Origin of the sequence: Agromyces ramosus (assembly GCF_004216665.1) — a bacterium.
GTDB lineage: Bacteria > Actinomycetota > Actinomycetes > Actinomycetales > Microbacteriaceae > Agromyces > Agromyces ramosus.
The window spans coordinates 791,585-897,067 of sequence record NZ_SGWY01000003.1; the positions used below are offsets into that span (position 1 = coordinate 791,585).

At 72.1% G+C, this 105,483-nt stretch carries 107 protein-coding genes (1 of these 107 running past the window's edge); 48 read left to right on the forward strand and 59 right to left on the reverse strand.

Annotation, left to right across the window (positions count from 1 at the left end; translation table 11 throughout):
• The 3 genes in view from purL to EV187_RS15675 are tightly spaced (at most 2 nt apart) and all read left to right on the forward strand, a layout consistent with a single transcriptional unit that may run on beyond the window.
• On the forward strand, positions 1-153 hold the final stretch of the coding sequence (purL, locus tag EV187_RS15665; RefSeq protein ID WP_130353957.1) for a phosphoribosylformylglycinamidine synthase subunit PurL. Its footprint begins 2,187 nt before the window's first position; the window shows 153 of its 2,340 coding nt (coding positions 2,188-2,340); the start codon falls outside the window, past its left edge; its stop codon occupies positions 151-153.
• Positions 153-647: an NUDIX domain-containing protein gene (locus EV187_RS15670; protein WP_130353958.1), complete on the forward strand. Its 495-nt coding sequence runs from the start codon at positions 153-155 to the stop codon at positions 645-647. The genes purL and EV187_RS15670 overlap by 1 nt, the downstream gene beginning before the upstream one ends.
• Positions 648-649: 2 nt before the next feature.
• A complete protein-coding gene (locus EV187_RS15675; RefSeq protein WP_130353959.1) occupies positions 650-892 on the forward strand; it encodes a hypothetical protein in 243 nt (80 codons plus the stop codon).
• Positions 893-916: 24 nt separating this feature from the next.
• Here the strand turns inward: EV187_RS15675 and EV187_RS15680 are convergent, their stop codons facing one another.
• The 12 genes from EV187_RS15680 to EV187_RS15735 all read right to left on the reverse strand — a co-directional run bounded on the left by EV187_RS15680 (position 917) and on the right by EV187_RS15735 (position 9,188).
• Positions 917-1,510, reverse strand: a complete 594-nt coding sequence (locus EV187_RS15680) for a hypothetical protein (protein ID WP_242609632.1) — start codon at positions 1,508-1,510, stop codon at positions 917-919.
• Positions 1,507-1,926: a pilus assembly protein CpaE gene (locus EV187_RS15685; RefSeq protein WP_130353960.1), complete on the reverse strand. Its 420-nt coding sequence runs from the start codon at positions 1,924-1,926 to the stop codon at positions 1,507-1,509. Before EV187_RS15685 ends, EV187_RS15680 begins: the two co-directional genes overlap by 4 nt.
• A gap of 63 nt (positions 1,927-1,989) precedes the next feature.
• Complete coding sequence (locus tag EV187_RS15690) at positions 1,990-3,147, reverse strand: alcohol dehydrogenase catalytic domain-containing protein (protein ID WP_242609633.1); 1,158 nt, start codon at positions 3,145-3,147, stop codon at positions 1,990-1,992.
• 11 nt (positions 3,148-3,158) lie between these two features.
• Complete coding sequence (locus EV187_RS15695) at positions 3,159-3,338, reverse strand: hypothetical protein (protein WP_130353961.1); 180 nt, start codon at positions 3,336-3,338, stop codon at positions 3,159-3,161.
• A gap of 180 nt (positions 3,339-3,518) precedes the next feature.
• Positions 3,519-3,713 carry a hypothetical protein gene (locus tag EV187_RS15700; protein ID WP_130353962.1) on the reverse strand — a complete coding sequence of 65 codons (195 nt, stop codon included), beginning with the start codon at positions 3,711-3,713 and terminating at the stop codon, positions 3,519-3,521.
• The gene (locus EV187_RS15705) at positions 3,710-4,630 is read right to left on the reverse strand and encodes an SDR family NAD(P)-dependent oxidoreductase (RefSeq protein WP_130353963.1); all 921 of its coding nucleotides are present in this window, start codon (positions 4,628-4,630) and stop codon (positions 3,710-3,712) included. Before EV187_RS15705 ends, EV187_RS15700 begins: the two co-directional genes overlap by 4 nt.
• Positions 4,627-4,959: a chorismate mutase gene (locus EV187_RS15710; protein ID WP_130353964.1), complete on the reverse strand. Its 333-nt coding sequence runs from the start codon at positions 4,957-4,959 to the stop codon at positions 4,627-4,629. Before EV187_RS15710 ends, EV187_RS15705 begins: the two co-directional genes overlap by 4 nt.
• 39 nt (positions 4,960-4,998) lie before the next feature.
• On the reverse strand, positions 4,999-6,315 hold the full coding sequence (locus EV187_RS15715) for an FtsX-like permease family protein (RefSeq protein WP_130353965.1): 1,317 nt from the start codon (positions 6,313-6,315) through the stop codon (positions 4,999-5,001).
• On the reverse strand, positions 6,312-7,004 hold the full coding sequence (locus tag EV187_RS15720; protein ID WP_130353966.1) for an ABC transporter ATP-binding protein: 693 nt from the start codon (positions 7,002-7,004) through the stop codon (positions 6,312-6,314). The genes EV187_RS15715 and EV187_RS15720 overlap by 4 nt, the downstream gene beginning before the upstream one ends.
• A 155-nt stretch (positions 7,005-7,159) precedes the next feature.
• Positions 7,160-7,927, reverse strand: coding sequence for a hypothetical protein (locus tag EV187_RS15725; protein ID WP_130353967.1), 768 nt, complete (start codon positions 7,925-7,927; stop codon positions 7,160-7,162).
• Positions 7,924-8,832, reverse strand: a complete 909-nt coding sequence (locus tag EV187_RS15730; RefSeq protein ID WP_130353968.1) for an ABC transporter ATP-binding protein — start codon at positions 8,830-8,832, stop codon at positions 7,924-7,926. Before EV187_RS15730 ends, EV187_RS15725 begins: the two co-directional genes overlap by 4 nt.
• Positions 8,829-9,188, reverse strand: a complete 360-nt coding sequence (locus EV187_RS15735; protein WP_130353969.1) for a GntR family transcriptional regulator — start codon at positions 9,186-9,188, stop codon at positions 8,829-8,831. Before EV187_RS15735 ends, EV187_RS15730 begins: the two co-directional genes overlap by 4 nt.
• A 203-nt stretch (positions 9,189-9,391) precedes the next feature.
• Between EV187_RS15735 and EV187_RS15740 the strand changes: the two genes are divergently transcribed.
• Positions 9,392-9,988 (forward strand): hypothetical protein, encoded by a 597-nt coding sequence (locus EV187_RS15740; protein WP_130353970.1) that lies wholly within the window; start codon positions 9,392-9,394, stop codon positions 9,986-9,988.
• Between the two features lie 25 nt (positions 9,989-10,013).
• Here the strand turns inward: EV187_RS15740 and EV187_RS15745 are convergent, their stop codons facing one another.
• On the reverse strand, positions 10,014-10,925 hold the full coding sequence (locus EV187_RS15745) for a DMT family transporter (RefSeq protein ID WP_130354118.1): 912 nt from the start codon (positions 10,923-10,925) through the stop codon (positions 10,014-10,016).
• A gap of 285 nt (positions 10,926-11,210) precedes the next feature.
• On the opposite strand from EV187_RS15745, the gene EV187_RS15750 reads away from it, so the two are divergent.
• The 5 genes from EV187_RS15750 (at position 11,211) to EV187_RS15770 (ending at position 17,603) form a co-directional block, all read left to right on the forward strand.
• On the forward strand, positions 11,211-13,367 hold the full coding sequence (locus EV187_RS15750) for a CHAT domain-containing protein (RefSeq protein WP_130353971.1): 2,157 nt from the start codon (positions 11,211-11,213) through the stop codon (positions 13,365-13,367).
• A 57-nt stretch (positions 13,368-13,424) separates the two neighbouring features.
• Positions 13,425-13,757, forward strand: a complete 333-nt coding sequence (locus EV187_RS15755) for a hypothetical protein (RefSeq protein ID WP_130353972.1) — start codon at positions 13,425-13,427, stop codon at positions 13,755-13,757.
• A complete protein-coding gene (locus tag EV187_RS15760) occupies positions 13,758-15,863 on the forward strand; it encodes a CHAT domain-containing protein (RefSeq protein ID WP_130353973.1) in 2,106 nt (701 codons plus the stop codon).
• Positions 15,864-15,921: 58 nt separating this feature from the next.
• On the forward strand, positions 15,922-17,322 hold the full coding sequence (lpdA, locus tag EV187_RS15765) for a dihydrolipoyl dehydrogenase (RefSeq protein ID WP_130353974.1): 1,401 nt from the start codon (positions 15,922-15,924) through the stop codon (positions 17,320-17,322).
• A gap of 80 nt (positions 17,323-17,402) precedes the next feature.
• A complete protein-coding gene (locus EV187_RS15770) occupies positions 17,403-17,603 on the forward strand; it encodes a cytochrome c-type biogenesis protein (RefSeq protein ID WP_130353975.1) in 201 nt (66 codons plus the stop codon).
• 177 nt (positions 17,604-17,780) lie between these two features.
• Here EV187_RS15770 and EV187_RS15775 read toward each other — a convergent pair whose 3' ends face one another.
• A complete protein-coding gene (locus EV187_RS15775; protein ID WP_130353976.1) occupies positions 17,781-19,388 on the reverse strand; it encodes a solute symporter family protein in 1,608 nt (535 codons plus the stop codon).
• Positions 19,388-19,768 carry a DUF485 domain-containing protein gene (locus EV187_RS15780; RefSeq protein WP_130353977.1) on the reverse strand — a complete coding sequence of 127 codons (381 nt, stop codon included), beginning with the start codon at positions 19,766-19,768 and terminating at the stop codon, positions 19,388-19,390. Before EV187_RS15780 ends, EV187_RS15775 begins: the two co-directional genes overlap by 1 nt.
• Positions 19,769-19,973: 205 nt before the next feature.
• Between EV187_RS15780 and EV187_RS15785 the strand changes: the two genes are divergently transcribed.
• The 4 genes from EV187_RS15785 to EV187_RS15800 are packed head-to-tail and all read left to right on the forward strand — an operon-like array spanning position 19,974 to position 23,888.
• Positions 19,974-21,194, forward strand: coding sequence for a sensor histidine kinase (locus EV187_RS15785; protein WP_130353978.1), 1,221 nt, complete (start codon positions 19,974-19,976; stop codon positions 21,192-21,194).
• The gene (locus tag EV187_RS15790) at positions 21,191-21,940 is read left to right on the forward strand and encodes a LytR/AlgR family response regulator transcription factor (RefSeq protein WP_242609634.1); all 750 of its coding nucleotides are present in this window, start codon (positions 21,191-21,193) and stop codon (positions 21,938-21,940) included. Before EV187_RS15785 ends, EV187_RS15790 begins: the two co-directional genes overlap by 4 nt.
• On the forward strand, positions 21,937-22,380 hold the full coding sequence (locus EV187_RS15795; protein WP_242609635.1) for a DUF485 domain-containing protein: 444 nt from the start codon (positions 21,937-21,939) through the stop codon (positions 22,378-22,380). The genes EV187_RS15790 and EV187_RS15795 overlap by 4 nt, the downstream gene beginning before the upstream one ends.
• Positions 22,377-23,888, forward strand: coding sequence for a sodium/solute symporter (locus EV187_RS15800; protein ID WP_130353979.1), 1,512 nt, complete (start codon positions 22,377-22,379; stop codon positions 23,886-23,888). The genes EV187_RS15795 and EV187_RS15800 overlap by 4 nt, the downstream gene beginning before the upstream one ends.
• 46 nt (positions 23,889-23,934) lie before the next feature.
• On the opposite strand, the gene EV187_RS15805 is transcribed toward EV187_RS15800, so the two are convergent.
• Positions 23,935-24,585 (reverse strand): GNAT family N-acetyltransferase, encoded by a 651-nt coding sequence (locus tag EV187_RS15805; RefSeq protein ID WP_130353980.1) that lies wholly within the window; start codon positions 24,583-24,585, stop codon positions 23,935-23,937.
• Positions 24,586-24,729: 144 nt separating this feature from the next.
• Here EV187_RS15805 and EV187_RS15810 point away from each other — a divergent pair, with 144 nt between their 5' ends.
• The gene (locus EV187_RS15810; protein ID WP_130353981.1) at positions 24,730-24,951 is read left to right on the forward strand and encodes a DUF1129 domain-containing protein; all 222 of its coding nucleotides are present in this window, start codon (positions 24,730-24,732) and stop codon (positions 24,949-24,951) included.
• Positions 24,952-25,037: 86 nt separating this feature from the next.
• On the opposite strand, the gene EV187_RS15815 is transcribed toward EV187_RS15810, so the two are convergent.
• Positions 25,038-25,853 (reverse strand): AraC family transcriptional regulator, encoded by an 816-nt coding sequence (locus tag EV187_RS15815; RefSeq protein ID WP_130353982.1) that lies wholly within the window; start codon positions 25,851-25,853, stop codon positions 25,038-25,040.
• Positions 25,854-25,933: 80 nt separating this feature from the next.
• Between EV187_RS15815 and EV187_RS15820 the strand changes: the two genes are divergently transcribed.
• Positions 25,934-26,371 (forward strand): SRPBCC family protein, encoded by a 438-nt coding sequence (locus EV187_RS15820; protein ID WP_130353983.1) that lies wholly within the window; start codon positions 25,934-25,936, stop codon positions 26,369-26,371.
• On the opposite strand, the gene EV187_RS15825 is transcribed toward EV187_RS15820, so the two are convergent.
• From EV187_RS15825 to EV187_RS15835, 3 genes are all read right to left on the reverse strand, one after another.
• The gene (locus tag EV187_RS15825; RefSeq protein ID WP_130353984.1) at positions 26,360-27,646 is read right to left on the reverse strand and encodes an adenylosuccinate synthase; all 1,287 of its coding nucleotides are present in this window, start codon (positions 27,644-27,646) and stop codon (positions 26,360-26,362) included. The genes EV187_RS15820 and EV187_RS15825 overlap by 12 nt on opposite strands.
• A gap of 1 nt (position 27,647) precedes the next feature.
• Positions 27,648-28,193 (reverse strand): DUF3151 family protein, encoded by a 546-nt coding sequence (locus EV187_RS15830; protein WP_242609636.1) that lies wholly within the window; start codon positions 28,191-28,193, stop codon positions 27,648-27,650.
• A gap of 108 nt (positions 28,194-28,301) precedes the next feature.
• On the reverse strand, positions 28,302-29,747 hold the full coding sequence (locus tag EV187_RS15835) for a S8 family peptidase (RefSeq protein ID WP_130353986.1): 1,446 nt from the start codon (positions 29,745-29,747) through the stop codon (positions 28,302-28,304).
• Positions 29,748-29,996: 249 nt separating this feature from the next.
• On the opposite strand from EV187_RS15835, the gene argG reads away from it, so the two are divergent.
• The 3 genes from argG (at position 29,997) to EV187_RS15850 (ending at position 33,723) form a co-directional block, all read left to right on the forward strand.
• Positions 29,997-31,424 carry an argininosuccinate synthase gene (gene argG / locus EV187_RS15840; RefSeq protein WP_130353987.1) on the forward strand — a complete coding sequence of 476 codons (1,428 nt, stop codon included), beginning with the start codon at positions 29,997-29,999 and terminating at the stop codon, positions 31,422-31,424.
• A 140-nt stretch (positions 31,425-31,564) separates the two neighbouring features.
• A complete protein-coding gene (gene cls, locus EV187_RS15845) occupies positions 31,565-33,037 on the forward strand; it encodes a cardiolipin synthase (protein ID WP_130353988.1) in 1,473 nt (490 codons plus the stop codon).
• A gap of 17 nt (positions 33,038-33,054) precedes the next feature.
• Positions 33,055-33,723 carry a GAP family protein gene (locus EV187_RS15850; RefSeq protein ID WP_130353989.1) on the forward strand — a complete coding sequence of 223 codons (669 nt, stop codon included), beginning with the start codon at positions 33,055-33,057 and terminating at the stop codon, positions 33,721-33,723.
• 123 nt (positions 33,724-33,846) lie between these two features.
• On the opposite strand, the gene EV187_RS15855 is transcribed toward EV187_RS15850, so the two are convergent.
• The 3 genes from EV187_RS15855 to EV187_RS15865 form a co-directional block, all read right to left on the reverse strand.
• The gene (locus EV187_RS15855; protein ID WP_130353990.1) at positions 33,847-34,215 is read right to left on the reverse strand and encodes a nuclear transport factor 2 family protein; all 369 of its coding nucleotides are present in this window, start codon (positions 34,213-34,215) and stop codon (positions 33,847-33,849) included.
• A gap of 100 nt (positions 34,216-34,315) precedes the next feature.
• Positions 34,316-35,332: a magnesium and cobalt transport protein CorA gene (locus tag EV187_RS15860; RefSeq protein ID WP_130353991.1), complete on the reverse strand. Its 1,017-nt coding sequence runs from the start codon at positions 35,330-35,332 to the stop codon at positions 34,316-34,318.
• A gap of 111 nt (positions 35,333-35,443) precedes the next feature.
• A complete protein-coding gene (locus EV187_RS15865) occupies positions 35,444-36,082 on the reverse strand; it encodes a TetR/AcrR family transcriptional regulator (protein ID WP_130353992.1) in 639 nt (212 codons plus the stop codon).
• Between the two features lie 54 nt (positions 36,083-36,136).
• On the opposite strand from EV187_RS15865, the gene EV187_RS15870 reads away from it, so the two are divergent.
• On the forward strand, positions 36,137-37,510 hold the full coding sequence (locus EV187_RS15870; RefSeq protein WP_130353993.1) for an MFS transporter: 1,374 nt from the start codon (positions 36,137-36,139) through the stop codon (positions 37,508-37,510).
• On the opposite strand, the gene EV187_RS15875 is transcribed toward EV187_RS15870, so the two are convergent.
• The gene (locus EV187_RS15875; RefSeq protein ID WP_242609658.1) at positions 37,473-38,081 is read right to left on the reverse strand and encodes a TrmH family RNA methyltransferase; all 609 of its coding nucleotides are present in this window, start codon (positions 38,079-38,081) and stop codon (positions 37,473-37,475) included. The genes EV187_RS15870 and EV187_RS15875 overlap by 38 nt on opposite strands.
• Positions 38,082-38,364: 283 nt before the next feature.
• Here EV187_RS15875 and EV187_RS15880 point away from each other — a divergent pair, with 283 nt between their 5' ends.
• Complete coding sequence (locus EV187_RS15880) at positions 38,365-39,837, forward strand: Nramp family divalent metal transporter (RefSeq protein ID WP_130353994.1); 1,473 nt, start codon at positions 38,365-38,367, stop codon at positions 39,835-39,837.
• A gap of 168 nt (positions 39,838-40,005) precedes the next feature.
• Here EV187_RS15880 and EV187_RS15885 read toward each other — a convergent pair whose 3' ends face one another.
• The gene (locus EV187_RS15885; protein WP_130353995.1) at positions 40,006-42,558 is read right to left on the reverse strand and encodes a rhamnogalacturonan lyase; all 2,553 of its coding nucleotides are present in this window, start codon (positions 42,556-42,558) and stop codon (positions 40,006-40,008) included.
• A 170-nt stretch (positions 42,559-42,728) separates the two neighbouring features.
• On the opposite strand from EV187_RS15885, the gene EV187_RS15890 reads away from it, so the two are divergent.
• Together EV187_RS15890 and EV187_RS15895 are read left to right on the forward strand one after the other, a co-directional pair.
• Positions 42,729-43,382 (forward strand): metal-dependent transcriptional regulator, encoded by a 654-nt coding sequence (locus EV187_RS15890; protein ID WP_130353996.1) that lies wholly within the window; start codon positions 42,729-42,731, stop codon positions 43,380-43,382.
• Between the two features lie 75 nt (positions 43,383-43,457).
• Entirely contained in the window at positions 43,458-44,255 is a 798-nt protein-coding gene (locus EV187_RS15895) for an HAD-IIA family hydrolase (protein ID WP_130353997.1), read from the forward strand.
• A gap of 28 nt (positions 44,256-44,283) precedes the next feature.
• On the opposite strand, the gene EV187_RS15900 is transcribed toward EV187_RS15895, so the two are convergent.
• From EV187_RS15900 to EV187_RS18905, 5 genes are all read right to left on the reverse strand, one after another.
• The gene (locus EV187_RS15900) at positions 44,284-45,216 is read right to left on the reverse strand and encodes a nucleoside hydrolase (protein ID WP_130353998.1); all 933 of its coding nucleotides are present in this window, start codon (positions 45,214-45,216) and stop codon (positions 44,284-44,286) included.
• Positions 45,213-46,166 (reverse strand): ribokinase, encoded by a 954-nt coding sequence (locus EV187_RS15905; protein ID WP_130353999.1) that lies wholly within the window; start codon positions 46,164-46,166, stop codon positions 45,213-45,215. Before EV187_RS15905 ends, EV187_RS15900 begins: the two co-directional genes overlap by 4 nt.
• Before the next feature lies 1 nt (position 46,167).
• Positions 46,168-49,128, reverse strand: coding sequence for a hypothetical protein (locus EV187_RS15910; protein WP_130354000.1), 2,961 nt, complete (start codon positions 49,126-49,128; stop codon positions 46,168-46,170).
• Positions 49,128-49,700, reverse strand: a complete 573-nt coding sequence (gene pyrE / locus EV187_RS15915) for an orotate phosphoribosyltransferase (RefSeq protein ID WP_130354001.1) — start codon at positions 49,698-49,700, stop codon at positions 49,128-49,130. The genes EV187_RS15910 and pyrE overlap by 1 nt, the downstream gene beginning before the upstream one ends.
• A 215-nt stretch (positions 49,701-49,915) precedes the next feature.
• Entirely contained in the window at positions 49,916-50,038 is a 123-nt protein-coding gene (locus tag EV187_RS18905; protein WP_278039991.1) for a hypothetical protein, read from the reverse strand.
• 134 nt (positions 50,039-50,172) lie between these two features.
• Between EV187_RS18905 and EV187_RS15920 the strand changes: the two genes are divergently transcribed.
• The 4 genes from EV187_RS15920 to EV187_RS15935 all read left to right on the forward strand — a co-directional run bounded on the left by EV187_RS15920 (position 50,173) and on the right by EV187_RS15935 (position 53,253).
• Positions 50,173-51,132 (forward strand): LysR family transcriptional regulator, encoded by a 960-nt coding sequence (locus tag EV187_RS15920; protein ID WP_130354002.1) that lies wholly within the window; start codon positions 50,173-50,175, stop codon positions 51,130-51,132.
• A gap of 11 nt (positions 51,133-51,143) precedes the next feature.
• Positions 51,144-51,962, forward strand: a complete 819-nt coding sequence (locus EV187_RS15925) for an enoyl-CoA hydratase/isomerase family protein (protein ID WP_130354003.1) — start codon at positions 51,144-51,146, stop codon at positions 51,960-51,962.
• A gap of 33 nt (positions 51,963-51,995) precedes the next feature.
• Positions 51,996-52,478, forward strand: coding sequence for a CinA family protein (locus EV187_RS15930; protein ID WP_130354004.1), 483 nt, complete (start codon positions 51,996-51,998; stop codon positions 52,476-52,478).
• Positions 52,479-52,539: 61 nt separating this feature from the next.
• On the forward strand, positions 52,540-53,253 hold the full coding sequence (locus EV187_RS15935; protein ID WP_207221857.1) for a GntR family transcriptional regulator: 714 nt from the start codon (positions 52,540-52,542) through the stop codon (positions 53,251-53,253).
• A 67-nt stretch (positions 53,254-53,320) separates the two neighbouring features.
• Here the strand turns inward: EV187_RS15935 and EV187_RS15940 are convergent, their stop codons facing one another.
• The 9 genes from EV187_RS15940 to EV187_RS15980 all read right to left on the reverse strand — a co-directional run bounded on the left by EV187_RS15940 (position 53,321) and on the right by EV187_RS15980 (position 63,548).
• Entirely contained in the window at positions 53,321-54,853 is a 1,533-nt protein-coding gene (locus EV187_RS15940; RefSeq protein WP_130354006.1) for a CoA-acylating methylmalonate-semialdehyde dehydrogenase, read from the reverse strand.
• Positions 54,854-54,856: 3 nt separating this feature from the next.
• Positions 54,857-56,185, reverse strand: a complete 1,329-nt coding sequence (locus EV187_RS15945; RefSeq protein ID WP_130354007.1) for an aspartate aminotransferase family protein — start codon at positions 56,183-56,185, stop codon at positions 54,857-54,859.
• A 134-nt stretch (positions 56,186-56,319) separates the two neighbouring features.
• Positions 56,320-57,462, reverse strand: a complete 1,143-nt coding sequence (locus tag EV187_RS15950; RefSeq protein WP_341272763.1) for an ABC transporter substrate-binding protein — start codon at positions 57,460-57,462, stop codon at positions 56,320-56,322.
• Positions 57,463-57,560: 98 nt separating this feature from the next.
• Positions 57,561-58,397, reverse strand: coding sequence for an ABC transporter permease (locus EV187_RS15955; protein ID WP_130354008.1), 837 nt, complete (start codon positions 58,395-58,397; stop codon positions 57,561-57,563).
• On the reverse strand, positions 58,394-59,269 hold the full coding sequence (locus EV187_RS15960; RefSeq protein WP_130354009.1) for an ABC transporter ATP-binding protein: 876 nt from the start codon (positions 59,267-59,269) through the stop codon (positions 58,394-58,396). Before EV187_RS15960 ends, EV187_RS15955 begins: the two co-directional genes overlap by 4 nt.
• A complete protein-coding gene (locus tag EV187_RS15965; protein WP_130354010.1) occupies positions 59,266-60,189 on the reverse strand; it encodes an ABC transporter permease in 924 nt (307 codons plus the stop codon). The genes EV187_RS15960 and EV187_RS15965 overlap by 4 nt, the downstream gene beginning before the upstream one ends.
• Positions 60,186-61,202 (reverse strand): TIGR03842 family LLM class F420-dependent oxidoreductase, encoded by a 1,017-nt coding sequence (locus EV187_RS15970; RefSeq protein ID WP_130354011.1) that lies wholly within the window; start codon positions 61,200-61,202, stop codon positions 60,186-60,188. The genes EV187_RS15965 and EV187_RS15970 overlap by 4 nt, the downstream gene beginning before the upstream one ends.
• 33 nt (positions 61,203-61,235) lie before the next feature.
• The gene (gene hydA / locus EV187_RS15975; RefSeq protein WP_130354012.1) at positions 61,236-62,672 is read right to left on the reverse strand and encodes a dihydropyrimidinase; all 1,437 of its coding nucleotides are present in this window, start codon (positions 62,670-62,672) and stop codon (positions 61,236-61,238) included.
• A gap of 27 nt (positions 62,673-62,699) precedes the next feature.
• Positions 62,700-63,548 (reverse strand): nitrilase-related carbon-nitrogen hydrolase, encoded by an 849-nt coding sequence (locus tag EV187_RS15980; RefSeq protein ID WP_130354013.1) that lies wholly within the window; start codon positions 63,546-63,548, stop codon positions 62,700-62,702.
• 241 nt (positions 63,549-63,789) lie between these two features.
• Here EV187_RS15980 and EV187_RS15985 point away from each other — a divergent pair, with 241 nt between their 5' ends.
• On the forward strand, positions 63,790-65,214 hold the full coding sequence (locus tag EV187_RS15985) for an aminotransferase-like domain-containing protein (protein WP_242609637.1): 1,425 nt from the start codon (positions 63,790-63,792) through the stop codon (positions 65,212-65,214).
• On the opposite strand, the gene EV187_RS15990 is transcribed toward EV187_RS15985, so the two are convergent.
• The gene (locus tag EV187_RS15990) at positions 65,208-66,422 is read right to left on the reverse strand and encodes a hypothetical protein (protein ID WP_130354014.1); all 1,215 of its coding nucleotides are present in this window, start codon (positions 66,420-66,422) and stop codon (positions 65,208-65,210) included. The genes EV187_RS15985 and EV187_RS15990 overlap by 7 nt on opposite strands.
• 162 nt (positions 66,423-66,584) lie before the next feature.
• Positions 66,585-68,654, reverse strand: a complete 2,070-nt coding sequence (locus tag EV187_RS15995) for an elongation factor G (protein WP_130354015.1) — start codon at positions 68,652-68,654, stop codon at positions 66,585-66,587.
• Positions 68,655-68,912: 258 nt separating this feature from the next.
• Here EV187_RS15995 and EV187_RS16000 point away from each other — a divergent pair, with 258 nt between their 5' ends.
• The 7 genes from EV187_RS16000 to EV187_RS16030 all read left to right on the forward strand — a co-directional run bounded on the left by EV187_RS16000 (position 68,913) and on the right by EV187_RS16030 (position 76,534).
• Entirely contained in the window at positions 68,913-70,301 is a 1,389-nt protein-coding gene (locus EV187_RS16000; RefSeq protein WP_130354016.1) for an HNH endonuclease signature motif containing protein, read from the forward strand.
• Positions 70,302-70,435: 134 nt separating this feature from the next.
• Positions 70,436-71,458 (forward strand): 2-phospho-L-lactate transferase, encoded by a 1,023-nt coding sequence (gene cofD / locus EV187_RS16005; RefSeq protein ID WP_130354017.1) that lies wholly within the window; start codon positions 70,436-70,438, stop codon positions 71,456-71,458.
• A gap of 191 nt (positions 71,459-71,649) precedes the next feature.
• Complete coding sequence (locus tag EV187_RS16010) at positions 71,650-72,675, forward strand: NAD-dependent epimerase/dehydratase family protein (protein WP_130354018.1); 1,026 nt, start codon at positions 71,650-71,652, stop codon at positions 72,673-72,675.
• Between the two features lie 233 nt (positions 72,676-72,908).
• Positions 72,909-73,997, forward strand: a complete 1,089-nt coding sequence (locus EV187_RS16015; protein WP_130354019.1) for a putative F420-0 ABC transporter substrate-binding protein — start codon at positions 72,909-72,911, stop codon at positions 73,995-73,997.
• Positions 73,994-75,133, forward strand: coding sequence for a putative F420-0 ABC transporter permease subunit (locus EV187_RS16020; RefSeq protein WP_130354020.1), 1,140 nt, complete (start codon positions 73,994-73,996; stop codon positions 75,131-75,133). Before EV187_RS16015 ends, EV187_RS16020 begins: the two co-directional genes overlap by 4 nt.
• The gene (locus tag EV187_RS16025) at positions 75,130-76,023 is read left to right on the forward strand and encodes an ABC transporter ATP-binding protein (RefSeq protein WP_242609638.1); all 894 of its coding nucleotides are present in this window, start codon (positions 75,130-75,132) and stop codon (positions 76,021-76,023) included. The genes EV187_RS16020 and EV187_RS16025 overlap by 4 nt, the downstream gene beginning before the upstream one ends.
• 10 nt (positions 76,024-76,033) lie before the next feature.
• Positions 76,034-76,534, forward strand: coding sequence for a nucleoside/nucleotide kinase family protein (locus tag EV187_RS16030; RefSeq protein WP_130354021.1), 501 nt, complete (start codon positions 76,034-76,036; stop codon positions 76,532-76,534).
• Positions 76,535-76,538: 4 nt separating this feature from the next.
• On the opposite strand, the gene EV187_RS16035 is transcribed toward EV187_RS16030, so the two are convergent.
• Genes EV187_RS16035 through EV187_RS16045 form a run of 3 tightly spaced genes read right to left on the reverse strand, consistent with a single transcriptional unit; the run spans position 76,539 to position 79,686 of the window.
• Positions 76,539-77,417 (reverse strand): ABC transporter permease, encoded by an 879-nt coding sequence (locus EV187_RS16035; RefSeq protein WP_207221858.1) that lies wholly within the window; start codon positions 77,415-77,417, stop codon positions 76,539-76,541.
• A gap of 10 nt (positions 77,418-77,427) precedes the next feature.
• Positions 77,428-78,411, reverse strand: coding sequence for an ABC transporter ATP-binding protein (locus EV187_RS16040; protein WP_130354023.1), 984 nt, complete (start codon positions 78,409-78,411; stop codon positions 77,428-77,430).
• A gap of 12 nt (positions 78,412-78,423) precedes the next feature.
• Positions 78,424-79,686: a LolA family protein gene (locus EV187_RS16045; RefSeq protein WP_130354024.1), complete on the reverse strand. Its 1,263-nt coding sequence runs from the start codon at positions 79,684-79,686 to the stop codon at positions 78,424-78,426.
• 245 nt (positions 79,687-79,931) lie between these two features.
• On the opposite strand from EV187_RS16045, the gene EV187_RS16050 reads away from it, so the two are divergent.
• Entirely contained in the window at positions 79,932-80,366 is a 435-nt protein-coding gene (locus EV187_RS16050; protein ID WP_207221859.1) for a group I truncated hemoglobin, read from the forward strand.
• 147 nt (positions 80,367-80,513) lie between these two features.
• The gene (gene ggt, locus EV187_RS16055) at positions 80,514-82,376 is read left to right on the forward strand and encodes a gamma-glutamyltransferase (RefSeq protein ID WP_130354026.1); all 1,863 of its coding nucleotides are present in this window, start codon (positions 80,514-80,516) and stop codon (positions 82,374-82,376) included.
• A 119-nt stretch (positions 82,377-82,495) separates the two neighbouring features.
• Here the strand turns inward: ggt and fgd are convergent, their stop codons facing one another.
• The 4 genes from fgd to cofE form a co-directional block, all read right to left on the reverse strand.
• Positions 82,496-83,512, reverse strand: coding sequence for a glucose-6-phosphate dehydrogenase (coenzyme-F420) (gene fgd / locus EV187_RS16060; protein WP_130354027.1), 1,017 nt, complete (start codon positions 83,510-83,512; stop codon positions 82,496-82,498).
• Positions 83,509-84,132: a 2-phospho-L-lactate guanylyltransferase gene (cofC, locus tag EV187_RS16065; RefSeq protein ID WP_207221860.1), complete on the reverse strand. Its 624-nt coding sequence runs from the start codon at positions 84,130-84,132 to the stop codon at positions 83,509-83,511. The genes fgd and cofC overlap by 4 nt, the downstream gene beginning before the upstream one ends.
• Before the next feature lie 106 nt (positions 84,133-84,238).
• Entirely contained in the window at positions 84,239-85,237 is a 999-nt protein-coding gene (locus EV187_RS16070; protein ID WP_278040007.1) for a TIGR03557 family F420-dependent LLM class oxidoreductase, read from the reverse strand.
• 31 nt (positions 85,238-85,268) lie between these two features.
• A complete protein-coding gene (gene cofE / locus EV187_RS16075) occupies positions 85,269-86,051 on the reverse strand; it encodes a coenzyme F420-0:L-glutamate ligase (protein ID WP_242609639.1) in 783 nt (260 codons plus the stop codon).
• Between the two features lie 100 nt (positions 86,052-86,151).
• On the opposite strand from cofE, the gene EV187_RS18815 reads away from it, so the two are divergent.
• From EV187_RS18815 to EV187_RS18430, 7 genes are all read left to right on the forward strand, one after another.
• On the forward strand, positions 86,152-86,706 hold the full coding sequence (locus tag EV187_RS18815; protein WP_242609640.1) for a DUF6264 family protein: 555 nt from the start codon (positions 86,152-86,154) through the stop codon (positions 86,704-86,706).
• Positions 86,707-86,789: 83 nt separating this feature from the next.
• Entirely contained in the window at positions 86,790-87,440 is a 651-nt protein-coding gene (locus EV187_RS18615) for a DUF6328 family protein (protein WP_207221861.1), read from the forward strand.
• Positions 87,441-87,449: 9 nt separating this feature from the next.
• A complete protein-coding gene (locus EV187_RS16090) occupies positions 87,450-88,292 on the forward strand; it encodes an exodeoxyribonuclease III (protein WP_130354029.1) in 843 nt (280 codons plus the stop codon).
• Between the two features lie 90 nt (positions 88,293-88,382).
• Positions 88,383-89,690 (forward strand): serine/threonine-protein kinase, encoded by a 1,308-nt coding sequence (locus EV187_RS16095; protein WP_130354030.1) that lies wholly within the window; start codon positions 88,383-88,385, stop codon positions 89,688-89,690.
• A complete protein-coding gene (locus EV187_RS16100; protein WP_130354031.1) occupies positions 89,687-90,148 on the forward strand; it encodes a hypothetical protein in 462 nt (153 codons plus the stop codon). Before EV187_RS16095 ends, EV187_RS16100 begins: the two co-directional genes overlap by 4 nt.
• Positions 90,149-90,203: 55 nt before the next feature.
• A complete protein-coding gene (locus EV187_RS16105; RefSeq protein WP_130354032.1) occupies positions 90,204-91,022 on the forward strand; it encodes an alpha/beta fold hydrolase in 819 nt (272 codons plus the stop codon).
• A 48-nt stretch (positions 91,023-91,070) separates the two neighbouring features.
• On the forward strand, positions 91,071-91,214 hold the full coding sequence (locus EV187_RS18430; RefSeq protein WP_165391231.1) for a hypothetical protein: 144 nt from the start codon (positions 91,071-91,073) through the stop codon (positions 91,212-91,214).
• On the opposite strand, the gene EV187_RS16110 is transcribed toward EV187_RS18430, so the two are convergent.
• Entirely contained in the window at positions 91,178-92,017 is an 840-nt protein-coding gene (locus tag EV187_RS16110; protein WP_130354033.1) for an SDR family oxidoreductase, read from the reverse strand. The two genes, EV187_RS18430 and EV187_RS16110, sit on opposite strands and share 37 nt — an antisense overlap.
• Before the next feature lie 62 nt (positions 92,018-92,079).
• Complete coding sequence (locus EV187_RS16115) at positions 92,080-92,451, reverse strand: iron chaperone (protein ID WP_130354034.1); 372 nt, start codon at positions 92,449-92,451, stop codon at positions 92,080-92,082.
• Between the two features lie 73 nt (positions 92,452-92,524).
• Between EV187_RS16115 and EV187_RS16120 the strand changes: the two genes are divergently transcribed.
• Entirely contained in the window at positions 92,525-92,992 is a 468-nt protein-coding gene (locus tag EV187_RS16120) for a GNAT family N-acetyltransferase (protein WP_207221862.1), read from the forward strand.
• 13 nt (positions 92,993-93,005) lie between these two features.
• Here the strand turns inward: EV187_RS16120 and EV187_RS16125 are convergent, their stop codons facing one another.
• Positions 93,006-94,292: an RNA polymerase sigma factor gene (locus EV187_RS16125; RefSeq protein WP_130354035.1), complete on the reverse strand. Its 1,287-nt coding sequence runs from the start codon at positions 94,290-94,292 to the stop codon at positions 93,006-93,008.
• Between the two features lie 114 nt (positions 94,293-94,406).
• Positions 94,407-94,760, reverse strand: coding sequence for a YciI family protein (locus EV187_RS16130; RefSeq protein WP_130354036.1), 354 nt, complete (start codon positions 94,758-94,760; stop codon positions 94,407-94,409).
• A gap of 186 nt (positions 94,761-94,946) precedes the next feature.
• Here EV187_RS16130 and EV187_RS16135 point away from each other — a divergent pair, with 186 nt between their 5' ends.
• Entirely contained in the window at positions 94,947-95,648 is a 702-nt protein-coding gene (locus EV187_RS16135) for a DUF998 domain-containing protein (protein WP_165391232.1), read from the forward strand.
• A 68-nt stretch (positions 95,649-95,716) separates the two neighbouring features.
• Here EV187_RS16135 and EV187_RS16140 read toward each other — a convergent pair whose 3' ends face one another.
• Positions 95,717-96,328, reverse strand: coding sequence for a TetR/AcrR family transcriptional regulator (locus EV187_RS16140; RefSeq protein WP_165391233.1), 612 nt, complete (start codon positions 96,326-96,328; stop codon positions 95,717-95,719).
• A 68-nt stretch (positions 96,329-96,396) separates the two neighbouring features.
• Between EV187_RS16140 and EV187_RS16145 the strand changes: the two genes are divergently transcribed.
• Positions 96,397-97,914 carry an MFS transporter gene (locus EV187_RS16145; protein ID WP_130354039.1) on the forward strand — a complete coding sequence of 506 codons (1,518 nt, stop codon included), beginning with the start codon at positions 96,397-96,399 and terminating at the stop codon, positions 97,912-97,914.
• Positions 97,915-97,989: 75 nt separating this feature from the next.
• Here the strand turns inward: EV187_RS16145 and EV187_RS16150 are convergent, their stop codons facing one another.
• The 4 genes from EV187_RS16150 to EV187_RS16165 all read right to left on the reverse strand — a co-directional run bounded on the left by EV187_RS16150 (position 97,990) and on the right by EV187_RS16165 (position 100,393).
• Positions 97,990-98,268 (reverse strand): DUF4190 domain-containing protein, encoded by a 279-nt coding sequence (locus tag EV187_RS16150; RefSeq protein ID WP_130354040.1) that lies wholly within the window; start codon positions 98,266-98,268, stop codon positions 97,990-97,992.
• Positions 98,269-98,446: 178 nt separating this feature from the next.
• A complete protein-coding gene (locus EV187_RS16155) occupies positions 98,447-98,758 on the reverse strand; it encodes a DUF4190 domain-containing protein (RefSeq protein ID WP_130354041.1) in 312 nt (103 codons plus the stop codon).
• Between the two features lie 194 nt (positions 98,759-98,952).
• The gene (locus EV187_RS16160) at positions 98,953-99,717 is read right to left on the reverse strand and encodes a DNA alkylation repair protein (protein WP_130354042.1); all 765 of its coding nucleotides are present in this window, start codon (positions 99,715-99,717) and stop codon (positions 98,953-98,955) included.
• Positions 99,718-99,808: 91 nt separating this feature from the next.
• The gene (locus EV187_RS16165) at positions 99,809-100,393 is read right to left on the reverse strand and encodes a hypothetical protein (protein ID WP_130354043.1); all 585 of its coding nucleotides are present in this window, start codon (positions 100,391-100,393) and stop codon (positions 99,809-99,811) included.
• A 357-nt stretch (positions 100,394-100,750) separates the two neighbouring features.
• On the opposite strand from EV187_RS16165, the gene EV187_RS16170 reads away from it, so the two are divergent.
• Complete coding sequence (locus EV187_RS16170) at positions 100,751-102,217, forward strand: DUF6421 family protein (protein ID WP_130354044.1); 1,467 nt, start codon at positions 100,751-100,753, stop codon at positions 102,215-102,217.
• A complete protein-coding gene (locus tag EV187_RS16175) occupies positions 102,210-102,956 on the forward strand; it encodes an SDR family NAD(P)-dependent oxidoreductase (protein ID WP_130354045.1) in 747 nt (248 codons plus the stop codon). The genes EV187_RS16170 and EV187_RS16175 overlap by 8 nt, the downstream gene beginning before the upstream one ends.
• A gap of 31 nt (positions 102,957-102,987) precedes the next feature.
• On the opposite strand, the gene EV187_RS18435 is transcribed toward EV187_RS16175, so the two are convergent.
• The gene (locus tag EV187_RS18435; protein ID WP_165391234.1) at positions 102,988-103,683 is read right to left on the reverse strand and encodes a hypothetical protein; all 696 of its coding nucleotides are present in this window, start codon (positions 103,681-103,683) and stop codon (positions 102,988-102,990) included.
• Between the two features lie 53 nt (positions 103,684-103,736).
• Positions 103,737-105,029: an MFS transporter gene (locus EV187_RS16185; RefSeq protein ID WP_242609660.1), complete on the reverse strand. Its 1,293-nt coding sequence runs from the start codon at positions 105,027-105,029 to the stop codon at positions 103,737-103,739.
• Between the last annotated feature and the right edge of the window lie 454 nt (positions 105,030-105,483).

The following is a 105,483-nucleotide window of genomic DNA, read 5'->3' on the forward strand; positions in this document are numbered from 1 at the left end:
GGCCGGGGCTACCCGGTTCGTCGCATCGGCGTGACGGACGCCGCATCCGGCTCGCTCGAGGTGCAGGGCCTGTTCACCGTGCCGGTCGAGGAGCTCCGCACGGTGAACCGCGCGCCGCTCGCCGACGCGTTCGGACCGATCGTCGGGTACTGATGTCCGAGTCGGCGCGCCAGGGGTACTCCCCCGCGTACGCCGCTGCCCACGGGCGGTTCAGCGTGATCCCGGCCGCCTACGTCTTCCTGCTCGACCACGGCCGCGTGCTGCTGCAGCTGCGTGCCGGCACGGGGTACTACGACGGCTGGTGGGGCGCCTCGGCGGCCGGACACGTCGAGGCCGGCGAGTCCGTGCTCGACGGCCTGGTCCGTGAGGCCGCCGAGGAGATCGGCGTCGTCATCGCACCCGGATCACTCGCTCCGCTGACCACGATGCATCGCACGGGCTCCTCGGCCGCCGTCGACCAGCGCGTCGACTTCTTCTTCGCCTGCCGCGAGTGGACGGGCGAACCGACGCTGCTCGAGCCGAAGGCGGAGGAGCTTCGGTGGTTCGACCTCGACGACCTGCCCGACGACGTCGTGCACCACGAGCGGTTCGTGCTCGACGGGATGGTCGCCGGCAACCTCCGCGCGATCACGGCGTTCGGGTTCTGACCATGGAACTCGTGCTCCCGATCCTCCTCGGACTCTTCGCCGCGGCGCTCGTCGTCGGCATGACCGTGCGAGCGGTGCGGGCTCCCCGTGGTCAGCGGTTCCGGGCGGCCTTCGGCCCGATCATGGGCGCCGGCGAGACGTACCAGGAGCTGCACACCGGGCAGAAGGGCCTGCACGACTCGGTGATCGAGGCGATCCAGGAGTCGGAGGTGCGCCCGACGCGCACCGACGGCGACGACCGCTGAGCAGCGCGGCTGGGTCGCTCCGAGCTACGCGCCCTGCGGCGGATGAGCGAGCAGGTCGACCCGGTCGCGGAGGTACGCGTCGAGCGGGGTGAGCGCGTCGGGCTGGGCGTGGCTCCAGCGCACGAGCACCTCGCTGCCGCGCACGACGAGCGGGCCGGATGCCCCGTCGCGACCGAGTCCGTCGAGGTCGATCGGCGTCGCGTCGAAGGCCACGGTCTCGCCCTCGGCGATGCCGCCCTTCACCGCGGCCGCGCGGAGCGCTCGCTGCTCGGCCACGGATTCCGCGGTGATGCTCTTGCGGGCCGGGCGCTCCGCCCGCACCACGCGTCCCGTGTCCCACACGCCGCTCTCCTCATCGAGCAGCAGCACGCCGAGCCGCCAGACGCGCCCGATCGGGTTCATCCTGGCGGGGCGGGGGATCCCGAGCACGCGACGCTCGGGCGCGAGCTCCGCGAGCGTCTCCCGCCGGGCGTCGGCATCGCGCAGGGCGGCGACGGCCTCGGCCACGAGTGTGCGGGCCCGCGCGATCGCCGTCCCCGCGGCGTCCGGCCCCGCGGCATCCGGCCCCGCGGCATCCGGCCCCGACGCGTCAGGACCCGGCTCGGCGGCATCCGTCATCGCGACCTGCCCACCAGTTCGAGCAGCGCCAGGCCGTAGGCCTCGGCGACGTCGGGGTGATCGAACCGCATGCGCTCGCCGCCGAGCTCCACCTCCACCTCGAACGAGTCCTCGAGACGCGTGAGCGATCGGAACGTCGCGCGCAGCAGCTCGCGCAGCTGGTCCTCGCGCGGCAGCCACACCGCGTCGGCGAACGCGACGGAGTCGAGTGCCCACTCGGTCGTGCCGTTGAAGGCGAGGATCGTTCCCGAGGGGTAGCGGCGCGCCTCGATCGTCATCTCGCTCACGGTGAAGACGTCGGCCTCGGCCTCCGCCTCGACGTCGCCCGGCAGGTCGAGCTGGAAGCGGTCGCCCGATTCGGGATGCCACACGAGGCCGGCCTCCCGGAGGGCGAGCGCGAGCTCCCTGCTGATCATCTCCCCATGCTGCCCCGAACCGGGCGCCGCGTCACGCCCCCACGTGGCGCGGCGCCCGGCGCCTCACACGGGCCGGCGCCCCGGCGCGACGCCCACCCGCACGAACCGGCCCGTCGCCGCCTCGGCGAGCGCGTCGTCGAGCTCGGCGAGCGGATGCGTCGCACCCACGAGCTCGTCGAACGGCACCCGTCGCCAGGAGCGCTCGAGGAACGCCACCGCGCGGACGAGCTGCGCGCCCGTGTAGTCGTGCACGGCGGCGATCGTCACGAGGCGCCGCACGAGCGACTCGGGGTCGAGGCACACCTCGGATCCCGGGGCGACGCTGCCGACCAGCACGCCCACGCCGCCGACCCCGAGCGACCCGATGGCGGTGCGCACGGCGGACGGCGCGCCGGAGGTCTCCACCGCCGCGAGCACCTCGGGCAGTCCGCGCCGCTCGCACGCGGCGAGCACCGTGTCGAGCCGCTCGGGCGACGTCGACCGCGCCGCCGGGTCGACCGCCACGGCACCGAGGCCGCGGGCGAACGCGCGCCGCGAGGCATCCGGATCGGACACGATCACCTCGGCGCCCGCTTCGACCGCCATCGCCGCCACGGTGAGTCCGACGAGGCCGGCCCCGGTCACGAGGACCAGGGCGCCATCGAGGTCGACCCGGGCGGATGCCGCGTCGAGCGCCGCGAGCGAGGTCGCCGTGGCGCACGAGGCGGGCGCGAGCACCCGGCTCGGCACGTCCTCGCCCACGCGCACGATCGCGGTGCCGACCCGCAGCTGCACGTGGGTGGCGAATCCGCCCGACAGCTCCCACCCGCGGTGCACGCGCTCGTGGCCGTACTTCGCGAGCGTGCGGCACTGCTGCGGCACGCCACGGGTGCAGCGATCGCATTCGCCGCAGCTGACGGTGACCGACCACACGACCCGGTCGCCGAGCTCGAGCGGCACGCCGTCGGTGCGGCGGGCTCCCTCGCCGACCGCGACCACCCGGCCGACCTGCTCGTGGCCGAGCACGAGCGGCGTGTGCGCCACGCGTTCCCCGCGAACCGTGCGCACGTCGGAGGGGCAGATGGTGGCGAGCTCGACCTCGACGAGGGCCTCGCCGGGCGAGAGCCGCACGCCGGGCGCGGCGAGCGCGTCATGCGGCCGCCCCGGCTCGTTCCACACCATGGCGACGGGCGAGGGCTTCACGATGACGTCGAGGTCACCGACCCGCTGGACGGTGTGCACGGAGGCCGCCCCTACCGTCGGCGACGGCCGACGCGCGAACGGATGCCGCGCCCGTTCCGGCCGGTGGGACGAGCGTGGCCCGCGCGAGGGCTCGGGACGAGGCCGAGCAGGTCCACCAGCAGGTCGATGTCGTGTTCGTCGGCATCGTCGTACCCGTCGATGAGGTCGACGACCGTGGTGCGCCTGGACATTGCTGGGCCTCCTCTGGCGACCTCGGTCGGGCAGGGCCGCTCCGCCACGCGGGCTCGAGAACCCGCGATACCTTCCGTCGACGTTAGGCAGCGGGCGCCAACGACACCCGAAGCAGGGGTTGCGCGCAGGTGAACCGCTCGCGACGGGCTCCAGCCGCGACATGCGGTCGGGCGCCGGCGTCAGCGCTTGCCGCGGCGCCCCGGACCCATGGCCGCGCCGAGGCCGATGACGATGACGGCCACGAAGAGGAACCCGTATCGCGCGGTGACGAGCGCGACCAGTGCGACCACGATCCCCACCGCCACCACGACGCGCGCGAGCACGAGTCGCACCCGCGGCGAGAACCAGCCGCTCGTGCGGCCCGGCTCGGTCATCCGCCCACCGCGAACGAGCGGCCGGTCGCCTGCTCGGCGAAGGCCCACACACGCCGTCCGATCGCCGGATCGGCCGACACGCGGGTCGGCCGCTGCCGGGTCGGCTCGCCCCGCGAGAGGTATTTCGGGCCCCAGAAGTCCCCTCCGTCGACGCCGGCCGCGGTGAGCGCGTGCAACGGGATCTCCGCGCCGCGGTGCTTGCCCTGGGCCCACGCCGCCTGCAGCGCGTCCGTGAACCGCTTGCCGCGCCGGGGCTCGTTCACGCCGGGCACCGTGGGGGTTCGGCCGCCGATCGAATAGCCCGGGTGCGCGACGACGCTCGCCACGGACGCCCCCGCCGCGCGCAGCCGGCGGTCGAGCTCGAACCCGACCACCTGCGACGCGATCTTCGACTGGGCGTAGGCGCGCCAGGAGTCGTAGCCGCGCTCGAGCTGCAGGTCGTCGATGCGGAACGTCGAGAGTCGCGTCGACAACGACCCGAGCGACACGATGCGCGCGCCGGCGGCGAGGTGCGGCAGCATCCGCTCGAACAGTGCGAAGTGCCCGAGGGCGTTGGTCGCGAGCACGAGCTCGTTGCCGTCGACCGACTCGAGTCTCGTGGAGGGGGTGTGCACCATGCCCGCATTGGCGACGATCCCGTCGAGCGGGGCGCCGGCGCGCAGCCGATCGGCTCCGGCGTCGACCGCGTCGAGCGACGACTGGTCCATCACGAGGGCCTCCACGGATGCCGCGGGGCGCGCGCCGCGGATCGCCCCCATCGCGGCATCCAGCCGCTCGGGGCTCCGCCCGCTCAGCACGACGTGCGCGCCCGCTCCGGCGAGGCGCGCCGCGGTGAAGAACCCGAGTCCCGCGCTGGCGCCGGTCACCAGGTAACGCCGGCCCGACTGCGACGGCAGGGCGAGCGGGTACCAGCTCACAGGCCGTCGCCGGCGCCGCCGTTGCCGGCCAGCTCCTCGTGGTGCTGGATCACCTCGGCGACGACGAAGTTGAACCACTTCTCGGCGAACGCCGGATCGAGGTGGGCGTCGACGGCGAGCGCGCGGAGCCGTGCGATCTGCCGCCGCTCGCGGTCGGGATCGCTCGGCGGCAGCCCGTGCTCGGCCTTCAGCCGACCCACCTGCTGCGTGAATTTGAAGCGCTCGGCGAGCAGGTGGATGAGGGCCGCATCGATGTTGTCGATGCTCGATCGGATGCCGAGGAGCTCGCTCATCGCGGCATCCCGTTCGTCGATGGACCCGTCAGTCATGCTTCGAGGGTACCCGCGCCGCGAGCCCGCGACATCGCATCAGGCGGACGCCGCACGCTCGAGCACCGGACGCGTGGCGAGGAGCCCGAGCCACACGATGCCGATGCCCGCCGCCAGGACCCCGGCGATGACGAGGAGCGACTCCGGCGCGACGATGAGCGTGATGCCGGTGAGCGGCAGCATCACGATCGCCGCGGTGACCGCCGAGCCGATCGCGGTGATGCGCAGCGGCGACATCACCGCACGGCGTCGCGCGGCATCCATGGTGGCCACCGGCATGCCGAGCATGTCGAGGCTGCGGTACAGCTCGCCGCGGTCGAGGATGCCCGCCGCCTGGTTGACGCCCACCGAGCAGGCGACCATGAGGAACGAGCCGACCACGGTGATGAGGATGCCCGTGCGGATGTCGGTCACGAGCAGCTGCGACTCGGCGTCGCCCTCCGCGCCCATGACGCCGAGCACCGCGACGCCCGTCCCCGCGAACACGGCCATGAAGCTCGTCATCGCGACGCCGCCGACCTGCCGCCACGCGCCCTTCGGGGACTCGAGCACGGTGCGTGCGGCGAGCAACCGCGCCGGCGTCTTCGCACGACTCGCCTGGCCGCGAGCGACGAGGCGGATCACCCACGGGCCGATGAGGTTCAGCACGGCGAGGGAGGCGCCGAACGCGACGGCGAGCATGCCGAGGATCACCATCGTGGTGGGCGCGACCCGCAGCACGGCCATGAGGCCGAAGGCGAGCGCCACGACGCCGACGCCGATCACGACGCGCACCCAGTGCAGGCGCGGCGCCTCCTGGCGGGTGCGCACGCCGAGCGGCGAGATCACGACCTGCCGCAGCCCGAGCACCGCGCTGAGCGCGGCGAGCGCGGCGATCCCGAACGGCACGGCGACGAGCACCGGCCACGGCAGCAGCACCCCGGAAGCCGAGAGCGGCTCGCCGCGGAACTCGATGAGCCCGAGCAGCGGCACCACGGCCAGGTACACGACCACGCCGGCGACCGCGCCGACGGCGGCGAGCACGGCGGATTCGATCACGGCGAGCGCAGACACGGCCGCCGGCGTCGCGCCGAGCAGGCGCAGGGTGGCGAGCCGGTCGTCGCGGCGCCGCGCGGACAGTCGGGCGGCCGCACCGCCGAGCGACACGAGCGGCACGACGAGCAGCACCAGCGCGATGACCGCGAGCGCCTGGTAGAGCACGCCCTCGTCGTCGGTCCAGGTCCAGAACGCCTGCGCGCCGCCGATCACGGTGAGCAGCAGGGCCGTCACGATGCCGAAGGCGGTGACGGGCAAGGCGGATGCCGCTGCGCCGGCCGTTCCCGGCCGCGCCAGCAGCCACGCGACCCGCGCGATCATGCCGACACCCGCTCGCCGACGATGCGGCCATCGCGCATGTCGACGATGCGCGAGCAGCGCCCGGCCACCTCGGCGTCGTGCGTGACCAGGATGAGCGTGCGGCCCTGTCCCGTGGTCGAGTCGAGGAGCGCCCGCATCACGTCGGCCGAGGTCGCGGAGTCGAGGGCACCCGTCGGCTCGTCGGCGAAGACCACGGATGCCCCGGTCACCTGCGCGCGGGCGATGGCGACGCGCTGCGCCTGGCCGCCCGAGAGCTGGCCGATGCGGCGGTCCTCCATGCCCGCGAGGCCGAGGGCGGCGAGCCAGCCTCGGCCGTGCTCCTCGGCGCGGGCGCGCGGCATCCCGTTGAGCATGAGTGCGAGCGCGACGTTCTCGACCGCCGTGAGCTCCGGGATGAGGAGCCCCTGCTGGAAGACGAACCCGAACGCCTCCCGGCGGAGTCGGGAACGTTCGCGCTCGCCGAGTCCCGTGACCTCCACCCGTCCGGCGCCGGACACGAAGCCGACCGTCCCGGCGTCCGGGCGGGTGATCCCCGCGAGGCAGTGCAGCAGCGTCGTCTTGCCCGAACCCGACGCGCCCATGATGGCGAGCGACTCGCCCGTGCGCACCGAGAGGTCGACGCCCGCGAGCGCGCGTGTCGATCCGAATGACCTGCTGAGGCCCGCTGCCTCGATCACGAATGAACTCATGCTCCGAGCCTCTCGTGGCGGGCGCCGGCACGCGTCGGACCGCAGGCGGATTCGAGGGGGCCCGGGTCATCCTCGAGGATGACCTCGAGGCGTCGTGCGGCGCGACACCCGCTCCCCCGAACGGATGCCGCGCCGCAGTCATTCGCGCCCGCAGGTCAGCGCGGCGTGGCCCGCCGGATCACGACGTAGCCGCCGATGGCGAACACCAGCGCGAGACCGAGCACGACGGTGAACACGCCCACGACGCCGATGCTGCCGAACCACGTGAAGATCGCCGGCCAGCTCTGGGTGAGGGTCGCGATGGCGACGCCGCCGAGTGCGAGGGCGATCGCGCCGAAGGCGAGGACCAGCATGCCGCGCATCCGCCACCGCAGGAACACCGTCGTGACGCTCGCCCCGATGAAGAGCACGAAGAGCTGGAGCGCGAACGTCGTGTAGAAGTCGACGAGCCAGCCGCCCTGCCCGTACCACAGCGAATCGAACATCGAGACCTTCAGCCACCAGCCGTTCGTCAGCTTCTCGAGCTGCACGAGCGTGGCGATGGCGATGGCGTTCAGCAGCGAGACGATCCCGAACATCAGGCCCGTGCCGAGCCAGAAGTCCCGCCGCGTGGCACCGAATCCCAGTGCGAACGACATCGTCAGGCCGATGGCCTGGACGCCGACGGCCACGAGGTACCACTGGGGTGAGAGCACCGCCCAGCTGTAGCGCATACCCTCGCCCATCTTCACGGTGTCCGCACCGGCGGCTCCGGCGATGATGCCGATGATGATCATCACGAGCCAGGCGGCGCCGAGGATGATCCACGGGATGCCGAAGAACACCGAGGGGGTCACCGCGTGGAGGCGGACGACGCGCCAGATCTCGCCGACCCTCGAGCGCGGCTCCGTGCGGACGGTCGGCTGTTCGAGCACGGCGGTCATGCTGCGACCTCCTGTTCGGTCGTGCCGGCGCGGAGGTCCGCTCCGGTGAGGTGGACGATGAGCTGCTGGAGCGAGACCGGTGCGAGCTCGAGGCCGAGCTCGGCGGCCCGGACGCGGTCGGCCCGGTCGAGCCGGCCGTCGATGGTGACGGAGGCCAGGCCGCCGAGGCCCTCGCGCCCGATCACCGCCCGGTCGGCGACGAACGACTCGACCGCCGCCCGGCCGCCCGCGACGGTGGTGGCCGAACCGCGCACCTCGTCGGCATCGCGGTCGAGCAGGATCCGGCCCTGGTCGATGATGAGCAGGTGCTCGAGGAGGTTGGCCACCTCGTCGATCAGGTGCGTCGAGAGCACGATCGTGCGGGGGTGCTCGGTGTAGTCCTCGAGGAGCCGATCGTAGAAGATCTGCCGTGCGACGGCGTCGAGGCCCAGGTAGGGCTCGTCGAAGAACGTCAGCGGCGCTCGGGAGGCGAGACCGACGATGACGCCCACCGCCGAGAGCTGGCCCCGCGAGAGCTTCTTGATGTAGCGCTTGAGCGGGAGCCGGAAGTCGTGCACGAGTCGGTCGGCGAACGCGGCATCCCAGTTCTCGAAGAACCACGGTGCGGCCTTCAGCACGTGCGCGGCGTTGAAGGCGTCGGGGTACCGCTGGGATTCCGCGATGAAGCACAGCCGTCGAAGGACGTCGGCGTGCTCCGCCGGAGTGCGGCCGAACACCTCCAGCTCGCCGTCGTTCGGGAAGATCTGGCCGGTCAGCATCTGCATCACGGTGGTCTTGCCGGCGCCGTTCCGCCCGAGGAGACCGTAGATGCGGTTCTCCTCGAGCGTGAAGTCGACGGCGTCAACGGCCGTGAACGAGCCGTATCGCTTGGTGAGTCCGCTGGCGCGGACCACGGTGCGGGTCATGACTGGATCCTTTCCGCGCGGAGGAGTCCCGCGAGTTCGTCGATGTCGATGCCGAGCTTCTCGGCCTCGATGATGAGCGGCCTGATGTACTCGGTGGCGAAGTCGGCCCGTCGACGCTCGATGAGACGGTCCCTGGCCCCGGGGGTCACGAACATGCCGATCCCCCGTCGCTTCGCCACGATGCCGTCGTCGACAAGGCGATTCACCCCTTTCAGTGCGGTTGCCGGATTGATGCGGAAGAACGTCGCGAACTCGTTCGTCGAGGGAATCTGCTCGTCCTCCCTGAGGACGCCGTCGATGATGTCGTTCTCGACCTGTTCTGCGATCTGGATGAAGATCGGTCGCGATTCGTCCATGCCGGCCTATCTGGTCGTGTACCGAACCTCGTTGGTTCATTACTTATGTAACTAACCAACCATGTACCCTCGCCCGTGTCAAGGCCGCGCTGGATCGCGTGCATCGAGAACTGCGTGCCACCCCGGATGTCGCGTACCACCGACGCGCGATACGGTCCGGTTGAGGGCTCGCTCCGAGCCCGCAGGCCCGGGAAGGTACCGCCATGACCATCGTTGCCGCCATCATCCTGCTCGCCAGCGCGGCAGCCCTCATCGTGGGGGCGTCACTGCCGCAGCTCTACCCGATCTGGATGGCTCGAGAGGTGGACACCATCGGGATCGTCCACGACAACCTGCGAGTCTGGCAGGTCGACACCGCCTTCTTCCTCGTCAGCGCGGTCGGAGCGGCTGTCGGTGCGTGCCTGCTGTTCGGCGGCGTCGGGGGCGAGGGGACTGCGCTCGCGCTGACCTCGCTGATCCTGCTCGGGATCGGCACGACGCTCTGGTGCGTGAACCTGGCGTTCAGGTTCAGCACGACGGCGGCCGTCGCCCGAGACCTCGGCGGGGCCACACCGCAGTGGTATCCGTACCTCGTTCGATTGTCGGTCGCGCTCTGGCACGTCGCGGCGATCTTCCTGGGACTCGTCCTGATCGGCCTCGGTGTCCTGATCCTCGTGTTCGACCTCCTCGATGCGTGGAGCGGGTGGGTGACGCTGGGCGTCGCGGCGGTGCACTGGGGCATACTGGCCGCGACCCGGGACGCACCGCCGCTCTTCTTCTACCTCACCCCCGCCGCGTGGGGCATCGCCGCTCTCACGTGACGCTCGGCCGGGGCCGACGTGCCACTCAGGCGGCGGACGATGCCCGAGCTCGGCGGCGCGGCATCCGGAGCCGGCCCTGGGCGAGCAGGATGCCGAGGAGCACGAGCACGGCGCCGACCGGCTCGTGCCAGCTGAACCGCTCGGCGAGCAGCAGTACGCCCAGCACCACGCCGACGACCGGGGTCACGTACGTGACCGTCGAGGTGCCGGTCGGCCCCCAGGCCCGCAGCACGTTGATGTTCCAGATGTAGGCGAGGCCCGTGCCGAGCACGCCGAGCGCCAGTAGCGAGCCGACGATGGTCCAGTCGAGGTCGACCGGCGAGAGGGCGAGCCACGGCGTGAGCACGAGCATCACCACTGCCGAGACGCCGATCGAGAGGAACGCGAACGTCGCGGGGGCGATCGGGCGCTGGCTGAGGAAGCGGCGCTGGTAGCCGAACGTGAAGCCGTAGCACGCGGTGGCGACCAGGCACGCGAGCTGCCCGGCGAGGCTGCCGGTGAGCGCCGAGTACTGCCATGGTCCGATCACGACGATGACCCCCAGGATGCCGACGCCCACGCCGACCCAGCGGCTGAGCCCGAGGCGCTCGACGCGGAACACGAGGGTGGCCATGAGCGCGGTCATGATCGGGGTGGTGGCGTTGTAGATCGACGCGAGGCTCGACGAGACGTACTGCTCGGCCCAGGCGAAGCACAGGTAGGGGATGACGCACGTCGTGAGCGACACGACGAGGAAGTGCAGCCAGACCACGCGCTCGCGCGGCAGTACCGGACCGGGCGTGCCATCGACCCGCGGCACGCGCGGACGTGTGATCAGCACGATCGCACCGAGGGCGAGGGCACCGAGCACGGTGCGCGACCATGCCACCTGGCCGAACGAGACGCCCTCGAGCGCGACCTTCATGAAGAGGAAGCTGGCCCCCCACACCACGCCCATCGCGAGGAACTGCACCCACGTCGACAGCCGCCCGGATCGATTCGGTGCGGATGCCGCGACGGCGGCCTGACGGGTGGTGCTGGTGCTCACCGGTCGAGCGTATGCCCGACGGGTGACGCGCGTGGAGGGTCGGCGGGGTGCTTGTCCGGAATCCGCCGGAGGACGGCAGGATGATCCGGTCGGCCCGACCCGGGTCCACCCTGATGACCGGTGAGGCCGCGCGGGAGTAGCCTGCTGCCGTAACGGTTCCGGGTCTGGAGCCCCCGGGACCGCCGGGAGCCTCTGATGAGCGCGATCATCGAGCTGGAGATCGGACCCGGCGAGGAGCCGGGCACGTGGAACGTCCGCGTCCTCCGATCGGCAGGGGCGGATGCGGCATCCGCGTCGTTCAGCCTGGACGTCGACGCCCTCATCTCCCGGCTGCCCTTCATGGACTCCACCGTGCTCGCCTCGGCCGTCCCCGCACGGCGGGTCCTGACCGAGGGCGAGACCGAGGTTCAGCGCGTGGGCACCGAGCTGTTCTCCGCGGTCTTCGCCGGCGAGGTCGAGGAGGCGTACCGCACGAGCCGCGCGGTCGCCAAGGAGCGCGGCGAGAGCCTGCAGGTGCGGCTCCGGCTCGTCGCGCCCACGCTCGCAGCCCTGCCCTGGGAGGCGCTGTTCGACCCCGAGGCGGGCGTGTACGTCTGCCGCAAGGAGCCGCTCATCCGGCAGATCCCCACGACGGACGTGATGGAACCGCTGAGCCTCGAACCGCCGCTGCGCGTGCTGGCGATGGTCGCGGCGCCCGGCGACCTGCCGGCGATCGACGCCGGGGCGGAGCGTGTGCGCCTCGAGGCGGCGCTCCGGCCGCACATCGCCCGGGGCCGGATCCTCGTCGAGTGGCTCGACGAGGTCACCTGGAGCAACGTGCACGAGAAGCTGCTCTCGGCGCCGTGGCACGTGCTCCACTTCGTGGGGCACGGATCCTACGATGCGTCGTCCGACGAGGGGGTGCTCGCGTTCGTCGGCTCCGGCGGGCGGGCGGAGTACGTCGACGCCTCGGCGCTCGCCGACCTGCTCGACCAGGCTGAGCCGACGCCCCGCCTGGTCGTGATCAACTCGTGCATGTCGGGCGCAGCGAGCACGGACGAGCTGTACTCCGGCACGGCTGCGGCGCTCGTCAACAGCGGCATCAACGCCGTCGCCGCGATGCAGTTCACGATCAGCGACGCGGCGGCGGTCGCGTTCTCGCAGGGCTTCTACTCCGCCCTCGCCTACGGCCGCCGCATCGACGAGGCGGTCGTGAGCGGTCGGATCGCGATCCTCGGCCTCGGCAGGGACACGCTCGAGTGGGTCACGCCGGTGCTCTGCCTGCGCGGCGACGACACGCGCCTGTTCATCCTGCCGCCCAGCCCGGCGGACGCGGAGGACGCGGAGGACGCAGCGGGAGCCGAGCACGCGGCGGGCGCCGCGGCCATCCCGGGAGGCCCCGATGCCCCGCCGGAGCCCCGACCGAAGCCCGACCCGCGCCGAGTCGGCCTGATCGCCGCCGTGGCGGCCGGGGCCGCGCTGCTCCTCGGCATCGGCGGCACGGTCGCGGTGATGGCCGCCTTGGGCGGTGGCGGTGGCGCAGACGGGGGTTCCGGCGCCGCCGACGTCGGGGCGCAGACCCTCCCCGCCCGCATCGACGTCGCGGGCGACACGGTGTGGACCCCCACCGGCCTCGACTGCGCCGGCGGCCAGCGGCTCCTGCTCACGGCGTCGGGGGAGGTCGAGGTGGACGACCTCGGCGGCATCGCGCTGACGCCGGAGGGCGCCCAGCAGCAGTACTCGACGATCAACCCGCAGCCGTACGCGTCGTACGCCTCGCTCATCGGCCGCGTCGGCGACGGCGGCATGCCGTTCGTGGTCGGATCCCGGCTCGCGATGGAGTGCCCCGGCGACGGCGACCTCCAATTGGGCGTCAACGACCCGGATCCCGCCCAGAACGTCGGCCAGTTCTCCGTGCAGGTCTCGGATGTCACCGTCGACCCGACGATCACGCTCGACGCCCTCACCCCGATCACGGTCGACGTGCCGGCCGACGCCGGCGACTGGACGTCCACGGGGATCACGTGCGTGCCGGGGGCCACCTATTCGATCTGGGCTGACGGGGTGATCACGTGGGGGGAGGATCAGGAGCTCACGGCGGTGAACCCCGACGGAACGGAGCTGTTCGCCGAGCAGGACAACGACGCGACCGCGAACCTGCCTGGCCTGGAGGCCGCGCAACATGGATCTCTCGTCGGCGCCATCGGCGGCCTGCCGCCGTACGTCGGACTCGGCACCGACACGTACGTCGACTGCTATGCCGGCGGCGGCCGGATCGGTGAGCTCGTGCTGGGCCTGAACGACCTGGACCGCGCCGACAACACCGGCGGGTTCACGGTCACCCTGTCCCGCATCACCGGCCCGTCGGGCTGAACACCGCCGTCGAGGCATCCGACCCGTGACGAGCGGGAGCGCCCCTCGACGATCATCATGACCGCGCAGTCCGTGCTACCCCTGACGCTGCCGGGATCCGGCGACGCTACCCTGCCGATGAAAATGCGTCGGCACGCTGTGCCGCCCAGGGGGCGTGAGATGAGTGCGATCATCGAGGTCGAGATCGGTCCCGGAGCAGATCCGGGCACGTACGACGCTCGCGTGATCCGCGCGCCCGGAGGTGCGCCGGGACGACTGAACTTCTCCCTGGACATCGATTCGATTCTCGAACGCCTTCCGACTGTGGAGGCCGTAGTCCTCGCTTCGGCCGTGTCGGCACGGCGAACCCTCACGGCGAACGAGTCGGAGATCCACCGTCTCGGCGGCTAGTTGTTCGCCTCGACCTTTGCAGGCGACGTCGGCACCGCCTTCCGAACCGGCCAGGCCGTCGCCCGCGAGCGAGGCACGAGCCTCCAGGTCCGCCTCCGGCTCACCGACCCTTCCCTCGCGGCACTGCCCTGGGAGGCGATGTTCGATCCCGTCGACGGAGTGTACGTGTGCCGCAAGGAGCCGCTCATCCGCTACGTCGAGACGCCGAGATCGAACGAAGCCCTTCGCGTCGAACCGCCGCTGCGCATCCTGGGCATCATCTCCGCGCCGCGCAACCTGCCTCGAATCGACACCTCGTCCGAGCGCGATCGACTCGAGCGCGCACTCGGTTCCCACCTCGCAGCAGGTCGGGTCACCATCGACTGGCTCGAGGAGGCGACATGGGCGAACGTTCACGAGAGACTCCTCTCCGGACGATGGCACGTGCTCCACTTCGTCGGACACGGGGACTACGACCATGCCGCCGGTGAGGGCGTCCTCGCGCTGGTCGGAGAGGGCGGACGCGCGGAGTACGTCGATGCGAGCGTGTTCGCCGACCTGATCGACGAAGCGGAGCCGACGCCCCGACTCGTCGTCCTGAACTCCTGCGCCTCCGGAGCGTCGGGCGACACGGAGTTGTTCGCCGGCACGGCGTCAGCCCTGGTGCGCAGCGGTGTCCAAGCGGTCGCGGCGATGCAGTTCACGGTCAGCGATCCGGCCGCGCTGGAGTTCTCGCGCGGCTTCTACTCGGCGCTCGCGAACGGGCGAGGGGTCGATGAAGCGGTGCGCAGCGGACGGATCGCGATCCTGGGTCTCGGTCGGTTCACCCTGGAGTGGGTCACGCCCGTGCTGTACCTTGCGGGCGACGATGCACACCTCTTCGACATCGACGCGGCCGCCGTGCCGGCGCTCGTGACCGCTCCGCCCCCGCCCACACCTGCCCCGATTGCCGAGCCCAGCCCCGAACCGGAGCCCGAACCGGAGCCCGAACCCGGGCTCGAATCGGCGCCCGAACCCGAACCGGCGCCCGAACCCGAACCGGCGCCCGAACCCGAACCGGCGCCCGAACCCGAGCCGGCGCCCGAACCGGAGCCCGAACCCGAGCCCGAACCCACAGCAGACGCCGAATCGGGGCCGGGGCGCGAGCCCGCCGAGCTGCCACCCACGTACGCACACCCCGATGTCCCGCCAGCACCCGGTCGCAGGTCGTCGCGGAAGCGCCGGCTCGTGCTCCTCATCGCTGGCGCGGCGGCACTCGTCGGGATCGGGACCGCCGTGGTATTCGCACTTGGCGGCTCGAGGTCGAGCGGGGGCGCGGTCGTGGGGGATGGCCCGTCCGAACCGGACCCACCGATGACCTTCACGATGCCGGGGAGCATCCCGTGGACCTCGACCGGCGTCGAATGCACCGGCGGGAGCGCCCTCGAGATCACGGCCACGGGGACCGTGACCGATGAGTCGGACCCGTCGGCACCGGTGACGCCCGACGGACTCGACGACGTCGCCCGCCGTCAGGCGAACCTGCCCGCACTACCCGACGCCAATGCCCTCGCCCTGGTGGGTCGGGTCGGCGAGGACCAGCCGTACTTCGTGATCGGCAGCGACTTCACCGGCATCTGCCCTGCCTCCGGCCCGCTCGATATCGGACTCAACGACACGGCGACCAGTGGCAACGGCGGATCGTTCGAGGTCACCGCGACCATGACGCCGAGCAACGGTGTCGGCAATTACTTCGTCGAACCCGTGCCCGGAGACTCGACCTGGTCGCAGGCAGCCGTCACCTGCGAGGCAGGCGACCGGATCCACTTCATGGCCAGCGGGCGGGTACTGCTCGGAGGGGCGCCGGACCGAGTCGCCGGACCCGACGGACGGCCGGGGGACGACGCATCCTCGAACCTCCCCGGGCTCGAGTCGGCTCCACCCGGGGCGTTGATCGGGCGATTCGGTGACGCCCCGCCGTTCCTCATCGGTTCGTCGTCGTCGGTGGCGTGCCCGGGCGGCACCGAGTACTGGCTCGACCTGGCTCTGGGGATCAACGACGCGGGCCCGGATGTCGCCTACAACACCGGAACGTTCACGGTCGCGGTCGTGCCCCTCACCGAGACGGATCCGTCCGAATCGGACTGACGACCGTCGAGGCATCCGACCGTGACGAGCGGGGGGCGACCGACCTAGGCTGGCCCGCATGACCAGCCAATTCGACGTCATCGTCCTCGGCGCGGGCCCCGGCGGCTACGTTGCCGCGATCCGCGCCGCGCAGCTCGGCCTGAAGGTGGCCGTCATCGAGGAGAAGTACTGGGGCGGAGTGTGCCTCAACGTGGGCTGCATCCCCTCGAAGGCGCTGCTGCGAAATGCCGAGCTCGCGCACATCTTCCACGACCAAGCCGCCACGTTCGGCATCTCGGGCGACGTGCAGTTCGACTTCGGTGCCGCCTTCGACCGAAGTCGTCAGGTGTCCGAGAAGCACGTCAAGGGCGTGCACTTCCTCATGAAGAAGAACGGGATCACCGAGTTCGACGGCCGAGGCACGTTCCGTGACGCGAACACCATCGACGTCGCGAAGTCCGACGGCTCGACCGAGACGGTCTCCTTCCGCAATGCGATCATCGCGACGGGCTCTCGCGTCCGGCTCCTGCCCGGCGTGCAGTTGTCGCAGAACGTCGTCACCTACGAGGAGCAGATCCTCACCCGCGACCTGCCCCGTTCGATCGCGATCGTCGGCGCGGGCGCGATCGGCATGGAGTTCGCGTACGTGCTGCGCAACTACGGCGTCGAGGTCACCGTCATCGAGTTCCTCGACCGCGCCCTCCCCAACGAGGACGTCGAGGTCTCGAAGGAGATCACGCGGCAGTACCGCAACCTCGGCATCCCGATCCTCGCCTCGACGAAGGTCGAGACCGTCGTCGACAACGGCTCATCCGTCACCGTGTCGTACACCGGCGCCGACGGCAACCCCGGCTCGCTCGAGGTCGACAAGGCGCTCATCTCCGTCGGCTTCGCGCCGAACGTCGAGGGCTTCGGGCTCGAGAACGCCGGCGTGCAGCTCACCGAGCGCGGTGCGATCGCCATCGACGAGCGGATGCGCACGAACGTGCCGCACATCTACGCCATCGGCGACGTCACCGCCAAGCTCATGCTCGCGCACGTGGCCGAGGCGCAGGGCGTCGTCGCGGCCGAGACCATCGGCGACGCCGAGACGCTCGAGCTCGGCGACTACCGGATGATGCCCCGCGCGACCTTCTGCTCGCCGCAGGTCGCGAGCTTCGGCCTCACCGAGCAGCAGGCCCGCGACGAGGGCTACGACGTGGTCGTCGCGAAGTTCCCGTTCACCGCGAACGGCAAGGCGAACGGCCTCGGCGACCCGGTCGGCTTCGTGAAGCTCGTGGCCGACAGGCAGTACCTCGAGCTGCTCGGCGGTCACCTCATCGGCCCGGATGTCTCGGAGTTGCTGCCCGAGCTGACACTCGCGCAGAAGTGGGACCTCGGCGCGCTCGAGCTCGCCCGCAACGTGCACACCCATCCGACCCTGTCGGAGGCGCTGCAGGAGGCGTACCACGGCCTCGTGGGCCACATGATCAACATGTAGAACGATCTGCGGACCCCCGGGCGTCGACTCCCGGCGGTGACGCGTCTCGAGTCGCAGCACACTGATCTGGAAGGGCGACCATGAACGGATTCCTGATCGGCCTCGGCGTCCTGATGATCGTCGTCGGCGGCGTCTGGACCTTGCAGGGCGTGGGCGTGCTGCCCGGCTCCGTCATGAGCGGGGTGGCGCTGTGGGCGATCCTGGGGCCGGTCGTGGCACTCATCGGCGTGGCCCTGCTCGTCTGGGGCATCGCACGGCGACGCCGCAACGCCCGGGGCTAGGCGGCATCGCACGGCGGCGGTGCCGCTGACGCGGCGACGCGCGACGAAGGGGCGGATGCTGCGACTCGACGTCGCGGCATCCGCCCCGGGTGTTCCATCGACGCGGCTGGGCAGGCGTTCCTGCCGTGTCGAAGGTGATCCGGCGGCGGGGACTTCCCAGCTCCCGCCGCCGGAACCCTAGTGCTGGACCGCCTTCTCGGCGCCGACGCCGGTGAGCGAGCGCACCTCCATCTCGGACTGCTTGGCCGGGTCCTCGGTGCTCTTGTCGAGCACGGTGCCGAGCCAGCCGAGGAAGAAGGCCAGCGGGATCGAGATGATGCCGGGGTTCGACAGCGGCACGATGTCGAAGTCGGCGCCCGGGATCATCGAGGTGGGGGTGCCCGAGACGACGGGCGAGAGCGCGATGAGGATGATCGCCGACGCGAGTCCGCCGTACATGCTCCAGAGCGCGCCCCTGGTGGTGAATCGCTTCCAGAAGAGCGAGTACACGATGGTGGGCAGGTTGGCGGATGCCGCGACCGCGAACGCGAGCGCCACGAGGAACGCGACGTTCTGGCCGTTGGCCCCGATGCCGCCGATGATCGCGATGATGCCGATCACGACGACCGTGCGACGGGCCACCTTGACCTCGGCGCCGGCCTCGGGCCTGCCCTTCTTCACGACGCTCGCGTAGATGTCGTGGGCGAAGGAGGCCGCCGCGGTGATGGTGAGGCCGGCGACGACCGCGAGGATCGTCGCGAACGCGATCGCCGCGATGAGGCCCAGCAGGATCGGCCCGCCGAGCTCGAACGCGAGCAGCGGCGCGGCCGAGTTGGCGCCGCCGGGAGCCGCGGCGATGGCCTCGGGTCCGATGAGCGCCGCGGCTCCGTAGCCGAGCACGAGGGTGAACACGTAGAAGATGCCGATGAGCCAGATGGCCCAGACGACCGACTTGCGGGCCTCCTTCGCCGAGGGCACCGTGTAGAAGCGCATCAGCACGTGCGGCAGGGCCGCGGTGCCGAGCACGAGTGCCAGGCCGAGCGAGAGGAAGTCGAGCTTCGCGATCTCGGACACGCCGTACTTGAGGCCCGGGTCGAGGATCGCCGGGTTGCCGGCGGTCGCGACCGCGTTGTCGAGCAGCGTCGAGAAGCTGAAGCCGTTGATCGCGAGCACCCACACGGTCATCACCGCGGCGCCCGCGATGAGCAGGCCCGCCTTGATGATCTGGACCCAGGTGGTGCCCTTCATGCCGCCGATGAGCACGTAGAGGATCATCAGGCCGCCGACCACGGTGATGACGACGCCCTGGCCGACCTTGTCGCCGATGCCGAGCAGCAGCGACACGAGCCCGCCGGCGCCGGCCATCTGCGCGAGCAGGTAGAAGAAGCACACGACGAGGGTGGTGGTCGCCGCGGCGATGCGCACGGGCTTCTGCTTCAGCCGGAACGAGAGCACGTCGGCCATCGTGAATCGGCCGGTGTTGCGCAGCAGCTCGGCGACGAGCAGCAGCGCGACGAGCCATGCCACGAGGAAGCCGATCGAGTAGAGGAACCCGTCGTAGCCCGTGACCGCGATCGCCCCGACGATGCCGAGGAAGGAGGCCGCCGACAGGTAGTCGCCGGCGATGGCCGCGCCGTTCTGGCCGCCGGTAAACGAACGGCCCGCCGCGTAGTAGTCGGACGCGGTCTTGTTGTTGCGGCTCGCGCGGAACACGATGATCATCGTGATCGCGACGAACGCGCCGAAGATGGCGATGTTCAGCCAGGGGTCGCCGGGCGACGTGGCGGCTGCCTCGAAGGGTCGCATCAGCGGGTCACCCCCGCGGTGACGGATGCCGCGGCGGCATCCGCCTCGATCTCCTCGCGGATCTCGGTGGCGAGCGGGTCGAGGCGCCGGTTGGCGAAGTGCACGTACCAGGTGGTCACGGCGAACGTCGTGACGACCTGCGCGAGGCCGAGGAGCATCGCCATGTTGATGCTGCCGAACACGGGCGTCGACATGAAGTCGTGCGCGTAGCTCGCGAGCAGCACGTAGGCGAGGTACCACGCGAGGCACGCGCCGAGCACGGGGAACACGAAGCTCCGGTGCGTGCGGCGAAGGGTCTGGAACTCGGGTGATTGCTGGACCGCGCGGTAGTCGACGTCGAGTGGGGTCGTCGTCTCCGCGCTCAGGGCTTCGTTGCCCATGGCGTCTCTCCTTCGAGGGGGGTCTCGGCGGGCCGTTCGCCGCGCCGGTGCGCTGTGCCGTCGTGGCCGGCGGGCAGTGCAGTGGCACCATGCTGGCGCTCGCTCCGGGCCGCCGGGGGGCCGTGCCGCTCGTCGTCGGTGAACGGCGTCCATCCTGCGACGAACGGCGATTCGGCGACGACGAACGACGGCTACGCTGACCTGCATGCCCGAGTCGATGTTGCTCGCCGCTGCCGCCGGCGTCGTCGCGGGGGCGCTGGCGGTCGGCGTGGTGCTGCTGTTGCGACGCCTCGTGGTGGCATCGAGAGAACTCGGCACCGACGTGGAGCGGGCGACGTACCAGACGCTCCACCTGGCCAGCCGTGCGGCGAAGCACCTGCGGGGCGGCATCGACGAGGTCGACGCGATGCGGGCGGGCCGCTACCTCCGGGCCCTCCTCGGCTGCGAGTCGCTCGCACTGGTCGACCGCGCGGGTGGCGTCACGGTCGAGGGCGACGACGCGGTCCGCTCGGTCGCCGGCCGCCTGGCGGCCGAGGCGAGCGCGTCGGGCAAGTCGCAGGTGCAGCGGCGCATCCCGTTGGGCGACGGCGAGACGGATGCCGTGGCGGCACCGATCCTCGCCGACGGACGGGCAGTCGGGGCGATCGTCGCGTTCGCGGCGCCCGTGCGCGCCGGGCTCGTGCGCGCGACCGGGGAGGTCGCGGACTGGGTCGCCGCCCAGGTCGAGCTGGGCGAGCTCGACGCGTCGCGAGCGGCCCTCGCGGAGGCAGAGGTGCGCGCCCTGCGCGCGCAGATCAGCCCGCACTTCATCTACAACTCGCTCAACGCGATCGCGTCGTTCATCAACACGGATCCGGCACAGGCCCGGGAGCTGGTGCTCGAGTTCGCCGACTTCACGCGCTACTCGTTCCGCAGGCACGGCGACTTCACGACGGTCGCCGAGGAGCTCCGCTCGATCGACAGCTACCTGCGCCTCGAGCGTGCGCGGTTCGGCGACCGGCTGAAGGTGACGCTGCAGGTCGCCCCCGAGGTGCTCTCCACGGTGGTGCCGTTCCTGTCCATCCAGCCGCTCGTCGAGAACGCGGTGCGGCACGGGCTCGAGTCGAAGGAGGGCGGCGGCCGCATCACGATCACCGCCGAGGACTCCGGCGCCTTCGCCGAGATCAGCGTTGAGGACGACGGTGTCGGCATCGACCCCGCGGTGCTCGAGTCGGTGCTCGCGGGCGGTGCGCCCGGCGAGCACGTGGGCCTGCGCAACGTCGACGCGCGCCTCCGGCAGGTCTACGGCGAGGAGCACGGGCTCGTCGTCGAGACCAACGTGGGGGCGGGCACGCTCGTGCGCATGCGCGTGCCGAAGTCGCAGCCCGGCCGCGTCGCGGCATCCGCCGACGCCGCCCTCGGGCCCGATGGGAGACTGGAACGGTGACCATCAGCGTGCTCATCGCCGACGACGAGCAGCCCGCGATCGACGAGCTGGCGTTCCTGCTCGGCCAGGATCCGCGCATCGGGATCATCCACCAGGCCGCCTCGGGCGCGGAGGCCATCCGCCTGCTCACGCGCGAGCCCGTGGACGCGGCCTTCCTCGATATTCACATGCCCGGCCTCACCGGGTTCGACCTCGCCCGCGCGATGCAGCGCTTCGAGCGCCGCCCCGCCCTGGTGTTCGTGACCGCCGACGAGGAGGGGGCCCTCGAGGCCTTCGACCTCGCGGCGGTCGACTACCTCCTGAAGCCGGTGCGCACCGAGCGCCTGCACCGCTCGGTCACCCGTATCGTCGAGGCGTTGAAGGCGGCATCGGCTCCGGCCGCCGGCGCCGCGGCGTCCGAGCAGCAGCCCGAGGTGATCGCCGTGACCCTCGGCGGCACCACCCGCATGATCCGCCGCGACGAGGTGCGGTACGTGCAGGCGCAGGGCGACTACGCGCGCCTGCACACCGAGGAGGCGAGCTACCTCGTGCGCGTGCCGATGTCCGACCTCGAGCGGCAGTGGTCCGAGGCGTTCGTGCGCATCCACCGCTCGTACCTCGTGGCGATCGGGCACCTCACCCGCATCCGCCTCGGCGGCGACCACCCGAGCGTGGTGGTCGGGGCGGCCGAGCTGCCCGTGAGCCGCCGGCTGCTGCCCGCCCTGCGGGAACGGCTCGAGGCGGCGACGATCCGGCCGCGGCCATGAGCGACGAGCGAGCGGATGCCGCGGGGCCGGCGCCCGATCCACGCGAGCCGGCCGGCGAGCGAGCGGATGCCCCGCCCGCGCGCGTGCGCGTGACCGCCCGGAGCGCGGGCTCCGCTGCGGCATCCGCACGGCCGGCCCTGATCACGGGCAGCGACGCCCCCACGAGCGACATCGCCGGGGTCTACGTGCGCTCGCTGATCCGCTCGCAGCTGCGGCTCGGGATCGTGTTCGCCGTCGGCTTCGCCGTGGCGACCGCGTCGTTCGTCATGGCGATCGCGGTCGTGCCGGAGCTCGACGCCACGTTCGTGCTCGGCGTTCCGCTGTCGTGGCTCCTCCTCGGCGTCGGGGTCTACCCGCTCGCGATCACCGTCGGCGGCCTCTACGTGCGAGCCGCCTCGCGGAACGAGGCCCGCTACCGCTCGCTCACGGAGGACGAGTGAACCCCGCCATCGGCTACGCCGCGATCACGGTGGTGGCCGTCGCCTCGGCGCTCATCGGGTTCTACGGGCTGCGCGTCTCGCGCACGACGAGCGACTTCTACGTCGCGTCCCGCACCGTGCGACCGTGGTGGAACGCCTCGGCGATCGGCGGCGAGTACCTCTCGGCGGCGTCGTTCCTCGGCATCGCCGGGCTCATCCTGCTCACCGGGTCGGCGGCGCTGTGGTTCCCGATCGGGTACACGGCGGGCTACCTCATGCTGCTGCTGTTCGTGGCGGCCCCGCTGCGCCGTTCGGGCGCGTACACGATCCCCGACTTCACCGAGGCGCGGCTCGAGTCGGAGTGGGCCCGCCGGGTCACGAGCCTGCTCGTGATCGTGATCGGCTGGTTCTACATCGTGCCGCAGCTCCAGGGCGCGGCACTGACGGTGCGCATCACGACCGGCCTGCCGGCGTGGGCGGGGTCGCTCGCGGTCGCGGTCATCGTGGCCGTCGTCGTGGCGGCCGGCGGCATGCGCTCGATCACGTTCGTGCAGGCGTTCCAGTTCTGGCTGAAGCTGACCGCCCTCGCGGTGCCGGTGATCGCACTGCTGCTCGTGGTGAACGGGGGCGAGCCGCCCGCGCAGCTGACGCCGGCCGAGGCGTTCCCTCCCGCGGCGGGGCCGGGCGACCTCGACGTCTACCGCACGGTGTCGTTGATGGTCGCGCTGCTGCTCGGCACCCTCGGCCTGCCGCACGTGCTGGTGCGCTTCTACACGAACCCCGACGGGGTCGCGGCCCGTCGCACGACCGTGATCGTGCTCGTGCTGCTCTCGGTGTTCTACCTGTTCCCCACCGCCTTCGGGTTCCTCGGACGGGCGTTCGCGCCCGACCTCGCGGCGCCCGGGGAGTCGGACGCGCTCGTGCTGCTGCTGCCCGACCGGCTGGTGCCGGGGCCGCTCGGCGAGCTGCTCACCGCGCTCGTGATCGCCGGCGCGTTCGCGGCCTTCCTCTCCACCTCGTCGGGACTCGTGGTCTCGCTGGCGGGCGTGATCAGCCAGGACCTGCTCGGGGGCAGCGTCCGCGGCTTCCGCATCGCCGCGGTGATCTCGTCGTTCGTGCCGCTCGTCGTCGCCCTCGCCACGGAGTCGACGGGGCTCGCCGGCAGCGTCGGACTCGTGTTCGCGTTCACGGCGTCGACCCTGTGCCCGGTGCTCATCCTCGGCATCTGGTGGCGGGGCCTCACCGCCCGCGGCGCGATCGCCGGCATGGCCACCGGCGCGGTGCTGTCGGGCTCGGCCATCCTCGGCGGCGCCGCGCTCTCGGCCCTCCTGCCCGGCATGCGTCCCTTCCTGGAGCAGCCCGCGGCGTGGACGGTGCCGCTCGCCGTGCTCGTGACCGTGCTCGTGTCGCGTGGCGACCGCCGGGGTGTGCCCCGCGGCACCGACGCGTTCCTGATGCGCCTGCACGTGCCCGAGCACACCCGTCACCGCGCGGGGCCCGAGACCTCCGGCCGGATGCCGCGCCAGTGACGCGCCGACCTCGGCGGCGGCGTCGCCGCCATCGTCGAGGGCGGGATCAGCCTGCCGGGCTGACGTCGAGCCGCACGGACTCGCCGCGCCGAGCCGCGAGTCGCTGCTCCAGGCCCGCGCGCACCGATGGCCAGTCGTCGACGATGACCGAGTACACCGCCGAGTCGCGCCACGAGCCGTCGGCTCGCGGCTTGTGTCGGCGGGCGATGCCCTCGAACTGCGCACCCAGCTTCACGATCGCGGCGCGCGAACGGTCGTTGCGCGCGTCGGCCTGCAGCTTGACGCGGCCGAAGCCGTGGTCGAACGCGAGCCCGAGCAGGAGCAGCTTCGCCTCGGGGTTCACCGCGGTGCCCCAGACCCGCGGGTCGTAGGCGGTCCAGCCGATGTGGGCCGACTCGTTCGGCAGGTCGAGGTCGCCGAGCTTGGTGGCGCCGACGACCGTGCCTCCGTCGGGTCCGCCCTCGAGGCGCACGGTCCACGGCATCGCCGCCGACCCTCCCGACCAGGTCGCTCGGGCGAAGGCGTCGAACGCCCTGGCGTCGACGGGCAGTCCGGCCGGGCCGCCGCCGAAGCCGCCCGCGAAGACCTCGGGGCGTCGGAGGGCCCGCTCGAGCGCGGGGACGTCGGCCTCGCTGAACGGCGTGAGGCGGATGAATCGGCCGACGAGCGGTTCGTCGGGGGGACGCGTGGCGGTCATCCCGTCGAGTCTGGCATGGAACGGATCGCCCATCGGCGCCGCCCCGCACCGCCCCGGGGCGGCGGTCCGCCGAGCCTTCCGTCGCCCGGGCGCCGGCCATACGATGACCTGAGCAGTGTTCCGACGATGGAAGGTGTGGGGGATATGGGTGCACTGGACGACCTGACGAAGAAGGCCCAGGACTTCGTCGAGGAGAACAAGGACACGATCAACGAGGCGCTCAACAGCGAGCAGGCCGAGGACATCAGCGACAAGGTCCTCGACGGCATCGCCGAGGCGGCCAAGAAGGTCACGCCCGACGAGCACGACGCCAAGGTCGACGACGTGCGCGACAAGATCGACACGTCGATCGGCACCGAGCCGTAGGCCGGCGGGTCATGAGTGGCGGATGTCGCGCGGTCGCGGCATCCGCCCCCTTCATGCCCGCCCGAGGAGACGCCGCCATGGCGGTGTCACGCGAAGGCGGCCGCCGGGTCGGGCACGAAGCGCGCTGCGTCGGCGCCGGCCGCACTCACGCGGCGGTGGTACTCGGCGGGCGTGAACCCGGTGAACCGCTTGAAGTCGCGGATGACGTGCGACTGGTCGTAGTAGCCGCCGTCGACGGCGAGGTCGCTCCACGCGGCCGCCTCGGCCACGGGCGTGCGATCGATGAGGCGATGGAACCGCACGAGCTCCGCGTAGCGCTTGGGCGCGATGCCCGTCGCCCGCCGGAATCGCGCCACGAACGCCGGATGCCGCAGCCCCGCCGCCGCGGCCAGGGCGGCGATCGGCGACGACGGGTCGGCGTCGAGGCGATCGATCGCCGCTCGCACCACCGTGTCCGCGTGTCGATCGGGACGCATCCTCGCCGTGAGCACCTGCTCGACCGCGTCGAGCACCGCCTCGGCGTCGGCGTCGGCCCCGAGCCGGGCTGGAGCGTCGAACCACGGCTGCGGCGTGATGCCGCCGGCGAGCACCTCGGGATCGAGTCCGAGCATCCGCGGGCCGTCGGGCCGCACCACCGCACCCGCGTTCACGATGGGATCGGGCGCCTCGCTCACCACGAACCGCGATCGGAGCCCGGAACCGAATCCGGGCCCGAGCGTGCGCCACGGGGCATCCGCCGCATCGAGCACCCGGTAGGGCGCCGCGGCGAGGTTCACGATGAGGTGCACCTCGGTCATCGGGAAGATCCGCTCGAAGCGCGAGGGCGCCGGCCCGCGCAGGAACCACAGCTCGCGCACCGACTCGGCGAGCGCGCCGTGCACCAGCCGCCGCGCGTACTCCACGTGCCACCCTCCCCGTGAAATCCATCCAATCGGATGCCGCGACCGGCGGTCTACCCTGCGGAAGAGCCCGGGAGGTCATCATGAAGGCGGCATTCACCGACGAGCAGGCCATCGACGTCGCACCCGACGTGGCGTGGTCGCGCCTGACCGACTGGACCGAGGCGACCCACTGGATGCCGGGCGTCGAGTCGATGCGGGCGGATGGGCCGATCTCCAGGGGCACGGAGCTGCGGTTCGTCGCGCGCGGGAAGGAGCGCACGTCGACCATCACCGCCGTCGAGCCCGGACGCTCGCTCACGCTCCGCAGCACGGTCGGCGGCGTGACGGCCGACTACACGTACACGATGCGACCGGGCGCGACCGGGGGCGGCACCCTCGTCCGCCTCGAGGCCCTCGTGGGCACGCGCGGCATCATGACCCTGCTGGCGCCGGTGATCCGCGGCGCGATCGCCCGTGAGGACGGCGTGCAGCTGGCGCGCCTGAAGGCGTGGGTCGAAGCGACGGCCTCAGTCGAGTAGGTCGTGCAGCTGCACGATCTGCTCGCGGCCGGGGCCGACGCCGATGGCGGAGATGCGCGATCCGCTCATCGCCTCGAGCTCGCGCACGTAGGCCTGCGCGTTGGCCGGGAGCTCCGAGAACTCACGGGCGCCCGAGATGTCCTCCTGCCAGCCGGGGAACTCCTCGTAGACCGGCACGGCGTGGTGGAAGTCCGACTGCGACACCGGCACCTCGTCGACCCGCTGCCCGTCGACCTCGTAGCCGACCGCGACGGGGATCCTCTCGAGTCCCGTGAGCACGTCGAGCTTCGTGAGCACGAAGTCGGTGACGCCGTTGATGCGCGACGCATAGCGCGCGATGGGCGCGTCGTACCATCCGGTGCGGCGGCGGCGGCCCGTGGTCGTGCCGAACTCGAAGCCGCGCTCGCTGAGGAACTCGCCCCACTCGTCGAAGAGCTCGGTGGGGAACGGACCGGCGCCGACGCGCGTCGTGTACGCCTTCACCACGGCGATGACCCGGTCGATGCGGTTCGGCGCGATGCCCGAGCCGGTGACCGCCCCGCCGCTCGTGGCGTTCGACGACGTGACGAAGGGGTAGGTTCCGTGATCGACGTCGAGCATGGTGGCCTGGCCGCCCTCGAAGAGCACGGTCTCGCCGCGCTCGAGCGCCTCGTGCAGCAGCAGCGACGTGTCGGTGACCATGGGGCGCAGGCGGTCGACGTAGCCGAGCAGCTCCTCGACGACCTCGTCGACGCCGATCGCGCGGCGGTTGTACACCTTCACGAGCAGGTGGTTCTTCTGGTCGAGGGCGCCCTCGACCTTCTGCCGCAGGATGTTCTCGTCGAAGAGGTCCTGCATGCGCAGGCCCACGCGGTTGATCTTGTCGGCGTAGGCGGGGCCGATGCCGCGGCCGGTGGTGCCGATCTGGCGCTTGCCGAGGAAGCGCTCGGTGACCTTGTCGAGCGTGCGGTGGTACTGGGTGATGAGGTGCGCGTTCGCCGAGATGCGCAGGCGCGAGACATCCACCCCGCGGCTCGCGAGCCCCTCGAGCTCCTCGAACAGCACCTCGACGTCGACGACGACGCCGTTGCCGATGACCGGCGTGACCCCCGGCGTGAGGATGCCGGACGGCAGGAGGTGCAGGGCGTACTTCTCCTCGCCCACCACCACGGTGTGCCCGGCGTTGTTGCCCCCGTTGAACTTCACGACGTAGTCGAGCCGGGATCCCAGGAGATCGGTCGCCTTGCCCTTGCCCTCGTCGCCCCATTGCGCTCCGATGAGTACGGCTGCGGGCATGTCAGTCCTCTCCTGCCGCGTCGACGGCGGTGGGTTCGGCGAGCGGCTCGCCGGTGTGCGACTCGAGGCCGGTGGCCGGCTCGACGAGCCCGGCGGATGCCACGATCGGCATGAGCTGGGTCGGGGTGAACTCCGATGCGATACGCGCGGGCGCCTCGGCGTCGGCGGAGGCGAGCTCCTCGGCGAGGCGCGCGGCCTGGCCCTCGAGGCCGAGCGCGAGGGCCGCGCGCCGCTGCGCGTCGAGGGCCCGGAGATAGGCGCGGTTGGGCTCGTCCGACCAGGGCACCGCGGCCCCGGGCGCCCAACCGGAGGCGGCGAGCTGCTCGCGGGCGAACTCGACGGCCACGGCGGCGTAGGCGAACGCGTCGATGGAGTGGCCTTCGGAGTCCGCCAGGTCGGCCAGCTCCGCCCAGGCGAGCGGTGACGACGGATGCCCCGCCACGACCGATGCCACGGATGCGCGATCGGCCTCGGCGAGGGCCTGCCGCACCTCGGGTTCGTCGGCGAGCGACACCTCGCCCTCGGATGCTGAATCGTTCGCGGTCACACTCAACCTTATCGTGGGGCGTTTCCCGGACCCATGAACGACGCCCGTGGCACGCACGAGGGGCCGGACCACCCGGTCCGGCCCCTCGCGTCGCGTCAGTTCAGCGGGTCACTGCACGGCGTTGAACGCGTTGACGTTGCCGGCTCCGTAGAAGCCGTTGCGCTCGCCGCCCGTGCACGTGGCCGGGTAGCCGGGGCGCGGCTCGTAGACGCCCTCGGGGCACGCGATCGGCGTCGCCGTGCGCTCGAGGAAGGAGGCGAGCTGGCCCGGCTTCATGCCCGGGTGCGCCGACAGCGCCAGCGCCGCGACGCCGGCCGCGTGCGGGCCGGCCATCGACGTGCCCTGCGAGTAGCCGTAGCCGCCGCCGGGGATCGTCGAGAGCACGGCGTCGGTGATGGTCGACGAGACCCCGCCGGTACGGAAGCGGGTGTCGCCACCGGGTGCCGTGACGTCGACGACGCCCTGGCCGTACGACGAGTAGTAGCTCTTCTGCTCGGTCGGTCCGACGGCCGAGACCGTCACGACACCGGGCGCCTCAGCCGGCAGGTCGCGGCACGCACCGTTGATGGTGCGGTCCTCGACGGGGGCGCTGCCGTCGTTGGGGCTCGACGAGTCGGTGAACTTGTGCTGCAGGTCGACGTTGCTGTTGCCCGCCGAGGCCACCGTCAGGGTGCCCTGCGCCGAGGAGTAGCGCAGTGCGCGCTGCACGGCCTGCCACACCGGACGCTGCCGCTCGTCGTTGACGCAGTTGAACTCCCACGGGTCGATGAAGTAGCTGTTGTTCGTGATCGGCATGCCGTGGTCGGCGGCCCAGAGGTACGCGCAGACGGCGGCCTCGGGGAAGATGAAGCCGTCGTCGTTGACGACCTTCACCGATGCCACCTTCACGCCCGGGGCCACGCCCGCGATGCCGACGCCGTTGATCGCCGCGGCGATCGTGCCGGCGACGTGCGTGCCGTGCGACGAGTTCGTCGGGCTCCACGCCGCCTGGCTGGTGTCGACGACGCCGCCGAGGCACGAGGCGCTCTGGTCCTTCGCCACCTGCGTCGCGAGGTCGGGGTGGTTGGCGTCGATGCCCGAGTCGAGCACGCCCACGACCACCGACGCGTCGCCGGTCGTCACGGCGTGCGCGGCTGCCACGTCGATCTGCGCCATGTCCCACTGCGCGCTCCAGAGCGGCTCAGCGGTCGGGTCGCCTGCGGCCGCGACCGCGGCCGTGTCGACCGCCTCGACGACGTCGTCGTCGATGAGGGTCGTGCCGAGCCCCGCCGTCGACGCGACCGACTCCACGCCCGCACCGGCGACGGCGCCGGCGAACGCGGTGCTGGTCGACCTCGCGACGAGCACGCCGATCTGGTCGTAGGCGGCGACGACGGTGCCGCCCGCCGCCGCGACGCGCGCCGCGGCCTTGTCGGTGCTCTTGCCCTGCGGCGCGAGCACGAGGTACGTGGTCTCGGGGCCCGTTGCCGCCGCCGCGGGGGCGACGGCCGTGCCGATGAGGCCGACGGCGAGGGCTGCGGCGGATACCGCGCCGATCACCTTGTGATTCTTCATCCATTTCTCCGTTCGATACGTGGAGCACCGCCGACCGGTTCGGTCGGCGGTCCGGCCTGTCCAGAGGATGCGACGAGCGCTGGCTTCGTGGCCGCGCGACCGGTGGCGCGAGTCTATTGCCCGGCAGCCGATTCGCGATCGGTTCGGCGGATGCCGGGCCGAGCTCGGACGAGCGGTCCGCCTGCGGCGCTCCGGCGGGACATCCGTCGACGTCGTCGCCCGCGGATCCGCCCAAGTAGGCTGGAGGGCATGTCGAAAGTCCTCTCCAGCCTGCCCGTCGGCGAACGCGTCGGCATCGCCTTCTCCGGTGGCCTCGACACCTCGGTGGCGGTCGCCTGGATGCGGGAGAAGGGCGCCGTGCCGTGCACGTACACGGCCGACATCGGGCAGTACGACGAGCCCGACATCGCGGCCGTGCCCAGCCGCGCGAAGGAGTACGGCGCCGAGATCGCGCGCCACGTCGACGCGAAGGCCCCCCTGGTCGAGGAGGGCCTCGTGGCCCTGCAGTGCGGCGCGTTCCACATCCGCTCGGGCGGCAAGACCTACTTCAACACCACGCCGCTCGGCCGCGCGGTCACGGGCACGCTGCTCGTCCGCGCCATGAAGGAGGACGGCGTCGACATCTGGGGCGACGGCTCCACCTACAAGGGCAACGACATCGAGCGGTTCTATCGCTACGGACTCATGGCCAACCCGCGGCTGCGCATCTACAAGCCCTGGCTCGACGCGGCGTTCGTGACCGAGCTCGGCGGGCGCAAGGAGATGAGCGAGTGGCTCGTCGCCCGTGGCTTCCCCTACCGGGACTCCACCGAGAAGGCGTACTCGACCGACGCCAACATCTGGGGCGCCACGCACGAGGCGAAGCGCCTCGAGCATCTCGACACCGGCCTCGACATCGTGGAGCCGATCATGGGCGTCGCCGCCTGGCGCGACGACGTCGAGGTGGCCACCGAGGAGGTGTCGATCCGGTTCGAGGCCGGGCGACCCGTCGCGATCAACGGCACGGAGTTCGCCGACGCCGTGGCCCTCGTCTACGAGGCGAACGCGATCGGCGGCCGTCACGGCCTCGGCGTCTCCGACCAGATCGAGAACCGCATCATCGAGGCGAAGAGCCGCGGCATCTACGAAGCACCGGGCATGGCGCTGCTGCACATCGCGTACGAGCGCCTGCTCAACGCGATCCACAACGAGGACACCATCGCGAACTACCACGCGGAGGGTCGCCGCCTCGGACGCCTCATGTACGAGGGCAGGTGGCTCGACCCGCAGTCGCTCATGCTGCGCGAGTCGATCCAGCGCTGGGTCGGCTCTGCCGTGACCGGCGAGGTCACGCTGCGCCTGCGCCGGGGCGACGACTACACGATCCTCGACACGCAGGGTCCCGCGCTCAGCTACCACCCCGAGAAGCTCTCGATGGAACGGGTCGGCGACGCCGCGTTCGGACCCGAGGACCGCATCGGCCAGCTCACGATGCGCAACCTCGACATCGCCGACTCGCGAGCGCGCCTCGAGCAGTACGCGGTGCAGGGCATCGTCGGCGGGGCGACCGCCGAGCTCGTCGGCGACCTGCAGACGGGCGAGGCCGCCGAGATCACCGCGGGCGAGGTCGAGACCGACCTCGAGGCGGCGACGGATGCCGCGAACGAGGCGGCGGCGTTCGACCTCGGCACCGACTGACCCGGCGTCGCCCTTTCACGCGGGCGACAGCGGTGCCATACTCAGACGACTGACCGGCGGGCGCGGCGAGCGCCGGCCGGCGCGACCGTACTGGGAGGCGCGATGGCCGGTGGTCCCATGCACCGAACGAGTGGGCCGGCGTGAGCGCCGAGACCGCCAACATCGTCGGCGGCATCCTGATCCTCGCCGACCTGGCCATCAGGATCGCCGCGCTCATCATCATCCCCCGCGATCGCAAGCCCTCGGCCGCCATGGCCTGGCTCCTCGCGATCTTCCTGATCCCGTTCGTCGGCATCATCCTGTTCCTGGTGATCGGCAGCCCGAAGCTGCCCAAGGCGCGGCGTGAGCGGCAGCTCGAGATCAACCGGATGATCGCCGAGCGCGGCGACCGGCTCGACCTGCCCGACGGCCGCGCCGAATGGCCGGCCTGGTTCGCGTCGGTCGTGGAGCAGAACCGCAGGCTCGGCGCGCTGCCGGCGGTCGGCGGCAACGCGGCACGGCTCATCGGCGACTACCGCGGGTCGATCGACGCGATGGCCGCGGACATCGACACGGCGACGCGGTTCGTGCACGTCGAGTTCTTCATCGTCGCCCTCGACGACACCACCAAGGGGTTCTTCGCCGCCATGGAGCGAGCGGTGCAGCGCGGCGTCGTGGTGCGCCTGCTGCTCGACTACGTGGCGTCCAAGCGCGTCTCCCTGCACGCGGCGACCATCGCCGAGCTCGACCGCATCGGCGTGAAGTGGAGCTACATGCTCGCCGTGCAGCCGACGAAGGGCAAGTACCAGCGCCCCGACCTGCGGAACCACCGCAAGCTCGTCGTCGTCGACGGCCTGGTCGGGTACACCGGGTCGCAGAACCTCATCGACCGCAGCTACGACTCGGAGAAGAACCTGAAGCGGGGCCTGCAGTGGCAGGAGCTGGTGACCCGGGTGACCGGACCGGCGGTGACCGCCATCAACGCGGTGTTCCTGTCCGACTGGTACAGCGAGACCGACGAACTGCTCGGCGACGAGGAGAACGTGCCGGCCGCCGCGGTTCCCGCCGACCCATCGCCCGACGCGCTCGTCTGCCAGGTGGTGCCGAGCGGGCCCGCGTACGAGGCCGAGAACAACCTCCGGCTGTTCCTCTCGCTCGTGTCCTCCGCCCAGGAGCGGGTCATCATCACGAGCCCCTACTTCGTGCCCGACGAGGCGATGATGTACGCCATCACCTCGGCGAGGTTCCGCGGCCTCGACGTGCAGCTGTTCGTCTCCGAGATCGGCGACCAGGGCTCCGTGTGGCACGCGCAGCGTTCGTACTACAGCGACCTGCTGCGCGCGGGCGTGCGCATCTGGCTCTATCCGGGTCCCTTCATCCTGCACGCCAAGCACCTCTCGATCGACGACGACGTGGCGGTCATCGGCTCGAGCAACATGGACATCCGCTCGTTCAACCTCAACTTCGAGATCTCGCTGCTGGTGCGCGGGCGCTCGTTCGTCTCGGAGATGCGCGAGGTCGAGGAGGGGTACCGCTCCATCGGCCGCGAGCTCACCCTCGAGGAGTGGCAGCGCGAGCCGGCGTCCGCCACGTTCCTCGACGGCGTCGCACGGCTCACGTCGGCGCTGCAGTAGCAGGACGGGCGTGACGGATGCTCCAGGCGATCGGCCACATCCTCCCCATCGCGCTCGCCGTGGCGATCAGCTCGGTGCCGATCATGGCGACGATCGTCATCCTGCTCTCCCCGAAGGGCACGAAGACCGCGCTCCCGTTCCTCATCGGGTGGGTGCTCGGGATGGCCGTGGTCGTGACCGTCTGCACGCTCGGCGCCCAGGTGATCCCCGCCCCGCGGACCGGCCGTCGCGAGGCCACGGCGATCGCCGTGGCGGGAATCCTCGTCGGCATCGCGCTCGTGGTCGTCGCGATCGTCGAGTGGCGTCGCGCCCGTCGCCATCCCTCCGACGCCCTCCCGAAGTGGCTCGCCTCGGTCGACAAGCTGGGACCGTGGAGCGCCTTCGGCATCGCGTTCGCCCTCAACGCCCGGCCGAAAGGCCTGCTCCTGGCCATCGCGGCCGGCCTCGCGATCCGTGCCGCGAACCTCTCCGTGGGGGAGTCGGCGATCGTGATCGCGATCTACACGATCATCGGCGCCCTCACCGTCGCCGTTCCGGTCATCCTGTCGCTGGTCGATCGGAAGGGCATGGAGCCGCGACTCCTCGAAGCGAAGGACTGGCTCTCGCGCAACAGCGTCACGGTGACCGCGCTCATCGTGCTCCTCATCGGCGTGGTCATCATCGGGGCGGGGCTCGCGAACCTGTGATCCGGTGAACTTGCACCCGCCGTCGGCGTGACCCGCATGACGCATCACCGCACGCTGCGCGACCTGCAGCCGAGCCTCATCGGCTGAGCGGATGCGCGGCATCCGCTCGCCGTCGTCGAACGCTCAGGCGGGCGTCTGCTGGTGCGCGGCGACGTGCCACGCGCCGTCGTCGTACAGGTACGTCGTCGACATGCGCAGGTTCACGGTGTCGCCGCCGCGTCGCGCGACCGCACGGTAGACGACCATGCCGGCCCGATCGCCGAGGCGGATCACGGCCGGCTCGTGCAACTCGTAGGACTCCCAGGGCGGTGTGCTGCGGAACGCGGCGAGGATCTCGTCGCGGCCGAGCATCGCCCCCTCGACGACCATGAGCGCGTCGCGGGTCATCGCGCGCTGGTAGTGCTCGCCGCCGCGACCGTCGAGGATCGCCTTCCATCCGACGTGCTCCTCGTGCAGCAGGCGGGCGGGCAGATCGTCGGTGATCTCGGTCATGCCCCAACGCTAACCGCGATCGGATGCCGCGGGAAGGACGGATGCCGCATCCGCGCGAAGTCGGCGCCCGGTCGCGGCGCGGGCGCCCCGCGGCATCCGCTCAGAGCCAGCCGCGGCGCTTGAACACCAGGTAGAGGCCGCCGGCGAAGCCGAGCATGAGCGCGACGGCGAACGGGTAGCCCCACGGCTCGTCGAGCTCGGGCATGTAGACGAAGTTCATGCCGTAGACCGCCGCGACGAGGCTCGGCGCGAAGATGATCGCGGCCCAGCTCGAGATCTTCTTCGACTGCTCGCTCTGCGCGAGGGCCGTCTCGGAGAGCACGCGGATCTCCTCGTTCTGGCGCTGGGCCACGAGGGTGGAATGCACCTGCAGCGCGTTCTGCAGCAGCTGGCGGAACGTGTCGCCGCGCTCCACGATGCGGATCACGTGGTCCTTCACGTCGCGCAGGTACCGCTGCAGCTCGAGGTCGACCGCGTACTTCTCGAACCCGCGCTCGAGCGCCTCGAACATCGCGATGAGCGGCCGGGTGGCGCGCTGGAACTCCATCACCTCGCTCGCGAGGTCGTACATGCGCCGGGTCACCTCGGGGTCGCCCGAGAAGAGCTGCTCCTCGATCTCGTCGATGTCGTTCTCGAGGCCGGCGTCGACGGGCGAGTACTCGTCGACGACCTCGTCGAGCACGGCGTAGAGCACCGCCTCCGGCCCCTTGGCGAGCAGGTCGGGCGAGGATTCGAGTCGCCGTCGCACGCGTGCGAGGTCGGGGGACTCCGCGTGGCGGATCGTGATGGCGAAATCGGGACCGATGAACACGTGCAGCTCGCCGAACTCGACCTGCTCCACGTCGTCGAGGTACCGGGCGGGACGGAGCACGACGAACAGCGTGTCGCCGTAGCGCTCGAGCTTCGCCCGCTGATGACCCTTCCTCGCGTCCTCGATCGCGAGCGGGTGGAGCCCGAACTCGCTGGCGAGCGCGTCCAGCTCGGCGTCGGTGGGTCGATAGAGCCCGATCCAGGCGAATCCGCCGTGCGTCTGGCGGCTCTCGAACGTCTCCTCGAGGGTGGCCGGGGTGGCGACCCGGCGGCCGCCCCGGTAGATCGCGTTGTCGACGACGGGCATCGGGTCAAGTCTCGTGCGCGGGCGCGCGCGCGACCCGCCGACACGCGGCGGGGGGCCGGCGCCGGGCACCGCTCGCGGGTTCAGCCGGAGCTGCGATCCGAGCGGGCGGGGTCAGGCGCCCGGGTTCGCGGCCCACTGCCCGCGCACGGCCGTCGGGCGCGAGTGCTCGAGCGTTCCCGGCGCCAGGCCGAGACGCTCCTCCGCGGCGGTGAACACGACCCGGTCCGCCTCCTCCCGGCTCACGAGGCCGATCGCGTGGTGCTGCACCGCCATGCCGTCGACGAGCGCCGTGAGCATGCGGGCATCGGAAGCCGGGTCGGCGCTCGTGCCGAGCCCCGCCTCGTCGAGGCGCTCGATGATGCGCGCGAGCCGTCGCTCGCAATCGCGATGATGACGCCTGAGGGCGGCGTGCAGCTCGGGGTTGCGCGGCGCCTCGCTCCACGCGTCGATCCAGACGAAGTAGTGGTCGCGCGGGGTCGAGGTGAGCCAGTCGGCCAGTGCCTCGACGGGCTCGACCCGCTCGGCGACCTCCTCGTCGTTCTCGAGCTCGGCGAGCACCGCGGCGTCGAACGCCTCGGCGACGAGCTGCTCGCGGGTGGGGAAGTAGTGGCGGATGAGCCCGTGCACGACGCCGACCTCGGCGGCGACGTCGCGCAGCGTGACCCGTGCGAAGCCGTCGCGTGCCACGAGCTGCAGCGTCGCGGCGAGGATCTGCTCACGCCGCGCCGCGGGGTCGAGGCGGGTCACCATGCGTCCATCGTACCGCTCTTGTCCAAGCGGACAACGAGTGCTAATTTGTTGTCCATGCGGATAAGAGCGGGCGTGCAGCGCGACGCCGTCGACGGCGACCGGCGGCGCCTCACCATCGGCGTGGTCACGGCGACCGTGCTCATGTCCTCGGGCGCCATGGTCATCTTCCCCCTGCTGCCGTCGCTGCAGTCGCAGCTCGGCATCTCCACGGCCGACATCGGCTTCGTCGCCGCGGCGGGGTTCGCGGCCTCGCTCGCCGCCGAACTCATCGTCGCGCCCTACGCCGATCGCGGTCGCGCACGCACGATGGGCGTCGTCGGGATGGTGCTGATGGCGGCCGCCCTGCTCGGATCCGCCCTCGCCACCGAATCCTGGCACCTCATCGCCGGACGTGCGCTCGGCGGCTTCGGCTTCGGCGCGTTCATGGCCGCCGCGAGCGCGCTGCTCGTGCGTGCCGACCCCGCACGCGCCGGCGAGTCGCTCGGCCGCCTCGGCGCCGCCGAGCTCGCGGGCGTCTCGCTCGGCCCGCTCGCCTCGGGCCTCGCGATCGCGTTCACCACGCCCGGCACCATCCTCGCGTGGTCGGGCGCGGTCGTGCTGCTCGGCGTGATCCCGGTCGCACTCACGTTCCGCGAGCGTGCAGCGGCGGCCGCCCAGACGACGGATGCCGCGGCGGCAGGTGCGACGGGGGTCCACGGCGCCGCGGCATCCGCCGACCCCGCCCCACCGCCTCGCGTCAGCCTCGACCTGCTGCGTTCGCCGCACGTGGTCGGCGTGCTGCTGCTCTACGGCGCCGTGATGGTGCCGACCGGCGCCTACGACGCCATCTGGCCGCGGTTCATGGCCGACATCGGAGCGAGCGAGTGGCTCACGGCGCTCAGCTACACCCTGTTCGCCGTTCCCTTCGCGCTCGTCGCGAGCTGGGCCGGCCGACTCGCCGACCGCCGCGGAGGGGTCTCGGCGTTCGTGCGCGGGGCCGTCGTGCTCGTGCCGATCGTGGCGCTCTACGGCGTGGTCGGCGACCCGTGGGTCGCCACAGGCGTGGGGTTCGTCGAGTCGTCCGGCCAGGCGCTCGCGTTCATCGGCGCGGCCGCGGCGATGGCGCAGGCCGTGCCCGCTGCCAGGGCCGGAGCCTCGCAGGGCCTCATGCGCGCCTTCGGCCTGCTCACCGCCACGCTCGCCGCGGCGCTCTCGGGCGTGGCGTACGAGGCGGGTGGTGCGCTCGCCCTGTTCGGCGGGACCGCGGTCGTCGTCGTGCTCATGATCGCCGGCGGGCTGCTGGTCCTGCGGGCCGCGCGGGTACGCAGGGCGTCCACCGAATCGCCCCGGTCACCGGCCACGGCGGCCGCCGAGGCCGAGACCGACGCCCGACCCCGGGCTCGGGCCGAGCTCAGCGACGAGCGTGCCTGCGCACCCACTCGTGCATGACGATGGCAGCGGCCGCGCTGGCGTTGATGGAGCGCGTCGAGCCGTACTGCGTGATCTCCACCACGTGATCGGCGGCCGCGAGCGCCGCATCGCTGAGGCCCGGTCCCTCCTGGCCGAAGAGCAGCACGCACCGCTCGGGGAGGTCGACGTCGTCGACCGGGCGTGAGCCCTCGACGTTGTCGACCGCGATGATCGGCAGGCCCTCCGTGCGCGCCCACGCGACGAAGTCGGCGACATCCGGGTGGTAGGCCAGGTGCTGGTAGCGGTCGGTGACCATCGCACCGCGCTTGTTCCACCGGCGACGACCGATGATGTGCACGGTCTCGGCGGCGAACGCGTTGGCCGTGCGCACGATCGAGCCGATGTTCAGGTCGTGCTGCCAGTTCTCGATGGCGACGTGGAACGGATGCCGCCGCGTGTCGAGGTCGGCCACGATCGCGTCCATGCGCCAGTAGCGGTAGCGGTCCACGACGTTGCGGGCGTCGCCGTGCTCGAGCAGCTCGGGGTCGTAGCGGGGATCGTCGGGCCACGCGACACGCCCGCCGGGCCACGGTCCGGCGCCCTGCGGCACGGTCGGCTCGGCGGGCTCGGCGTGCTCGGCGCGGTCGGCATGCTCGGCGCGGTCGGCATGCTCGGCGTGCTCGGCCTGGGCGTCCGCCCGCTCGGCGTCGGTCTCGTGGATCACGCTGCAACGCTACCCGGGCAGCCGCAACGACCCCGCACACCAGGGCCCCGGTGACCGTCCGAGGCCCGGGAACCCGCTCCACCCACGCACGACGCGATCCCCCGGGAACGGGTGCCCACACACCGGGCGGAGGGTTTTCGGTTCGCCGAAATCTGTGTAATCTTTCGGTATGCCGAAATCCCCGGATGCCGCAGCGACGCGGCCCCGAACCGCCACCGATCCCCAGCCCGGCAATCGCGACGACGTGCCGACGGAGAAGCACGTGCCCGAACCCGCCGAGGCCGCGGCATCCGCAGTCACCGACGCGACGCCGCGCCGCCCGTCGTCCCAGCCCTCGATCCCGCGCGTCGCCTGGCTGATCGGCCCGGCGCTCGTGGCGGGCGTCGCCTACCTCGACCCCGGCAACGTCGCGAGCAACATGACGGCGGGCGCCCAGTACGGCTACCTGCTCGTGTGGGTCGTGGTGCTCGGCAATGTCATGGCCTGGCTCATCCAGTACCTGTCGGCGAAGCTCGGCATCGTCACCGGCCGCAGCCTCCCCGAGGTGCTCGGCGGCCGCATCCGCAGTCGGTGGGGGCGACGCGCCTACTGGCTGCAGGCCGAGCTCGTGGCCATGGCCACCGACCTCGCCGAGGTCATCGGCGGCGCGGTCGCACTCAACCTGCTGTTCGGCGTCCCGCTCATCTGGGGCGGCCTCATCACCGGCACCGTCTCGATCGTGCTGCTCGTCCTGCAGTCCCGGCGCGGTCCGCGCACCTTCGAGTTCGTGATCATGGGCCTGCTCGTGATCATCGCGATCGGGTTCACGGTCGGCGTGTTCGTCGCGCCGCCGTCTCCCGCAGGCATCCTCCCGGGCCTGGTGCCGCGCTTCGCAGACGCCAACTCGGTGCTGCTCGCCGCCTCGATCCTGGGCGCGACCATCATGCCGCACGCCATCTACGCGCACTCGGCGCTCAGCAGGGACCGGTTCGCGACCCGCCCGGGTGAGCAGGCCGGCGGGCGCGAGCGTGGTGCGTGGCACGGCTTCGGCATCCGACGGGGAACGGATGCCCAGCCCGAGCTCCTGCCCGGCACCGCGACTGCCGTGCCGACGAACCGGCTGCTGCGCGCCACGCGCTGGGACGTGTCGATCGCCATGGCGATCGCCGGAACGGTGAACCTCTGCATCCTCCTGCTCGCGGCCGTGAACCTCTCCGGCGTCGAGGGCACCGACAGCCTCGAAGGCGCATACGCGGCGCTGGGCGTGGCACTCGGCCCGGCCATCGCGACGCTCTTCGCGGTCGGCCTCCTCGCCTCGGGTCTCGCGTCGACCTCGGTCGGCGCCTACGCCGGTGCCGAGATCATGTACGGGCTGTTGCGCGTGCGGGTGCCGCTCATCCTCCGCCGGCTGGTGACGCTGATCCCCGCGCTCGCCATCCTGTGGCTCGGCTTCGACCCCACGCTCTCGCTGGTGCTCAGCCAGGTCGTGCTCTCGTTCGGCATCCCGTTCGCCCTCGTGCCGCTCGTCGCCCTCACCGCGAAGGCGGGCGTGCTCGGACAGTGGCGCAACCACTGGGCGACGACCGCGGCGGGCATCGCGGCATCCGTCTTCCTGATCACGCTGAACGGCGTGCTGCTCTGGCTGATCTTCACGGGAGCGTGAGCGGATGCCGCGGCGCAGCGCCGCGGCATGGGCGATGCGCCGCGGCGGTCATGGGGGACCGCCCCGGGTGCCGGCACGGAATTGCGGTACCCGGGGCGGTCGTCTGCGGGCGGGTGACGGATGCGGCCGTGGGGGGTCGGCGCGTCCGTCACCCGGTTCGACGACGGATCAGTCGTCGAGCTCGGCGCTCCACTCCGAGGTCGCACCCTCGGCGATGGAGTACCAGGCGGTGGGCACGGCGACCACGGTCGCCTCGCCGGTGACCGCGACCTTGCCGTTCGGCTCGGTGACCAGCTCGCCGTTCACGTAGTACACGATGCCGGCGACGTTGGTCGGCACCTGCACCTCGTCGTGGGCCGTGCCGGGACGGTCCTTGAACGTCGGCTCGCGCGGCGTCGCCGGGGTCGTGAGCACGGGCGCCTTCGACCAGTCGACGTCGCTCGCGAGGTAGAACGAGGTGTACGCCGGCTGGTTGTAGGTGGTCTGCTGGCGGGCCGTCTCAGCGCGGTACTGCACGTCGTGCATGAGCGTCGTCAGCTTGTGCGTCGTGACCTCGGTGCTCGTGTAGATGCGCAGTGCGGTCGAGTCGGTCGTTCGCAGCAGCAGCTCCTCGCGCCAGTCGCCGAGCACGTCGGCCACGAGTGAGGGGTTGCCCTTCGTGCCGTTGTTCGTCAGCGTGCCCGTCGCCGTGAGGAGGCGGCCTCGCGTCCAGTCGTCGATCGTCGGCGTCTGGGTGCCGCTGCCGTTGACGATCTGGGTGGTGAGGTCACCCGCCCAGCGGATCGACATGTTCGTGCCGGGCGTCGCGGCCGAGAGGATCTCGCCCTTCGCGCTCAGCAGTCCGCTCGCGTCGGTGCCTCCGGGCAGGCTCGACCAGACCTCGATGCCGGGCACGTCCGTGCGGACATCGCCGATCATCGCGCGGCCGGTGTCGCGGCCCGAGTAGGCGCCGAAGAGCACGGCGCCGGGGGCCTCGGCTTGCCGCATCGCCGAACCGTAGGGCGCACCGGTGGCACCCTCGTGGGCGGTCCAGATCTCGATGCCGTCGCGCGAGGGATCGATGTCGGTCACGTGCATGGCGTCGCCGTGGCCGAGGCGCACATTCGCACCCGGTGCGGCACTGCCAGGAGGCAGCACGTCGAACGAGCTGTAGAGCAGGCTGCCGTCGTCGTCGATCGTCGCCGACCCGTAGACGAGCTCGTGCTTGCCGTCGCCGTCGACGTCGGCGAGGCTCAGCGAGTGGTCGCCCTGCGTCGTGATGGTGGCGTACTCGGGATTCGTGCCGTCACGGCCGTGCGGCGAGTCGTTGAACGGGTTCGTCATCGGCACGTGGCCGCTGTCGACGTACCAGCGCTCCTTCAGGTGCTTGCCGTCCCAGTCGTAGGTCGTGATCGTGGTGCGCGTGTAGTACCCGCGGGCGAACACGGCAGACGGGTGCTCGCCGTCGAAGTAGCCCACGCCCGACAGGAACCGGTCGACGCGGTTGGCCGGCTCGATGCGCGCCATCGCGTAGTCGCCCCAGAGCAGGCCGTCGTCGTCGCGTCCGGGCTTGTAGGCGATGGTCTGCAGCTCCTCGCCCGTGGCGCTGTCGAACACCGTGAGGTACTCGGGGCCGTCGACGATGAAGCCCTCGAACTTGCGGAGCTCGTTGCGGGCGCTACGCGACGGAGCGTACACGTCGATGAAGTGGTCGACGAGCTCCTCTGCGCTCTCGCGAGACAGCGGGTACTCGTGCGTCACCGGGATGCCCCACGCCTCCTCGAGCGTTGCAGGCCAATTGCCCGCGACGACCTCGGGATGCTCGGTCCAGCCCTGGAAGACCTGCGTGAGGCGCTCCTCGTAGTCGGCGGCGCTGAGGCGGTAGTCGTCGGTGTGCGCGTACCCGGCCGCGACATCCGCCTCGGGCATGGTGATGTACGACTCGCTCGCGACGGTGCCGTCGGCGTCGTACGTGATCGACTTCGTGCCGGGCGCGGTCTTCAGCATCGTCTCGGAACGACCGTCGCCGTCGAAGTCGTAGACCAGGAACTGCGTGTAGTGGGCGCCGGCACGGATGTTCACGCCGAGGTCGAGGCGGTTCAGCAGCGTGCCGTCGAGCTCGTAGGTGTCGATGTAGACCGGGCCGGTGTAGCCCTTGATCGAGACGTCCTGCGAGTTCGAGGGGTCCCACTTCACGATGTACTCGTACGCACCGTCCCCGTCCACGTCTCCGACGGAGACGTCGTTGGCCGAGTAGGTGTAAGGCTGCCCGTCGGGGAAGGCCACGCTCTTCGGTGAGATCCCGTCCTCCGGCTTCTGCAGCGGCAGGTCGTGGTAGCCCTGGGCCCAGGCCGAGACGGGGGCGGATGCCTCGAGCTCGATGCCGTTCACCACGGGGGCGACCGTGTACCGGGCGGTCGCGGAGCCCGCGGCATCCGCGTAGTTGGTGCTGTCGCTGACGGTCGCGAGCTTCGTGCCGTCGCGGTAGACGACGAAGTCGGGGCCGGCGAGGCCCGTGTCGGTGGCGCCGGTCGCCTCGGAGGCGAGCAGGCGCCAGCTGAGGAACACGCCCTCGCTCGTCGACACCGCGACGAGGCCGCGGTCGAGCGCCTCGAGCTGCGCGATGCCCGCCGGCACGGCGTCGGGTGGTGCCGCGGTCGCCGGTTGGGCGACGCCGGCGATCAGGCAGCCGGCGGCAGCCACCGCCAGCGCAGCGCGGAATGGATGGGTACCGAGATTCATCGTCGAATCCTTCTCTGGGCTCATGGCCCGTCGGTGGGATAGCGCTTTCCGTGCGAAGTCGAACGTAGCCCCCGAAGGAGGGGCGGTCAAGACCCGGGGGCCAAATTGACACGATTCAGCCATCGGCGGCCGAGCGCCGCGGTGTCGAACCTGCCGCTATCCTGAGGCCGATGCCTGCCACGAGCCCTGCGATCGAGGACTACCTCAAGACGGTGTACGCCCACACCGAATGGCAGCCCGACCCCATCACGCCGAAGGTGCTCGCCGACCGCCTCGGCGTCGCGCCGTCGTCGGTCACCGAGATGGTGAAGAAGATGGCGGCGGCCGGACTCGTCTCGCACGTGCCCTACGGCGCGGTGCGCCTGACGGATGCCGGTCTCGCGCGCGCCCTCGCGGTGGTGCGCCGCCACCGCCTCATCGAGACCTGGCTCGTGCAGGAGATGGGGTACGGCTGGGACGAGGTGCACGACGAGGCCGAGATCCTCGAGCACGCGATCTCCGACCGGCTGCTCGAGGCGATCGACGCCCGGCTCGGGCGACCGGGGCGCGACCCGCACGGCGACGCCATCCCGTCGGCCGCCGGCACGCTCGAACCGCGCAACGCCGTGCTCCTCGCCGACACCGAGCGGGGCCACGAGGGCGCCGTCGTGCGCATCAGCGACCGCGATCCCGCGGTGCTGCGCGCGCTTGACGACGCGGGCATCGGGCTCGACACGGTGCTCACGGTCACGGATGCCGCGGCGGCATCCGTGAGCGTCACGGTCGCCGATCGGGCGCACACGCTCCCCCGCGGCGCGGCCCAGGCGATCTGGGTCACGGCGTAGCACATGCGTCGCGCGTGCGACCCGGCGGCATCCGCTGTTCATCGGGCTGTGATCTTCGCGCCCTAGTCTGTGCACATGGGACGACGTGATGAAGTCGAGTGCTGGCTCACCGACATGGACGGCGTGCTGGTGCACGAGAACCACGCCCTGCCCGGCGCGGCCGAGCTGCTGCAGCAGTGGGAGGACGCGGGTACGCCCTACCTGGTGCTCACGAACAACTCGATCTTCACGGCCCGCGACCTGTCGGCGCGGCTGCGGGCCAGCGGGCTGCACGTGCCCGAGCACCGCATCTGGACCTCGGCGCTCGCGACCGCCGACTTCCTCAAGCAGCAGCTGCCCGGCGGCACGGCGTTCGTCATCGGCGAGGCCGGCATCCTGACGGCCCTGCACGAGGCGGGCTTCGTGATGACCGAGACCGATCCCGACTTCGTCGTGGTGGGCGAGACCCGCAACTACTCGTTCGAGGCGATCACCAAGGCGATCCGCCTGATCGGCAACGGGGCACGGTTCATCGTCACCAATCCGGATGCCACGGGCCCGTCGGCCGATGGCCCACTGCCCGCAACCGGGGCGATCGCCGCGCTGATCACCAAGGCCACGGGCAAGGAGCCGTACGTGGTGGGCAAGCCGAACCCGATGATGTTCCGGTCGGCGCTCAACAAGATCGGCGCGCACTCCGAGAACACGGCCATGATCGGCGACCGCATGGACACCGACATCGTCGCGGGCATCGAGGCCGGGCTGCACACGGTGCTCGTGCTCACGGGCATCAGCGACCAGGCCGAGATCGAGCGGTATCCGTTCCGGCCCGAGGAGATCCTCTCGGGCGTGCACGAGCTCGTGCGCCGGGAGCCGACGGAGTCGGACCTCTAGCCGCGACGGATCCGTCGGAGCGCCGAGCTCAGGCGAGCCGCGCGATCGCCGCCTCGAGCAGGCCCCAGAACCGGTCGACGTCGAGGTGGGTCGCCACCCACGCGTTCGGCTCCCGCCGCAGCATCCCGTCGAGGTCGACGCTCGTCGCGCCCGCCGTCTCGGTGCCGGCGAGCTCGACATCGAGGCGGGTGTGCGCGAGCGCGACGGCGTCGGGGTCGACGAGCACCGCCACCGCCACCGGATCGTGCAGCGGCCCGTCGGGCATGCCGAAGACCTCGGCGTTGGTGCGGCAGAAGAACTCGAGCAGCTCGTCGCCGAACGCCGCGGTCGCGGTGCCGACCCTGCCGAGCCGCTCGCGCACTGCCGCGGTCACGAGCGCCCGGTGCGTGACGTTCAGCCCGACCATCGTGAAGCGGATGCCGCTGCCGACCACGAGGGCGAGCGCCTCGGGATCGACCCACGCGTTGAACTCGGCGTACGGCGTGACGTTGCCGCGCCCGGTCGATCCGCCCATCCACACGACCTCGCGGATGCGGGACGCGACGTCGGCACGGTCGCGCAGCAGGATCGCCACGTTGGTGAGCGGGCCCGTGGCCACGATCGCGACGGGATCGGGTGAGGCGAGCAGGGTGTCGGCCATGAGCTCGGTCGCCGTGCGCGGGTCGAGCGGCATCGCCGGCTCGGGCAGCACCGGGCCGCCGAGCCCGTTCTCGCCGTGGATCCACTCCGCGGTCTCGAGCGCGCGTGCGATCGGCCCCGCGGCGCCCGCGGCGACCGGCACCCCGGTCACGCCGGCCACGGTGAGCGCGATGCGCGCGTTGCGGCTGGTGTGCTCGATCGACACGTTGCCGCCGACCGTCGTGACGGCGAGCAGCTCGAGCGACGGATGCCCCGCCGCGAGCCAGAGTCCGAAGACGTCGTCGTGCCCGGGGTCGCAGTCGACGATCACGGGCACCGTCATGCGGGGTCCTGCGCGTCCGTGAGCCCGGCAGACGACAGCACCGCGTGCCGGGGCGCGTACGAGTCGACCGTGCCGCGCGACTGCACCGCGAGCGCGCCCGCGGCGACCGCGAATCGCAACGCCTCGTCGAGAGGTCGCCCCTCCGCGAGGAATGCGGCGAGGGCGCCGGTGAAGCCGTCACCGGCACCGGTCGTGTCCACGGCGTCGACGCGGGGGGCGGCGGCCGTCCACGAGCCGTCCGCGGAGGCCGCCACCGCACCGGCCGAGCCGAGCGTCACGACGATCGAGCGGGCGGTCCGGGCGACGGCGGATGCCGCGAGCTCGCGCCACGCGTCGAGCGATGCGCCGGCGGCATCCGTGCCGAGGCCCACCGCGCGCGCCTCGTGCTCGTTGACGACCAGCGGGTCGGCGAACCGCAGCGTCGCCGCATCGACCGGCGCGGGCGGCGCGAGGTTCAGCACGAAGCGCACGCCCGCGTCTGCCGCGAGCTCGGCGACGCGCTGGATGGTGGCCACCGGGAGCTCACCCTGGGTGAGCACGACCGCCGCGGACGCGATGCGCCCGGAGTCGGCCTCGGCGGCGGCGGGCGTCAGGGCGAGGTTGGCGCCGCCCGTGACGATGATCGTGTTCTCGCCCGAGTCCGCGACCGTGATCTGGGCGACGCCGGTGGGGGCGTCCGCCTCGCGACCGACCGCGCCGGTCGACAGCCCGAACCGCTCGAGGGTCGCCAGCGCGAAGTCGCCCGCGGCATCCGTGCCGATCCGCGCGACGAGCTCGACGGATGCCCCGACGACGTGCGCGGCGACCGCCTGGTTCGAGCCCTTGCCTCCGAGCGCCACGCGGAAGCCGTGGGAGAGGATCGTCTGACCCGGCGCGGGGAACGCCTCGACGTAGCTCGTCGAGTCGACGTTCAGGGAGCCGACGACGACGACCCGGCCGTGCGAGCCCACGCTATGCCGCGGGCCCCGGCCCGGCGATGCTCGCCGTGAGCGGCTCGCCACCGGCGCGGTTCGCGAAGCAGTAGTACGTGCGCTCGCCCGCCGCCCACTGCTCCTCGGTGACGGGGAACGCCGCCTGCACCTGCAGGTCGTTCACGCCCGACACCGCGGCGACGTCGATCACGCCGGGCGCCGTGCAGAGCAGGTTCATCTGCGAGGCGATCTCGCTCTCGCCGGGGAACGGCGTCGTCGCGTCGCCGGGCAGCGTGCCGCGGTACACGAGCTGTGCCGCGTGGGGTGCCGCGCAGTCGACGACGGTGAACTCCTCGTCCCAGGCCGACCCGAACGGGTCGATGCACTCGCCTCCGAAGAGCGTGTTCCACGCGTGCACGCCGACGGGCTGCGGGGCGGTCGGCGCGGCGACCGGCGTCTCGGTCGGGGTGGGGGACGCGGACGGCCCGGCGGCCTCGCCGCCGCCGGAGATCAGGGTGCCGACGTAGAACAGTCCGGCGAGCACGACGAGCACCACGAGGCCGCCCGCGATCCAGAGCAGCGTGCGGACCGTGCGGTGGTCGCCTCCCGGGCCGGAGCCGCCGGGACCGGCCGAGCCGCCCGAACCGGGAGGTCGTGGTGCAGGGCCCGAGGGCCGGGGTTGTGCGGGCGCCGGTGCGGGTTGCGGCGTGGCCGCCCTCGCCCCCGTGGTGCCCGCCAGGCCCGCGCCCGCGACGGCCGTGTCGGCCGCGAAGGGCCAACCCGACGGACCGGAATCCGGCTCGGCCGGCAGGCGGGCGGAGCCGAAGAGCGCGGCGAGCGGATCGTCGTCGTGATCCGCCGGCGCGGCCGGGGTCGGTCGGCTCGCCCCGGCGGACGTCGGGAACAGCGCGGTGAGCGCATCGTCGCCACCCGGCGGCGTCGTCGACTGGGCGGTCGGGTACGCCGCCGTGGCCGGCTCGGCCGCATCGGTGGCCGCGAGATCGTCGTCGACCGACCGACCGGGCTCGGGCCCGGGCTCGGGCTCGGGTTCCGGTTCCGGTTCCGGCTCGGGTTCGGGCTCCGGCTCGGGTTCGGCCTGGATCGGCACCATCCAGAACGGCAGGGGCTCGTCGGGCTCCTCGGCCTCGTGCTCCGCCGCCACCTCGGTGGGCTCGACGGCCACGGCCGCAGGCTCGTCGGCCGCGGGCGTGCCGGCGAGCGGCTCGTCGATCGCCGGCCCATCGGGCGCGGTCCCATCTCGGTTGCCGTCCGCGATCGGCGACGGCACGACGTCGTCCCCTCCGCCGGCCGCAGCGGCCTTCGGGTCCGCGGCGGACGGGTCGGGCGTGAGGTTCCAGAAGTATCCGGTCTCGGCGAGCTCGCGGGCGATCGGTGACTCCGCATCGGGCGCAGGCTCGGACTCGGCGGTGGCGTCCGCGCGCCCGCGCCCGAAGAATCGCGCGGCCCCGTTGCGCGGCGGCTCCGGCTCGTCGGCCTCCTCTTCGGCGTCGTCATCGTCGCCGAACGCGAGGCCGAGGGCGTCGAGGGCCTCGTCGCCGGGGCGGACCGGCGGCGTTCCCCCGCCGTCGGACCCGAACCCGGAACCCGACCGCTCGTCGGGCACGTCGGTCGATCCCTCGTCGGACGCCGGGCGACCCCCGCCTGCGGCGAGGGCGGCGAGCAGGTCGTCGACCGGCTCGTCGGACTCCCGGTCGCCGCCACGGTCGTCGCCACCACCGCCGGCCGCGGCGAAGGCCGGGAGCGGCACGCGACGATTCGCGGCCGACTCGGTCTGCACGCCGACGGGTTCGGAGACCGACGACTCCGCCTCGCCCCGCACCTCGATGAAGGGGAAGTCGTTCGTGGTCATGGTCGCCTCGGCGGGCGTCGCCGGCGGAGTGGTCGTCGCCGAGGGACGGGTCAGCGCCGCGAACGGGTCGACGGTGTCGGCGGCGAACGCGCCGAATCGGTCCGACGCGGGTGCCGGGAGCGGGTCGGACGGGACGGCCCCTGCCGGCGTCGCTGACGCGGACGACCCCTCGTCACGGAGGGCCGACCACAGCTCGTCGTCGTGGCCGGCAGCTCGTCCGGGCTGGGCGGCCCGTTCGTCCCAGCCGGCCGGAGCGGTCGTCGGCGCGATCGGATGCCGCGGCGGACGCACCGTCTCGGCGGGCGGCTGCGCCGGCTCGGGCGACGGCGACGTGGGCGCGGTCGACGCGGGCGGAGCCGGCGGCTCGGGCGTCACGGGGGGCGTCGCCACCGGCGTGAACGACTGGCGGGCCACGGGCGGAGGCGTGAAGCCGGCGAACGGCGTCGCCTCGGGCTCACGGCTCGTCGCCTCGGGCTCCCGGCTGCTCGGCTCGGGCTCCCGGCTGCTCGGCTCGGGCTCCCGGCTGCTCGGCTCGGGCGGCGCCGGCGACGGCGCTCGGTCGTCGGCCGTCGGCTCGGGGGACGGGGGCGCCGAGAGGTTGCGGAAGGCCGCCCGGATGGCGTCCTCCGAGTCGAGGTCGCCCGACCCCCAGGTGAGGGCGAAGGGCGCCGTCGGCGTGACGGGGCCGGGCGGCGTCGCCGGCTCGGATGGCGCGACGGGCGCCGACGGGACCGCGCCCGGTCGACCGACGGTGAACGGCGGGTTCCACGCGGGGAGCCCGGCAGCCGTCTCCGCCTCGGCGGCGGGTGTCGACACCGGAGGCTCGACCTGCGACGGCACGCCCTCGGGAGCCGAGGGGGCGGGCGGCCCGCCGATCACGGGCAGCGCACGCGTCGGGGCATCCGGGGCCACCGGCGACTCGGCCAGCGAGAACCAGTCGAGCACCTCCTCGCGACGGGGCGCGGGAGCGGGTGGCTCCGTCGGGGCGGGCGCCGGAGCCGCCTGCTCGGGCGGCGCGACCGGCGACGGCGGTGCGACGGGCGGGTCCTGACGCGCTGGAGTGGACCCGGCCGCGAGTTGCGCGAGCAGCCAGTCGGCGTCGTCGTCGAAGTCACGCCCGTCGCGATTCATCAGGCCAATCCCAGGTCTTCGAGGCCGATCGCCGCCAGGTAGGGCACCCCTGCACCCTCGATCACCTCGCGGGCCCCGGTGGCGCGGTCCACCACGACGGCGACGGCGACCACCTCGGCGCCGACGGCACGCAGGGCCTCGATCGCCTTGAGCGGCGAGCCGCCGGTGGTGGAGGTGTCCTCGAGCACGATGACGCGCCGGCCCGCGACGTCGGGGCCCTCGACCTGCTTGCCGCGACCGTGGTCCTTCGGCTCCTTGCGCACGACGAACGCGTCGTAGGCGAGCCCGCGAGCGGCGCCCTGGTGCAGGATCGCCGACGCGATGGGGTCGGCGCCCATGGTCATGCCCCCGACGGCATCGACGTCGGGCACGTCGGCGATGAGGTCGAGCATGACCTGGCCGATCAGCGGCGCGACGCGGTGGTCGAGGCTCACCTTGCGCAGGTCGACGTAGTACGAGGCCTTCTTGCCGCTGGTCAGCGTGAAGTCGCCGTGGAACACCGCGTCGGCCGAGATGTGCTCGATGAGCTGTCGGCGTGCGTCGGTGCTGCTGAGCTGGGGCGCAAGGGTCACCTGAATACTCTACGGCTCCCCTGCCTCTGAGGGAGGGCCGGATGCCGCGTCGCCTCCCGACGGCGTGCGCATCGGGATCCCCCCGGGCGCATGCCGATGCGCACGCGGGCCGGGGACGTCCGCCGGCATCGGCAGACGAAGGGCCGCTCCGCGGGGTGTCCCTCCCCCGCGCAGCGGCCCTGCGCCCGGGCGCGGCCCGGGCCGTCGCGACGCGCTCAGACGGTGCGCGCGAACGTCTCCTTGTGACGGCGGCCGTAGCCGTCGCGCGCCGAGACGACGATCGAGCCGGCGATGCCGGCGACGGACACGGTGGCGAGGATGGCGAGGAGCGTGAACACGGTGGTTCCTTTCGAATGAGGTGGGCTCGTCGAGCGACGGATGCGCCGTTGCACGTGTTCGACTCCTCAATTCTGACTCCCTGAACCGTTCAGCACAAGCGCACAATACTTCAATGACGATGTAGGCTGGCTACATGGACGTTCGTCGTTTGGACCTACTCAGGGAGCTCGCCGAGCGCGGCAGCGTGACGGCCGTCGCCGAGGCCACCGGCCGCACGCCCTCGGCCGTGTCCCAGCAGCTCAAGGTGCTCGAGCGCGAGGCCGGCATGCCGCTCACCGAGCGCAGCGGACGCGGGCTGGTGCTGACCAGCGCCGGGCACGCACTCGCCCGCAGCGCCGCGGATGTCGCGATCGCGCTCGAGCGGGCCTCCGCCCTCTGGGACGAGTTCCGGAACCACCCGAGCGGCGAGGTCACGCTGCTCACCTTCCCCACGGTGGGGGCGACCCTGCTGCCGAGCGTCCTCGGCGACCTGTCCCAGGTCGCCGGGCTCGTCGTCCGATGCACCGACCTCGACCCCGAGCTCGCGGAGTTCCCCGACCTCACGGCCGACTACGACATCGTGCTCGCGCACACCATGCCCGGGGTGCTGCCGTGGGGCGGTCGCGGGCTGAGGGCCGTGCCGCTGCTCACCGAGCCGCTCGACATCGGTCTCCCCGCCGACCACCGCCTGGCCGGGCGATCGCACGTCACCCCGGCCGACCTGGTCGACGAGACGTGGCTGGGGGTGCCGCCGGGCTTCCCCTTCGAGCGCATCCTGCATGCCATCGAGCAGGAGGGCGGCAAGCGCGTGCACGTCAGCCAGCGCTTCAGCGACATGCGCATCGTGGAGGCGTTCATCGAGGCCGGCCTCGGCATCGCGTTCGTGCCGAGGTTCACCTCCGGCACCGTCTCGTCGGGCATCGTGCTGAAGCCGATCCGCGGCGTGGCCTCCGCGCGGCAGATCGTCGCCCTGGTGCGTCCGGATGTCGCGGAGCGGCTCGCCGTGCGCACGGTGCTCGACGTGCTCGTGGCCCGCGCCGCCCGGCTCGAGCAGGCCTACGGCCATCCGTCGCGCGGCGGCGGCGCGATCGAGCCGCCGGCCTCTGCGAACTAGACTCCTCGATCATGAGCGACGCTGCCCACGACGAGGCGATCCTGTTCGACGTGCGTGACGGGCTCGCCCACGTCACGCTCAACCGCCCGTCCCGCCTGAACGCGGTCGACCCCCACGCCATCAGGCGGTGGCAGTCGATCGCGCACGAGATCGCCGAGCGCGACGACATCGGTGCGGTGCTCTTCGACGCGGAGGGACGCGCGTTCTGCGCCGGCGGCGACGTGCGGGCGATGGCCGAGCTGGCCGGCTCGTCGGATGCCCCGGGGCGGACGATCACCGACCTCGCCGACCTGATCCACGACGGGCACCGCACCCTGCGCGAGAGCACGAAGCCCATCGTCGCCGCCGTGCAGGGGCCCGTCGCGGGCGGCGGACTCGGCTTCATGCTCGTGGCCGACCTCGTCGTGGCATCCGACCGCGCGACCTTCGCCAGCCGGTACGCCGACGTCGGGCTCACCCCCGACTGCGGCGTGAGCACGCTCCTGCCCGAAGCGGTGGGCACGCGGCGGGCGCTCGAGCTCACGCTCACCTCGCGCACGCTGACCGCTGCCGAAGCCCTCGACTGGGGGCTCGTCGCGGAGGTCGTGGCGCCCGACGCGCTCGACGCATGCGCACGCGAGATCGCCGGCGCGTGGCTGTCGGGCGCGACCGACGCCTTCGGGCAGGCCAAGCGCCTCGTGCGCTCGGGGCTGTCCCGGAGCTTCCGAGACGCGCTCGACGACGAGGCCCGTACGATCGGGGCCGCCTTCGAGACCCCCCACGCGCAGGCGGCCGTCGCGCGGTTCGCCGCCGGCTCCGAACGGCGACCCGTCGGCGGCGCATCCGACTGACCGCCGCGAACCGAATCCCGAACGGAGGGCACGATGCAGGATCCGGCCGAGGAACTCGCGGGCCTCGCCCAGGAGATCGCGCGACGGGCACGTGACGCGGGGATGACGGTCGCGGCCGCGGAATCGCTGACCACCGGCGCGATCTCGAACGCCCTCGGCGCCGCCCCTGAGGCATCCGAATGGCTGCGCGGCGGCGTCGTCGCCTACGCGGAGGGCGTCAAGCGCGACCTGCTCGGTGTCACGGCCGACAAGGTCGCTTCGGCGCAGTGCGCGCGCGAGCTCGCGGCCGGCGTCGCCCGCCTGCTCGACGCGGATGCCGCCGTCGCCGTCACCGGGGTCGGCGGGCCCGATCCCGACGAGGGCGAGCCGCCGGGCAGCGTATACGGGTCGGTGGCCGTGCGCGGCCGCATCCGCGATGTGCACTGGCAGTTCGAAGGGGACCCGGCGGAGGTGGTGCACCGCACCGCCCGCGCCGCGCTGGAGCTGCTCCGCGACGCGCTGCCGCCCTCGTCCTGACCCGGCCCGCGAGCGGCGAGGTGGCTTGACGACGAGGGGTATGTGGTGTGCGATATATTGCGTGCCGATTCCCCATGATGCTTCCCCCGCCGACCGCACGCTCCTCCGCGACGGCGTCTTCCGCCGCCTGCGGGACGCCATCGTCGACGGCACGTTCGAACCCGGCGAGCAGCTCAAGGACGGGGAGCTGGCCACCTGGCTCGGAGTGAGTCGCACCCCGGTGCGGGAGGCGCTGCTGCGACTCGCGCACGGAGGGCTGGTGGTGGCGCAGCCGGGTCGGTCGACGATCGTGAGCACGCTCGACCGGCGGGCGGTCTGGAACGCGCGCGACGTCGTCGCGGCGATGCACGAGCTCGCGGTTCGCGAGGCGGTGCCGCAGGTCACCGAGGCCGATCTCGAGGCGATGCGCGATGCGAACCGGCGTTTCGCGTCGGCCATCGACGCCCGGGACGTCGAGGCCGCGCTGCGTGCCGACGACGACTTCCACGGCGTGCTCGTGGCGGTCGCCGGCAACGGCGCACTCGACACGGTGCTCGACCAGTTCATGCCCGTGCTCCGCCGAGCCGAGTACCTGCGGTTCACCTCCCTCGACGGGCGCGCCTCGGTCGCGCGTCACGACGAGCTGATCCGCCTCGCCGCCGCCCTCGACGTGGAAGGAGCCGCCGCGGTCGCCTTCGACACGTGGCACAGCCTGCCGACCGTCGACCCGACCGGCGACGGCGGCGACCACGGCAACGGCGATGGACCGCCCGAACCGGCGAGCACGAGGGAGTGACGCCGCTCCCGGTCACGCCGGAACGGCGGTCACGGCCTCGTGATCGCTCGGGGCGGCTCACCCCCGATCAGTCGTGCTGCGGGAACCCCAGGTTCAGCCCGCCGTGGCTCGGGTCGAGCCAGCGCGAGGTGATCGCCTTCTCCTGCGTGAAGAAGTCGAACCCTCGCGGGCCGTAGGCCTTGGCGTCGCCGAACAGCGAGTCCTTCCAGCCGCCGAACGAGTGGTAGGCCACCGGCACCGGGATCGGCACGTTGATGCCGACCATGCCGACCGTCACCTCGCGCTGGAATCGCCGCGCGGCGCCGCCGTCGTTCGTGAAGATGGCGGTGCCGTTGCCGTACCTGCTCGAGTTGATGAGGTCGAGCCCGTCCTCGTAGCCGTCGACCCGCACGACCGAGAGCACCGGTCCGAAGATCTCGTCGCGATACACGGCCGATGAGGTCGGCACCTTGTCGACGAGGGTCGGGCCGAGCCAGAATCCGTCGGGCTCGCCGTCGACCTCGGGGTCGCGTCCGTCGACCACGACGGCGGCCCCGTCGGTCGCCGCGACGTCGAGGTAGCCCGCGACCTTGTCGCGGTGCTCGCGCGTGATGAGGGGACCCATGTCGCAGCCGCGGGTGCCGTCGCCGATCTTCAGCCGCGACATCCGCTCGGCAACCTTCGCGACGAACTCGTCGGCGATGGAGTCGACGGCGAGCACCGCCGAGATGGCCATGCAGCGCTCCCCGGCCGACCCGAAGCCCGCGTTCACGGCAGCGTCGGCCGCGAGGTCGAGGTCGGCGTCGGGCAGCACGAGCATGTGGTTCTTCGCGCCGCCGAGCGCCTGCACGCGCTTGCCGTTGGCCGTCGCCGTCGAGTAGATGTACTGGGCGATCGGCGTCGAGCCGACGAACGAGATCGAGCGCACGATCGGATGATGCAGCAGCGCGTCGACGGCGACCTTGTCGCCGTGCACGACGTTGAGCACGCCGTCGGGAAGGCCCGCCTCCTGCATGAGCTTCGCGAGCCACACCGCGGCGCTCGGGTCCTTCTCGGAGGGCTTCAGCACCACGGTGTTGCCCGTCGCGATCGCCAGCGGGAAGAACCACAGCGGCACCATGGCCGGGAAGTTGAACGGGCTGATGATGCCCACCACCCCGACCGGCTGGCGCGTCGTGTAGACGTCGATGCCCGTCGAGACGTTCTCGGAGTACTCGCCCTTCGTGTAGCCCGGCATGGCGCAGGCGAGCTCGACGACCTCGAGTCCGCGCGCGATCTCGCCCGCGGCATCCGAGGTCACCTTGCCGTGCTCGCTCGTGAGGATCGCGGCGAGCTCGCCCGTGCGCGCGTTCAGCAGCTCGCGGAACGCGAACATCACCTGCTGCCGCTTCGCGATCGACGTGTCCCGCCAGGCGGGGAACGCCCGCGCGGCGGCCTGGACGGCGAGGTCGACGTCTTCCGTGGAGGCGAAGCGGACGCGCTTCTGCTCGACGCCGAGCGCGGGGTTGTAGACGGGTCCGCTGCGGTCGGAATCGCCGGCGACGGATGCCCCGTCGATCCAGTGCTCGACGGTCGCCGTCTCGGCGGCCCGCGGCTGGGTTTCGGTCAGTGTCTGGCTCATGAGTCAGCCCTCTCCTTCGAGTGCGGTGCTCAGTACTTCATCGTAGATCGGCATCGCCTCGGCGACATCCTCGACCGTGACGACGCACGGGGGCACCACGTGGATGCGATTGTCCTGGATGAACGGCAGCAGGCCGCGCGCCACCAGCCCGGACTTGATCCGGCCCATCGCGGCGGCCGGCAGGGGTTCGCGCGTGTCGCGGTCGGCGACCAGCTCGATCGCCCAGAACACGCCTTCGCCGCGCACCTCGCCGATCACGGCGTGTCGCTCGGCGAGCTCGGCGAGCGCCGGGCCGATCTCGGTCTCGCCGATCGCGCGCGCGTTCTCGACGATGCCCTCCGACTCCATGGCGTCGAGCGTCGCGACGATGGAAGCCATCGCGAGCGGATGCCCCGAGTAGGTGAGCCCGCCCGGGAACACGCGGTCGTCGAACGTGGCGGCGATCGGGTCGGAGATGACGACGCCGCCCGCGGGGATGTAGCCCGAGTTCACGCCCTTCGCGAAGGTGATCAGGTCGGGCCTGACCTCGTAGCCGTCGAACGCGAACCAGCGGCCGCTGCGACCGAACCCGCACATCACCTCGTCGAGGATGAGCAGGATGCCGTGACGGTCGGCGAGCTCGCGCACGCCGGCGAGGTAGCCGGGCGGCGGCAGCATGATGCCCGCCGTGCCCGGGATGGTCTCGAGCAGGATCGCGGCGATCGACGACGGCCCCTCGGCCTCGATGACGCGGCGCAGGTGGTGCAGGGCGCGCTCCGACTCCTCCTCGGGCGTCGTCGCCCAGAACTCGGAGCGGTAGAGGTAGGGCCCGAAGAAGTGCACGTGGCCCCGCGCGAACTCGTTCGGGATGCGTCGCCAGTCGCCCGTGGACACGATCGCCGCGCCCGTGTTGCCGTGGTACGAGCGGTAGGTCGAGAGGATCTTGTCGCGCCCGGTGTGGAGGCGCGCCATCCGGATCGCGTTCTCGTTGGCGTCGGCGCCGCCGTTCGTGAAGAACACCTTGTGGAACCCGGGCGGCGCATGGCCGATGATGCGCTTCGCGGCCTCGCCGCGGGCCAGGCTCACGGTCGAGGGCGCGATCGTCGTGAGCAGTTCGGCCTGCTCGCGGATCGCCTGCACGACGGCCGGATGCTGGTGGCCGATGTTGACGTTCACGAGCTGGCTCGAGAAGTCGAGGTACTCGCGCCCGGCGTGATCCCAGACGCGGCATCCGCGGCCACTGGCGACGACCAGCGACGACAGTTGCGACTGCGCCGACCACGAGTGGAAGACGTGGTCGCGGTCGAGCCCGCGGGCGAGCTCGTCGAGGTCCTCGGCGAGGTTCTCGGTCATGGCTTCGGTGCCTTTCGTTCGGATGCGACGGTGTCGCGGTGTCGCAGTGTCGCGGTGTCGCGGTGTCGCGGTGTCGGCGGTGGCGGATGCCGCGCGGCCGGCCGGGACGCACCGGCCGCGCGGCATCCGGACCGCTAGTTGCCGCCCTCCTCGAGCGTGACCTCGATCGGCTCGTAGTCCGCGCCGAGGATGTCGACCCCGTCGGCCTCGAGGTTCTCGAGGGCCTGGTCGACGTACTCGTTCGTGTACGCCGTGTCGGGCGGGTCGGTGGTGATGACCTGGGCGCCGTCCTGGTTCTTGGTGCCCAGCGCCATCTCGACCGTGGCATCCCACGCGATCTCGTTGATGTGCCCGATGCCGTCGGTGGAGGGCCAGATCAGCTTGTTGATCTCGTTGGCCATCCACAGCTGGTGGCTCGTGCCGAGGGTGGACCCGGCCGCGGTGACCGCGTCGGCGGCCGCCTGCGGGTCGTCGCGCTGGTCGATCCAGCCGAGGATCGCGCCCTGGATGAGCTTGACCGCCGTGTCGGCGTACTCCTCGTCGGATTCGAGCCGCTCGGTGTTCGCCCAGATCGCGTCCTGGAGCATCGAGGTGCCGACCTCGTTCCAGTCGATGACCGAGAAGTCCTCGGGCTGGTAGAGCTCGCCGGTCTCGGGGTTGACGGCCTCGAGCAGCTGCGCGTACTCGTTGTAGGTCATGGCCTGCGCGGCGTCGATCTCGCGATTCAGCAGGGCGTTCATGTCGAAGTTCTGCTGCACGATCGTGTAGCCCGACGCGTTCGCCTCGGTGAGGCCCGCGAAGAGCTCCCACTCGTTGCCGAATCCCCAGCTGCCGACCTGCTTGTTCGACAGGTCCGCGGGCCCCTCGATGCCGCTGTCGGCCCAGGCGACCTGCAGGGTGCCGCTGCGCTCGAAGATCTGCGCGATGTTCGTGATGTTCGCGCCCGCCTCGATGGACGCGAGCGCCTTCGGCACCCACGCGATGGCGAAGTCCACGTCGCCGGCGGCGAGCACGTCCTGCGGCACGATGTCGACCGCGCCCGGGATGATCTCGACGTCGAGGCCGAGGTCCTCCCAGTACCCGTTCGCCTGGGCGAGGTAGTACCCGCCGAACTGGGCCTGCGTGAGCCACTGGAGCTGGAGGGTCACCGGCGTGAGTTCGCCGTCCCCGCCGTCCGTGGCGTCGTCGGTGTCGGTGCCCCCGCTGGTGCAGCCGGCGAGCACGAGCGCGGTCGCGGCGGCTGCCGCCGCGCCCGCGATGATCCTGTTGCGCATCATCTGCGTTCCTCTCCTGGTGGTGGTGCTCTGTGGTGCGGTTCCGACCGGCAGGGGTGCCGGTGGCGTGGGCCGCGCGTCGTCGCGCGACGTGGCTCGGGTCATCGGTGGCGGGAGGCGATCCTCTCGATCACGGTCGTGAGGGCGAAGAACACGAGGCCGAGCAGGATGGCGCCGATGACGAACGCCCAGGCCCGGGCGTAGGCACTGGATGCCGCGGCGGTCGTGATCGCCGAGCCGAGTCCCTGTCTCGGCCCGCCGAAGTACTCGGCGACGAGGGCCGAGATCACGGCGAGCGACGAGGCGATGCGCAGGCCCGTGAAGAAGTGCGGCAGCGCGGACGGGATGGTGACCGCCCGCGTCTCCTGCCGCGGGGTGGCCGCGTAGGAGCGCATGAGGTCGCGATGCACCGGCCGCACCTGGCGCAGGCCGCGGAGCGTGTTCAGGAACACGGGGACGAACGCGGCGATGGAGGCGATGATGATGCGCGCCACCTCGGACGTGGACCCGAACATCGTGTACAGCACGGGGGCGAGGGCCACGATCGGCACGACGGCGACGGCGGCGACGATCGGCACGAGCATGCCGTCGATGGCGCGGATGAACGACGCGACGATCGCGAGCAGCACGCCGATGACCGCGCCGATCACGAGCCCGATGAGCGCGTTGAGCCCCGTGACGAGCGTGGCCTGGAGCACCTGCGGCGCGTACTGCACGAGCTGGCCCCAGATCGCGGAGGGGCTGGCGAGCACGAACGGCGGGATGCCCGCCGCGACCACCACGAGCTCGACGAGCAGCACGAGCACGATGAAGAGCACGATCGGCGGCACGACGAGCCCGATGAACCGCCGGAGCGGGCGGTCGCCGGGGCCGCGGCGACGGCGCTCGGCCGGCGGTGCGAGCTGCGTCGCGATCGCGGCGTCGGGCAGGCCGGTCATCGCACGTCCACCCCCCTCGCCGCACCGGCGGATGACGCCTGCGGGCCGTGGAGAGCCTCGCGCACCGCGGTGACGCCCTCGAAGAACGCGGTGTCCTCGCGCAGGTCCTCGCCGCGCTCGGCGGCCTCGCCGAGCCGCACGTCGATCTCGTCGGTGATGCGACCCGGACGCGGCGACATGACGACGACCCGGTCGGACAGGTACACTGCCTCGGGGATCGAGTGGGTCACGAACACGACCGCGGCCCCCGTCTCGGCGCGGATGCGGAGGAGCTCGGTCTGCATGCGCTCGCGGGTCATCTCGTCGAGCGCGCCGAACGGCTCGTCCATGAGCAGCAGCCGCGGCGATTCGGCCAGCGACCGGGCGATGGCCACGCGCTGCTGCATGCCGCCCGAGAGCTGGTCGGGGTAGTGCTTCGCGAAGTCGGAGAGCCCGACGAGCTCGACCAGCTCCGCCACGCGCGCCCGGCGCGCGCTCGCCCCCACGCCGTGCAGCTGCAGGGGCAGCTCGATGTTGGCCGCGACGGAGCGCCACGGCAGCAGGCCGGCCTGCTGGAACGCGATGCCGTACGCCTGGTCGATGCGCGCCTGCCGTGCGGTCCTGCCGAAGACCCGGATGTCGCCGGCCGTGGGTTCGTCGAGGTCGGCGATGAGGCGGAGCAGGGTGGACTTGCCGCACCCCGATGGGCCGATGAGCGACACGAACTCCCCGTCGTGCACCGTGAGCTCGATGCCGGTGAGCGCGGTGACCGTGGCCCCCTTCGCCCCGGTGAAGACCCGCTCGACGCCGCGCACGACGACGGCCTCGGTCGCATCGGCGGGGGGCGTCGGCCCGGTGGCGGCTGCGCTCGGCTGGGGCGCTGACGTGCTCATGCGGCGGTCTCCTGTCGGCGGAACGGGCTGAGGAAGGCGGCGAGGAGCGCGACGAACCCGGCGGCGACGAGGCCGAGCAGCACCGCACCGAGGATCGGCGACCACGGCTTGGCGGGATCGCTCGAGGCCGCGACGGCGGTCTCGAGGATGAGCCGGCCGATGCCCCCGCTGAACCCGACCGAGATCTCGGCCACGACGGTGCCGACCACGGCGTTCGCGGCGGCGAGCCGCAGGGCGGGGATGAGGAACGGCACGCTCGCGGGCAGCCGGAGCCGGAAGAGGGTGGTCCACCATCCCGCCGCGTAGCTGCGCATCAGGTCGAGGTCGGCGGCCTCCGGACTCTGCAGGCCGCGCAGGGCGCCGACGGCGACCGGGAAGAAGGCGAGGTAGCTCGCGATGATCACGACCGACATCCAGCTCTCCCACGAGAACGCGCCGAACTCCAGTCGCGAGCCCCAGTTGCGGATGAGCGGGGCGAGCGCGATGAGCGGCACGGTCTGGCTGAGGATGACGAACGGCAGCACGGCACGCTCGGCGATGCGGAACCCGAGCATGAGCAGGGCGAGCGCGAAGCCCACCACGACCCCGACCAGCCAGCCGAGCGCCGCGATGCCGAGGCTCACGAGCGCCGCGAGGAGCACCACGACTCCCAGCGGCAGCGCGCCCGGGGCACGGGTCACCGGCGTGGCCGCACGCGCGAGCATCTCCCACGTGTGCGGCATCGCCTGGTCGCTCGTGCGGGGAAGCAGCCGGATGCCGCTGCCGGTGACGCCTTCCCGGGCGCCGATCAGCCAGCCGTCGGCCGGCCCCACGAGCTTGTACAGCTCCCACACCGCGGCGAGCGCCACGAGGCCCAGCACGCCCCAGAGCACCGCGCGCCATCGCCGCGCTCGCCTGGTTGCGGGGGTCGTCGTCGTCATGCCTTCGCCGTGATGTGCTCGGTCATGGCGGGGATCACGGTCTCGCCGTACACGCGCAGCGTCTCCTCCTTGTTGTCATGCTGGAGGTACCCGGCGAACTGGTCGACGCCGAGCTCGGCGAGCTGCTTCAGCTTGTCGAGGTGCTGGTCGGCGGTGCCCAGGAGGCAGAATCGGTCGACGATCTCGTCGGGCACGAACTGGGTGTGCACGTTGCCCGCCCGCCCGTGCTCGTTGTAGTCGTAGTCCTCGCGGCCCTTGATGTAGTCGGTCAACGCGTCGGGCACGGTGCCGTGCATGCCGTACTTCGCGACGATGTCGGCGACGTGGTTGCCCACCATGCCGCCGAACCAGCGGCACTGGTCGCGCATGTGCGCCCAGTCGTCGCCGATGTAGAACGGCGCGGCGACGCAGAACTTCACCGACTTCGGGTCGCGGCCGGCCGCCTCCGCGGCATCCCGGACCGTCTTGATCATCCAGGCGGCGATGTCGACGTCGGCGAGCTGCAGGATGAACCCGTCGCCCACCTCGCCCGCGAGCTTCAGCGCCATCGGGCCGTAGGCGGCGACCCACACCTCGAGCTCGGAGCCCCGGCTCCACGGGAACCGGATCGTCGAGCCGTGGTACTCCACCGGGCGCGAGTTGCCGAGTTCCCGGATGACGTGGATCGACTCGCGCAGCTCGGCGATGGTGGTCGGCTTGCCGTTCGTGACGCGCACGGCCGAGTCGCCCCGCCCGATGCCGCACACGGTGCGATTGCCGAACATCTCGTTCAGGGTCGCGAACACCGACGCGGTGACCGTCCAGTCGCGGGTGGCCGGATTCGTCACGAACGGGCCGACCTTGATGCGCTGGGTCTGCGACAGGATCTGGCTGTAGATGACGTACGGCTCCTGCCACAGCAGGTGCGAGTCGAAGGTCCACACGTGCGTGAACCCGTGCGCCTCGGCGAGCTTCGCGAGCTGGATGGTCCGCGATGCCGGGGGGTTGGTCTGCAGGACCGCTCCGAATTCCATCGGCGCTCCCCTTTCGTGGTCGTGTGCGGGGGATCAGACGAGGTACGAGCTGAGGCCGCGCTTGAGGAAGCGGCCGTCGCCCTTGGCGCCGAGGTACTCGTCGCCGTCGACGATGACCTTGCCGCGCGAGAGCACCGTGTCGACGTGGCCGTCGATCTCGTAGCCCTCCCACGCGGAGTAGTCCATGTTCATGTGGTGGGTCTTCTCGAGGCCGATCGACGTGTGGCCGTTCGGGTCGTACACCACGATGTCCGCGTCGGCGCCGGGCTGGATGGCGCCCTTCCTGCCGGCGAGGCCGAACATCCGCGCGGGCGTGGTGCTGGTGAGCTCCACCCAGCGCTCGAGCGTGATCTCGCCCGTGACGACGCCCTGGTACATGAGGTCCATGCGGTGCTCGATCGAGCCGATGCCGTTCGGGATCTTGCGGAAGTCGCCGAGGCCGAGCTCCTTCTGGTCCTTCATGCAGAACGGGCAGTGGTCGGTCGAGACCATCTGCAGGTCGTTCGTGCGGAGCGCCTGCCACATCGCGTCCTGGTGCCGCTCCTCCCGGCTGCGGAGCGGCGTCGAGCACACCCACTTCGCGCCCTCGAAGTGCCCCCACTGCTCGCTCTCCGCGCCGAGCTGCTCCTCGAGCGAGAGGTAGAGGTACTGCGGACACGTCTCGCCGTAGACGTTCTGGCCCTTGTCGCGCGCCCACGCGAGCTGCTCCACGGCCTGCTTCGCCGACACGTGCACGACGTAGAGCGGCGCACCCGTCAGCTTCGCGAGCATGATCGCGCGGTGCGTCGCCTCCTCCTCCATCTCCCAGGCGCGGGCGATGCCGTGGTAGTACGGATCGGTCTTGCCCTGGTCGACGAGCTGCTGGGCGAGCACGTCGATGGCAGGGCCGTTCTCGGCGTGCATCATCGTGAGCATGCCGGTGTCGCGGGAGACCTGCATGGCCTTCAGGATCTGCGCGTCATCCGAGTAGAAGACGCCCGGATAGGCCATGAAGAGCTTGAAGCTCGACACGCCCTCGTCGGGCAGCCGTCGCATCGCCGCGAGCGAGTCCTCGTTGACGTCGCCGACGATCTGGTGGAACCCGTAGTCGATCGCGCAGTTGCCCGCCGCCTTCTCGTGCCACGCGGCAAGCCCGTCCTCGACGCGCTGACCGTAGGTCTGCACCGCGAAGTCGATGATCGACGTCGTGCCGCCCCAGGCGGCCGCCCGCGTGCCCGTCTCGAAGGTGTCGGATGCCTCGGTGCCGCCGAACGGCAGCTGCATGTGCGTGTGCGCGTCGATGCCGCCCGGGATCACGTACTTGCCGGCGGCGTCGATGACGCGATCGACGGATGCCGCGACATCCGTGCCCAGCAGGGTGCTGCCGGGCTCGAGCACGGCCCGGATCGTCTCGCCGTCGACGAGCACGTCGGCGACGGCGCGACCCGTGGCGCTCACGACGGTGCCGCCGGTGATGAGGGTGGTGGTCATGGTTCGCTCCTTCGCGTGGCTCGTCGACTACGGCTTCGGGATGGAGGTGTAGGAGTCGGGACGCCGGTCGCGGTAGAACTGCCAGGCGTTGCGGACGTCGCGGATCATGTCCATGTCGAGGTCGCGCACCACGACCTCCTCGTCGGTCTCCGAGCCGTACCCGCCGACGATGTTGCCCTGCGGGTCGACGAACTGGCTCTTGCCGTAGAAGTTCACGGCGAGTTCGCCGTACTCGTTGTCCTCGAGGCCGACCCGGTTGGCGGCGGCCACGAAGTAGCCGTTGGCGGCGGCGGCGGCCGGCTGCTCGATCTCCCAGAGGCGGTTCGAGAGGCCCGGCTTCGTGGCGTTCGGGTTGAAGACGATCTGCGCGCCGTTCAGGCCCAGCTCGCGCCAGCCCTCGGGGAAGTGCCGGTCGTAGCAGATGTACGCGCCGATGGGCCCGACGGCCGTGTGGAACACCGGATAGCCGAGGTTGCCGGGGCGGAAGTAGAACTTCTCCCAGAACTTGTCGAGGTTGGGGATGTGGTGCTTGCGGTACGAACCGAGGATCGTGCCGTCGGCGTCGACGACGACCGCGGTGTTGTAGTAGACGCCGGGCTGCTCCTCCTCGTAGATCGGCAGCACCATGACCATGCCGAGCTCCTTGGCGAGCGCCGCGAAGCGCTGCACGATCGGGCCGTCGGCCGGCTCGGCGTAGTCGTAGTACTTCACGTCCTCGGTGATGCCGAAGTACGGGCCGTAGAAGAGCTCCTGGAAGCAGATCACCTGGGCGCCCTGCTCCTTCGCGTCGCGGGCGAACTGCTCGTGCTTGTCGAGCATGGACTCCTTGTCGCCGGTCCAGGTCGTCTGCGTGATGGCCGCTCGGACGATGGTCATGTTGCCTCCTGAGTCGGTCGGCGTCGTTGCCGTCCGCTCGGTGCTCTGGGCGGGGGAGTGCTGCTCAGGTGCTACCGGGCGATGCTGCGACGCCGAGAGGTGGGGGTTTCCGAACGGGACTCGCGACCCGTTCTGTTATTGTTCGGCGTGAACATTTCTCTTTTGTTTCACTCTGTGTCGCTGTGGTTAATCATCCTGTCCCTTGCTTCGTGAGGAGGCAATGGTCGTGTCGGGTATTCATGTGACTGGTGCTCATCCGACGGGGCTTCGTGCGGATGCCTCCGCGCTGACCGCGCTCGCCGAGTTCCCCGATACAACCCCCCGCGGCATCGCCGGGGTGATCGCCCGCCTCGTGAACACGGGCGACCTGGCGGCCGGCGAACGGCTCCCCACCGTGCGCGAGCTCGCAAGCGCCCTCGGCGTGAGCCCGGCGACGGTGAGCCAGGCGTGGCAGGCGCTGTCGCGGGCGGGACTCATCGAGTCACGCGGCCGAGCGGGCAGCTTCGTGCGCAGCGCGACCTCCGCTCGCCTCGCGCCCCGGATGCGCGGGATGGCGGCCCCGAACGACCCCGTGCGCCTCGACCTCTCGCGCGGGACCCCCGACCCGCTGCTGCTGCCCGCGCTCGGGCCGGCGCTGTCGCGGGTGTCGGCGCGCGCGGAGACCGGGAGCTACCAGGCCGAACCGGTGATCCCCGCGCTCGCGTCGGTGCTCGCGGCGTCGTGGCCCTCGACGGTGGAGTCGATCATGGTCGTCGACGGCGCGCTCGACGCCATCTCGCGCACGCTCGAGCAGGTCGTGCGCTTCGGCGATCGCGTGATCGTCGAGAGCCCCGGGTTCCCGCCCTTCCTCGACCTGCTCGACGTGCTCGGCGCCGAAGCCGTGCCCGTGCGGCTCGACGAGTACGGCATGGTGCCCGACGCCCTCGGCCGTGCGCTGCACCGGCGACCGGTCGCGGTGCTGCTGCAGCCGCGCGCCCAGAATCCCACGGGCGCGTCGATGACCCCGGCGCGCGCCGAGGAGCTCGCACGCGTCATCCGGGCGGCATCCGACGTGGACGACCTCGTCGTGATCGAGGACGACCACTCGGGGCTGATCTCCACCGAGGGCGACGTGACGCTCGGCACGTGGCTCCCCGACCGCGTCGTGCACGTGCGCAGCTTCTCGAAGTCGCACGGACCCGACCTCCGCATCGCGGCGCTCGGCGGTCCCCGCGAGCTCGTCGACCGCGTCGTCGCCCGACGCATGCTCGGCCCGGGCTGGACGTCGCGGATGCTGCAGACGATCCTGCTCGACCTGCTCACCGAGGGCGCATCGATCGATGCGGTGGCGGAGGCGCGGCGCCAGTACTACACACGCCAGCGCGCCCTCGGCGACGCCCTCCGCGCCCGCGGCGTGCCCGTGGCGCCGGCCGACGGCATCAACCTCTGGGTGCCGGTGCTGAGCGAGCGTTCGGCGCTCGTGCAGCTCGCCGCGGCCGGCATCCGGGTGGCGGCCGGCACGCCCTTCCTCGCCGCATCCGACTCGGCGGATGCCGCGAACGGCTCGCGCTCGCGGCCGGGCGGCGACTTCGTGCGCGTCACCGTCGGCGTGCTGCGCGACGGCACCGACGAGGTCGCGGACGCCCTCGCCACGGCGGCGCACCACCTCGCCGCGGGCGGCTACTGACGGCTCAGCGGCTCGGTGCGGTCCGACGGCGCGCCGTCTGATCCGGCCGCGCGATCGATGGACCGAGGGCGCGGTCGCGCGTAGTCGAGGATCCAGACCGCGGCTGCGCCCAGCGGCAGCAGCGCGTACTCGGCGGAGCGCCCCGTGACGACGACGACCGCCGTGACGCCGACGGCCGCAAGAACGACCGCGACCGTCATGACGCGATACCACGGCGGTCTGCCCGCGGTCACGCGAGCCCACCACTGGAACACCCGGAACGGACCGGGCAGGGGAATCCGCGACTCCAGCCAGATGCTCTCCGCCCTCGTGGCCGGTCCCGCGACCTCGGCACCCGGCAGCTCGAGCGGGTCGAGACTGCCCTCGGCCACGAGCGCCACTTCGGCGGGAATGCCGCAGTAGTCCGCCATACGCGCGAACGTGTCGGGCGAACTCGAGGGCTTCCGCAGCTCGATGCGGAACTCCTGCGCGCGGTGCTCGCGAACGCGTGCCGCTCTCGCCATGATCCTGAACGACGGGTCGAGCTCGAACTGGCTCTCGACGATCTGGCGCATCGTGAGGCCGTCATGGTCGACCTGCCACCCGTCGGACGGGTCGACGACCACGAAGTGCTGGTCCCACCATCGGAGGTCCGACCGGAACCGCCCGCCGGCGGCGAAGGCACGACGCGACCGGCTGGCCCACATCAGCACGGATCGGCCCCGTCGCCAGTACCCGGAGATGACGAGCGCCTGAGGGTCGTGCGGGACGTACAGCACTCCCCTGCCGAGTGGGACCCAGGTCACGGGGCCGCCGAGGGCGTGCGCGACGAGCTCCGGCGCTCCGAACTGCTGCGACTCGGTGTACCACGCGAACGAGCGGATGCCCCAGCCATGCGACGGCGGACCCGTTTCGTCATCGGCCGGGGCGTCTGGTTCGCCGACCCACGCCGCGCGCCCGAATCGCTCGCGCAGACGCATTCGGAAGCCTTCGAGCTCACCCCTCCCGAAACCCACGGCGGCCTCATCGGGGAACCATTGGGCGGGAACGCCCGACTCGTCGGCGAACAGCACGCCGTACACCTCGGCCGAGGAATCACCCGCGAGCACGTTGACGGCGCCCACGACGCCCTCGGCTTCGAGGAAGGCGACGAGCTCGTGGCTCGGGTCGTGCCCGTCGTGGACGGGTACGCCGAATTCGGTCATTCCGAGCGTCTCGAGGCGCTCCATCGCGGCTCCTTCGGGTCGGCCGTGTGTCGGCCAGTGCCGCGCTCCTCGATCGTAGGGCCGAGGCCGCGCCCGGGGCATCCGAGCCGATAACGGTTCGGAGAAGATCAGCCGTTCCCGACCGACCGGCCCCAGGTGCGTCTCGCGGTCGCTGCGCGCGCCGCGTCACGCCTTGACGGGGTTCGGCACCCGCGCGTACCTGTCGGGCGCGATCGTGAGCTCCGCCCGCCCGCCGGTCATCGACCGCAGGTCGAGCACGTACTGGCCGAGCTCCGCCTCAGGCACGTTCGCCACCACGCGGGCGCGCCCGTCCTCGGTCGTCTCCGTGGCGTGCACCCGCCCACGACGGCCGGACAGGTCGGTCAGCACGGTGCCCTGCAGGTCGGCCGGGACCGTGACGGTGACGATCGAGAGGGGCTCGAGCATCACGGTGCCCGCTTCGGCCAGCGCCGCCTTGACCCCGATCGACGCCGCCGTGCGGAAGGCCATTTCCGAGGAGTCGACCGAGTGCGACTTGCCGTCGTAGAGCTCCACCTTCACGTCGACCACCGGATGCCCCTGCGGACCGCCTGCCGCGAGCGCGTCACGCGCGCCCTTCTCCACGGCCGGGATGTACGTGCGCGGCACGGAGCCGCCCACCACGGAGTCGACGAATTCGAAGCCGCCGCCCGGCGGCAGCGGCGACACCCGCAGCTGCACGACCGCGAACTGGCCGTGGCCGCCCGACTGCTTCTTGAGCTTGCCCTCCACCTGCGCGTTGCCCGCGATGGTCTCCCGGTAGGCGACGGGTGCGGGAGACGTCGTCACGTGCACGCCGAACACGCGCGCGAGGCGCTCGACCGCGACCGCGACGTGGGTGTCGCCGAGGCCGCGCAGCACGGTGTGGCCGCCCGTTCGGTCGATCATGAGCGTCGGGTCCTCCGCGACCAGCCGGGCGAGCGAGGACATCAGCTTCTCGTCGTCGGACTGCGTGGCCGGGGCGAGGCTCACGGCGAAGACCGGCTCCCGCCGCGGCTGCGGGGTGGGGCGCGCCGTGCCGTTCGTGCGGGTCCACAGCAGGGATCCCGACGGCGATCCCGTCAGCTTGGCGACGGCGCCGACCTCCCCCGCGCGCAGCGCGTCGACGGGAAGGTGCTCCGAGCCCCGCAACCGGAACAGCCCGTGAATGCGCTCGTCGGCGCCGGTCGTCGCGTTGTGCAGACGGTCGCTCGGACGCACCACGCCGGAGAGGACCTTGAACATCGAGATCTGGCCGACGAACGGGTCGGCCACGGTGCGGAACACCTGCAGCAGCGTCTCTCCGTCGGCACTCGGCGCGACTCGGTGCTCCGTGCCGCCCTCGCCGTCGGCCGCCCCGCCGACCACGATGCGGCTGTCGTGCTCGAGGGACGACGGCGCCAGGCTGCAGAGCAGGTCGGCCACGCGGTCGACGCCGGTGCCGGTCGCAGCGGAGCAGACGACCACGGGCACCGCCTCGCCGGTCGCCACCTCCCGGGCGAACGAGCGCTCGAGCTCGGGAGCCGACGGCTCGTTCCCGTCGAGGTACGCCTCGAGCTGGTCGTCGTCGTGCGACACGATCTCCTCGGTCACCTCGACGTGCAGCCGGTGCTCCTCGGCCTCGGCGTCGGCCGGCATCGGACCGTCATGGTGGCGGCCCTCGTCGTCGTACTCGAGGGCCTGCTCGCTGAGCACGTCCGCGATCCCGTGGAATGCCTGCTCCTCGCCGAGCGGCAGCTCCAGCGCCCAGAGCCCCTCGCCGAAGGCCGCCTGCAGCTCGCCCAGCACCCGCCGGAAGTCCGCGCGCGCCTTGTCCTCCTGCGTGACGACGACGATCCGCGGCACGCCTGCCGCCTCCGCGGCCGCCCAGACGAACCTCGTGCCCGCCGTGACCCCGTCGACGGCGCTCACGGCGACCAGGGCCACGTCCGCCACCGCGAGCGCGGTGTCGACGCCGCCCACGAAGTCGGGATGTCCCGGTGTGTCGACGAGCGTGATGGTGTGCTCGACGCCGTCGGGATCCGACCATCGGAGCAGGGCGAGCGAGAGCCCGAGGGTCATGCCTCTCGCAATCTCCTCGGGCTCGTGGTCGCAGACCGTGTTGCCCTGTTCGACGGTGCCCGCCCTCGAGATCTCGCCTGCCCGAAGCAGCAGGGCCTCCGCCAGGGTCGTCTTGCCCGAACCCGCCCCGCCGATCAGGGCGACCGTCCGGTGTGTCGGAGTCGCTGCCGAGTTCATGAAACCTCCCGCGCCGCTGCGGACCTGTCCGTCCATCGTGTACCCGTCGGGCCGGGAATGCCAGAGGCACGGCGATCGAGCTTGGGGTCTCCTCGTCCCCGCGCATCGGCTGCGACGTGACCATGTCCGATCGCGGGGCGCCGGTTCGACTCGTCCTCCACAAGCATCGTCAGGAGGGTCCCTTCCACAGGTAAAACACCTGATCACGACGATTTCACGCGTGATCCGGATGTCGGTGGGTGGGTGCAGGATCGAGCCATGGACGATTCGCTGCACTCTTTCCGACGACACGTCGAGGAGCTGCACGCGGCGTGGGCCGGCGGCGTGCCCGCGTCGTCGCACGTCGGCGGCGACGCGCACGCCGAGGTCGAGCAGATGAGCGACGACGCGCTCGTACGCGTCGGCGACCTGCTCGCACGGGTGCGGCGCGACGCCGAGGCGATGCTGGCACTCGTGGCCGCCGAGATGTCACGGCGGTCGGGGCCCGAGTTCGGTGAGACGGGCCTCGCGAAGGCACATGGGTTCCACAACGCCGCGCGACTCATCGCCGCTTCCACCGGCGGTTCTCGGCACGATGCCGGGCGACTCATCGCGGTGGGTCGGGCTACCGCGAGTCGCCGGGCATTCGGTGGCGAGCGGCTTCCCGCCCGGCATCCGCACGTCGCCGCAGCCATTCGAGCGGCCGAGATCTCGCTCGAGGCGGCCTCCGCGATCACGGCGATGCTCGACCGCGTGTCCGTGAGGGCCGATCCGGCTCGAGCCGACGATGTGGAGTCGGCGCTCGTGGCACTCGCGTCGCAGGTGCCGCTCGACCTCCTCATGCGGGGTGTGCGCGAAGCCGAGGCGCGACTCGACGAAGACGGCGTCGAACCACGCGAGCAGCAACTGCGACACGAGCGCACGCTCACGATGCGCGAGGACATCCACGGGATGCTCCATCTGCACGCACGGCTCGACCCCGAGAACGCGGCGCCCGTGAAGGCCGCGATCGAGGCGCTCGTGAGCGACGTCCTGCGACGACGCATGCCGAGGTCCTCCGATGAGGGCCCCATCGTCGACGACCTGCGCACCATTCCCCAGCTCCAGGCCGACGCGCTCGCGCAGGTCGCTCGGCACTTGCTGGGCTGCGAGCAGACGCTCACGCCGCTCGCGAAGACCACCGTCGTCGTGCGCCTCGACCTCGACACCCTCGTCAGCGGCATCGGGCACGCGCGCGTCGACGGCATCGACCAGCCGATCTCCGCCGCGACCGCGCGCCGCATGGCCGCCGACGCCGAGGTGATCCCCGCGGTCCTCGGTGGGCAGAGCCTCCCGCTCGACCTCGGGCGGGCCGCTCGCCTGTTCAGCAGGGCGCAGCGCATCGCCCTCGGCGAGCGCGACGGCGGCTGCGCGTCGTGCGGACAGAACATCGCCTACGTCGAGGCGCACCACATCGACTGGTGGGAGCGCGACGCCGGCCCGACCGACCTCGCGAACGGCGTGCTGCTCTGCAGCTTCTGCCACCACGCGGCGCACCGGGAGGGATGGGGAATCCGAGCGACGGCGGGTTCGGTGTGGTTCATCCCGCCGCCGCATATCGATCCCCGCCAGACGCCCCGACTCGGCGGACGCGCCCGATTCGAATCGGCGGAGGCCCTGAGTGCATAGCGTGCGATGCGCCGAGGGCGGATACGACAGGCTGAGCCACCTGTATGCCGAGCCGCGGAGCCCGCCCGGCGCGGCAAGTACGGAGCGACGACGGGCGATGCGACGCGCGCCCAGCACGACCCTAGGCTTGCAGGATGCGGATCACGGTGCTCGCTGGCGGGGTGGGTGGGGCGCGCTTCGTGCGCGGCGTTCGAGAGGAGTGCGCCCGACGCTGGCCCGATGGGAGTGGCGGCACCGACGCATCCGTGACGGTGGTGGTGAACACCGGCGACGACCTGTGGCTCGCCGGCGTACGGCTGATGCCCGACTTCGACTCGCTGCTCTACTCGCTCGCGGGGGTGAACGACACCGAGCGCGGCTGGGGTCGCGCCGGCGAGACCGAGCGGGTCGCCGCCGAGCTGCGCGAGTGGGGTGTCGGCTGGCCGTGGTTCACGCTCGGCGACCTCGACCTCGGCACGCATCTCGCGCGCACCGCCTGGCTGCGCGAGGGCGCGACGCCCTCGGAGGTCGCGAGGCGCCTCCAGTTGCGCTGGCCGCTCGGCGTGCGACTCATCCCGGCGACCGACACCGAGGTCGACACGCACGTGCTCGTCGCCGACGCCGACCAGCTCGACGGCGAGCGCGAACTGCATTTCCAGGAGTGGTGGACCCGCTACCGCGCCGCGCTGCCCGCCATCGCATTCCGCCAGCGGAATATCGAGGATGCGCGGCCGGCGCCGGGCGTGGTGGAGGCGATCCTCGGCTCCGACCTCGTGCTCGTGGCCCCGTCGAATCCGGTCGTCTCGATCGGCACGATCGTGTCGGTGCCCGGCATCCGCGAAGCGATCCTCGAGACTCGTGCGCCGGTCGTCGGGGTCTCGCCGATCATCGGCGGCAAGGTGGTGCGTGGCATGGCCGACGCGTGCCTGCCGGCGATCGGCGTCGACACGAGCGCCGAGGCAGTCGGACGCCACTACGGCGCGAGGTCCGCCGGCGGCATCCTCGACGGCTGGCTCGTCGACGAGGCGGATGCCGCCGCGGTCGCATCGCTCGAGGAGGCCGGCCTCGTCGCGGCATCCGTGCCCCTCTGGATGCGCGACCTCGACACGTCCGCGGCGCTCGCGGGTGCGTCGATCGAGCTCGGCGATCGGATCCAGGAGCACCGCGAGCTCCGCTGATCGCGGACCCGGGCCCCGGGGCCGCACCGGGCCGATCAGGCCGACCAGGTCGGCGCAGGTCGGCGCAGGTCGCCTCAGGTCGGCGCAGGTCGACCCCGGTTCGACGCACCCGTCGACGCATCCGTCAACCCGGTGATCGGCGCCGCGGGCCCACGTAGCCTGCATCAGGTCGGCGACGGAGGGAGATCCACGTGCGCATCGTGATCATCGGAGCGACGGGCAACATCGGCACGGCGGTGCTGCGGCGGCTGCACGACGCAGCGGCGCCGCACGAGCTCGTCGGAATCGCGAGGCGACGACCCGACGAACGCGCGGAACCCTACCGCGGCGTCGAATGGCACCTCGTGGACGTCTCCGTTCCCGGCGCGGTCCCCGAGCTCGCCTCCCTCCTCGACGGCGCCGACGCGGTGCTCCACCTCGCCTGGATCCTGCAGCCGAACCACCGTGAACGCGAGCTGTGGGCGACCAACGTCGACGGCCTGCGGCGCACTCTCGGGGCGGCCGTGACCGCCCGCGTTCCGCACGTCGTGGTCGCCTCCTCGGTCGGCGCGTACAGCCGCGGCCCGAAGCACTCGAGGGTCGGCGAGGAGTGGCCGACGGGCGGCGTGCACACCTCCCACTACAGCCGCCACAAGGCGGTGGACGAACGCGTCCTCGACGCCTTCGAGGCCGCGAATCCCGACGTCGTGGTCACGCGCGTGCGACCCGGACTCGTCTTCCAGCGCGACGCGGCGAGCGAGATCGCACGGCTGTTCGTCGGCGCACTGCTGCCGGTGGGCTGGCTCGGACGAGTGCGAGTCCCGGTGCTTCCGGTGCCCGCGCAGGTGATCTCCCAGGCCGTGCACGCCGACGACCTCGCCGACGCGATCGTGCGCATCATCGAGCGCCGGGTGGGCGGTGCGTTCAACGTCGCCGGAGAACCGGTGCTCGACCCGGTCGCCCTCAGCGAGGTGGTCGGCGCCCGTCGCGTCGTGCCCGTGCGCCTGGCGGTGGTGCGGGCGCTCATGTGGCTGAGCTGGAAGCTGCGCCTGCAGAACTCCGACCCCGGCTGGCTCGACATCGCCGCGAACGTGCCGGTGATGTCGACCGATCGGGCGCGCTCGGAGCTCGACTGGGCGCCGCGTCGACGATCGACCGACGCGCTGCGCGAGGTGCTCGACGGCCTCGCCGACGGTGCCGGACTGGATGCCTCCCCTCCGCTCGCGCCGCGGGCCTGACCGCGCTGGCGCCCGGCCGCGCACGGGAGCACGCAGACGGCGCAGGTCGACGGGAGCGGACGGCACGGCCGGCGCCAGCGCCGCCGCCAGCGCCGCCGACCCAGACGCCCGTCGCGGGTCTACGATGGAGACGACCGCCGGTCTGGATCTGACCGGTGCGCGTGTGGCCCGGGATTGGGCCGCGAGTCCCCGACCTCGTCGGAACGTCACTTGCACACCGTCCCGGAGGCCCCATGCCCGCCCCCACCCCCGTCGTCCCGCCGTCCAGCCGCGCGCGAGGCCGCAATCGCGCTCCTCGCGCGCCTCGCGCTCCTCGCGCGACGACCATCGCCGCGCTCGGCGCCCTCCCGCTCGCCGCACTCCTGCTCGCCGCCTGCGCGAGCGGGTCGACCGCCTCGCCCGCGGCGGAGTCGGATGCCGCGAGCGACGGCGCTGCGGCATCCGCATACCCGCTCACCATCGACAACTGCGGCACCGACGCGACCTTCGAGGCGCCACCGCAGCGCGTGGTCACCATCAAGTCCTCGACGCTCGAGCTGCTCCTCGCACTCGGCCTCGAGGACCGCATCGTCGGCACCGCCTTCACCGACGGGCCGGTGCCCGACGAGTACGCCGATGCGGCATCCGGCCTCGAGTCGCTGTCGGACAAGGTGCCGTCGCAGGAGGCGACCCTCGCGTCCGAGCCCGACCTCGTGTTCGCCGGCTGGGAGTCGAACCTGACGGCCGAGGGCGCGGGTGATCGCGACACGCTCGCACGGCTCGGCGTCGCCACCTACGTCGCGCCCGCCGCCTGCAAGGGCGCGGGCTACATGCCGAACCCGCTCACGTTCGACGAGGTGTTCCGCGAGTTCGAGGAGGCCGGCGTGATCTTCGATGTGCCGGATGCCGCGGCCGACCTCGTCGCGACCCAGCGTGCCGAGCTCGACGCGATCGAGCCGAGCGATGCCGGCCTCACCGCACTCTGGTACAGCTCGGGAGACGACACCCCCTATGTCGGCGCGGGCATCGGCGCGCCGCAGATGATCATGGACGCGGCAGGCCTCGACAACGTCGCGGCCGACGTCGAGGACACCTGGACGTCGATGGGCTGGGAGGCGATCGTCGCCGCGAACCCCGACGTGATCGTGCTCGTCGACGCCGCCTGGAACACCGCCGAGCAGAAGATCGCGCACCTCGAGTCGAACCCCGCGACCGCGGCGCTGCCCGCCGTGCAGCAGGAGCGATACCTCGTCATCGACTTCCCCGCGACCGAGGCGGGCGTGCGCAACGTCGGCGCGGTCGCGTCGCTCGTCGACCAGCTCGGGGAGCTCGGCCTGCGATGAGCACCACGCGGGCGCAGGCGGGCGCGGCCGGACCGGCGGGCGCGGCCGGACCGGCGGGCGCGGCCGGACCGGCGGGCGCGGCCCGCGCGGTTGCGGATGCCGCGACGTCTCCTCCCGCCCGCTCGCGCACCGGCCTGCGCACCGGCGCCTGGGCCGTGGGCCTCGGCCTGGTGCTCGTGGCATCCGTCGTCGTCGCCGTGACCATCGGTCCCGCCGGCCTCAGCCCGGCCGACGTGTGGGCGAGTGTGCTCGCGCACCTCGGCATCGGCGAGCCCACGCTGACGCCGCTGCGCGACGGCATCGTGTGGGAGCTGCGGATGCCCCGCGTTCTCACCGCCGCCGCGGTCGGGGCGGGGCTCGCCCTCTGCGGCGCCGTCATGCAGGCGCTCACCCGCAACCCGCTCGCCGACCCGTACCTGCTCGGCCTCTCGTCGGGCGCGTCGGTGGGCGCCGTGGTCGTGATCGTGCTCGGCGTCGGCCTCCTGCTGCCGTTCGCCGCGTTCGCCGGGGCGCTCGTCGCGCTGGCGGCCACGCTCGCGATCGCGAACGCGGCCGGTGCGCTGACGCCGACGCGCACCGTGCTCGCCGGTCTCGCGGTGTCGTCGGTGTTCGGCGCGATCACGAGCCTCGTCATCTTCTGGAGCGCCACCGGCGACAGCTACCGAGAGATCCTGAACTGGCTCCTCGGCTCCCTCGCGGGCACCGACTGGACCTCGGTCGCCCTCGCCGGCGGGGCGATCGTGCTCATCGGCGTGCCGCTGCTCGCGAGCGCCCGAACGCTCGACGCGTTCGCGTTCGGCGACACCGCGGCGGCAGCCCTGGGCGTGCACGTGGGCCGGAGCCGCGTTCTCCTCCTGGTCGGCACCGCGCTGCTCACGGGCGCCCTCGTCGCGGTGAGCGGCGCGATCGGCTTCGTGGGCCTCATCCTTCCGCACGCCGTGCGGCTGCTCGTCGGGTCGCGGCACCGGGCGCTGCTCCCGCTCTCGGCGCTCGCCGGCGCGATCTTCCTGATCTGGGCCGACACGATCGCGCGCACGATGTTCGACCCGCGCGAGCTGCCCGTCGGCATCGTCACCGCGCTCGTCGGCGGCCCCGTGTTCGCGGTGCTGATGCTCCGGAACCGGAGGCTGGCGTGAGCAGCGCACGCGGTGTCGACGCGCTGCATGCCGACCGGGTCCGCTTCAGCCGCGGGCGCCGCCTCATCATCGACGATGTCGACTGCACCGTGCCCGGCGGCGCGGTCGGGGCGCTCCTCGGCCCCAACGGCGCGGGGAAGAGCACGCTGCTGCACCTCATCGCCGGGGTCGAGCTGGCGGATGCCGGTACGGCCCGGCTCGGCGCACGCGACCTCGCCGCCCTGCGCCGACGCGACCGGGCCCGGGTCATCGCGCTGGCGGAGCAGGAGGTGCAGGACGTGCCCGGGCTCCGCGTCGCCGAAGTGGTCGCCCTCGGCCGCACACCCTACCTGGGCGCCTTCGCCGGCCCCGGCGAGCTCGACCGCGCGGTGGTGCGCCGCTGCCTCGAGGACGCCGACCTCGTCGAGCTCGCGGACCGCGAGTACGACACCCTCTCGGGCGGCGAGCGCCAGCGCGTGAACCTGGCCCGCGCCCTCGCGCAGGAGCCGGAGCTGCTGCTGCTCGACGAGCCGACCAACCACCTCGATGTGCGCGCGCAGCTCGCGATGCTCGGACTCCTGCGCGAGCTGGCGCACGGTGGGCTCACGGTGCTCGCCGCCCTGCACGACCTCTCCCTCGCCGCGGGCTACGCCGACCAGGTCATCGTGCTGGCGAACGGGCGCGTCGTCGCGTCCGGCGAACCACGGAACGTGCTGACGCCCGGGCTGATCCGCGACGTGTGGGGCGTCGAGGCGCAGGTGCTGGAGCATCCGTCCACGGGGCGGCCGTTGATCGCGTACTCGGAGGCCTCCGACCCCCGGACGGCCGGCCGGGCGGTCGATCCGGCCCGCGACGGCGCCCGCGATCGGACGGGCGACCGAGTCGGCCACCGTGTCGACGAGCAGGCGTAGCCTTGACGACATGGCTGAGCTGAGCGACGAGCGGCGGGCGCTGCTCGACTGGATCGCCGAGGAGTTCCTGCACAACTCGTGGGCGGGGCGGCGGCTGGTGGCCGTCGAGGGCGCGACCGACGCACCGGCGGCTCGCTTCGCCGACGACCTCGCGACCGTCCTCCGCGATCGCGGCCAGGCGGTGGTGCGCGTCTCCGTCGGCGACGTCGACGAGGCGACGCTGCGCCGCGACACGGTCGAGCCGTTCCGCGCCGGGACGCTCCCCGGTGACGAGGGGGCCGACACGGTCCTGGTCGTCGACGGACGGCGGCTGCTCAACGACGCCGTGCGCGGCATCTGGCATTTCTCGGCGTGGACGCTCGCCGGTGACGAGCTGGCCAAGACGGGCGTGAACGTCAACGTCGACGTCACCGACGAGGCGTCGCCGAGCCGGTACTTCTACGACTACTGCGCGATCCCGCCGAGCTTCGGCGAGCGTGGCGCGTCGACCGTCTCGGGCAGCCCGGGCTGAGCCGTCACGACAGGACGTCCTTCGTGAGGAACCGGCCGATCGCGAGCGCGCCGAACACCACGAGGTAGCCCGCCTGCAGCACGGCGTTGTCGATGAAGTTGTCCCACACCATCGGCTCGCGCAGCAGGTCGGCGAAGCCCAGCCAGTAGTGGGTGAACAGCCATGGATGCAGCCACTCGAGCTGCGGCAGCGCGTCGAGGATCTGCGACACGACCGCGAGGATCGCCGTGGCCGCCATCGCACCGACGGGCACGGTCGTGAGCGTCGAGAGGAAGAGCCCGATCGCCGACATGCCGAGCAGCGAGACCGTGACGAAGGCGGCGATGGCGAGGAGCCGCACCAGCGCGTCGCCGACGCTCACCGTGGCGCCCGAGAGCAGCGTCACCGGCCCGATCGGGAACAGCAGCCAGCCCACCAGCGTGCCGACGACCACCACGGTGAGGGTCCCCGCCACGCAGAACGCGGCCGCCCCGGCGTACTTCACGAGCAGCAGCCGGATGCGTCCGGCCGGTGCGATGAGCAGGTAGCGGAGCGTGCCGTGGCTCGCCTCCCCCGCGATCGTGTCGCCGGCGACGACGCCGATGGTGAGCGGCAGGAACAGCGGGATCGCGACGAGGATCGCCGTGACGCCCACGAACAGTCCGTTGTTCGTGATCTCGCTGAGGAACGCCGGCCCGCGGCCGGTCGGCGCCGGCCCCGCGATGATGATGGCGACGGCGATGAGGATCGGGATGAGCGCGAGCGCGCCGAGCATCGCCCACGTGCGACGGCGGCGGAACAGGGTGAGCAGCTCGGAGCCGAGCAGCCAGGCGGTGCCGCCACCGGTGCGCGCGTCCCGCGTCGCGACCGACCCGGCGGATGCCTCGACGGTCTCACCGGGCAACGTCGAACCCTCACTGGACAACGTCGAACCCCTCGCCCGTGAGTTCCACGAACCGCTGCTCGAGGTCGGCGTGCACGGTCTCGAAGCCGCGCACCCGCACGCCCGCCTCGACGAGTGCGGCCACCACGACCTCGGGCGGGGTCGCGCCGAGGCGGGCGGTCACCGACCCGTCGGGATCGTCGTCGCCCGCGGCATCCGCAGCGCTCGGTCTCGAGACGGGATGGTCGGCACCTGCCCGAGCCTCGAGCACGCGAGCGAGCACCTCGCGGGCGAGGGCCGCGTCGGGCGTGCGCACGAGCACCCGGGCCTCGCCCTCGTCGCGGAACTCGTCGAGCGTGCCCTGCGCGACCAGTCGGCCGGCGCTCATGACGCCCACGTGCGTGCACACCTGCTCGACCTCGGCGAGCAGGTGGCTCGACACGAACACGGTCGTGCCGTCGTCGGCGAACGATCGGATGAGCGCGCGCACCTCGCGCGTGCCCTGCGGATCGAGCCCGTTCGTGGGTTCGTCGAGCACGAGCAGCTCGCGTCGCATCAGCAGCGCGTTCGCGATGCCGAGCCGCTGCTTCATGCCGAGCGAGTAGGCGTGCACCTTCTTCCGGGCCGCGTGCGACAGGCCCACGCGGTCGAGCGCCTCCGCGACGCGGGCGTTCCGAGTGCCGCGCGGCGCGTGCCGGTCGGCGGCGTCGAATCGCCGCAGGTTCGCCTCACCCGAGAGGTACGGCGAGAACGCCGGCCCCTCCACGAGCGCGCCGACTCGCGGCAGCACCACATCGACGTGCCGAGGCATGTCGGCGCCGAGGACGCGCGCGTCGCCCGCGTTCGCCGCGACGAGGCCGAGGAGCATCCGGATGGTGGTGGTCTTGCCGGAGCCGTTCGGCCCGAGGAACCCGAACACGGACCCGTGCGGCACCGCAAGGTCGATCCCGTCGACGGCGAGCTGCGAGCGGAAGCGCTTGGTGAGGCCGTGCGTCTCGATCGCGAGGTCGGGCACGCGCGGCGCCTGTCAGCGACCGCTCGAGGCGACGGCGAGGAGGTGCTCCGGCGTGACGGCGCCGGCGAGCACGCGCCCGTCGTCGGTGAACAGCACCGTGACGAGCGAGGTGGAGATGAGGCGTCCGCCGTCGACGCGCTGCGCCAGCGAATCGAGCATCGCCGAGGCGTCGCCGAGGCCCTCGGCAGCGTCCGGGTCGCCGGTGGCCGCATCCGCGCCCTCGTCGAGCCCGGCCGGGCCCCGGCCCGCCGGGAGCTCCACGACGGTCGACCAGCCCGAGCCGTGCACGATCGGTCGCGGCGTCCCCTCGGCATCGACGCCGGTCTCCGCCTCGGCCTTCAGCTGCTCGAGCTCGGCCACGGTCGGGATCGGCACCTCGTGCTCGGTCACCTCCGCGCCCTCGGGCGGGGTGAACGCGAACACCGAGGCATCCGGCGCCGCGAATGAGACGTCGGTGAAGGCGACGCTGAACGCCGGCTCGTCGGCACCGGCAGCGGTGACGGATGCCGCGAGCGGAACGCCGGTGTCGCCGTCGATCGCGACCGACACCTCGCCGACGAGCGTGTCGTCGTCGCGGGGCACGAGCACGAGCTCGTACACCTCTCGCCCGGCCACGCGCGCGTCGGTGCCGACCGACACCTCGGTGGACTCGTCGAGCTTCGCCAGCGCCTCGTCGAGCACCTCATCGGGCGTCGGCAGGGGGCCGTCGAGTTCGGCCTCGAGTCGCTCGCGCGCCTCGTCGGCGTGCGCCTCGGCCTCGGCCTCCAGCGCCTCGAGCGCAGCTCGGTCGACCGTCACGTGGGTGGCCGTCTGCTCGCGCGAGTCCCAGATCCAGGCGCCGCCGTCGGTGATGTACACGTCGCGCTCCCCGAGGCGGTCGAGCACCTGCAGGCGCTTGTCCCCGCCGTCGACGTACACCTTCGCGGTGTGGTTCCCGGTCACGAGCGACATCAGGTCGTCGAGGTCGGCGCCGGAGGCCCCGGCGTCGCTCCCCTCGTCGTCGTCGCCGCCGGACGCGCCGCCCATGCCGCCGGTGAGCCCCGACAGGTCGGGAAGTCCGAGCTCCGACGTCTGCTCGACGGTTCCCGACAGGGCCTCGACGTCGCTCGACGCCGCGAGCTCGAGGAGCTCCTCTGGCGTCAGGTCGGGCAGGTCGACGGCGGCGTTCGCCTGCATCGGCACGAGCACGACGGCCACGCCGATCGCGATCGGCGCGGCGATGGCGGGGATCCAGCGGCTGAATCGACGCGACGCCGCTGCGCCCTGGGCAGGCATGGTCTCAGGGTACGCCGGTCGCGGCATCCGGTGCCTGATCCGTGGGGAACACACAGGATCAACCCCGCCGTCGAAGGGTCGGCCGGCGACCGGGAACACCGGCCGATGACCGGACGGTCCGCCGTCCCGACGACCATTGACGCCGAGCGGTGGCCGTTGTATAACCAATGAATCCTGACTATAGAAAATGGCCGTCCCAGTGGACGGTGCGGCCGGTTCAGGCAATGGAGATCGAGGTGCCAGCCATGTCGGAGCAGAGCCTCTACGAACGCCTCGGCGGCGTCTTCGCCATCGCCGCCGTCGTCGACCACTTCAGCGACGCCGTGGTGGAGAATCCGATCGTCGGCCGGCGGTCGGAGAACCCCGCCCTCCGGGAGTGGCACACCCGGAACCTCGGCAGGCTTCCCGGCCTGAAGTTCATGCGCACGCTGTGGGTGTGCAACGTGGCCGGCGGGCCGTTCCAGTACACGGCCACCGAGCCCGGGAGCACGGCCCTCGGGCTCGAGGAGGCGCATCGCCGCTTCCGGATCTCGCCCGAGGAGTTCGACGAGGTCGCGGCCGAGCTCGGCCGCACGCTCGACGTCGTCGGAGTGCCCGAACAGGAGAAGGGCGAGGTCCTGGCCGCGTTCGCCGCGCACAAGGACGAGGTCACCGAGGGCTACCGCGCCGCCGCGAGCTGAGGGGCCTCCGGCCGAAGATCGATCCGCCCCGGATGACGCTCCCGCGGCGTCGACTCGCCGGCGCGAGCCGACGCACCGTTGCCGACGGAGCCCGCAGGGGGCTACCGTGAGGGCATCCGGCTGTGTCACCACTTCGGGGGGATTCCCATGGTCAACGACGACCACCGCATCACCGTCCAACGCGCGGGCATCGCGGTCGCGGCCGCCTTCGCTCTCGGGATCGTCGGCGTCGGCGCGCCGGCCTCCGCCGCTCCCGTCGCCGAGCCGAGCGCCGCGGCGGTCGGCACCGGGCGCCCGACTCCACCGGCTCCCTCCACGTCGACCGGGTACGGCGGTGCCGTCTCCTCGGTCGACGCGTCCGCCAGCGCCATCGGCCTCGAGGTGCTGCGCGACGGCGGCAACGCCGTGGATGCCGCGGTCGCCACCGCGGCGGCGCTCGGCGTGACCGAGCCCTACAGCTCTGGCATCGGCGGCGGCGGCTACTTCGTGTACTTCGACGCCGCGAGCGGCGAGGTCACCACGATCGACGGACGCGAGACGGCACCGGCGGCGATGCCGAGCGACGCCTTCGTGATCCCGGGGAGCGTCTCGGACACGGCGCCGTTCGGTGTCGGGTACCCGTTCGCCGACGCCGTGTCATCCGGACTCTCGGTCGGCGTGCCGGGCACGCTCGCGACCTGGGAGGCGGCGCTCGACCGATTCGGCACTGCGACGCTCCGTGACTCCCTGCAGCCCGCCATCCTCCTGGCGACGAGGGGGTTCACGGTCGACCAGACCTTCCGCGACCAGACGCTCTCCAACGCCGCGCGCTTCGCGCAGTTCCCCGACACCGCCGAGCTCTTCCTCCCGAACGGCGACGCACCGAAGGTCGGATCGATCTTCAAGAACCTCGACCTCGCGATGACGCTGCGGCAGATCGCCCTGAAGGGCACCGACGTGTTCTACGAGGGTCCGATCGCCGACGAGATCGCCGAGATCGTGCAGGATCCCGACACGACGCCCGGGGCGACGCTGCCCGCGTTCCCCGGGTACATGACCGCCGACGACATCGCCGGCTACGAGGTGATCGAGCGGGATCCGACGCGCATCGAGTACCGCGGCCTCGACGTCTACGGCATGGCGCCGTCGTCGTCGGGCGGCACCACGGTCGGCGAGTCGCTGAACATCCTCGAGAACTTCGACCTGTCGGCCGAGGACGTGCCGCAGGCCCTGCACCTCTACTTCGAGGCGACCGCCCACGCCTTCGCCGACCGCAATGCGTACGTCGGCGACCCGGCGTTCGTGGACGTACCGACGGAGACGCTGCTCAGCCAGGACTTCGCCGACGCCCGGGCGTGCGTGATCGACCCCGACGTCGCGTCGGTCAAGCCGGTGCCGCCGGCCCCGCTCAACGCAGCCGGCTGCGCCGTGGCGGCCCTCGAGGGGCCGGCCGACACCGAGGGCGTCTCGACGACGCACCTGTCGGTCGTCGACCAGTGGGGCAACGCGGTCGCGTACACGCTCACGATCGAGTCGACCGGCGGGTCGGGCATGACGGTGCCCGATCGAGGCTTCCTGCTGAACAACGAGCTCACCGACTTCAGCTTCGTGCCCAACCCCACCGACCCGAACATCGTCGAGCCCGGCAAGCGTCCGCGTTCGTCGATGTCGCCCACGATCGTGCTCGACGAGGGCGAGGTGCGGTACGTGGTCGGCTCGCCCGGCGGGTCGATGATCATCACGACGGTGACGCAGGTGCTCATGAACCGCATCGACCTCGGCATGACGCTGCCCGAGGCGGTGGCGGCGCCTCGCGCCTCGCAGCGCAACACGGCGGCCGTGGCGGCCGAGCCGGCATTCCGCGCCGCCTACGAAGCCCTGCTCACGCCGTACGGGCACACGTTCACCACGACGGCCGAGATCGGCGCCGTGGCCGCCATCGAGGTCGACGCCGGCGGGCTCATGACCGCGGCGGCCGAGCCGGTGCGGCGCGGCGGTGGAACCGGCCTGGTGGTCGACCCGGCCGACTGACCCCGGCCGACTGAGCCCCGGCGACTGAGCCCCGGTGGGGTGGGTCGGTCCGGCAGGAGGACCCACCCCGCCGGTCTGGGCTGCCGAGGCGCGCTAGCTGTGCTGCCTGGGCAGCACAGCTAGCGCGCCCGCAGCCTCGGCGCCAGGTCTCGCTCGAAGAGGTCCAGGAAGCGGCGCTGGTCATGCCCGGGCGCGTGGAAGACGAGGTGGTTGAAGCCCCAGTCCACGTACTGCCCGATCTGCGCCACGACCTCGTCGGGGTCGGTGCCCACGATCCAGCGCTTCGCGATCTGCTCGATCGGCAGCGCATCCGCCGCCCGCTCCATCTCGACCGGATCGGTGATGTCGTGCTTCTGCTCCTTCGAGAGCGAGAGCGGCGACCAGAAGCGCGTGTTCTCGAGCGCCGCCTCCTGGGTCTCCTCGTACGACAGCTTGATCTCGATCATCCGGTCGAGGTCGTCGTAGGATCGCCCGCCCGCCTCGACGCCCTCCTTCACCGCGGGGATCAGCTGGTCGACGTAGAGCTCGGCGCCCTTGCCCGACGTGCAGATGAACCCGTCGCCCGCGCGGCCCGCGTACTTCGCGACCGTCGGGCCGCCGGCGGCGATGTACACCGGCACGCCGCCCTCGGGCACGTCGTAGATCGACGCGTCGTGCGTGGAGTAGTACTCGCCCTCGAAGCTCACCCGGTCGCCGCGCCAGAGCTCCCGCATCAACCGCACCGACTCGCGCAGGCGCGCGAAGCGCTCCCGGAATTCGGGCCAGTCCTGCTCGCCGGCGCCGCGGAACCCGGTGGCGATCTCGTTGAGCGCCTCGCCCGTGCCGAACCCCGCGATGACCCGGTCGGGGTAGAGGCATCCGAGGCTCGCGAACGCCTGGGCGAGCACGGCGGGGTTGTACCGGAACGTCGGGGTCATCACGCTCGTGCCGATCCTCACCGTCGAGGTGCGTTCGCCGACCGCGGCCATCCACGCCAAGGAGAACGGGGCATGGCCGCCCGCGTGACGCCACGGTTGGAAGTGGTCGCTCGTCCAGACCGACTCCATGCCGTGCCCTTCGGCCGCGACGGCGATCTCGACGAGCTCGCGCGGGGCGAACTGCTCGGCCGAGGCCTTGTATCCGAGTGTGAGCGTCATGGTGTTCCCTTTCGATCGGCGAGCCGGGCCACGGCTTCGGCGGTGTGGTCGCCGACTCCATGGTGCAGCACGGTTTCGAGGCCGTCGACCGTGTCGACGTCGCGCGTGAGGCCGGGCAGGTCGGATGCCGCGAGCTCGACGAACCCGGCCGCCGCGTGGAGCGCAGCTGACTCCCGGCCGAAGCGCGGCTCGAACGGCACCCCCGGCGACGCGGTCGCGAGCGTGGAGCCGGTGCCGTCGGCGTCGCGCACGAAGGCGAGCGGATGCCGCGCGGCCGCCGCGAGCGCCGCCTCGAGCTCCTCGGAGCGCAGCGCGGGCAGGTCGCCGAGCAGCACCGCGACCGCGCCCGGCGCGTCGGCGCGGGCGCGCGCGATGCCGTGGCGGATGGCGGGCAGCAGCCCGTGCTCGACGCCCTCACCTCCGGGCTCGGGCACGAACTCGGCGTCGCCGGCGAGCGACGGGTCGTCGCCCACCACGAGCACCCGCCCGACCGATCGCGTGCCGACCGCGGCGGCGATCGTGTCCAGGGCGAAGGCCCGCGCGAGCACCGCGCGGGCGTCGTGGGGCACGGCGGGCGCGAGCCGGCTCTTCGCGGCGGGTGCTCCCTTCACTGGGATCACGACGGTCCACGCCGCCGGGGAGCGCGGTTCCCGCGCCGGAGGCATCGGCGTCACGACCTCCCCCGCAGAACGCTCGCTCCGGCGGCACCCGACGCGCGCGTCGTCCTCATGCGCGCAGCCCGGGCAGCACGTCCCGGCCGAACACGTCGAGGAACTCGGCCTGGTTGCGCCCCACGTTGTGCAGGTAGATGCGGTCGAACCCGAGGTCGAGCAGCCGCTGGATGTCGGCGCGATGCACGTCGGGGTCGGACGAGACGACCATCCGACCCGCGAAGTCCTCTGGACGCACCGTGCGGGCGAGCTGGTCGAACTCGTAGGGCGATCGGATGTCGCTGCGCGGGAATCGCATCCCCCCGTTCGGCCACTCGACGAGCGCGTTGCGCATCGCCTGCTCGTCGGTGGGCGCCCACGAGAGGTGCAGCTGCAGCACCTTCGGCATGGTCGCCGCGTTGCGGCCGGCCTCACGCGCGCCCTCGGTGAATCGCTGCAGCAGCGGCGCGAGCCGGTCGGTGGGGCCGCCGGTGGTGATGAAGCCGTCGACGCTCCGGCCGGCACGGCGCGCGGTCACGGGCCCGGACGCCGCGACCAGGATCTCAGGGGCGACCTCGGGCATCGTCCACAGGCGGGTCGACTCGAGCTTGAAGTGAGGCCCCGCATGGCGCACGTCGCGTCCGGCGATCGACCCGGCGAAGAGCCGACGGATCACGTCGACGGCCTCGAACATGCGATTGATGCGCTCGGGCGCCTCGGGCCAGTACTGCCCGACGACGTGTTCGTTCAGCGCCTCCCCAGAGCCGATGCCGAGCCAGTGGCGACCGGGGTACAGCGCACCGAGCGTCGCGCTCGCCTGGGCGACGACGGCCGGATGCATCCGGAACGTCGGTGTCGTCACGCCCGGGCCGAGGTCGCCCGTCGTGCGCTCGCCGATCGCCGCGAGCACGCTCCAGACGAACGACGACTCCCCCTGGGCGGGCACCCACGGCTGGAAGTGGTCGGTCGCCATGACGCCGCGGAAGCCGTGCGACTCGGCGAGCGCGGCGAGCGCCACCGCCTCGGCGGGCGGGAACCGCTCGAGCATCGCGGCGTAGCCGATGTGCGCAGACACCCCACCATCCTCCCCCGTCGCGGGGCGGGTGTCATTCCGAGCCGAGCGGACCTTCGGCCTGCGACTCGTCGAAGCCGTCCCGATAGCCCTCGTTGTACGCCTCGTCGGCGCCGATCCGGAACAGGTCGCGCTCCGCGGGTCGCTGGATGCTGCGGGCGCCGGGGAGGTCGAGGTCGCCGACGTAGCGTCCGAGGCCGCGCACGACGGCCACGGGCACGCCCGTCGACTTGCCCTTGACGAGCTCGGCCGCGCCGGCGAGCTCGTCGGCCACGCACGGCATCGTCACCGCGAGGGGCTTGCCGGAGGCATCCGACGACCCGCGGAGGTCGTCGAACACGTGCACGCCCGCCGCGCCGATGGCGAGGTCGGTCTGTCCCTCGCGCCAGGGCCGGCCGAGCGTGTCCGAGAGGATCACCCCCACGACGGCCCCGGTGAGGGCACGGAGGCCGGTGGCGAGCGCCCTGGCCGAGGCATCCGGATCGACCGGCAGCAGCAGGACGGTGCCGTGCGGCGCGTTGGAGGCGTCGACGCCGGCGGCCGCGCCGATGATGCCCTGGCGGTTCTCGACGATGCGGGTGATGCCGCCCTCGTGCTCGCGGGTCGCGACGACGCGCACCGTCTCGGCCGTGATCGCGGCCTCGCGGTCATCGGCCTGCACGATGCGGCCCTCCGACTTCGACACGATCTTCGAGGTCACGACCAGGATGTCGCCGTCGGCGAGCTCCGTCGCGCCCGCGATCAGCGCGGCGAGGTCGTCGCCCCGTACGATCTCGGGCAGGCCCTCGACGCCTTCGATGCTGAACTTCACGGCCACCCCGCATCCCTCGGTCCTGCCTCGATCCTTGCAGGAGCGACGGCGTCGCTGCCAGAATTCGGCCATGGCGCGTCCTGCGCGCCGCAGATCGGGGGATCAGATGTCCGAGGCGTCCGGCACGCCCGACCCGATGCGACCGCCCGCGCCGCCGGTCGGGGGCGCCGACGGGCCGGCGGCACCGGCCGCACCGACGTACGGCCCCGCGGCTCCGATGGCGACTCCCGGCGCCCAGGACGGCTCGCAGACTTCGTACGGCCCGTATGGCCCCGTCGAGCCGGCGTATGCGTCGGCCGCCGCGCCGCCGGCGAAGCGACCCCTGATCATGTGGGACCTGATCCTGACGATCGTGCTGCTCGTGGTCATGATCGGCGTGACGCTGCTCGCGTCGTTCCTGTCGTTCTTCCTCGCCTTCGCGGGCGACTCGTGCGGATCCGGCATCACCTGCGACTACGACCGCATGGGCACCGGCATGATCATCGCCATGATCGGACCGCTCGCCGTGGGCCTGCTCGCGCTCATCGCCGCCGTCATCGTGCTCGTGCTGAGGCGCATCGCGTTCTGGATCCCGATCGTCGGCATCGTGCTCGTCATCGGGGTGTTCGTCGGCGGGGCGGCGCTCACCGCCTCGGGCGTGCCCGGCTCGTCGGCCGCCTGAGGGCGCCGCGCCGGGCGCTGCCCCATCGAGCCTCCGGACGCAAGGCCTTGGCCGCCGGCCCCCGCCCGTGCCTACGATCGAACATGAACGCCCGCCACGCCGGACCGAACGGCCCCGACGCCGATCCGCCCCTCGTCGATGAGCCGCGTCCCGCCGCCGCCGACACGACCGACGCACACCCCCGCACCCTCCACCACGATGTCGACCCCGCCGACGGGCGCGACGAAACGCCCAACGAGCGCAGCGACCGCAACTGGAACGACATCCTCCAGGAGTTGCGCGTCGCGCTCACCGGCACGCAGCTGATCGGCGGCTTCCTGCTCGCGGTGGCCTTCCAGTCGAGGTTCGAGGAACTCGACGCGTACCAGCTCGTCCTCTACCTCGTGCTCGTCGCGCTCGCGGGCCTCGCCACGGTGGTCGGCCTCGCGCCGGTCACCCTGCACCGCACCCTCTTCCGGCACCAGGTGAAGGAGCGGGTGGTGCGCACGGGGAACCGGCTGCTCATCGCCCACCTCGTGGTGGTGGCACTGCTCGTGATCGGGGTGACCAGCCTGATCTTCGACTTCGCCGTGTCCCGTGCGGCGGGGGTGACCGCGCTCGTGATCGGCGCGATCATCGTGGTGCTGCTCTGGATCGTGCTGCCCAGGGTGCAGGAGGCGAAGGACGGCGACGACGCGGTGGTCGTCGAGGCGCAGTCGCGCGAGGAGCAGGAGGGTGTCGGGACCCAGCCCTAGGCTTGGCGCATGCGCTTCGCCACCTGGAACGTCAACTCGATCCGCACCCGCGTCGACCGTGTCGTCGACTGGATGGTGCGCGAAGACGTCGACGTGCTCGCGATGCAGGAGATCAAGTGCAAGCCCGAGCAGTTCCCCGCGGCGCCGTTCGAAGACGCGGGCTACGAGCTCGCGCTGCACGGCTTCAACCAGTGGAACGGCGTCGCCATCGCGAGCCGCTCGCCGATCGAGTCGGTCGAGACGAGCTTCCCCGGCATGCCCGGATTCCTGAAGGGCGTGGAGGGCCCCGACCAGCCGCAGGAGGCCCGGGCCATCGGCGCCACCGTCGACGGCGTGCGCCTGTGGAGCCTCTACGTGCCCAACGGTCGGGCGCTGGGCGACCCCCACTACTTCTACAAGCTCGACTGGCTCGCCGCGCTCGCCGAGTACACGCGCGCGCAGACCACCGATCATCCCGAGGTCCCGTTCGCGCTCATGGGCGACTTCAACATCGCGCCGTTCGACCACGACAACGGCGACCCCACGGTCGTCGTCGGGCAGACCACCCACGTCTCCCCGCCCGAGCGCGAGGCGTTCTTCACGCTCGAGCGCTCGGGGGTCACCGACGTCGTCCGCGCCCGCGTGCCCGAGGGCCTGTTCACGTACTGGGACTACAAGCAGCTGCGGTTCCCGCGCAACGAGGGCATGCGCATCGACTTCATCCTCGGGTCGGCCCCGTTCGCCGCCGCGGTCACGGATGCCTCGATCCACCGCAACGAGCGCAAGGGCAACGCGCCGTCCGATCACGTGCCGGTGCTCGTCGACCTCGCCCTGGCGAAGGCCGACGACGACCTGCCGATGATCTTCGGCTGACTCCGCGGCCCCCTACCAGACGAGGCGTCTCGGGCCAACCCGGTCACGGTGAACGGGCTCCGTTCAGGTGGGGCGACTACCCTCGTTCAGGTGACCACGTCCCCCAACAGCGTGTCGCGTGACTCCTTCGCCGGAGCCACCCTCGACGACCGCTACCGCCTCGACGGCCTCATCGGCCGCGGCGGGATGGCGAGCGTCTACCGGGGCGTCGACCTCGCGCTGGGACGCCCCGTCGCGGTGAAGGTGTTCGCCGAGGCGGCGGAGGGCATCGACGACGCCGAGCGGCGCAGGTCCGAGACGGCCCTGCTCGCCAGCCTGTCGCACCGCGCCCTCGTGCGGCTCTACGACGCGTCCCGCGACCCGGCGACCGACCGCGAATTCCTCGTGATGGAGCTCGTCGAGGGGCGCGACCTGCGCGAGACCCTGCGCCTCGGCGCGCTCGGACCCGCGGATGCCGCCGACATGCTCGCCGACGTCGCGGAGGCGCTCCACGTGATCCACGAACGCGGCATCGTGCACCGCGACGTGAAGCCCGCGAACGTGCTCCTGGAGCCCGCCCACCTGCCCTCCCGCACGTGGAACGCGAAGCTCGCCGACTTCGGCATCGCCCGCCTCATCGACGACGCCCGGATCACCCGCGCGGGTCTCCTGGTGGGCACGCCCGGCTACCTCAGCCCCGAGCAGGTCACCGGTCGCCCGCCCACCCCGGCCGCCGACGTGTACGCCCTCGGCCTCCTGGTGCTCGAGTCGCGCACCGGCGAGACCCCGTTCCCGGGCCCGGCGGCCGAGGCGGCGAGCGCGCGGCTGGTGCGCGATCCCGACATCCCCGAGTCCCTCGGCACCGACTGGGTGGCGCTCCTCCGCGCGATGACGGCGCGCGAGGCCGCCGACCGCCCGTCCGCCCTCGACGTCGCGGTCGCCGCCGGGCAGCTCGACCGCGGGACCGATGGTGCGCGACCGGCCACCGCACCGACGATCGCGATCGCCGACGTCGCGGCGGCGCCCACCATGGCCGTCGACGGGCACGCGGCATCCGTCGCCCCGGCCACCGCCGACGGCGCGGCACCCGAGGCGGCCGCCCCCGTCGAGACTGCGGCCACGAGGGTGCTCCCGGCGCCCGACCGCTCGTTCTTCGCCGCTCCGGTGGCGGCGAGCCAGCAGCCCGAGGGACGCGCCCGGGCCCGCGAACGGGAGCGCTCGGCCGACGGGGAGCGCCGCTGGGTGCGCCCGACGATCGCGATCGCGCTGCTCGTGACGATCGGCGTGGTGGTGTTCACGCTGCTGCAGTCCGCGCTCTCGACGCCCGCGACGAACACGACGCCCGAGCCGCTGCCGAGCGTGCCGGGCGATCTCGGGGTGCACCTCGAACAACTCGACGAGGCGGTGAGCGGCGGATGACGCGACAGCGGCGCGCTCGGCGTGCCATCCTCCCGGCGGCGGCCGTCGCCGTGGCCCTCACGTTCGGTCTCTCGGCGTGCGGCGCCTCGAGCGAGGGCACGTCTGCGGCCATGCACGCCTCGGTCGTGCAGATCGCCGAACGCGCCGCGGCGGGCGACTACGCCGGCGCGCTCGCCGAACTGGCGCTGCTCGACCGCGACGTCACGAGCGCGTCCGAGAACGGCACGATCGACGCGGCGCGCGAAGCGGAGATCCGGGCCGCCATGGACCTCGTCCGGGCCGACCTCGAGGCCGCCGACGCCCCGGCGACGCCGACGCCCGAACCGGCTCCCGCGCCCGAACCGACCACCGCGCCGGCCGACGACGACGGCGGCGACGATCCCGGGAACAGCGACAACAAGGGCAAGGGCAACAACAACGGCAACGACGACAAGGGCAAGGACGGCGGCGACGACTGAGGTCGTGTGCCCGCCGTGCGCCCGCCGTGCGGCATCCGTGCATAGGCTCTCAACCATGCCTTCCCTCGCCGTGCCCGGAGCCGAGCTCTTCTACGAGTCCGACGGGCGCGCGTCGGCGCCCGCACTGCTCCTCATTCCCGCCGGCATCGCCACGCTTCGCATGTGGGACGCGCAGGTCGAGGCCCTCGCCGCCGACCACCTGGTCGTGCGGTACGACCCCCGTGGCTTCGGGGCCACCCGCCACGACCCCGGGGTGCCGTTCTCGAACCACGCGGATGCCCTCGCCGTGCTCGACCACCTCGGCGTCGAGCGCGCGACCCTGGTCGGAGCGAGCCGTGGCGGCAGGATCGCGCTCGATGCGGCACTCGCTGCGCCCGACCGGATCTCGGGCCTCGTGGCGATCGGCGCCGAGCCGAGCGGGTCGCCGGAGCTGCCCCGATCCGACGAGGAGGCTCGCCGCTTCGACGAGCTCGAGCGGCTCGACCCGGCGGTCGACGCCCGGCGGCTCGTCCGCTCGGAGACCACCTTGTGGGCGACCGGGCCCCTGCGGCTCGAGCACGAGCTGGATCCGCACTTCGTCCGCAGGGCCCACGAGCTGAACGAGCCGAACATCGCGCACGCGGCCGACGACGGCACGATCGTGCCGCTCGAGCCACCGGCGTTCGAGCGGCTCGGCGACATCCGATGCCCCGTGCTCGTGATGGTCGGCGAACACGACGTCGGTTCGACGCGGTGGCACGCGGAGCACCTGCTCGAGGTGCTGCCCGACGCGAGGGGATACTCCTTCGCGGATGCGGCGCACCTGCCCACGGTGGAGCGGCGCGACGAGTTCCTCCGCACGCTGCTCGACTGGCTCGGCGAGCGCGGCCTCTGACCGGCGGATTCGCGGCGGGCGTCCAGCTTGCGGGGCTATGGTCGCGGGATGACCACGGAACTCCTGATCGCGATCGCAGCGGCCGGCCTCGCCGTGCCGATGCTCCTCGGCGTCGTCGCGCAGCGGATGCGCCCGCGCGCGGTGCGCGTTCGCGTTCAGCCGCGGCCGGTGAACCGCTCCATCGAGCGGTAGACGCCGAAGCCGTCGCCCACGATCCGGTCGAACAGCCGGGTCGGCAGGATTCCGCGAAGCGCCCGTGACAGGCCGACGCTCCACGGCAGCTCGACGAGCGGCGCGCCGGCGAGCATCGCCCGCCACACCCGGTCCACCACGTACTCGGGCTCGAGCACCGGCGCGAGGGCCGGGCCCCTCGCACCCGTGAACATCCCGGTCGAGATGTAGCTCGGCGTCACGGTCGTGACCTTCACGTTCGTGTGGTCGGCCTGCTCGAGTTCGAGCCGCAGGGAGTCGCTCCATCCGATGAGGGCGGCCTTGGACGCGGCGTACACCGCCATGCGCGGGTTCGCCAGAGTGCCGGCGGCCGATGCGATGTTCACGATCCGGGACGGCCGGTAGGCGTTCGCGATCATCCCCGGGATGAACTCGCGCGTGATGTACATGGGAGCCAGCGCGTTCACCTGCATGGTCGGTCGGGTGTCCTCGCCGTTGTCGGTCTCCCAGAAGTAGCGGTTGCCCCGCACGATGCCCGCGTTGTTGATGAGCACGTCGGGGTTGCCGACCTCGCGCCGCACGCGCTGGGCGGTCTTGGCGATGGCGCCGAGGTCGCCCACGTCGACCACGTACGACCGGATGCCGGTGCGGCCCCGCGAGCGCGCGCCGAGCTCGTCGGCGGTGCGCGACAGGGCCGCCGCATCACGGTCCCAGAGGGTCACGGATGCCGCGCCCTCGGCGACCGCCCGCTCCGCGTACATCCGGCCCATGCCGCCAGCCGCACCCGTGATGAGCACCTGCGCGCCCTGCACCGTTCTCGTCATCGTCCCATCTTCGCGCACGGCGGCCAGCGCCCGTCGCGACCGCGGGGAGCGTGGACCGCGACTCAGGCCTCGCCTGAGGAGGCTCCGCGAAGCCGCACGATCTCCTCGGCCATGCGGGTGATGAGGTCGAACGGCACGGGTCTCGAGTACGGGAAGTTGACCGTGTCCTTCTTCGACCGGTACGGCGCGACCTCCCGCTCGAGCGGGTCGTCGAAGGCCGGCACGGGGTACAGGCCGACATGGTGCTTCCACCCGGCGAAGTGGATCGCGTACCGGCCCCCCAGCATCACCGCGCCCATGCCGTACCGCACCTTCTCCTCGCCGTCGGGCACGCCGGCGTGGATCGCGGCACGCACCCGCTCGAGCACGTCGCGGATCTCGGGCGGGAAGGAGGCGACGTACTCGTCGACGGATTCGGGTGCGCCGGTGGCCATGCCCGAAGCCTACAACACTGAACCGATCGGTTCAACGTTGTCGGCGATGATGACGACATGGCACCATGGGCGGATGGCGACGCCCGACATCCGACTCGTGCCCAAGACCCCCGAGGAGACCGCCGACTGGCTGCCCGTGGCCATGGCGGCCTACGAGGAGGCGAGGGCGCGGGCCGGCGACACCGCCGAACAGGCGGCGGCCGGCCGGCGCGCCTCGGAGGAGCGCTTCTTCCCCGACGGGCGTCTCGTCGACGGGCAGCTCCTGTTCACGATCATGGCCGACGGCGAGGACGCCGGCTGGCTCTGGATCGGGCCGATGGAGGACCCGTCGAACTGGTACGTGTGGGACGTGGCAGTGCATGAGGCCTTCCGCGGGCGCGGCATCGGGGAGGCGACGATGCGGCTCGCCGAGGACATCGCCCGCTCGCAGGGCGCGACCAGGCTCCGACTCAACGTGTTCGCCGACAACGACCCCGCGATCCGCCTCTACGCTCGCCTCGGCTACGTCACCGACGCGATGCACCTGCACAAGCCGCTCTGACCCTCCACCTCACTCAGCCCGCGCGCCGGGCCGCCTCGGCGCGCCGGAGCAGGAGCGCGCGCTCCCGCGCGTTCGACGTCATGGCCGCGGCGCGCTCGAACTCGGCGGCCGCCTCGTGCCCGCGTCCGAGCTGCTCGTAGAGGTCGCCGCGCACGCTCGGCACCAGGTGGTAGCCGTCCAACGCGGACACGCCCTCGAGCTGGTCGAGGAGGGCGAGGCCGGCCGCGGGGCCCTGCGCCCGTCCGAGGGCGACCGCGCGGTTGAGCTCGACGACGGGTGAGCCGGTGCGGCGGCCGAGCTGCGCGTAGAGGTCGGCGATGCGGTTCCAGTCGGTCGCGTCGACGGATGCCGCACGCGCGTGCTCCGCGGCGATCGCCGCCTGCAGCACGTACGATCCGCGTCCGCCGGACGGGCCGGCACCGGCACGGGCACCGGCGACGAGCTCGTCGGCGCGCGTGAGGGCGGCGAGGCCACGGCGGATGCGCGCGGCATCCCACCGCTTCCGGTCCTGTGCATCGAGCAGGACGGGCTCGCCGTCGCCGTCGGCACGAGCGGCCAGCCGCGACGACTGCAGCTCCATCAGCGCGGAGAGTCCGTGCACCTCGGGGTCGTCGGGCACGAGGGCGGTGAGGATCCGCCCGATGCGCACGGCCTCGTCGCAGAGCGCCGGGCGCATCCAGTCGTCGCCCTCGGTGGCCGAGTAGCCCTCGTTGAAGAGCAGGTACACGACCCCGAGCACCGTCGTGAGGCGCTCGGCCCGCTCGGCACCGGACGGCTCCTCGAGTGCGGCACCGGCCTCGGCGAGGGTGCGCTTGGCGCGCGAGACGCGCTGGGCGATCGTCGCCTCGGGCGCGAGGTAGGCGCGGGCGATCTCCCGGGTCGAGAGTCCGGCGACGAGCTTCAGCGTCAGGGTGGTCTGCGCCTCGGGGGTGAGGGCCGGGTGGCAGCAGATGAACATGAGGCGCAGCACGTCGTCCTCGACGTGGTCGAGACCGGCGCCGGGATCCTCGTCGAAGGCCTCGGACAGCTCACGCGCGAGCGCCGCGGCGGCCACGTCCTGCCGCGCCCGACGGCGGAACGCGTCGACCGCCCGGCGCTTCGCCGTGGTCATGAGCCAGGCACCGGGATTGTCGGGGATCCCCGAGGCGGGCCACTGCGCGAGCGCGGCCACGACCGCGTCCTGCGCGAGGTCCTCGGCGAGCGCCACGTCGCGCACGATCCGCACGAGCGCGCCGATGAGCCGCGTCGACTCGAGTCGCCACACGGCCTCGATCGCGGCGCGCGTCGTCTCGTCGCCCACGCGAGCATGAGACCACGCGCCCCGCCGGCGCGCAAGGGTCGGCGGGCTGCCGGCGTCGCGGCCCGCCCGCCGCGGCTCCGCTCCCGCCGGCGCAGCGCGACCCCGCGAGCCGCCTCAGAACTCGGCGATCTGCCGGATCTCGACGCTGCCCACGAACCCGGGCCAGTGGTCCTTGTGGATCTGCATCAGCCGACGGCCGAGCTCGAGCGCCTCGTCGCGGCTGCGCACGTCGATCACCGCGTAGCCGCCCACGAGCTCCTTGGCCTCGGTGAACGGGCCGTCGACCGCCTTGATGCTCCCATCGACGAGCGAGACGATCATGCCCGCCTCGCTCGGCAGGAGTCCATGGCTGTCGACGAGGACGCCGGTCGCCCGCCCCCAGCGGTCGTACTCCGCCATCGCCGCGTAGACCGCGGGAGGCGTCTCGCCGTTCGTCTCGCTGGACTTCATCAGGCACATGTATCGCATGGGATCCCTCCTCGTGAGGCGTGCTCCGTCGGCTCGCCCTCACGATAGCGTCGGCGGCCCGACGCCGTTCTCGACACGGCCTCCGAGATTCTTCCGAACGCGATGTCGAGAACGGATGCCGCGGCACGACGCCCTGGTGAACGACCCGGTCGATCGACCGGGTCCCGACCGGAAGGGAACGATCCGATGGACATCCGAATCGACACCACGGCACCCCGCACGACCGCCGTCGACGCACGGCATCGCCCGGCCCACGCCGACGACCGAACGACGCGGGCGCTCGTCATCGCCGGCGCGATCGCCGGGCCGCTCTTCGTCGTCGTGGGACTGGTGCAGGTGCTCACGCGCGAGGGCTTCGACCTCACGAGGCATCCGCTCAGCCTGCTCTCGCTCGGCGACCGCGGGTGGGTGCAGATCGCGAACTTCATCGTCGCCGGTGCGCTCATGCTCGCGTTCGCCGTCGGGGCACGCCGCAGCCTCGGCGGCGGACCGGGCCGGGCGTGGGCACCCGTGCTGTTCGGGCTGTACGGCGTCGGCCTCGTGCTCGGCGGCGCCTTCACGGCGGACCCCGCGCTCGGGTTCCCGGCCGGCACGCCCGACGGCTACCCCGGCGAGTGGACGTTCCACGGCGGCGTGCACGCCGTCGCCGCGCCGCTGGCCTTCCTCGCGCTGGTGGCCGTGACCTTCGTAGTGGCGCGCCGCCTCGCGTGGGAGGGACACCGCAACGCGGCCGCCTGGTCGCGGGTGATCGGCGTCGCCTGCCTGCTGCTCTGCATCCCGTTCGGGCCCGCCATGAGCGTGCGCCTGTTCGTGGGCGTCGCCCTCGGCTTCGCCTGGATCACGGCGTACGCGATCTCACTGCTGCGCGAGCGCCCGATCACGGCGTGACTGCGTGGGGTCGCGCCGGGTTCGGCGAGCGGATGCCGCGCGGCATCCGCTCGTCGCTCACGCCACGCTCACCAGGGCTCGTCGACCTGCGGCAGGAGGGCGCGCACCTTGGCGACCGCGTCGGGGAAGCAGGCGTCGAGCACCTCGGTGGCCGAGACCTCGTTGCCGTAGTCGCCGGTGAGCCGCAGGCCGACGATCGTGTTGATGAGCATGCCCGTGGCGATGAACTCGCGCGACTCCTCGGGTGAGAACCCGGCCTCATCGCGGATGAACCGCCAGATGTCGCTGAACCCGGCACGGGCCACGCGGCCGATCACGGGTTCACCGCCCAGGGCGGTGGAGTTCGCGATGACGGGGAGCATGCCGCGCTCGGCGAGCAGGCCCGTGTAGGCGGCGCCCATGCGCTCGGCGCGACCCTCGGGGTCGCCGGGAAGGGCGCGTCGGAACTCGCCGATCAGGCGCGAGTAGGCGCGCTCGATCACGGCCGTGAAGAGCTTCTCCTTGGTGCCGAACAGCCGCACCACGTAGGGCTGGCTCACCCCGGCTGCGCGGGCGACCTCGTCGGTCGTCGTGCCCACGTAGGTCTTGGCACCGAACACCGCGGTGGCGGCCTCGAGGATGAGCTCGCGCCGATCCGCCGCCTTCATGCGCGGGGCCGGCGCGACGTGTTCGATCGTCATGGTTGACATGTTATCAGTCGATTACTACTGTTCAGGTAATCATTCGATAACAACCAAGGAGCGCCGTCGTGTCATCCGCAATCGAAGCCGCACCCGCACCGCCCACGTCGCGCGCCGCCGGTCGCCCTCCGAGCCCGCTCTGGCTGGTGCTCGTCGCGACCGCCCTGCCGATGTTCATGGCCACCCTCGACAACCTCGTGATGACGAACGCCCTCCCCGTGCTGCACGAGGAGTTCGGGGCATCCGTCGAAGAGCTGCAGTGGTTCATGAACGCGTACACCCTCGCCTTCGCGAGCACGATCCTCATGGCCGTCGCCCTCGGCGACCGGTTCGGCCGACGCACTGTGTTCGTCATCGGCATCGTCGTCTTCACGCTGAGCTCGGCGTTCGCCGCCCTCGCCGCCGACCCCGGCCAGCTCATCGCGACACGGGCCCTGCAGGGGTTCGGCGCGGCCGCGATCATGCCGCTCTCGCTCACCCTGCTCGCCGGCTCGGTGCCGCTGGCCCGCCGCCCGCTCGCGATCGGCATCTGGGGCGGGGTCGCCGGCCTCGGCGTCGCGACCGGGCCGCTCATCGGCGGCGCGGTGCTCGAGGGCTGGGCCTGGCAGGCGATCTTCTGGATCAACGTGCCCGTCGGCATCGTCTCGGTGGGGCTCGCCCTGCTCGCGCTGCCCAACAGCTTCGGCGCCCGCCTGCGCGCCGACGTCGTCGGCCTCGTGCTCTCGGGCCTGGGCCTCCTCGCCGTCGTCTACGGCATCGTGCGCGGCAACGAGGCGGGCTGGGACAGCCTCGAGGTGCTCGGCAGCCTCACCGCGGGCGGCATCCTGCTGGCCTCGTTCGTGGCGTGGGAGGCCCGCACGCCCGCTCCACTGCTGCCCCTGCGACTGTTCCGTGATCGCAGCTTCACGGTGGCGAACCTGGCCGGGTTCGGGTTCAGCTTCGGCGCATTCGGGTCGATCTTCATCCTCATCCAGTTCCTGCAGGTCGTGCAGGGGTCGACGCCGCTCGAGGCCGCCCTGCAGACCTCGCCGTGGACGCTCGCGCCGATGGTCGTCGCGCCGCTCGCCGGACTCATCGCCCCGCGGGTCGGCACCCGCACGCTCATCGTGACCGGACTGCTGGCGCTCGGCGGCGCGCTGTTCTGGCTCACCGGCCTGCTCGACGCCTCGGTCGAGTACTCGTCCTACGTCGCGCCGTTCATCGTGGCGGGCATCGGCATGGGCCTCGTGTTCGCGCCGTCGGCGACGGCCGTGCTCGCGACGATGGCGGCCGACGACCACGCCAAGGCGAGCGGCACGAACTCGATGCTCCGCGAGGTGGGCGTCGCGCTCGGCATCGCCGTGTCGACGGCGGTCTTCACCGGCGCCGGCGGAGCGCTGAACCCGGTCGACTACGCCGTGGGCGCCGAGCCCGCCGTGCTGGTCGGGGCCGCCGTGCTCGTGGCGTCGGCACTGGTCGCCCTGCTCCTGCCGTCGGGCAAGACGGTGGGAGCCGCCACGCGCGACGAGGGGTCGGCGCGCGAGACGGCGGACCGCGACGCCGCGACGGAGGCCGAGCCGATCGAGGCCGCGGTCGCCGCAGGCTGAACCCCGGGGCATCCGCCGGGAACGAGGCGCCGTCCAGCTCGCTCGAGCAGGGCGGCGCCTCGTGCCGGAAGGGATCTAGGCGCCCGCCAGGACGCCCGCGAAGAACAGGAAGCCGAAGACGATGCCGAGGATGATCGAGAGCAGGCCGATGATGATCGCGGCATTGGCGAATCCCTTGCCGCGCTCACCGCTCTTGTTCACCTGGTTCAGGGCGATGAAGCCGAGGATGACCGCGACGATGTTGAACCCCAGGAGCGAGATCACGAACGCGACGATCGAGAGGACGTTCCACTTCTCGGACGGCGCAGCGGTGTGCTGCTGGGCGGGCACTGGAGGCGGAGCGGATTCGGACATGTGATCCCCACTGGTGGATGTCGGTCGCAGGACTGCATCGTGACAGCAGCGCCGCAGGGTGTCAACGACCCGGCTCGGGGAGCCGACGCATCCACGATCGCGCCGACGGCCCTCCGGCGGGGCACGGCAGAGCCCCGCCCCGGCTCGTTCGAGTCGGGGCGGGGCTCAGGTGCTGCGACTACTGGACCGAGATGTTCGGGTTCGCCGCGATCGCCGTGACGACGACGATCCAGGCGATGATGCCGATGATGATCGACACGAAGCCCAGGACGATCGCCCAGATCGCGAGCCCCCGGCCGCGCTCACCGGTCTTCTTGATCTGGTTGAGGGCGATGAAGCCGAGGATGATCGAGACCAGGCTGAAGCCGAAGAAGACGATCACGAAGCCGACGATGGCAAGGACGTTCCACTTCTCGGGCGTGCCGGAAGCGGGGGCCGGAGTCGGGGCCGGCTGCGGAGCGGGAGCAGGGGGAGGTGCGGAGTCAGTCATGAGCGTTCCTCGCGATCTTGGTGGACGAATGGCCGTTCCGCATACTGGCAGCGCGCATGGACCGGTGTCAACGACCGAGCGCGGGCGTGTCGTCACGCGGCGCCGCACGCCATCGTCCCCACCGTGGTCGGTGCGCAGTGGCCGGCCCGTCCACGGTGTCGACGCGATGCGGCCGCGCCGGTCGCCCGCGGGCGTCAGCGTCGTGCCCGGTACGCCGCGCGCTCGCCGGGCGTGAGGTGCTCGGTGGCGTAGGAGAGCATCGTCCGCGGCATCCTCGGGGCGTATTCGTCGAGGAAGCCGAGGAGCAGCTCGCGGTCGACGCGCTTGCCCACCTCGCGCAGCATCCAGCCGACCGCCTTGTGCATGAGGTCCTCGCCGTCGTCGAGGAGCCGCGGCGCCAGCCGGAGCGTGGGACGCGCGTCGCCCGCCTTGATGAACGCGAACGTCGAGAGCACCGCCACCCGGCGCTCCCAGAGCGAAGCGGATGCCGCGAGCCGGTCGAGCAGCGGATCGTCGCCGCGCCCGGCCTCGCGCAGGACCTCGCCGACCAGCCACTCGGCCGAGCTGTCGACCAGGTCCCAGTTGTTCACGCGGCCGGCCCCCACCGCAGTGAGGTACGCCTCGTGCAGCGCGAGCCGTGCCGCGTCGTCGCGCGTCCGCGGTCGGCTCGCGACCTGGTACTGCCGCACCATCACCAGCAGCGCGGCGAGCCGGTGCTCGTGCACCGCGCTCTCGAGGAGCGCGACGACCTCTGCGAGCGGCATCCGCTCGAACCGCTTCACGATGGCGCGGGTGGCGGGCACGCGGACCCCGGCGAAGACATCGCCCTCGCCGTACTGGCCCGGGCCGGTCTTGAAGAAGCGCTGCAGGAAGGCCGCCTCGCCGGGGTCTGCGGCGGCGTCGATCGCCGCGGCGAGGTCGTTCGCCGTGGAGCCCGGGGGGAGGGGGTCGGCGACCACGACTGCACTCTAGTCCGGCGGGCGGACATGGAGACGGGCGCGAGGTCGTGGTCGACGCGTCGCGCCCGTCTCGGGTCAGGATCCAGCGCGCTCAGCGAGCATCCCCGTTCGGCGACAGGTCGTCGTCGACCGTGTCGGTGGGCTGCTCGGCCGGGGCGCCGTCACGGAGCGGGGACAGGTCGTCCTCGACCGTGACGGGAGCGCTTCCCTTGAGCTCGCGGATCGCCGCGGCGCTCATCGACTGACCGGCCGCGGTGGTGACGGGCTGACCGGCGTGCAACTCGCGTCGCGCGTCGGGGCTCCAGCGGACGGGGGCCTGCTCGACCGGCTGCGAGTGCAGCTCGCGACGGGCATCCGCGCTGAACGCGGGCGCGACGTCGGACCGGACGGCCTGCGAGTGCAGCTCGCGACGGGCGTCGGCGCTGAACGCACGCGCGGCGTCGGACTGGGCGGCCTGCTCGATCGCTCGCTCGACGCGGTCGGCGACGACCTGGTTGGGCGAGAGCTGCTCCTGCGCGATCACGTGACCGCGGGCGATGCCGATGGCGGCGGCATTGGCCGCCGGACGAAGGTCGTCGCGCACCTGTCCGCCTTGTGCGGCTGCGCCGGCGCATCCGCTCATCAGAACCACCAGCGACACGGTGAGGATCACCGGCGCCGCCGTTCGTGTGTTCATGACATCTTTCCTTTCGGGGGTTGGGATACCACCTGGTATCGGGGGTGATGCGAACGTACGAGCGGCGCGAATCCGCCGGATCCGTGCAACCCCCTGACGCGGCTCGGAATAATCCTGAGAATGTCTCAGTGCAGCGTGGAGTCGAGCCCTCCGAATGGCGCACCGGCACCCTGAGGACGCCCGGGCGGCGGCCCTGTGCGCGCTGCGGCGAAGTCCGTCGCGGATTCTCGGGTGCACGCAGGAAAGCCGCGCCGGACCACAACACATCGCGGGATGCTCGCGTCTAGCCTTGGAGGACCGGCCGATCGGCCGCGTCCATGTCGCGCCTGCGACCAGCACCCGGGAACGGAGGTTCACATGTCGAACATCACGATCGACGCCATCATCGGCGAACCCGAGGTCCTCGAGGACGAGGTCACCGCGGCCGACATCGCACTCGCCGCCGGCGTGGAGGCCGATCCCGCTTGGCTCCGGCTCAAGGACTCCGCCACGAAGCTGCAGGCGCTGCAGGCGAAGGACGGCTCCGTGCCCGAGGAGGCCGAACGGTCCGAGGCATCCGCCCTCGTCGACGCCATCGTCGAGGCGATCGAGGCCCTCGCTCCGCGGTTCCCGCACGAGTCCGCGTACCTCGAGGCCTCCGTGGTCGACTTCAGGCGATGGCAGGCCGAGGGGCTCGGCGTGCCCGACTTCCTCGACTCGCTCGTGGCGTTCCAGCCGCAGCGGGTCCGCGTCGACGGCATCCGCCACCTCGTCGTCTTCCCCATGGTCACCCAGAACGGGTCGGCCGACCGGCACGTCGAGGCGCTCGTCGTCGAGACGATCTGGCCCGAGTTCATCGCCGCCCTCGAGGCCGGCGACTACTCGAACAAGCTGTTCGTGAGCCTGCGACTCGTCGACTTCACGCCCGGCTACGACACGAACTCGGCGGTGCTCTTCCCCGAGACGGTGGCGATGCGCGAGATCCCGCCGTTCACGTGGGGTGCGATCTTCCAGGACCGCGAGGCCGCCCGGTACCGCCGTGTGGTGCGCGCGGCATCCGAGATCACGAAGCTCGAGCTGCCCGATGACGCGGCCGCCCTGCTCGACGACCAGGACCTCGCCGAGCGCACGTTCGTGATGTGGGACATCATCCACGACCGCACCCACATGCGCGGCGACCTGCCGTTCGACCCGTTCATGATCAAGCAGCGCATGCCGTTCTTCCTCTACTCGCTGGAGGAGCTGCGGTGCGACCTCACCGCGTTCCGCGAGTCGGTGAAGATCGAGCGCAGCCTCCGCAGGCGAGCGACTGAGCTCGACAGGGGCGTCGGCGAGCCGCTCACCGCGGTCGAGTCGCAGCTGCTCGGCCACGCGAAGCTCGTGCAGTACGCGGTGATCTTCGACCGCATCTTCCGCTTCGCGATCACCGGATCGCGCGTGCGCAATTACGACGGGCTCGGCGGGCAACTGCTGTTCGCGTGGCTGCACCGCAAGCACGTGCTCGAGTGGACGGACGTCTCACTGAGCTTCGACTGGGACGCGGTGCCCGACGCCGTCGTGGAGCTGGGCGACGCGATCGATGAGCTCTACTGGAAGTCGATCGACCGCCCGAAGACGGCCCACTGGCTCGCCGCGTACGACCTCGTGCGCAGCGTCGTGACGCCGAACCCGGCGTCGGTGTGGGCCGAGGGGCTGCCGCGGGAGGTGCTCGCCGGCCCGCCGAAGGGCTACACCGACCTCGTGATGGACGACGAGTTCCCGCTCTCGATGTTCTACGAGGCGCTCGACAAGAAGATGAAGCCCGTCATCGAGTCGACGGTCGGCATCACCGCCGCCGATGCCTGAGCAGGATGACGCCGAGTCGCCCGAATCCGCACGGGTTCGGGCGACTCGGGGCGTCGCCGGCCGGACGGTGCTCATCGCGGGAGCGACGAGCGCGTCGGGTCGGGCGGTCGCGCGGGCGCTCCTCGATGCCGGCGCGCGCGTGGTCGTCGTCGGCAGCGACGAGGGCCGTCTCCGGCACCTGGAAGCGGAGCTGCCCGGCGTTCTGGGCGAGCACGCCGACCTCACCGACGGCGACGACGTGCTCGAGCTCTCGATGCGCGTGCACGCGCGGGTCGGCGATCTCGACGGCGTGATCCACCTCGTCGGCGGCTGGCGGGGCGGTGGCGGCATCATGGGCCAGACCGAAGAGGACTACCGGGTGCTCGATCGCTCGTTCACGGCGCTTCGCTACGTGAGTCGCGCGTTCTGGCAGGACCTCATCACCTCGACCGCGGGCCGCATCGCCATCGTGTCGTCCGTCACGGTCGACGCTCCGACCACCGGCAACGCGAACTACGCCGCAGTCAAGGCCGCGAGCGAATCGTGGATGCGCTCGCTCGCGAACGGCTTCGCGCCCCGGCCCGTGGACAGCGCCGGGGCACGGCAGCCCCTCGAACCCGGTGGAGGAGCCGCGGTCGTCTTCCGCGTGCGATCGCTCGCGGGACTCGAGGACCGGCTGGCGGCATCCGTCGTCGACCTCTGGGACGCCGACGCCGCCGAGTTGAACGGCCGCGTCGAGGTGCTCGCGCCGCCCGCCTGACGGGCTCGCATCGACCGCCTCGGCGCGGAGCTCAGCTCGACCCGTCGGTGACGCGCAGCGCGTGGCCCCAGCAGCCGGCGTCCTCCCCGCGGGTCTCGTCGCCCGGGGTCGTCGCGCCGTAGAGGGCGAGCTCCCATGCCGAGAACTGCTCGGGCGTGAGGTCGTCGGGCATGGCCGGGAAGCGGTTGGACGGGTCGGAGCTCATGCTCCACCACTCCCAGTAGCGGTAGTCGTGTCCGGCATCGGCCATGCACGTTCGCACCACCTGCTGGAAGCGGCGCCACGCCTCGCGTTCGTCCGCGCTCGGAGGCGCGGCATCCGGGTCGGGGGTCCGCGGCGGACCACCGGGCGCACGCCCGATCGCGTCCGGCGCGTCGCCGGACGGCCGGTCGGGGAGGGCGGCGTCGGGATCGGGGCTCGGGGTCGGCGCGGGTGCGGCCCCCTCGCCGGTCGGCGGGGTTCCGGCGGGCGGGATCGAGGGATGCGGCGTCGCGGGCGCCGGCAGCGGTGCGCCGTCGGCGTGGGCCTGGTCCACCGTGCCGCCGGGCTGCGAGCGGATGCCGCCGGCTTCGCCGGCCTCGTACCCCTCAGGAACGGTGGGCGCGGCCTGCGGATACCGCGCGTCGTAGAAGACGGGTGCGCCCGTGGTGGCCGCCGCGGCGCCGATGAAGACGGCGCCGGCGAAGGCGGCGACGACGCCGAGGCTCACGAACAGCGCCGTGCGCATCGCGACCCTCCCCCCGACGGCGCACCCTCGACGGCGGCGCGTGTCCGGACATGCTATCCGCGATCGGTGTCCCCCGAAAGGGGCACGTCGCCGGATGCGTCATCGGCGGGCACCTCGCCCGGCGCGGCATCCGCGGTCTCCGCGGCGGGCGTGACCTCGACCGCCGTGTCGGCGGGCGGTCGCTGCGCCCGGCTCAGCAGCAGGAACGGGGTGGCGATCGCGTTGATGACGCCGCTCCACAGCAGCGAGGCGCCGTAGCCGCCGAGGTCGGCCGAACGGCCCAGGATCGGCTGGAACACCACGCCGCCCGCACTGCCCAGCAGCGAGTCGAACGAGAGCACCGTCGCGCGTTGCTTCGACGGGATCATGTCGTTGAGGTAGGCACGATGCACGGGATCGTCGATCGATGAGGCGATGCCCCAGACCGCGAGCAGGACGATGGCGATCCAGAAGTTCGTCGTGAACGCGAGCGCGACGAGCACGACGGAGCTCGACACGGTGGCGAGCAGGATCGCGGACGTCCGCTTGCGGAAGAGCCGCCGGACGTAGGGCGCGAGGATGCCGCCGACGATGCCGGCGCCCGAGAGGATCGCGGCGGCGAGGCCGGCGATCGAGTACGCGCCCTCGTCGCCCCAGAGTTCGAGCAGGTACGGCTGGAGCGCGTAGAAGACGTAGATGCCGACGCCCGCGGTGAACGGCGTGGCGAGCATGAGCCACCGGACCGGTGGGTTGCCGAGCCCGTAGTGGATCGACGCCCGCAGCACGGTGCGGGTGGCCGCAATCGGGCCCTCACCGCGGTCGGGGGTGAAACCGAGGTCGCGCATGGTCAGTGCGGCCACCACGAACATCAGCACGAGCACGCCGGCCCGGATCAGGAACGGCACGCCGAGGTTCGTGAGCTGCGCCACCACGCCGCCCAGTACCGAGCCGCCGAGCATCGCCACGCTTCCGACGATCAGGGCGCGACCGAACACGGTCTCGAGGCTCCCGCGGTACTCGGTCGCACGCAGGGCGTCGACGAGCCACGCGTCCACGGCGCCGGAGAAGAACGTGAATCCGAGCCCCAGCAGAACCGACACGACCGCCCACGCCCAGAACGGCGACTCCCACACCCAGAGCAGGTAGTAGAGCACCGTGGTCACCGCGAGGGTCACCGTGCCGAGCAAGTACGAGGCGCGGCGTCCGAGCGTGTCGGCGACGACGCCCGTCGGGATCTCGAAGAGGAACATGCCGGCGCTGAAGAACGCGTTCGCGGCGAAGGCCTCGAGGTTGGACAGTCCCGCGTCCAGCAGGAACAGCGTGTTGATGCCCCAGATGAACGAGGCGGCCAGCGTGTTGCCCAGCATGAGCGTGTAGTAGACGGCCTGCACGCTCCTGGCCGTCGGGACCCGTCGCGCCCCGGCGTTCACGAGCATCTCCGACGTTGCGTCACCCGATCATCCTGCCCTCGTGGGGCGCGCCTGCCAAGCGAATCGTCGACTCCGCGCAGTTCTACCGAGCGTTTTACAAAAGTCGCCACGCGACCGGACTCTTTTGCTTGACGCACCTGAGAGAAATGTCGTAGCCTCCGAGAAAGTTCGTGAAGCCGGATCTCACGGGCACACCGGGGTGCGCAGACCTGAAGCGATCCGAACACTCCGGGGGACGTGTTGCAGCGTGCTCCCGCCGACGCGCAGCGGCCGGCACCGATCCCCAGGAACACCATTGCAAAGGAGCATCATGGACGATCTGATCGATCGCGACGACAACCCCGAGCTGGGGCGCAGCCTCGGCCTGTCTCGGCGGCAGCTGCTCGCGGCG

Excerpts from the sequence above, each read along its gene's own strand:
- EV187_RS18615 (WP_207221861.1), top strand. The coding sequence starts at position 86,790 with ATGAACGCCCGCCACGCCGGACCGAACGGCCCCGACGCCGATCCGCCC.
- EV187_RS16140 (WP_165391233.1), bottom strand. The coding sequence starts at position 96,328 with ATGACGATCGAACACGTCGCGCCGGCCCCGCGCATGAAGGCGGCGGAT.
- EV187_RS15715 (WP_130353965.1), bottom strand. The coding sequence starts at position 6,315 with ATGATCGCGCGGGTCGCGTGGCTGCTGGCGCGGCCGGGAACGGCCGGC.
- EV187_RS15910 (WP_130354000.1), bottom strand. The coding sequence starts at position 49,128 with ATGAATCGCGACGGGCGTGACTTCGACGACGACGCCGACTGGCTGCTC.
- EV187_RS16000 (WP_130354016.1), top strand. The coding sequence starts at position 68,913 with ATGGACGATTCGCTGCACTCTTTCCGACGACACGTCGAGGAGCTGCAC.
- EV187_RS16165 (WP_130354043.1), bottom strand. The coding sequence starts at position 100,393 with ATGAACACACGAACGGCGGCGCCGGTGATCCTCACCGTGTCGCTGGTG.
- EV187_RS15780 (WP_130353977.1), bottom strand. The coding sequence starts at position 19,768 with ATGGGCAACGAAGCCCTGAGCGCGGAGACGACGACCCCACTCGACGTC.
- EV187_RS15785 (WP_130353978.1), top strand. The coding sequence starts at position 19,974 with ATGCCCGAGTCGATGTTGCTCGCCGCTGCCGCCGGCGTCGTCGCGGGG.
- EV187_RS15925 (WP_130354003.1), top strand. The coding sequence starts at position 51,144 with ATGAGCGACGCTGCCCACGACGAGGCGATCCTGTTCGACGTGCGTGAC.
- cofD (WP_130354017.1), top strand. The coding sequence starts at position 70,436 with ATGCGGATCACGGTGCTCGCTGGCGGGGTGGGTGGGGCGCGCTTCGTG.
- EV187_RS16170 (WP_130354044.1), top strand. The coding sequence starts at position 100,751 with ATGTCGAACATCACGATCGACGCCATCATCGGCGAACCCGAGGTCCTC.
- EV187_RS15755 (WP_130353972.1), top strand. The coding sequence starts at position 13,425 with ATGACCGCGCAGTCCGTGCTACCCCTGACGCTGCCGGGATCCGGCGAC.
- argG (WP_130353987.1), top strand. The coding sequence starts at position 29,997 with ATGTCGAAAGTCCTCTCCAGCCTGCCCGTCGGCGAACGCGTCGGCATC.
- EV187_RS16050 (WP_207221859.1), top strand. The coding sequence starts at position 79,932 with ATGTCGGAGCAGAGCCTCTACGAACGCCTCGGCGGCGTCTTCGCCATC.
- EV187_RS15920 (WP_130354002.1), top strand. The coding sequence starts at position 50,173 with ATGGACGTTCGTCGTTTGGACCTACTCAGGGAGCTCGCCGAGCGCGGC.
- EV187_RS15960 (WP_130354009.1), bottom strand. The coding sequence starts at position 59,269 with ATGAGCACGTCAGCGCCCCAGCCGAGCGCAGCCGCCACCGGGCCGACG.
- ggt (WP_130354026.1), top strand. The coding sequence starts at position 80,514 with ATGGTCAACGACGACCACCGCATCACCGTCCAACGCGCGGGCATCGCG.
- EV187_RS15775 (WP_130353976.1), bottom strand. The coding sequence starts at position 19,388 with ATGCGACCCTTCGAGGCAGCCGCCACGTCGCCCGGCGACCCCTGGCTG.
- EV187_RS15825 (WP_130353984.1), bottom strand. The coding sequence starts at position 27,646 with ATGCCCGCAGCCGTACTCATCGGAGCGCAATGGGGCGACGAGGGCAAG.
- EV187_RS15970 (WP_130354011.1), bottom strand. The coding sequence starts at position 61,202 with ATGGAATTCGGAGCGGTCCTGCAGACCAACCCCCCGGCATCGCGGACC.
- EV187_RS15890 (WP_130353996.1), top strand. The coding sequence starts at position 42,729 with ATGCCTGCCACGAGCCCTGCGATCGAGGACTACCTCAAGACGGTGTAC.
- EV187_RS15880 (WP_130353994.1), top strand. The coding sequence starts at position 38,365 with ATGCCGAAATCCCCGGATGCCGCAGCGACGCGGCCCCGAACCGCCACC.
- EV187_RS15860 (WP_130353991.1), bottom strand. The coding sequence starts at position 35,332 with ATGCCCGTCGTCGACAACGCGATCTACCGGGGCGGCCGCCGGGTCGCC.
- EV187_RS15850 (WP_130353989.1), top strand. The coding sequence starts at position 33,055 with ATGCTCCAGGCGATCGGCCACATCCTCCCCATCGCGCTCGCCGTGGCG.
- EV187_RS16020 (WP_130354020.1), top strand. The coding sequence starts at position 73,994 with ATGAGCACCACGCGGGCGCAGGCGGGCGCGGCCGGACCGGCGGGCGCG.
- EV187_RS15965 (WP_130354010.1), bottom strand. The coding sequence starts at position 60,189 with ATGACGACGACGACCCCCGCAACCAGGCGAGCGCGGCGATGGCGCGCG.
- EV187_RS15855 (WP_130353990.1), bottom strand. The coding sequence starts at position 34,215 with ATGACCGAGATCACCGACGATCTGCCCGCCCGCCTGCTGCACGAGGAG.
- EV187_RS15680 (WP_242609632.1), bottom strand. The coding sequence starts at position 1,510 with ATGACGGATGCCGCCGAGCCGGGTCCTGACGCGTCGGGGCCGGATGCC.
- EV187_RS15730 (WP_130353968.1), bottom strand. The coding sequence starts at position 8,832 with ATGACCCGCACCGTGGTCCGCGCCAGCGGACTCACCAAGCGATACGGC.
- EV187_RS18815 (WP_242609640.1), top strand. The coding sequence starts at position 86,152 with ATGTCCGAGGCGTCCGGCACGCCCGACCCGATGCGACCGCCCGCGCCG.
- EV187_RS15740 (WP_130353970.1), top strand. The coding sequence starts at position 9,392 with ATGACCATCGTTGCCGCCATCATCCTGCTCGCCAGCGCGGCAGCCCTC.
- EV187_RS15870 (WP_130353993.1), top strand. The coding sequence starts at position 36,137 with ATGCGGATAAGAGCGGGCGTGCAGCGCGACGCCGTCGACGGCGACCGG.
- EV187_RS16150 (WP_130354040.1), bottom strand. The coding sequence starts at position 98,268 with ATGTCCGAATCCGCTCCGCCTCCAGTGCCCGCCCAGCAGCACACCGCT.
- EV187_RS15770 (WP_130353975.1), top strand. The coding sequence starts at position 17,403 with ATGAACGGATTCCTGATCGGCCTCGGCGTCCTGATGATCGTCGTCGGC.
- EV187_RS15700 (WP_130353962.1), bottom strand. The coding sequence starts at position 3,713 with ATGACCGAGCCGGGCCGCACGAGCGGCTGGTTCTCGCCGCGGGTGCGA.
- EV187_RS15670 (WP_130353958.1), top strand. The coding sequence starts at position 153 with ATGTCCGAGTCGGCGCGCCAGGGGTACTCCCCCGCGTACGCCGCTGCC.
- EV187_RS15990 (WP_130354014.1), bottom strand. The coding sequence starts at position 66,422 with ATGGAGCGCCTCGAGACGCTCGGAATGACCGAATTCGGCGTACCCGTC.
- EV187_RS15695 (WP_130353961.1), bottom strand. The coding sequence starts at position 3,338 with ATGTCCAGGCGCACCACGGTCGTCGACCTCATCGACGGGTACGACGAT.
- EV187_RS16175 (WP_130354045.1), top strand. The coding sequence starts at position 102,210 with ATGCCTGAGCAGGATGACGCCGAGTCGCCCGAATCCGCACGGGTTCGG.
- EV187_RS15940 (WP_130354006.1), bottom strand. The coding sequence starts at position 54,853 with ATGAGCCAGACACTGACCGAAACCCAGCCGCGGGCCGCCGAGACGGCG.
- EV187_RS16030 (WP_130354021.1), top strand. The coding sequence starts at position 76,034 with ATGGCTGAGCTGAGCGACGAGCGGCGGGCGCTGCTCGACTGGATCGCC.
- EV187_RS15900 (WP_130353998.1), bottom strand. The coding sequence starts at position 45,216 with ATGACGGTGCCCGTGATCGTCGACTGCGACCCCGGGCACGACGACGTC.
- EV187_RS18435 (WP_165391234.1), bottom strand. The coding sequence starts at position 103,683 with ATGCGCACGGCGCTGTTCGTGAGCCTCGGCGTCGTCGCCGCCTTCGCC.
- lpdA (WP_130353974.1), top strand. The coding sequence starts at position 15,922 with ATGACCAGCCAATTCGACGTCATCGTCCTCGGCGCGGGCCCCGGCGGC.
- EV187_RS15710 (WP_130353964.1), bottom strand. The coding sequence starts at position 4,959 with ATGACTGACGGGTCCATCGACGAACGGGATGCCGCGATGAGCGAGCTC.
- EV187_RS15820 (WP_130353983.1), top strand. The coding sequence starts at position 25,934 with ATGAAGGCGGCATTCACCGACGAGCAGGCCATCGACGTCGCACCCGAC.
- EV187_RS15735 (WP_130353969.1), bottom strand. The coding sequence starts at position 9,188 with ATGGACGAATCGCGACCGATCTTCATCCAGATCGCAGAACAGGTCGAG.
- EV187_RS16130 (WP_130354036.1), bottom strand. The coding sequence starts at position 94,760 with ATGCGATACATGTGCCTGATGAAGTCCAGCGAGACGAACGGCGAGACG.
- EV187_RS16115 (WP_130354034.1), bottom strand. The coding sequence starts at position 92,451 with ATGGCCACCGGCGCACCCGAATCCGTCGACGAGTACGTCGCCTCCTTC.
- EV187_RS15745 (WP_130354118.1), bottom strand. The coding sequence starts at position 10,925 with ATGGGCGTGGTGTGGGGGGCCAGCTTCCTCTTCATGAAGGTCGCGCTC.
- EV187_RS16090 (WP_130354029.1), top strand. The coding sequence starts at position 87,450 with ATGCGCTTCGCCACCTGGAACGTCAACTCGATCCGCACCCGCGTCGAC.
- EV187_RS16110 (WP_130354033.1), bottom strand. The coding sequence starts at position 92,017 with ATGACGAGAACGGTGCAGGGCGCGCAGGTGCTCATCACGGGTGCGGCT.
- EV187_RS15950 (WP_341272763.1), bottom strand. The coding sequence starts at position 57,462 with ATGATGCGCAACAGGATCATCGCGGGCGCGGCGGCAGCCGCCGCGACC.
- EV187_RS15865 (WP_130353992.1), bottom strand. The coding sequence starts at position 36,082 with ATGGTGACCCGCCTCGACCCCGCGGCGCGGCGTGAGCAGATCCTCGCC.
- EV187_RS16120 (WP_207221862.1), top strand. The coding sequence starts at position 92,525 with ATGGCGACGCCCGACATCCGACTCGTGCCCAAGACCCCCGAGGAGACC.
- EV187_RS15930 (WP_130354004.1), top strand. The coding sequence starts at position 51,996 with ATGCAGGATCCGGCCGAGGAACTCGCGGGCCTCGCCCAGGAGATCGCG.
- EV187_RS18430 (WP_165391231.1), top strand. The coding sequence starts at position 91,071 with ATGACCACGGAACTCCTGATCGCGATCGCAGCGGCCGGCCTCGCCGTG.
- EV187_RS15945 (WP_130354007.1), bottom strand. The coding sequence starts at position 56,185 with ATGACCGAGAACCTCGCCGAGGACCTCGACGAGCTCGCCCGCGGGCTC.
- EV187_RS16185 (WP_242609660.1), bottom strand. The coding sequence starts at position 105,029 with ATGCTGGGCAACACGCTGGCCGCCTCGTTCATCTGGGGCATCAACACG.
- EV187_RS15995 (WP_130354015.1), bottom strand. The coding sequence starts at position 68,654 with ATGAACTCGGCAGCGACTCCGACACACCGGACGGTCGCCCTGATCGGC.
- EV187_RS15725 (WP_130353967.1), bottom strand. The coding sequence starts at position 7,927 with ATGACCGCCGTGCTCGAACAGCCGACCGTCCGCACGGAGCCGCGCTCG.
- EV187_RS15720 (WP_130353966.1), bottom strand. The coding sequence starts at position 7,004 with ATGAGTTCATTCGTGATCGAGGCAGCGGGCCTCAGCAGGTCATTCGGA.
- EV187_RS15895 (WP_130353997.1), top strand. The coding sequence starts at position 43,458 with ATGGGACGACGTGATGAAGTCGAGTGCTGGCTCACCGACATGGACGGC.
- EV187_RS16105 (WP_130354032.1), top strand. The coding sequence starts at position 90,204 with ATGCCTTCCCTCGCCGTGCCCGGAGCCGAGCTCTTCTACGAGTCCGAC.
- EV187_RS15795 (WP_242609635.1), top strand. The coding sequence starts at position 21,937 with ATGAGCGACGAGCGAGCGGATGCCGCGGGGCCGGCGCCCGATCCACGC.
- EV187_RS15685 (WP_130353960.1), bottom strand. The coding sequence starts at position 1,926 with ATGATCAGCAGGGAGCTCGCGCTCGCCCTCCGGGAGGCCGGCCTCGTG.
- EV187_RS15810 (WP_130353981.1), top strand. The coding sequence starts at position 24,730 with ATGGGTGCACTGGACGACCTGACGAAGAAGGCCCAGGACTTCGTCGAG.
- EV187_RS15835 (WP_130353986.1), bottom strand. The coding sequence starts at position 29,747 with ATGAAGAATCACAAGGTGATCGGCGCGGTATCCGCCGCAGCCCTCGCC.
- EV187_RS15980 (WP_130354013.1), bottom strand. The coding sequence starts at position 63,548 with ATGACCATCGTCCGAGCGGCCATCACGCAGACGACCTGGACCGGCGAC.
- EV187_RS15675 (WP_130353959.1), top strand. The coding sequence starts at position 650 with ATGGAACTCGTGCTCCCGATCCTCCTCGGACTCTTCGCCGCGGCGCTC.
- EV187_RS16155 (WP_130354041.1), bottom strand. The coding sequence starts at position 98,758 with ATGACTGACTCCGCACCTCCCCCTGCTCCCGCTCCGCAGCCGGCCCCG.
- EV187_RS16045 (WP_130354024.1), bottom strand. The coding sequence starts at position 79,686 with ATGCCTGCCCAGGGCGCAGCGGCGTCGCGTCGATTCAGCCGCTGGATC.
- EV187_RS16015 (WP_130354019.1), top strand. The coding sequence starts at position 72,909 with ATGCCCGCCCCCACCCCCGTCGTCCCGCCGTCCAGCCGCGCGCGAGGC.
- EV187_RS15805 (WP_130353980.1), bottom strand. The coding sequence starts at position 24,585 with ATGACCGCCACGCGTCCCCCCGACGAACCGCTCGTCGGCCGATTCATC.
- fgd (WP_130354027.1), bottom strand. The coding sequence starts at position 83,512 with ATGACGCTCACACTCGGATACAAGGCCTCGGCCGAGCAGTTCGCCCCG.
- EV187_RS16100 (WP_130354031.1), top strand. The coding sequence starts at position 89,687 with ATGACGCGACAGCGGCGCGCTCGGCGTGCCATCCTCCCGGCGGCGGCC.
- EV187_RS15885 (WP_130353995.1), bottom strand. The coding sequence starts at position 42,558 with ATGAATCTCGGTACCCATCCATTCCGCGCTGCGCTGGCGGTGGCTGCC.
- hydA (WP_130354012.1), bottom strand. The coding sequence starts at position 62,672 with ATGACCACCACCCTCATCACCGGCGGCACCGTCGTGAGCGCCACGGGT.
- EV187_RS15750 (WP_130353971.1), top strand. The coding sequence starts at position 11,211 with ATGAGCGCGATCATCGAGCTGGAGATCGGACCCGGCGAGGAGCCGGGC.
- EV187_RS16135 (WP_165391232.1), top strand. The coding sequence starts at position 94,947 with ATGGACATCCGAATCGACACCACGGCACCCCGCACGACCGCCGTCGAC.
- EV187_RS15955 (WP_130354008.1), bottom strand. The coding sequence starts at position 58,397 with ATGACCGGCCTGCCCGACGCCGCGATCGCGACGCAGCTCGCACCGCCG.